A 115343-nucleotide genomic window follows, 5' to 3' on the forward strand; every position below is an offset into this window, starting at 1 on the left:
CTTTTAATAATTTATCTAAGACTTCCATTATAGGGGTATTTATATTCAGCAAAAACGTTTCTGTTCTAGGTTTCATTACCTCTTTAGCTAACTTGTCATCAAATTCAATGATGCTATTTATCATTTCACTTTCTGTTTCATTAAAAACACCATGCTCTCTCCCTACATGAACTAATGACTTTATTTCCTCCCTTGATATCTTTTCATCCAAATTTTCTGTACTCAATCCTGATAGTTTTACAAGCGCATTTGTTGATAAGGAGAGTAGTTTTACAAATGGTGCAGTAATTTTTGAAACAATTAATATAGGCTTTATAGAAAGCATTGCAATTGTTTCTGATTTTTGTAATGCAATTCTTTTTGGGTACAATTCTCCAAAAACTAAAGTTAAATATGCTATTATTATTGTAATTGATATTAATGATATTTGATTAACATAAGGAATATTAAACTGTGATAAATACCTACTTAAATAACTGGATATTCCTGTAGCAGCAGAAGCACTTGAGAAAAATCCTGCTAATGTAATACCTACCTGAATTGTTGCTAATAATTTACTGGGCTCTTCATTTAATTTTTCTAGCAATTGTGCTTTCTTATTTCCTTCTTCTGCTAGTATTCTAATTCTATTTTTATTCATAGATATTATTGCCATTTCTGCAGAAGAAAAAAATGCATTTATTAAGGTTAATACTACCACAAGAATAAGTTGAAAAATAATGTTACTAGATCCAAGATCATTCTCCAATTATAATCTCTCCTCTATCTATATAATATAAAGCATTATATCAATATTTATATACTTCTATTTTAATTCTTCTCATTATAAAACAAATACTATATAAACTATAATATACCCACTAACACTATATCAAATACCAACTCTCACCATATGTTTTTATTCTTATTATTCTCCCCACATCTATTGAACGCTAACTGTAAAGAAGTTCAAATAAAATATATATGATGAAATTCATTAAAAAATAACTATACATAAAAGCAAAGACTTACTACTAAAAGTAAACCTTTGCTTTTATATTTACATAATTTCAATTGTATAAAACTAATTAAGACAAGAAAATCTAATATTAATTTTTCTAAAAAGCCATAAACCCTTGCTCATAGCTTTTTTCTTTGTGCCAAATCATAATTACAAAATAAAGTTATTATTTTATAGCTATAATGGTTGTTAATATTTCATCTTCATGAGACACTGATACTATTTTTGAAGTCACATCAAAATATTTTTTAATATTTTCTTCTGTGATTATATTTTTTGTTTCTCCTACTAAGTAGTCATTTTTTCCTAAAAATAATGTTTTATCAGATATTTTTAAAGCATTTTCAGGATTATGTGTATTAATAATACATGAAATGCCCTTTTCATCTACCAAATGTTTTATCAGCTTTAATACATAAAGCTGATTTTTAAAATCTAAATGAGATTCAGGTTCGTCCAAAATCAACACCTTAGGCTCAGCTACTAATGCTCTTGCAATATATACTAATTGAAGTTGTCCTCCACTGAGTTGATTACAAGGGATATCTGCCAAATGTGCTATTCCTATGTCTTCTAAAGTATCTTCTATTTTTTTTATATCTGCTTTAGAAGGTACTGAAAACATTTTTACATATCTTGCTCTCCCCATAGATGTCATCTCTTTAACTGTATATGGAAAAGCAAGTCCTCTAGCCTGGGGTACATAACCAATTTCACAAAAGTCATTAATGGACGTAATTTTTCTGCCATGTACGATGGTTTCGCCTGACTTCCATTTTAATAAACCTGATATACATTTTAATAAGGTTGTTTTTCCTACACCATTTTGACCTAAAATAGTCATTACACTTCCCTGTTCAAGAGAAAAACTTATATTGTTTAATACTGATTTTCCTTTTATATACCAATAAGTTCCGTTTTTTACTTCTATAATCATTACCAATCACCTGTTACTTTCCTATTGCGCTTTAATAAATATCCAAAGAATGGAGCTCCTATTAAAGCAGTTAATATACCAATAGGTATTTCAACTGAAGTAGCTGTTCTTGCGACAATATCTACTATAGTTAAAAATATTGCACCAATTATTCCTGAAGCCGGTAATAAATTTTTATGGTCAACTCCTACTATTCTTCTAGCTATATGAGGTATTACTAATCCAACCCATCCTATAACTCCAACTACTGTTACAGATGATGCAGTAATTATAGTAGCACAAATTATTGCAATTAATCTAATTTTAACTGGATTAACACCAAGAGAATTAGCCTCCTCATCTCCAAGAGAAAGTATATTAATCCTCCACCTCAATAGTAACAGTATAATAATTCCTGCCATTATTGGAACTGTAACTAATTTAATATCTTTAAAAGATGTTTTTGCAAAGCTTCCCATTAGCCAATAGGTTATAGCTGGAAGTTTATCATATGGATCTGCAACATATTTTACTAAGGATATTAATGAAGAAAAAATAGATGAAACTACAATTCCGGATAAAACAAGTGATAATACGGAAACTTTATTTTTATTTTTCGCAAGTAAAAATGTTAAAGCAACACTTACTATACCAAAAATAAATGCACTTAATGAAGTAAATGTAGAGTTATTAAATATTAATATCCCTAAAGCTACACCAAAACCAGCTCCACTACTAACTCCTAATACATCTGGACTAACTAATGGATTTTTAAACAAACCTTGAAAGGTAGTTCCAGAAATAGCTAAACCCGCTCCAATAAGTAGACTAAGTATAGTTCTTGGGAGCCTTATCCCAAGAACTACTGATTTTTCAACTTCATACATATTTAAATTAACTTTAAAAATATGGCTATGCAATATTTCTAATACCACTTTAGGCGAAACAATATATCTTCCCATAAATAATGATACAAAAAAGGTAATCATAAGCATGACTATCATTATAGACCATTTAATTTGTTTTTTTCTTTTCTGTTCATGCAATTTATTCATTATCAACTACCACTACTTTATATTTAATATTCTATTTATTTCATCTTCTTTTAAATTATAATTTAAAAATTTTGTATAGAAATCTTTTAATTCTTTTTTAATATCTAATTTATTAAATATTTTTGGCTGCTGAACAGTAGCCATCCATTTAATCATAATTGGAGTCTCAGCACAAGGAGCATCCCACCTATAAATCCCCATTGGAGTCTTATATACTTTATTATTTTTTACTGCATCAATTTTGCTCCAATCCTGTCCTTCAATCTTATTTTCTAAAATATCTTCTGGTTTGAAATCAGAAAAATTGCTTAAATAGATTATTTCTGGATTCCATTCAATTATTTGCTCCATGGTTACGTTTACCCATTGACCTGGAGTATCCTTAGATACATTTTCTCCTCCAGACATTTCTATAAAGGTATTATTAGCGGATTTACTACCCGCAACTTTAAGTTCTTCATCTCTTAAATACAATACTCTTGGCTTATTACTTTGTTCATATTTATCTTTTACTGAAACGAAATACTCTTCTGTTTCCTTATGATATTCTACTAATTTTGATGCTTGTTCTTGTTTATCTAATACATCTCCTATAACTTTTATTCCATTTTGAAGATCTTTAAGGGTCCCATATTTTAATGCAATACCAGGTATCCCAATATTTTTTAGCTGTTCAATTTCAGCTTCTTGGTAATCCCATATTATCATAGCATCAGGATTAAGCTTTTTTGCTTCTTCCATATGTATTGTGAAATCATTATCTACAAAATTAGTGCTTGCATTTTTAAGCTCTGGAGCCATATCTTTTAAGATAGATTTTTCATAAGATTTTTTCGCTGAAGGATGCATTCCACTAATTCTTTCCCCATTACCATCAACTGTATAAATTATAGAAGCCCATGGAATTGGTACTGCTGCAATAGATTTAATCTCCGAAGGCATTTTAACTTCTTTACCTGTAGTATCTACAATAGTCTTAGCTCCATCTGTTTTTTCTTTTTCTGTTTGCTTAGTGCTTTCCTTTTCAGTAGACTCATTATTTTTATTATTTGAACATCCCCCTATAATAAAAATTGATATTAACAGTACTGACATAACTATTAATTTTAAACTTCTTGTTTTTTTATTCATAAAAACTTCTCCTAAACTCTATTAATTTTCTAAGTATTTTTTAAAATAGTTAAATCCTTTTTCCCCAATGTATTCATAATCAATATGAGAAAACTCCCTTCCACTAAATCCTAAATAAGGGAGTGGAATAAACTTCACGTTATTTTCATATGAAATAAAATTTTGAAAAATAGGATCAGCTATAATAATATCTCCACTACTTATTTCCTCTAAAATTTTCTTTTCTTCTTCAAAAAATTCCACTTCAGAATATCCATTATTTACATAAAATCTCTCAGAATTAGTCCCTTTTTTTATTGTTGATAAGATAGATATATTATTTATTGTAAAATCTTCTTTAAGACATTTTTCTACGGCGGTGGCAATGAAAGGCTCTCCTATTATAAAAACTTTTTTATCATCTAATTTGTAGTTATTACCTATATCTATATTTGAGTGTTTTAAACGTATATCTTTAGCAATAGAAATATTAAATCCTTCTAAGGTATCTATACAATTTCTCATCCCTGTCATTCCAACTGGTAATTCTAGAATATATGGAATATTGAATTTTTCTTTCATGTATTTAGCTAATTTTAGTCCTTCCAAAGAAATAACTATATTAATCTTTGCTTTGGATAAAAGCTTTATATTATTTAAACTGTATCCATCTTCTCCAAATGTATTAATTTTATATGAAGAGCTATGTAAAGCTTCAAATAGCTCGTCCAAATGTACTCTATTCCCTAATACAAAGGGAGTATATCCGATTACATTAATATAATCCTCTCTTAAGCCTATATTAGATTCATTTAAAAACTTTTCTCCTAATTTAAACAATCCTTCAGAAATTCCTATTGGATAACTTTCAAAGCCACTAGTATTAAAAACTACAACTGGTATTTTTAATTCTCTTTCAATTTTGGAGGCAATACTATTAAAATCAACTCCAGTAAGAGCAGATATAGGCGTTCCTATAAGCGAAATAAAATCAAAGTTACTTATATCGATTTTTTTCAAGCTCTCTATAAACTCATTTTCAGCTCCAGCTATTACATGAATTTCATTAAGAGTTGTACTTAAAAGTGAAGTTTTAAAAAAATTTCTTATTTCATCTACCTCTATAATAGAGTGATCACATCCCCCTGGTGAATATAATATATTCAATGAATTCATTTCAAAAACTATTGAAGATACTCCTGAATAATCACTAGCTATTGGAGGTAAATATTTGCATAAGTTCATCATATTAAATCTCCTATTAAATTCTTAATATTTTCAAAGGATATATCATAAGATTCTTTATAGTTTACAAGTTTAGCATTAGGACATTTATTTATTGCATATTCTCCTATAGCAATTTCAATATGTTTAAATTCATTGTTATTTTTTTCTTTTAAAAAAGAATTTGTGTAAATCTTTATTTCATTTGTATTTTTAAAGGATTTTATTTTTTCAAATTGTTCCATAGAGATATTCTCTATAAATACTACCCTTACATCAAATCCCCATTGTAAAAGTGAAATAGCAATTTCTAATGAATTATCTTTTAAACCAACTGCAAGGCTTTTATGAAAAATATCCTCTGGAATACTCATTAAATATTTCTCAAATTCTTTTTCAATATTTTCAAAATCATCCTTCACTGCTAAAAATTCAGATAACTTTAGATAATTAATTCTCAAATCATCTAATATATACTTTTGAGGAATAAAACAGTATGGAATATTATATTTTTTTTCTAAGTTTTTAGCTAAATTTATTCCAAATTTGTGAGTAACTATATTTATATTACTTCTAGAAAACTCCATGAAATCTTTAAAATCATTTAAATTACAGAAATCATTGATTTTATCATATCCACTTTTATTTATTATCTTATATAAACTACTATCCTTTGAAACTCTCTCTTCTCCTAAAATATTTACAGCTTTTTTATTAATATCATTACTTGATTTATTATGAAATTCTAAAATTTCAGCAAATATATTACTTAATCTTTCCTTTGGAAGCATTCTTCTTTTTGAAAGTGGACCTCTTTGAAATATTTTTACAGGAACTTTATATTTTTCTTCAATATATTGAATACCACTGGTAAAATCTGTTCCCATAACAATATCACTACAGGAAATATATACGATAATCCCTTTTGATGTATAATTTGAATCTACGACAATAGATTCAAGAGCACTCTTTAATGACTCCATATGACTATTAGTAATTAGATCAATATTTGTAACATTAAGCATGTAAAATCTATCTAGGAGTTCTTTTCTAAAAGCTCTAAAATAAAGTACCCTTAAGCAAGATTCTGGTCCAAGAACTAATACATGTATGTCTGGAATCTTTAAGGCAAGGTCTATAACTTCATTACAACTATCTTTATGTATGGCTCTTCTTAATACTGATTTTTCCCTAATTCTTTTTAAATCATCATGTTTTTTTAATTCTTCCATAACATTCCCCTTCTAGTTAGTTCTTATATTTAAATTTATTTGTGCAACTTCTTTTGAAAATAATTCTAATTTTTCTTCACTTAAGGGATTTGGAATACTATAATCAGCCTTGTCTAATATTTTCTTTGCTAAACCAATAAATACATTGGAAATTTCAGATTCAAAAAACTTTTCTAAGACTGTTTTTCCTTCAAGTTCTGCAATGGCTATTTCTTTACTATATGGCACTTGTGAAACCATTTGTGTAGAGCATTTATCTGCAAATTTTTTTATTACATAATCATTGGAGTCATAATTTCTATGATTATGAATAAGTCCACCAAAAATAGGGTCTTGATTTTCTGAAAATCTTTTTACACTTTTCATAATATTATTAGCTGCATACATAGACATAAACTCTGAAGAAGACACTATATATATTGCATCTACATATTTTTCCCTCATTGGAACAGAGAACCCACCGCAAACAACATCACCTAATACATCATATATAATTACATCCCAAGACTTCTGAAAGATATTAAGATGTTCAAGTTCTTCCACCATAGTTATTATGCCTCTTCCTGCACAGCCAACTCCAGCTTCAGGGCCACCTGCTTCAACACAAGAAATCCCATTAAAGCCTATCTTTATAATATCTTCTTCTACGATATTGTTTCCTTTCTCTTTAAGACTTTTAATAACAGATGGTATCTTTTTGCCTATTAAACTTCTACTAGAATCGCTTTTAGGATCACAACCTATAAAAAGAACTTTAAGTCCAATACTAGAAAAAGCTGCTGCAACATTTGATGCTATTGTAGATTTCCCTATACCACCTTTTCCATAAAAAGCTATTTTCAAAGGTTTATTTTTATTCATTCAATTCCCCTCCTCTAGAATATCTTTTAAAAATTTTCATATAAAAAAACCTCTCAATTCAAAAATCAAGAGGTTTTACTATTCCTTGTGTAAAATAAGAAATATCTAAAACACCCTCCATCACTCGTAGAGTTTCGGTGAAAAAATAGGCAGGTCTTCTGACTCAAGTATTATCATCTTTTCTACCTTCCCAGTTTCCCAGTGGTTTATTTGAAAAGACTACACTCTTACAGCGGCGGGACCGTGTGGGATTTTCACCCAGCTTCCCTTTTAATTAATGCAGGCAATTATCTGCACTAAACCTATTTCTTTATTATTCAATTTTGTTACGCTACTCCGATTATACAATAACATACTAGTTAACACAAGTAGACAAAAAACTACATAGATATATTTTTTTTTTAATATTTCTTAAAAGTTTAAATATATTTTTAATATGTATCAACTTTCTAATATGTTTAAAATTCTAAGGGACGGTTCATTTTTATTCCTAAAATTAAGAGCTTAATTTAGAATATAATTATGAATCGTCCCTTAGAACATCAATTACTTTATATAGCTACTAAAATTCTCTTTTCACATATAGATTCAAGTGGGCATTCTCTACAATTAGGTGACTTTTTACAATAACGTTTAGCATGTTCTACGATAAGGCCATGAAATTCATTATATATGTATAACTCCTTTGGTATACTCTCCTCAATTTTAATTCTTAACTCATCATAATTTTTAGGTATATCATATCCAATTCTATATAATATGCGCTTAGTATAAGTATCTACAATAAAAAAAGGAATATTTAAAGCATAAGTTAAAATTGAGTCAGCAGTCTCCCTTCCAACTCCTTTAATTTCTAATAATTCATCACGTAATACTTGTCCATTTATACCCTCTGTATTTTTAATATCATATGAGTATTTTTTAAACCATGAAGTAAGGGCCTTTAGTCTAATCGCCTTTTGATTATAGTATCCACTAGGTCGTATAATTTCTCCAAGTTCTTTATTTGAAACAGTTTCTATAAATTCTGGTGATAAATTATCTCCTAAATTGGTTATTGCTTTCTCAACATTAGTCCATGATGTATTTTGTGTAAGTATTGCTCCAACCATCATCTCAAAATCTGTCTTTGCAGGCCACCAACTTCTTTTCCCATAAGCCGTTAATAGTAAATTATAAATTTGTATTAATCCCTTCATCGCTTTGCCTCCAATAATAATAATCGTTCTTTAATATCTATTCCTCCAATATATCCATTAAGCTTACCATTACTACCTACAACACGATGACATGGAATAAAAATTGGTATTGGATTACGGTTGCATGCAAGCCCAATTGCACGTGCTGCTTTAGGTCTGCCAACCTTTTCTGCTAATTCCTTATAAGTAAAAGTTTTTCCATAAGGGATTTCACATATCAATTGCCATACTTCTTGCATAAATCCTGTTCCACTAGGGGCTAAAGGTAATGAGAAAGTTTTAAGCTTTCCGGAAAGATATTTATTAAGTTGATATGATGCTTCTTTTATTATTTCTGTCTCATAAATATCTACTTCTTGTGGTAACCTTTTATCTTTAAAGTATACACCACATATCTCTCCCTTCTTTTCCTCTATTCCAATTGTTCCTATATCTGTATCATAAAAAAATAAAGGCATTATCTTATACTCACCTCATTTATATTATTTCTTTTTCTATATTCCTTTGGTGTATATCCAACTTGTTCTTTAAAATATTTGTAGAAATTAGACAAACTTTTAAATCCAACTTCATAAGCTATTTCAAGTATGTCTAAATCAGTTTTTGATAATAAGTCCATAGACCTATTAATCCTTATCTTAAAAATATATTCATTGGGTGTTAAACTATAATATTGCTTAAATAGTCTTCTAAAATAACTTTCACTTATACCAATTTCTTGAGATATAAACTTTAAGTTAAATTCACTATTATAATTTAAAGTTAGCATATCTTTTGCTTTTTCAATTAATATTTTATTAGGTTCATAAATATGTTCATTTATATCTGGTCTACATATTTTACACGGTCTAAAGCCTGCATTTATAGCTTCATCTACACTATTGAAAAATAAAATGTTCTTTTTTAGTGGTGTCTTAGCCTTACAGGATGGTCTACAAAAAATACCTGTTGATTTAACAGCATAATAAAATAATCCATCATACTGCTTATTGCAATCTATTACAGCATTCCATTTTTCTGTAGTTGTAATCTTATCCATACTAAACTCACCTCTAAAATCATATATTAATAACAATTATATACATATATTTTTAAGCTTTCTTCCTCATTTTTATTAACCTATTCTTACCAATAAATTAATCCTTTAAGTATAAGGGACGGTTCATTTTTATTCTTATATTTTAATCTTATTTAGAATATAATTATGAACCGTCCCTTAGATAAAAAATAAAAATTCAATATTCTTGCTTATTTTAATTAATTACATATATTTAGATTTGTTATTATCTTAAGTTTTATCAAAATCTTATTGTAATATTTCAAGCTTGTCCTATTTCTTACAATCATAATAACATAGTATATAAAAAATTTTTTTTATATTAACATGCTATTTTTTGAAGATTAACTTCTACTAATTCATCTAACATAGTTTTATAAAATTTATCTTTAATTATCAGTTCTACTCCATATTTGCAAAGTATAGATACATTAGATTGTGTTATGTTCTTTAGTGTTTTGCATATTTCTTTTTGGCTTTTGCCACTGAACTGGGTTAAAAAAACTGTATATATCGCCTTTGCCTTTCTACTTTTTCTTCTATGTTTTAGTTTTAACTCTATCTCCTCAACACCTGTTTTCTCACAAATAAAATTGCTTATTTCCTTTTCTGAACAATTTCTAAGTAAGATGATTTTTTCACTTTTATATTCTGACTTATCATTTTCAAATTCCATTTCTTTAAGTTTTTCTTTTTCTATATTAAACATAGTTTTATAATAGTTCTCTCTTGCTCTTCTTTTTCTCCTACCAAAAAAACTCATTATATATTCTTCATTACAAAGATTAAATCTATTTTTTTCTAGTCCTAGATACAATGATAAGCTTGAATATGTATACTCTTCTGGCTTTTCTTTGTATTCTTTTATATCTACTGGATTTCTATGTATATATTTAGAAACTTCTATTAAATATGCATCGCTATTTATGGGCTTGCTTTTATATCTATCTCTAAATACCGGTCCTTTATGATTTTTGCACGTTCTAAGATATCCTCCATATCTTAAGTTAAATTTTTTCATCATTTTACTTAAATCTCCACCATTAATGTCTATTAAAAAATGGGTATGGGTATCCATTAAACAGTAGGCATAAACCTTAAAATTTTCTTCAATCTGCAATTTTCTTAAGATTTGAAGCATTTTTTCTTTATCTTTATCATCATAAAATAAAGGTTTATCAGGAAAACTTCTAGTCATAACATGATATATTCCGCTTTCGCTTAATACTCTAGCTGTTCTAGCCACCTTAATTCCTCCAATTATCGTAGTTTTTTATAATTATTGCCATTCCTTAAAGCCTTAAACAAAATTTTCATATGATAATTAGAAAGTTTAGATATTTTTAATGAACCGTCCCTTAGTCGAAATTTAGCTAAGTAGATGTTTTTTATTCTCTACTATTATATGTTACTAAGTCTTCAGCATATGGAGAATAGTTAAGAAAGGACTCTATAATTTCATCATGCTTTGATATGAGCAAAACAAGCGATGAATCCCAAGGTACTATTTCTATTTCAGCAAGAGGATGTTGCATATTAATATTTTTAACCCAAAAATTAGGGTTTCCATCTGCATATGGTAAAGAGTATTTCAAAACATTATTTAAGGTAACATCCTTAGAGAAGGCAGAAAAAACTCCCCATATAAATTGTATTCCATTTTCACATACAACTCTCCATAAATCCCTTCCAGAAATCCAAACATACTCCTTATTATAAGGTATCATTTCATCTGGATAATCATTGCATTCATAATCTGTAATTAGCCAATTATAATTCAATTGCATATTATTAAATGCTAAAAAAATTTCGTCCATATAAGTACACTCTCCAAGTATCGCCCCTCTTATTTTAATCTCCTCCTATTCTAAAATATAAAATAGCTATATTGATTTCTGCAGCTATAACATAAAAATATATTATTAATATTGAATGGAGAACTCATTTTTACTCTTATATAAAATATTATAATATAATTTAAATTGTAATTATGAACCGTCCCTTAGTGTAAATCTTTGATAAGTCCAATAAATTTTTCTGATGCGGTGGATATAGGAATACCTTTTTTAGTTACTATTCCTAGATTCCTTTCAGGAATTTTTTCTTTAATAGGCACTTCATATAGTTGCTTTTCCTCTAATTCATTTTGAATATAATCCTTTATAACACAAGAAACACCTAAGCCTCTCCTTGCAAATTCAATCAATAATTCCATATTACTTAACTCTATCTCTGGTGATACAACTAAAGAATTTGATCTAAAATATTTATCAATATAGTCTCTTGAATTTCCACCAGTTTCTAGCAAAATAATAGGATAATTATTCGTAAGTTCTTTTAAAGTTATTTGTTTTTTACAAATATGCTTATATTTTTCACCTACTACGAAACAATCTTGTGTTTTAAATGTTTTTATAATATTAAGTGAATCTTTTTTATTAATATTCATATTTATAATTCCAATATCTATTTCTCCTGACTCTAGCAATTCAACTATTTTACTTGTAGATTTATCTGTAATATAAATTTTTATATTAGGAAACTCTTTTTTATATTTTTCAAGATAATTCATTAAGTAATATTTACATACTGTACTGCAAACTGCTATTCTTAATTGACCTAAATTAAGATTTTTAAGCTCCATAAATTTTCTTTCTGCTGTCTGCATAAACCCATAGCCCTGCTCTATATACTTAAATAAAACTTCACCCTCTATTGTAAGAGAAACTCCTTTTGGAGTTCTGTAAAATACTTGTCCTCCTAATTTTTCTTCTAACAATTTTATAGAATGGCTAACAGCTGGTTGGGATGTAAAAAGTTCTCTTGCTGCCTTAGATATACTACCTAATTTAGCTGTGACGTAAAAAATTCTATAAAGTTCAAGATTAATATACATATAAAATTTTAGTATACCTCCTATATTAAATATCAATTTTATTTATATCTATAAACTAATTATAATTAATTTATAAAATTAATCAAATAATAAAGATATGGAGGTTATGCTGTGAGATTTATATATTACTTTCTAGCGCTAATATCAGGTTTCGCCTTAACATTACAGGTAGGTATAAATGGAGAACTTCGCTCAAAAATAGGAAGTCCTATACTTTCATCCCTTATTAGCTTCGCTGTAGGAACTATAGTACTTACTATAACATTCTTCTTTACTGTATTAAGCGGCTCTAGTTCACCTCAAAATTTTATTAATATTAAAAATACAAGTTGGTGGATGTTTACAGGAGGATTATTAGGAGCATTTTATATATTTACTACCATATTTACTTCTCCTAAAATTGGATTTGCTAATATGTTTAGTCTTGTTATATGTGGTCAAATAATTCTTGCTGTTATATTCGACCATTTTGGATTGCTTGGTAATCAAATTCACACAATAAATTCATTAAGAGTTTTAGGAATTATTTTATTAATTTTAGGTGTTTATATTATTCAAACTCATTAATTATAATTAATATTTAAATCTTAACTAATAACCTATGAGCAATAGTTAAGATAATCTTTTAACATTATAAATTATAACTAAAAATATTGGAGGTAATATCAATGAAAAAAATATGTGTTTATTCTGGCTCTAACTTAGGATCACGCCCTGAATATAAAGAAAGTGCTAGATTATTAGGAAAAATATTAGTAGAAAATGAAATTGAATTAGTATATGGTGGTTCAAAGATAGGACTTATGGGTGAGGTATCAAGTGAAGTTTTAAAAAATAATGGAAAAGTTATAGGCGTTATGCCTAAAGCCCTTTTCTCTGGCGAAATAGTTCATCGAAATTTAACCAAACTTATTGAAGTTGAAAATATGCATCAAAGAAAGCAAACTATGTCTGATCTTTCTGATGGTTTTATAGCTCTTCCAGGTGGTCTTGGCACCTTCGAAGAATTTTTTGAAATACTAAGTTGGGCCCAACTTGGTATTCATAAAAAGCCTATTGGTATATTAAATATTTCAAATTTCTTTGATCCTCTTTTAAATATGCTTGAAAAGACTTGTAATGAAGGCTTTATGAATAAGTCAAATATGAAGCTTATTTTAGTTTCAGATAACCCTAAATCATTAATAGATAAGATGAAAGCTTATACTCCACCTACAATGGAAAATAAATGGTATCAATTATGTCCTAAATAATATTATAAATTAAAGGGACGGTTCATTTTTATTCTTATAAAATAATATTATTTATAGAATATATTATGAACCGTCCCTATTAAGGGAAGTTAGTTAACAAGTTATATACATATTTCTTTTATCTACAAATAATTTAAATGTTTTATTTTTAAGCTAATGCTGGGTTAATTCCACCATTATTTTTTATATCACCTATTGATTCATTAATTTCATTTTTGCAATCTGTATAACCTTCTTTTACTGCCTGCGTCACTTCATTAATACCTTTGGTAACTGTATCTTTAATATCAGATGCAGACTGTTTCAAAGTATTAGATATACTTATACTTGCCTCTTTTACTTCAGTTGCTATAGTTTTTGCAGTGGAAATTACTTCTTTGCTAACTGATACTATATCTTTTTTAATTGCGTTAACAGTAGACATTGATTCTTTAATAGTATTTACAGTATTTTTATAATTTTTTTCAATATCTTTATAAGCTGTTGAAATAGTATTTGGTATTCTCTTTATAGGCTCTTTTACAGAGTCTATTCCACTCTTTATAATACCTGCAGTTTCTACTGCTTTTTTTATAATTCCACTATTAGGATCACTTGTTACAGCTTTGATACTAGCTACTGCAAGTCCAACTTTACCTGCTACATTCACAACATCTTCACTTACAGATACTGCTGTTTTTACTGTTGTATTAATGATAGCTGTAACAGAATTTTTAACCTCTTCAGCTGCTTGTTTTAACCCCGACGCAGTAGTTGTAACTTGTTTAACAGTACTAGCTATTTGTGAAGCAGTTTTTGTTATTTTATTAGTTACTGATTCAGAAACCTTTTTTATATTTTCGCTTACTGCATTTGATGCTTCTCTAACAATTCTTGAAACTGAAGTCACTGTATTTTTAACACTTTCACTTATAGACACTGCTGTTTTCTTAACATTATTTGATATTGATGTTGTTACATTTTTTACAGTGTTTGCAGCTACAGAAAGTGATTCTGACATTGATTTAAAGAACTTACCTACAGAACTTTTAGTTGTTTTTTTCTCTGTAGACACAATTTCCGTAGTATTACTAAAGTCTTTAATAACTGATGTTTTATAATCATTATCAGTTACTTTTACATTAGTACTTTCTGTATTTGTTTTGCAATCACTATTGTCCATTTTCTTAATTGTTGATTTACATGTGTTCATATTATTAATAAGATTTAAATTTGGATTAGGATTATTAGCTATATGAGAAGATTTCATCATTCTCTTCACTCCTTTACTTATTTTATTTATTTAAACACATTATTTTAATGTGTTTATAACTTTAATTTTACATTTTAACTCTTTAACCATTGGTGTCAGTATAATATTATAAATAACTCACTCTATATTAAATCTAACTAATAGGTCAGTTGCCCTTGTGATGAATATGAATTTGCCTCCAATAAATTAAATTGATCTTCTAAAATAAACTCTCCATCTATGAATAGTTTCATTGTCCAAGCTCCATGAGGATACTTACGTGTATCATCTTCTAAATCCATCCAAAACCACATCATTATCGGATCATTATTTTCTTGTGGTGCAAATAAGTTATTTTCTGTGCTTTGAAATAGCTCTCCTTTTGGTGTATACCATGCTGTTGTTACCGCATGTAGTCCTGTGACATTAGTAAATTGGAATCTTGTCACTATTTTTTTATCTAGTATCATATTAAAATTCTTCTTATTAGCAACAAATTCTTCTTCATGAATGTTAGAAGTTATATTGTATTTTTCTATATGGGTTGTGTACTGAGTGTTATTATAAAGCCGTTGATCTTGCTCATTAATCATAATTACTGACCAAAGTTCCTCATTATCATCTGGTAAATATACATTAGCTGTTGAATCATTAAGCCTTAATTCTCCATTAATAAGGAATTTATAATGATGTTCACCTGGTGGAAGAACACATTTAAAACTCCATTTATTATTTTCCTTTAACATCTGCCCTTTAATAGGATCATAATTATTAACATTTCCTATTACGGATATTGTACTAATAGCTAAGTATTCCTTTTCCTCATATTCAAAAATTATTTCCATAATACCCTCCTAAATAAATTTCATTAATTAGACTTAGAGTTTATAAGTAAATGTAAAATCTTTTAAAATCGGGCTTTTTTATCATGAATTATGGTCTATTATAACTAATATAAAATGGTTTTTTATACAACTTATCCAGGAAAAGAGTAACCCTTATAATAAATATTTCGATGTTTATGGTTACAACTTTAAATCTTTCAGTAAATAATATGGATATCTATTGTTTTATATAAATAATTAAGTTCCTTTAAACAATAAAAAATTCACCACAAATTTGTGGCGAATTTTTTATTTAAGCTTATTATTTTATATTATGTTTCTATGATAACTATATTGAGTGACTGTAATTAAAACTTATTTGACTAATATTATTTTCATATAACCTTTTTTATACTACATATTCATTACTTTTTTGATTACTAATATCTTGAGCAGTAATATTTTTATGAGTATACTGTGTTTTGTCGTTTACATTAAGTTTCCCAATGGAAATTGCTTTCTTTGGACACCATTGAGCACAGGCAAAACAATTTTCACAGTGGTCTCCTATGATAAAATTCTCTCCTTCTTTATAAATATTAGAAAGCGGACAAACTTTTTCACAAATTCCACATTTTACACACTTTGATTTATCTATAATCTTATTATCAATTTTATAAATAAAATTAAATCCTTTTTTTAGCACTTTGCTCATGATCAAATTCTTAATCGTTTCTTTGAGCTCATTTGAATTATCAGCTCTTTCTTTTACAGCTAATGTAATACTATTTATATAATTCTCTTCATTTTTAAGAAATTCTATTTTCTTTTCTTCTTTTGTAGGTAAAGCTATACTATTATCTGGAAGAATAGCTGTAAAGCCATAGGATAGCTTTAAACCTTTTTGCTCAAGAATTTTCTTTGTAGTATTAAAACCTATGCCTTCCACACCACCACAGGTAACCACCTGAAAGATATAACTTCCCTTTGAGAATTTAACTTTTTCTAAGAATTCTCTTACAATATTAGGAATATCCATGCAGTAAATAGGTACTACAATACCTATGACCTCGTCATTAAATTCCTCAATATCCATTGCCTTTACTATAGGCATTAGCTTTCCATCCAATTTCTCTGCAATTTTCCTCGCCATGTTTAATGAGTTTCCAGTACCTGAAAAATAAAAAATTGTCGCCATAATACTCCTCCTTAATGGTGTAGTGCGCACATATGCACATATTTAACAAAAAAAATCATCCCCTGAAGTTCTATGGGTTACAATCTCCTATTAACAACCTAATTTTTTCAGTGGTTAATTCAAACTTATTTAAAAGCTCTAAAGCATTTAAATTATAAATTGTCCTTCTCTCCTCTTTTCTCATAGTAAGTAAATTCAACTTGTATATTTGGTTTAAATGTCTAGATATTACTGAACGATCTTGAACAAAATTGCCAGCAATAGTGCTTATGTCACTTTCTCCATTAATAGCTAAATATTTGATTATCTCACACCTAATAGGTTCTGATAATACTTTAAACAGTTCATTATCAAAGATTTCTTCAATACCTTTTATACAATCCATATTACATTTTAAATTTTTATTATTCATCATGTTTCTATTATATATGCACTAAGATGCACAAGTCAATATTATTATACTAACTTCACTGTATTCTCATGGTATAATAGTAATGTATATTTTAGGAAGTACATATCTTTAAGTTTAGTAGTATTAAATTTGATACTATTAGAAATCTGCCATAGATAGGGGTGTTTATTGTGGTTAAAATAAAAAATAAAGAATATCAATGTTCAATGGAATTAACAATTGATTTAATCGGCGGAAAGTGGAAATCATTAATTTTATGGCATTTATCAAAAGAAACATTAAGATTTAGTGAACTTAAAAGGCTTTTACCTAAGGTTACACAAAAAATGTTAACGCAACAATTAAGAGACTTAGAAAATGATGGTTTTATAATAAGAAAAGTATATGCACAAGTTCCACCTAAAGTAGAATATTCTCTTTCTGATTTAGGAAAAAGTGTAGTACCAATATTACAGTTAATGTGTGATTGGGCAAATGAGTATATTGACCATTTATGTGAAAATGTTAAAGATGACAAATCCCCACAGTAATTAGCGGGGATTTCAAACTTTTTTAAAGATTAAATATACATCTATTTCCCACCGTTCTAAAGCATTTATTACAAGATATACATTTAGGAATTTTATTAATATCCTCTTGCCAAATATTCACTAATTCTGGCTGCCTAATTAAAGGACGAGAAAGTGCAAAATATTCAATTTTAGTTTTATTTAATATTTCATTCATAATAGCAGGTGTTCTATTTAATCCCACAAGAATAATTGGAACTTCAACCTCTTCAGCAATTTTGGTAGCATAATCTCTAAATATAGATTCGGTATATGGTGAAAGTTTTTTATTGATTTCACCACTGATTTCAATTCCATCTATCCCCTTCTTTGAAAGCTGAATACATGTATATTTACAGGCTTCAAAGGTTTTTTCGTAATTTATTGAATCAATACAGTTTATTTTAACAAAAATATTAAAATTCTCCCCTGTTCTTTCACGTATCTCATTATATAAATCTAAAATAATTCTAGAATTTTTCTCTAAACTGCCTCCATATTCGTCCATTCTTTTATTATCTTCTGGACTTAAAAATTGACTTAGAAAAAATCCATGAGCAGCGTGAATTTGAATTCCATCAAAACCTGCTTTTTCTGCTCTTACTGCTGTATCTCCAAAGGATTTTATAATTGATCTAATCTCTTCTTGGGTTAGTTCTATTGGCTTTAACATTTGCTCATCCTTACCAGCATAATTAGCTTGAAGAATTATTCTACAATCATGACTATGAACTATATCAGTCAACTTTTTATAATCCTTAATAAATCTATCGTTATTAATTCCCATATGGCCACTTAAAGTTTTTGTATCTTCAGTCACATATGCAGTTCCAGTAATAATAAGCCCAACTCCACCTTTTGCTAAATCTTCATATACTTTAATTAATTCATCATTTAATTTCCCACTTTCATCAATCATGTTTTCCCAAGTTGCTGAACGGATAATTCTATTTTTAATTTTCATTTTATTAATCATGGTTTCATCAAATAAGGTTTTCAATATAATTGCTTACTCCTATACTGAGATTTAGCTATATTATTTATAAACAACAATATCTTCTATAGGCTTTCTTGTCTTTTTAAAAGTTGTTTCCTTCGCATATCCGATAGGTGTAAATGCTATAGGTTCCCACGAAGGATCAAACTCTAATATATCTCTTGCAGCTTGGGAGTCAAATGCACCAATCCAGCAAGTTCCAAGCCCTAAGTCTGTAGCTGCTAATATTATATGATCCATTACAATAGCAGCATCTACGTCACTATAACTTTTTCCATCTCTTCTTGACCAACATTTTTCAGGAATTGAGCAAACACCAAAAATTAATGGTGCTTCAACAAACCAATCTGTTTTATATATTTTTTTCAACTCTTCTTCTCTTCCTTTAGTAGGTATAACAATAATTTTAAATGCTTGCCAATTCACAGCAGTAGGCGCCAACCTTGCAGCTTCTAAGATCATGTCTAACTTCTCCTGCTCAACCTCATTAGATTTATAAGATCTTACACTGTGTCTTTTTTTAATAACTTCAAAATATTCCATTATATAAACCTCCCATTATAAGTATCCTTATATAACTAGATTAACAGTTATATATTTTTTATCAAGTAGACACTATTATGTAATATAGTACCTATTTGGATACCATAAATACTACCATATAGCCATACTTTTAATATATAAGGGACGGTTCATTTTTATTCTTATAAAATATTATAATATCATTTAGAATATAATTATGAACCGTCCCTTATATAATTTTTTTAACTAAAGAAATCTTATCTATTTCTCTAATAATAATTCTTTTAAAAATTATTTTGGGCTTTGTACCTTATTATCAATAAGCTGTAAATCATTTTCTTTTATTACGTTAATCAATAAATTAGAATATATATTATTTCCATTCTCATCTTGCTTAGTACTGTATCCAGCATTCTCAAGCGCTTTAGCTTGTCCAATGTATTGAGTGGCCTCAAAAAGCCCATTTTTCTTATATCTATCATTTTCAACAAGAAACTTGCCATAGTCATCTAAAGAATCTGTTTTATTTTTATATCTTCTAAATTTATCTTGTATAACATCATTATAATATTCTGATGTAGTCATACTTACACTTTCACCCTTCCAGCTGCTATCAGCTTTTATTCCAAATAAGTTATTGGCTTTAACACTTAAATCTGATTTTCCCCAACCAGATTCTAATATAGCTTGACCTATTGTTATAGAGGGAAGAATTCCGTGCTTATTATATAATTCAATGGCTTTAGGAGAAAGTTCCTCAATAAAAGCCCTATATGGAGAATCTTTTCTTAAATTATCACTTGCTAATCCTATAAGCTCTAACTCAGCTAAATATTTATGCACTTTTTCTTTTTCTTTTTCATTGAAAGATAACTTATTTAACATATCCTCTAAATTTATAAGTTTATAAGTATCTTTTTTACTACTTGTATCATCTTTCTCTAAAAAATTTTCACCTAATTCTTTTAAATTTTCAGTATTTGCTTTTGAAAAATTTTTTTTATATCTAACTCCATCAATAGCAGCTAAGCATTTCCAATTAACCTGAAGTTTTCCCCTACTTACATCATCAGCTGCATTTATATAAAGATTTATTTCTGAATCACTTAAAATAATATTATCTTCTTTAATAAAATAATTTATTGATATATATAAAATGCATATCAGCATCACTAAAAAAAGTATTTTTCCAAACATGTTAGTTTTCTTTCTTCTTTTTCGTCTGCCTATATTTATCGTATCAATCATTCTGCTTCTTTGTCTTACTATGTTACCCCACATACAAATCCTCCATATTGTTATCCTTATAAGTTATTGATTCTAATAAACACAATTATTTAATTATATTTATTAGCTCTAAATGTTCAATATATAGACCATAAAAATATATCAAAACTTTGTTAAGCCTTAAAAATTCTTATATTAATATAACTGTAATCTGTCAGTTTAAATTATAAATAAGTTATGTATTGTATTATAAGATTTATATACAAGTCATTTTAATCCTTTAATATATTTTTTCTATATATTAATATTAACGGCCTATTTATCATTTACAAATACTATAACATATTTTTTAAAATTTGGTGAAGGTAATAATTCTTGTTATTTTGAATACTTCTTAACACTTTTTCTCCTTAACCTTTTCATAGTTTAGCCATTTAATATATATAACATATTATTTTTTTGTAATGAAGTTGTAATTTTTTTTCAGAATAAAGAATAAATTGATTATAATTATGAACCGTCCCTTATGTCGTAAACATAGTTTAACTTCATATATGTATCCCATAAAAAAAGAACCGATGTTTATCGATTCTCTTGATTTTATAAATAAAACTAATTCATATATTATATTCATATTTAATTATTTATTTTAACTGGTTAATAACCCATATATATTTTTATAAGCTTTTCATTTAACTATATCAACAATAGCATCATTGCTAATCAAATTTTCAATGCTTATCATCCTAAAAAATGTCATACATAAAGATATTATCTTCGTTGCACTTAAAGCCATGCTTTTCATAAAATTTACGAGCTGGAACATCTTTTTTTGTAATCAGCGTAATACAGTGAATACTTTTTGATGCCAGATATTCTTTAATATAGCTCATTAATTTTGACCCCACACCATCATTTTGTAAATTATTATCTATAAAGTATTCATTTATATAATATTCTTTACCTTCATACCAACTTCTTGTATGTCCAAAACAAGCACCTACTATATTGTCATTTTTCCTAATCACAAATCCAATAAATACAGGATTATCCATAAATTCTTTTAAATAATTAGCTGCATGTTCTATTGACTCCCACTTATCAAACCATGGTTCGCTGCTAAAAACTTTCACCATCAAATTGGCACACTCTTTAAGTTCAGATTTATTCATAATACTTGCTTCTAACTTAAAATTCATATTATTCATCCTTTCACTAACTATAGATCTCTTTTTCTATAATCTTTATTCTATTAACTACTGATTTTATTCTAACTAATTATTATGAAAAAATCACTTTATGGAGATAACATTAATTAATTTGTGTTATTTATGAATTCAATGTTAATCCCTAGTAAATACTAGTAAAGAATGTGAGTTATTTAAGTTATAATAAGGAGGAATTCAATATGTCAAAGCAAATGAAAACCATGGATGGAAATCAAGCTGCTGCTGAAGCTTCTTATGCTTTTACTGAAGTTGCAGCTATTTATCCAATAACACCTTCTACACCCATGGCTGAAGGAGTAGATGAGTGGTCTGCTCATGGTAAGAAAAATATCTTTGGGCAACCAGTTAAGATTGTTGAAATGCAATCAGAAGCTGGTGCTGCTGGTGCTGTTCACGGCTCTTTAGTGGCTGGTGCACTGACAACTACATATACTGCTTCTCAAGGATTACTTTTAATGGTCCCTAATATGTATAAAATTGCAGGAGAATTATTACCTGGAGTATTTCATGTAAGTGCTCGTGCAATTGCTACTCATGCTCTATCAATTTTTGGAGATCATCAAGATGTTATGGCTACAAGACAAACAGGATTTGCTCTTCTAGCTTCATCAAATGTTCAAGAGGTTATGGATTTAGCCAATGTTGCTCATTTATCTGCTATTAAAGCAAGAATACCTTTCTTACACTTCTTTGATGGCTTTAGAACATCTCATGAATATCAAAAGATTGAAGTTATAGATTATGATGATATTGCAAAAATTGTAGACTATGATGCAATACAAAGTTTTAGAGATAGTTCTTTAAATCCTGAGCATCCTTCCATTAAAGGAACAGCTCAAAATCCTGATATCTACTTTCAACAAAGAGAAGCTGCAAATAAATTTTATGATGCAACACCTGATATAGTGGAGAACTATATGAGGGAAATTGAAAAAATTACTGGAAGAATATATCACCCTTTCAATTACTATGGAGACCCTAATGCAGAGCATATAATTATTTCAATGGGTTCCGTTTGCGATACTGCAGAAGAAACTATAGATTATTTAATGAAAAAAGGTGAGAAAGTAGGTGTTCTTAAAGTACATCTATATAGACCATTTTCTCCTGATTATTTCTTTAAAGTTCTTCCTAAATCAGTTAAAAAAATTGCTGTGCTAGATCGTACTAAAGAACCTGGCTCTGTAGGTGAGCCATTATATTTAGATGTATTAAAAGTATTTTATAATCATCCAAACAAACCTATTATAGTTGGTGGAAGATATGGTTTAGCTTCCAAGGACACCAGACCATCACAGATCTTTGCTGTATTTAATAATCTTAAAAATGCTGAGCCAAAAGATAGATTTACTATAGGAATTGTAGATGATGTTACTAATACTTCTTTACCTGAAGAAGATATAATTGAAACTACTCCAGAAGGAACTATAAGATGTAAATTTTATGGTTTAGGATCTGATGGAACAGTTGGTGCTAATAAGACTGCAATTAAAATTATTGGTGATAATACAGATCTCTATTCACAAGCTTACTTCTCTTATGATAGCAAGAAATCTGGTGGAAGTACTGTATCTCACTTAAGATTCGGTAGTAAACCAATAAAATCTCCATACCTAGTCTATGAGGCAGACTATGTGGCTTGTCATAATAAGTCCTTCTTATACAACATAGATGTATTAAAAGGTTTAAAGAAAAATGGAACTTTTGTATTAAACTGTCCTTGGAATGAAACTGAATTAGATGATGAACTTCCTGCTTCAGTAAAAAAATATATTGCAGAAAACAACATCCAATTCTATATAGTCGATGCTATCTCTATAGCGCAAGAATTAGGATTAGGCTCTAGAATTAATATGATAATGCAATCTGCATTCTTTAAATTGGCTAATATTATACCTATAGAACAAGCACTAGAATATTTAAAAGAGTCTGTTGAAAGTGTTTATGGTAAAAAAGGTCAAGATATAGTAGAAGCAAATAAAGCAGCTATTAATAATGGTGTAACAGCAATTCATAAAGTCAATGTTCCTACAAATTGGGCAAACTCAGAGGATATAAATATAGCTAAAAAAGAAGTACCTGAATTTATTGAAAAGATTGAAAGACCTATGGCAAGGCATGAAGGTGATGAACTTCCTGTCAGTGCCTTTAATGGTATGGAAGATGGATCTTATCCTCCAGGTGTAACAGCTTATGAAAAACGTGGTATTGCTGTTATGATTCCTGAATGGCAAATTGATAAATGTATTCAATGTAATCAATGCTCTTACGTTTGTCCTCATGCTGTAATAAGAGCTTGTTTACTAAATGATGAAGAAAAAGAAAAAGCACCAGATACCTTTGTAACTAAAAAACCACTAGGTAAAGGCTTTGAAGATTTACACTATCGTATTCAAATAAGCCCACTTGATTGTACTGGCTGTAGTAACTGTGCAGATATATGCCCTGCTCCAGGTAAAGCTTTAATAATGAAACCTGCAGAAGAACAAATTAAAGAGCAAAGTGAAAATTTTGAATTTGCTATTAATAATATTACTACTAAAGAGGGTTTAATGAGCTTACACACATTAAAAGGAAGTCAATTTGCAAAACCATTATTAGAATTCCATGGTGCTTGCCCTGGCTGTGGTGAAACACCTTACATAAAACTATTAACTCAGCTTTACGGAGATAGAATGATGATTGCTAATGCTACAGGTTGTTCTTCTATTTGGGGAGCTAGTGCACCATCTATGGCTTATACTACAAACGCTCTTGGCAAAGGACCGTCTTGGGGTAATTCATTATTTGAAGACAATGCTGAATATGGATATGGGATGTTCCTAGCTGTTAAACAAATGAGAGAAAAATTGGCTGACTTAATGAAAGAAGCATTAACAATGGAAATTAACACTGAACTGAAGGAAGCTTTTAAGGAATGGTTAGAGGGAATTGATGATGCTGATATTTCAAAAGCAGCTACCACAAAAATATTAGAAGCTATAAATAAGGAAAACTTTAAAGAAATTAATGTGTTAAAAGAAATAATGAATAAAAAAGACTACCTAATTAAGAAATCTCACTGGTTAATTGGTGGAGATGGCTGGGCATATGATATAGGATATGGTGGATTAGATCATGTATTGTCTTTAGGCGGTGACGTAAATATATTTGTAATGGATACAGAAATATATTCAAACACTGGAGGACAGTCCTCAAAAGCAACTCCTACTAGCGCAGTGGCTAAATTTGCTGCAGCAGGTAAGAAGTTAAGAAAGAAAGACCTTGGATTAATGGCTATGAGCTATGGAGATGTTTATGTAACTCAAATATCTATGGGTGCCAATATGAATCATACTATTAAGGCTATTACAGAAGCTGAAGCTTATAAGGGTCCATCATTAATTATCGCTTATGCGCCTTGTATAAGCCATGGAATTAAAACTGGAATGGGAACTAGTATAGCACAAGAAAGGAAAGCAGTAGAATCAGGATATTGGCATCTATACAGATATAATCCTTTACTAAAAAATGAAGGTAAAAATCCATTTATATTAGATTCTAAAGAACCTAAAGAATCCTATAGAGACTTTATCAATGGAGAAATACGTTACTCATCTTTAATGAAAACTTTCCCTGATAGTGCTGAAGAAATGTTTAAACTATCAGAAGCTCATGCTCGTGAGAGATATGATATCTATAGAAGATTAGCAGAAATGCAATATTAAAAACTTAGAATTTTAAAAAAGTCTAACCTTGTGTACTGCGACCAAAGTTAGACTTTTTTATTACTTCGTTATAACTTAATTTTTAATTTAAAGTAACTATTTTATTTACTTCTCATTTCCATCTACATATTCTTTAGCATTTTTTACACTTCTTTCGCTAGGTACAGTAACTCTAGAAACTGGTTTAGTTTTATGAATATTAGCCCAAGCAGCTGTTTCATGTTTTTCAATAGGTACTTCCATAAAACTATCTTTAACTTTATCTTTTTCCACAATAATACCTCCTCTCCTAAAATAACATCTTAATTTTTAGAAATATAATCTTATATAGAACCTCATTTTTTCATATTTTATATTTCTTCAATATCAAAAACATTATACATTTTAGTCAACTCTACTAAATAATTTGATTTTTATTCAATTATTGCTGTATCTTTAATCTTTTATTTACCTTAATTTTAATAAGTCTTATTGCTTATTTATTAAAAAGAAATGAAGATACCTATGCTACACTACCTTTAAACATTTTTATAAATTAATTCATATAAACATCTACAACCTCAGCTACATAATCATCCATTCCTGATCTTGCTAAAACCACAATAGATTCTTTATTTCCACCAATTTGTACACTATAGGCTTCTGCACCAATATTATCTAACTCTTCATTTCTATTTACAGTTATTTCTTTTTTATTTGCCACTCCATAATCCTCAAGTATTCCTGCAACCCTATTTTCTACATCACCTGTTGGACATTGAAGTATTTTTATTCTCTCAATGGCATCTTTAAACTTTTCCATATAACTATCCTCCCCAAATATTTTTTCTTTTTTATTATTTCCTTTTAGCTACTTTTAATTCTATTGATAACTCTACTTTTTTATCCTAGTACATTTTTTATATGAAACTAAAAACACATCTTCTTGAAAATTTTCAGCGTCGCAACCATTACTATAAAATTCTTTTATAACTTTTATCGTAAAAAAGCGACTGGTTTTAACCAATCGCTTTTTCTTTTATATTGCAAATATTATTCTTTCATACCTGTATAAATAAGAATTGCATCTCGTAAAAATGCTGCTGTTCCTGGATAATCTTTATCGTAATATAACCTGAATCTTTCATCATCAACATACATTTGCGCAAGGCCTGCATGTGCCTCTTTAGTATAATGATCCCAAGAATAATTTAGCCATTTACGATGCAAATCCGCTGCTTTTTGTGCAAGCTCACCTGCTGGATCGCCAGTTGCAAGGGCTGCTTTCAGTGTATCAATTACAGTTTCACCTAGTTCTTCGAACTGCTTATATTGTTCCTCAGTCATACCTTTGATCATTTTATTGGATTTATCGATTACGTCATTTCCATATTTTTTTCGAATTTCTTTACCATACTTTTTTTCATTATCATCAATCATTTTTTGCTTAAACCCTTCAAATTTTTCTTGATCACTCATTTTAATCCCCCCTTCTGTTAAATTTATGGTTTTATCCACATTGGCTATTAACAGATCTAATTGTTTTCTTTTTTCTAGGAGTTTTTTCCGATGTTCTCTAAGTGCCTCTACTCCATCAAAGGAAGGTGAAGTGATTATATTCTTTATACTGTCTAAACTTACACCTAATTCTCTATAGAACAGTATTTGTTGTAATCTATCAACTTCTTCTTTACCATAAATTCTATATCCTGATGAATTAATTCTTGCCGGCTTAAGAATTCCTATTTCATCATAATACCTAAGTGTTCTAGTACTAATACCTGCTAATCTACCTAATTTTTGCACTGTATATTCCATACCTTCACCTCCTTACAACATTACTTTACACCTTTACGTAGCGTTAATGTCAATAATAATTTTAAATCATTTTACTTTTTATAGATTATGGAAGAGTCTTTAAAATGTCTAATAAATAAAAAGGTTATTATTCCTAAATTGGAGAATAATAACCTTTTTATTATAATTTACTCATTAAAAAACCTGATTAAATCGATGTTACTTATATTTTTTTAAGGTTAAGAAATGCAAATAATTTTTAGCTAAGCTTATAATAAAGAGTTGATAAAGATATTCCTAAGCACTTTGCTGCTTCTTTTTTACCATCAACAGTATCACCAAAATACTCAATTGCCTTACTAATTTCTTCTCTTTCAATTTTTTTAATTTTATCAGGAAGATTACAAATTCTTAGCTCTATTTCCTCTGAGTTTTCAATAATAGCCTTTGGTAAATTCTCTTCTCTTATAACTCCATCTTTAGCAATTACAGATGTAAATTCAAGAATATTTTTCATTTCTCTTGCATTACCAGGCCAATCATAATTATAAAGTAAAGCTTTCACCTTATCCGTTAAAGATATTTTTCTTTTAAGTCTATTACTTAATTTTTGTAAATAAAATTCTAATAAATATGGTATATCCTCTCGTCTTTCTCTCAAAGGTGCTATATGAATAGGAAAAGCTGCAATTCTATAATATAAATCTTTTCTAAATTTTCCTTCTTCAGTATATTTCATTAAATCTACATTACAAGCACAAATTATTCTAACATCTATATCAATTTCCTTAATTCCTCCAACTTTCCTAATACTACCTTCTTGTAATACCCGTAATAATTTTGTTTGTAACGAATAGTCCATTTCATATATGTTATCTAGAAATATAGTCCCTTGATTTGCACTTTCAAGCAAGCCAATTTTTCTACCCTTTTTACCCTCAGTAAAAACTCCATCTTCATATCCAAATAATTCACCTTCTAACATTGTAGGTGTCAAAGTTGAGCAATTTACAACTACAAAAGGATACTTACTTCTTTCACTCTCATTATGTATGGATTGAGCATATACTTCCTTACCACTTCCACACTCACCTTCAATAAGCACAGGAACATCTGAATGTGCAATTTTTTGTGCTATATTTTTAGTAAGCATTGAAGCATCATTTACAGCAATAATATTTTCAAAAGTATATTTAGTTCCATTTGTACAATGAATCTTCTCCATTAAATACTTATTCTCTCTCTCTAGCTTTTTAACCCTTTTGTTCAAATAAATATCATCACTTAAAAATGTAACTATAAATATACCTTCAAATGCTTCTTTACCTGCATTAATAGGAAATATGTTACAGAAGTACTCCTCATCGCTTTCTTCGCATAAAACTCCTATTTTAGGTACTCTTGTTTCTATTACATCTTGTATTACCGACTCTGGGCAAATATTCTTTATATGTAATCTTTTAATATCATCAAGATTTTCACCTAACAATCTTACATAAGCTTTATTAAAAAATAATATATTTTCATCTTTATCTATAATTAATATTCCTTCACTTAAAGAATTAAATATTTTCTTCATCCATTCTGTAATTTTCATTGGTATCTCCTTCTTAATACAATCATATAACATTAATACATATTCATATTTTCATATGAATAAAAATAATTACTTAATGTATTAATTATTAATTTATTGTTGATATTCAGTAATAGAACCAAACACATCCTTTCTGATTATTTGTTTAAACTATAATTAGTTTCTATAGGATTTAGTGTTTGGTTCATTATATTTTTGATTATTTATAAAGTAATGTAACTTTAAAACATACTTTATTAAAATTAATATTAGCTATCTTTGTCTAATTTTCTTTTCTTTTAAATATAAATCCAATTCCCATAAGAATTGATATACTTCCTATCAACATTAAAATTCTATTGCTTATTCTACCTCCGGTTTGAGGAAGTCCTCCAGTTTGAGGAAAATTTGAAGTACCTTCTATAAAAACAGCTTCATGTTCATTCTGTACAACAAATCTCTGTATTTTTGAAGAACTAACTGAAATCTTTAAAATCTCATCATTTAAGTTATAACCCTTAGGTGCCTTTGTTTCCTTGATGGTATAAACTCCATAGCTGACATTCTTAAACATTGCAATTCCGTTCTTATCACTTACTGTTACAGCTACCTCTTTTCCTGCCTTGTCATATAATGTGAACTCTGCTCCTTGCAATGCATCGCTATTTATGTCAGTCTTTTTAATTTCAATTGTTCCTCTGATCTTACTATTTTTAAACTCATAAGCATAGGTTGCACCATTCTTATCAACAAATACTTCTATTTTATCCTGTGATGCTATATATTCTTTAGGAGCCTTTGTCTCCCTAACTTTATAGTTTCCATATATAACATCTTTAAATAATACAACTCCATCTGCTCCTGATATGGAAGTCTTTACTGCCTTGCCTTTAGAATCATATAGTGTGAACTCTGCTCCCTGAAGTGCTCTTCCTTGCTGATCCAACTTTTTAATCTTAATAACTGCTTTGATCCTATCATTTTTAATGTTTCCTAATTCATAAGTTTTTCCATACTCAGCTATATCAACAAAAATTTCCTTATCTGAAATAATGTATCCTTTTGGTGCTTTTATTTCCTTTATTGTATAACTTCCATAGTCTACATTATTAAATTGAACACGTCCTTTTACATCACTAGTTGCAGTATCTAAAGGATTTTTAAACTCTCTATCAGTATCCTTATAAAGTTTAAACTCTGCCCCCTCAATCGCACTTCCATCTTCTCCAACTTTATAAAGCCCTATTATTCCTTTAATCTTTGTATTTAGAACTGTATATGGAGATGCCTGTACTGTGACTCCATCTTTATTGATAGTTGCAGTAATAACTTGAGTAGAAAGGCTATATCCAGCAGGTGCCTTTGTTTCTCTTATCTTATAATCACCATACTCTATACCCCTAAATTGAACACGTCCGCTTTCATCACTGGTTGCAGTATCTAAAGGAGTTTTAAAGTCTCTATCACTATCCTTATAAAGCTTAAATTCTGCACCTTTAAGCATATTTCCATGCTCTCCTGCTTTATAAAATTCTATTGTTCCTATAATTTTTGTATCATCCTTTGTTATCGGGTCATCAACATTTCCTGGATTGTTTGGAATCTTTGTATTGGAGAATTTATATGGCTCTGCATGAACTATAACTCCATCTTCATGAATAGTTGCAGTAATAACTTTAGTTGAAGTACTATATCCAGAAGGTGCTTTTGTTTCTTTTATATTATAATCTCCATATTCTACATTCTTAAATTGAACATGCCCTTTTTCATCACTAACCACAGTGTCTAAAGGATTTTCAAACTTTTTATCCGTACTATTATAAAGTTTGAATTCTGCACCTTTAAGTGGAGCTCCAGATTCTCCTACTTTATAAAACTCTATACTTCCTCTAATTTTTCTATTAGAAATTTCATATGGATTTCCCTGTATTGTAGATCCATCTTTATCAATAGTTGCAGTTATAATTTCAGTAGAAAGACTATAACCAGTAGGTGCTTTTGTTTCCTTTATATTGTAGCTTCCATACTCTATATTTTTAAATTGAACATATCCATTTTCATCACTGGTTGCCATATCTAAAGGATTTTCAAAATTCTTATCAGTATCCTTATAGAGCTTGAATTCTGCACCTTTAAGTGGATTTTTTTCTTCCCCTATCTTGTAGAATTCTATTATGCCAGTAATCTTATCATTCTTATAATTATAGGTTATTTCCTTTTTGTCATTACTATTTTTAAGTTGGAATTTATATAATTCATTACTTAACTTATATCCTGTTGGAGGAGTTTTTTCCCTCACATAGTAGTCAATATCAAATTTAAGCTTATCAAATATAATTTCACCATTTTCTCCTGTTATCGCTGAAGTCCTTATGACATTCTGATATAAATCAAGTAATTCAAAAACTGCACCTTGAAGTTTTTTCGTTGAATCTTTGCCATCTACCTTTATAACCTTAATACTTCCAGTTGTTCCAGTACCACCACCACCGGATCCTTGGAATGAAACAACTACTCCTAATGAAGTTGAAGATTGAGTTATGCCTGTTCCTGAAAGAGAAACAGAATTTGTAAATGGTGATTTTGATTTATCTGTAACATCCGTTCTGAAAGTTAATAAATATGCTTCACTAGTTAAATTAGGTAATGTAAAGATAAATTCTCTTGTTGCAAAATCATACTTTACACTATTTTCACTCAGTGCAACTTCATCACCTTTTATAAGAGTTCCATCTGGTTTCAAAATTTGTTTATATAGTTTTACTGAGGTAGTATCTAATTCTAATCCTTCTTGAAGTATATCTATTATAGAAACGTCCTTCATTAGAATCTTATTTGAATTGATGATTACTTCCCAATCAATGTAAGACTTTCCTAATGTATAATTTGCACTTTTTCCAATTATGGTGTTTTTAATCTTTGCAGTTCCAGTACTTTCTACACCTCCTGGTACTAAATCATCGATCAAAGTTGCAGTATTTTGGTACTGCTTTTCACCATTAGTTGCAAAATCTGAAAGATCTTTAATTTTTGTCTTAAAAGTAATTATCTGCTGTGAATCAATCTTAGGAGGAAAATTGTATCTTAATGTATTAGTCTTTTTATCATAACTATAGTTTGCCTTATCAGCATTAGTTCCATTTATCATAACAGAATCATCAATAAATTCTTGTCCCTCACTTATGACATCTATAACATGAGCGTTGGAAAGAATCATATTGTTCTTATTAACTACAACTCTCCAAGTTATTTCTCTAGTTGTATAATCAAACTCTGCACTTGCTTTATTAATTACTTGACTTTGAACCCTTTGAGTTCCTTGATGATTTGAAGGTGGTATATTATCACCAGTCAATATAGCAACATTGTAATAGTCCTTATTTGTATTTCCTGCAAATACTTTAGGATCAGTTACTCTTGTTCTAAAAGTAATTGTATAGGTATCATTAATTTGTTTATTAAACTTATATGTGAGAGTTCCAGTCTTTTCTTTATCATTTTGATCTGCTTTTATATAGTTGAAGCCATTTGCATCTGCTCCATTATCAATTTTTGCTGACCCTTCCACATATTCCTGACCTAATCTGATCTCATCTTTAACTATTGCATTATCAATTGTGGTCTTATTGCTATTTACAATAACTCTCCAAGTAATTTCTCCTGTAGCCGCATTATATCCTAGTCCGTCTTTTCTTATAACACTACTTGGAACACCCACTCCTTTACTATCTGAAGCATTACTTGGAACTCCAGTCCCTGTCAAAGTAACTGTATTTTTATATTGTTTTGAGTTGTTAGAATTATATGCTCCTGGGTCAGTTACATCTGTTGAAAATGTGATTTGATGTGGTTCATTAATTGCAGACGGAAAACTATATGTGAATTTTTGACCTTCCATTGTATAATTAGTGATTTCAACTCCGTCTAACTTTACAGATCCTTTGGTTAATGTAAGCCCTTCAGGTATATCATCTGTAACCACTGCGTTTGGAATATATTGAGCATTATTATTCACATAAATAATCCAATTTATCTTTTTTGTTGTTGCATCATAGTTTCCATTTTTTCTTATATAATCTGTATAAATTTCCACTGAAGCTTCATTTGACTCTATACTAACTCCATCATGATTCAAAGTTGCTTTATTATATTGGTAGGTTCTGTTTCCTTCAGATTCAAAGGCCTTTGGATCTATAACCTTAGTTTTAAATGTTATTATCTGCTCAGTATTAATAACATCAGGGAAATTGTATACTAATCTTCTGCTTCCTGTATCATAGCTATAATTTGCACTATATGCATCCCTACCGTTAACTTTAACAGAATTTGCTACAAATTCTTGACCTTCTTGTATATCATCAATAATCTGTGCATTATTAATTTTCACATTTTCTGGGTTAACTATCACTTTCCATGTGATTTCATTCTTAGATGCATCATAGTATCCTTCTTTATAAATAGAAGCCTCTGGAGTTTCAGGTTGTTCAAAATTCACCTCTATAGTGACAGGATCACCAGTTCCTCCAAGGTCAAAAGTAACTGTTACAGGATTTCCTTCTCCTATTTCTTTCTCATCGAAATGAGTTTCTACATAAAAATATCCTGATACATTTGAATGACGCTCTGCATAATCCGTAAAAACAATAGTAACTTTTTTATCAGTACCTATAGTACATGTACCAAGAGATTCACCATTTTCATCATTCACCGGAAAAGACATTTCATATAATATCTCTATTTCCTTTGGTATCTCCATGGTATAGATGTCACCTTTTTTTACTTGTACTTCATTTGGTATTGCAAAAGTATAATTTAATTTAACTACTGAATTTTTGTTAATTGGCTTAGAATCTTTATCGATTGGCTCTCCCTTTTCATCTGTAAGACTTATACCAGTAATAAACTGAAATGCCTTTGCAGTTTCTTCTTCTTTAATATTAGTTTCAGGTATAATAGGTGAATTATCAGTTCCTTCTTTATCCACAGGAATATCTGGATTTACGGGTTGCTCAAAATTCACCTCTATAGTAGCAGAATCGTTAGGTCCTCCAAGATGAAAAGTAATTGGTACAGGATTTTTATCTCCTATTTGCTCCTCATTAAAACGAGCTTGCACATAAAAATCTCCTGAAATATCTGAGTGTTCTTCTTGGCAATCATTAAAAACAATATTAACTTTTCCATCAGTACCTATAGTGCATGTTCCTATAGATTCACCGTTTTCCTCATTAAGTGAAAAAGACGTTTCATCTAATATCTGTATTTCCTTTGGTATCTGCATGTTATAAGTGTCATCTTGTTTTACTGATACTTCATTTGGAATTGCAAAAGTATAATTCAATTTAATCTCTGAATTTTTACTAATTGGATTAGACTGGCTGTCAATAGGTTCTCCTTTTGCATCTGTGAGGCTTATACCTGTAATAAATTGAAATGTGTTTGCAATTTCTGCTGCTTTGATCTCAATTGCAGGTGCAATAATTGAAAGTTGAAAAAACAAGGTAATCACCATTGCAATTATAGAAATTTTTTTCTGTTTCATCTTCCTCCTCCTTGTAAATTAGATCATGCATTGATGCCTTAATTCCCTAAACCTCTCTAAAAGTAATTAAGACATTAACAGTAATTAATATGAATTAAATCATCCTAATATGAAGCAAAGCTTCATATTGCTAAATTTCAACTCATTATTTTTATGGTAATATTTGAGCCTCACAAATTTATCACACAAAAAAAGCGGAGAATTTTAATTCTCCGCTATAAATTCATTAATAAAGTTTTATAAAGTTTCTTAGTTGACTCTTTTGGCTCTATATCAAGTTCCTCTTTTAATAATTTATTTAAATTCTTGTAATAGCTAACCAATCTAATTTTTTGTCTCACATGAGAATATACTTGCATTATCAATTCATGAGCTTCTTCATCAAAAGGATCTTTTTTAACTGCCTTTTTCAAATATTCTTCCGCTTTATTGTAAGATTTATTTTTCATATAATATTTAGCTATATTCTTCACACCATTTACATAATATCTATCAAACTTCTCATTTAATTCTATAGTCCAGAGATAGTCCTCACTTCCAAATAATACTCCTTTATATAAATCTATGGTTTTTTCATAATTAACTATATTTTTTTCATTAACTAAAGGATTATTTTTAATAAAAGTTTCAAACTCCCAAGCATCACAATAGAAATCATTAAGGTCTATTCTATACTTTCCCTTTTCGTAGCTTACTATATCTTCTATACCTCCATCTCTAAAAGCAGTTTTTAACCTATATATAGCACTATGTAGATTATGTTCTGCTTTTTTAGGTGGTGAATCTGTCCAAAGTATATCACAAAGATGCCACTTATCTATTTCTTCTCCCTCACTATAGATAAAATATGCAACTAATTCTTGAACCTTTATAGTAGGCCACTTAATTTCTTTCTCTAAATCTCCATAAACTTTAAAACGTCCTAAAGAATATATTTTATTTTTTTTATTTGACGTTAATAAACTTTTCCTTGCATTGTAATTTTTTAATAGTCTATTTACCGTTATATTTAACTCTTCTTCCGTAATAGGTTTTAATATATAGTTTACTGCATTAACTTGAAAAGCACCTAAAGCATATTTTTCATAAGCACTTACAAAGACTATTTGTATATTTTCATCAATACGCATTACTTCTTTAGCTAACTCTATTCCGTTCATACATGGCATTTCTACATCTATAAAAATCACATCTGGTAAAAGTTGCTCTATACTCTCCAATGCTTCATTAGGATCAGTAAATTCTCCTATTATATCTAAATGTTTGTTTTTATTAATAATTATTTTCATTAATTCTAAAATTGGTCTTTCATCTTCTATAATCACAGCTCTTATCACTTCTATCCCCCACAGCCATATTATATTAGGCCTCTGAAAGAAAATAATAGACTACAGATATCATCTATTTTTGTTATACAAAAAATCTGCTCCCACACACAATTCACCTACATTAAATCTGATGATATAGGTGAACATTAAATATCCATCACTATGATTTATTATTTTCTTTAAAATGCCTTAATTATAAATTTTTAATAGATATAGCTACAGTAGTTCCTTCCCCTTCAATACTGTAAATATCTATATCTGCTTTAGTCAATCTTCTAATTCTTCTACCTATGTTTGAAAACCCTATCCCATTATTTTTATCTTCAATATTTTTTAAACTTTCAACTTTGTCAGCTGACATTCCCACCCCTGTATCTTTTACTACAATATAAATTAGTTCTTTTCTTCTTTTAACAGATAGATATATAGTTCCACCTTCCTTTTTTTTGCATATACCATGCTTTACTGCATTTTCTATCAATGGTTGAATAGATAGCGATGGAATTTTCTCATCCATAAGCTCTTCTTCAATGTCATATTCAATTTTAATTTTATCTCCAAAACGAGCCTTTTCTATCTGTACATATGCATCCACCAATTGTAGCTCCCGACTTAATGGTATAATCATCAGTTTATTATCTATATCAAAAGCAAGCCTTAGGTATCTACTGAAGTCTGTAAGAAGTTCAGCTGCTTTTTTACTATCTGTATAACAAAAATAAATTATAGTACTTATTACGTTATATAAAAAATGTGGCTTTATTTGTGCTTGCAAAAAAGCTAGCTCATTTTTTAATACATCTTCCATAGATTTTTTTAGTGTAATTAAAGTTCTTACTCTTGCTCTTATTTCTTTTTCTTCAAAAGGTTTAGTTATAAAATCATTTGCACCTGCTTCAAAACCTAAAAATAAATCATAATTGGTATTTCCTAAAGTTGATATTAATATTGGTAATTCAATAACCGAGTATTTCTCCCTAATTTTTCTGCATACATCTATACCAGAAATTCTTGGCATCATTATATCTAATAATATTAAATCAACTTTATTATCTTGAATTTTTTCTAAGACTTCTTCTCCCGATAAAGCAACTAATACATTATATCCTTCTCGCCCCAATATATTTAAAGCTGTTTGAATATTAAATATTTCATCATCTACTATTAAAATTGTGCTCTCATATGCCTTTTCATTATCTGCTTCTGAATAATCTATTGAAGCTGGTGTATGGAAATATTTCAATTCCTCTCTATTAGCTACTCTACATAAATTACTTTTTCCCTCCCAGTAAGGTATTGAAAATACAAACCTACTTCCTTTATTGGTCTCTGACCAATCTAAATATATTTGCCCTTCCATCAATTCAACTAACTGACGGCTTATATATAGTCCTAAGCTAGCTCCTTCTGAATCTAAAAACTCGTAAGGTTCAAATATTCTTTTCTGTTTATCTCTAGGTATTCCACACCCTGTATCCTCCACTGATATATAGATCATATTATTAACCCTATTACTACCTATTTTTATAATGCCTTCATCCATACTTGCAATAGAATTATTAATAAGATTAAATAAAATCTGTCTTACTCTATTTTCATCAGCTTTTACCATTATTGATTCTTTTATGTTATTAATAATTTCTATATTTTTATTTTGCATCATATATTTAAAGGCTTCTATTACTATATTGGTACAAACTTTAATGTCTACTAAGGATATATTAATCTTTAATTGACCATTCTTTAATAAAGTTACATCTAAAATATCATCTACAATATTAGATAGCCTTAAAGCTATGTTTTTTATTATTATTATGTCTTTAATATTTTTTTCTTTTAAATGATTACTATTTTCCTTAATTATAGTTTCAGCAATATTAATTATCCCGTACAAGGGAGCTTTTAATTCATAAGATGTCTTAGTAACAAATTCATCTTTAGTCTTGTCCATTTTTATAAGCTCTTCTGACATCTTTTCCATAGTTTCATATGTCTTAACGAAATTATATGCCAATGTATCAGCTGTAAATATTATGAATCCGAAAACCCCTATTGACCCTACTATATTTGAATGTATTATATTAAAAAAATATAAATAATTATTTCCTAAACAAATACCTAGACAGATTATAGATTTTGACAGCAAAAGTATTCCTTTTCTATCTAAAGCTCCATAGAAATTTTCTAAATACATAATTATCAACCTGAAAATTATCATTATTATAAAAACTATGTTTAAAATAGACATACTCAAATTTAAATGTGAATATATTGAATATGGAGCTATTAAAGGTATTACTATATATGGGATACTGACAATATTAGCTATTTTGACTATTGAATTAGGTAATATTTTCTCATCTATACCTTTTATAATCCCTGCTAATGGTATTATAGTTAAGGCATTTACAGTTTGCTGAACCCTACAAATTAAGTTAAAAGGTATACTCGGGAAAAATTGTAATATTGCCCTTTCTCCATTTACAAGAAGTGTTACCGAAAATATTAAGAAATATATACCTGAGTATAGAAAACTTTTATCCTCATTTCTCATAAAATATATACTTAAATGATAAATACCAAATAAGAGTACTAGCATAGCTCCTGTTAACTCAGCAGATAATATTGCTATAGTTATAAAATTGATATCTTTTTGTAGTCCAAAATGTATTTTATGTAATATTCCTCTATAGAGATAATCAAAGTTAGCTGTCTGTAAAATTACTTCAATTTTATCTCCGCTAATGTTAAAATAGGTACTATAAGGGGTATTTCCGGGGTAATATCCCTTATCTTTTTCAGCTGGATTACCACTGGAACCTTTAAGTATCCCATTAATATATACTCTATTGCTCATTCTAATATTACCTATCTTCATCCCAAATATCTGATCAGAAGGATTAATTTTTATAGTTAATCTATAAGTGCCAGTACCTTTTGGTGGTATATTTTGTCCATTTATTTTTCTTTTTCCAGTTGATGAGAGTTTAGCGTATCCAGTTAGTTCAGGTTTTTTATTACTTCCTTCCCTAAAATCTTCTGGCATAAGTATCTGATTATCATAATATTCCCATTCTCCATTTAATCTTATGGCCCCATTTTTTACAAAATCCCATTGTGAAAGATCTATCTTTCCTTTTTCTTCAACAGGTACATTTCTAGAAAAGATTTTATTTCTAAAATAACTTGGATCTAATACAAAAAATTGAATTGTTATCATTACTAGGACTATAATTACTTTTAATATTTTTTTCATTAAATCTTATTACTCCTTTTATATGATTAATAATAGCTACCACAGTAGATTATAACAATATATGGTTATTATATAAATATTTACCATGAATTTTTTAATTATATTACCAAATTACTTTTTTGAAACTTATATCTTATAACCATATTCTCTCAAAGCTCTCACAAATTTCTCACAAAACACCCACAAAAAATTTAATATTTAGAATGTAGTTCCTAATTTTAAATTTATTTTTAAAATACTTATGGACATCCTACAAACTAAACATTATCTCAATTACTATATTTATTACTTTCTTAACTTTTTTATTTTAGTAACTTATTTACCATAATTAATTTATATTTCTTAAAAACATTTATATTCTATTTTAAATATAAATCTATAGTCTTATCTAAAAATAATAACACCTCCTACTGCCATAATTTTCCATATTAAATTGTAATCAATTTAAAATTATATTAGAATATTACTAAGACTTAAAGAAATAGTTATTAAATTAATTAAACTTTTATAGTGTGACTAAAAGTAATTTTTTAAAGGTGATAATATGAGATTAGGTACATTTTCAAATATTAATAATATAAGTATTTATACTATAAAGCATTATATGGATTTAGGACTAATAATTCTTGAAAAGATAGGTGGACAATATTTTTTGATGAGAGGTGTAAAAAATCTCTAAAAGATATTTTTTATATTAAAAATATGAAGTTTTTTCTTAGAAATATCTATGAACATTTATTATAGGATTGACTATACACTGCGGTGGATTACAGTATAGGTAAACTTAGATTTTTATAAAATATGCTTAAAGTCCAATAAGAAAAGATAGGGCTAACCCTATCTTTTCTTGATTTTAGATAATAAAAATACAGTATTAAAATATTGATGTAGTGTAAAAACTATATCTTAAGATTAAATAAAACATCTTTTAAAAAATAATAAGTCAGTATGTTAGGTTATTTTGAATCGTGTTACGTTATCAGCACCAATCCGTGATATTCTATTATTGCTTTCAGTAGGAAATTTTATTTCCATATTTAGAACTTCAATATATACATTTGATATGGAATTATATGTTTTAAAAATTACAGAATCAGCATTAAACTTTGCTACTACATTTATACTATTTTTATTTAATGTATGGATTTATATTAAAAGAAAATAGCTTCTTCTGTAAGAATACTTTCTTTTATACATTGGTTATGTTTTAAAAGAATATTGATACCATATGATTTTAAGGGAAGCTATTTTTTCTAGCTTCCCTTAACTCTCATTTTTAAAAAATATTGCAGCAATTAAATTTTAAAAGTATATTCATTTTCTTATGTAAAAATCATAGTCAACGTCCACTAATTCATTAGGTAACTTTTCATTTAGAAATTCTACTATTTTATCATAGTCTTTAATTTCAAAGTAAAGGCTATGATGAAATCCATCTCCAGAGTAGGAAACTTTTATATTTTTCCCCTTATTTATATGAACTTCCTGTATCTTATTCCAAGAGATAAATTGTAAACCACGATATACAGATGTAAATCCATTTGAAGTTACACCAGATTTGAAATAATCAATCACATATAAAATTATTCCTAATATCCCCAATAAATAATGTATCCATGTCCTTGCATATGCATAGGTAATGTATATGATAACCCCACTACCTATTAAAAAAAATATTTTTTCAACAAGATTTTTCTTTGTGGTTATCACTAATTCTTTTAAAATCTTAAATTCTTTAAAAATAATACTAATAAATAAAACAATCAAAACCCAATTCACCATATAAATCATTTCCCTTTAAGTTAATATAAATAATCTTTATTGCACACATCAAAATATAAAATTGTAGCTAACCTATCTCTTAAATCTTTAATTGAAATTCTCCATTTTATCTAATTCTTTTATAAAAGCTTTTACATCTTCAATGTTCTCAGAAGGAATTATATTATACATCACATCCCCTTCTGACCAACCAATAATAGATATGCCAGCCTTAAGTATAAATCCTTTCTCCCCTCTTATAGTAATCTCCTCACTACTGGGAACTTTTTCATCTTTTGAATAAATTTTATTGCTTTTACTAAGTGACATTTTAAAGTAAGGTTTATTATCTTTTTCATATTGTATAGTTATTTCATCATTCACCGACTCACTTCCATACTGAAGAAGTTTAATATCCTTAATTTTATAAGATGATGACTCAGGAAAATATATAAAGGATTTTCCCAAAAAATCGTTTACTTCTTTTAAAGTCATAGTTTTTGTCTTTGGTCCAGTGGTATCAAAATTTTCTATTTTTACGTCTTCTGGAGTTTTTTGCGTAAACATTTTATCTTCAATTTTAGGTGAGAAATCAATTTTAGTATATTCGCTCTCAACTTTTAAATCTCCATCATAGGAAGTACTCTTAATTACAAACCAATTTTTCTTGTCTATCCACATGTCCTGTTCTGGAAATATGCTATTCTTTTCTTTAGGTACTGCTTTTATATGATAAGTCTCCATACCATTTATCTTTTCTTCTCCAACAGTACTTATATTGTGGCTTTCCTTTATATTTTCTAAAAATATTTTAGTTTGTTCTCTTTGAGATCTTATAGGCATTCCTAAATTATCTAAACTTTTCATAGTTAAGACTTTTTTATCACCAATATTATATATCATGACAATATTTCCATCATTTGTAGATACTATTTCAAGTTCATTCTTATCAGAATATGATTCAATTCTAACCCTCATTTTATCTTTAGAAATATCTTGCCATTCCTTTGCAATCTTATCTACAACAATCTTATTATCTTTATCATACATACGAGTTCTTGACTCCCCATAATAAGATCTCACATTATTCTCTGATTCCATTGCATAAGATACTATTGTTTCTGGTAAAATACTATTTTTTGTCCCACAACTAGAAAATATAATTAAACTTAACAAGGCCCCCATAATTGTAGAAACAGCTCTTTTTTTCTTCATTATAATTCTCCTCTTTCCCTAATTATAAAACAAGCTATTAATGTACCACTCTCCTTACTTGATGAAATAATTATTCTTCCATTATGCTTATTAATAATTAACTTTACTATACTTAATCCAAGACCAGTTCCAACCTTTTTATTTCTTGAATTATCAACCTTATAAAAAGGTTCTAAAATTCTATCTATATCTTCTTTTGGTATTTCTTCTCCTTGGTTTTTAATTAATATAACTGCTGTATTTTTTCTAAATTCTTTAAGCTTCTTTTCTTCCTCTTCACATATCCAATCTGGAAGTGAAAACTCCTCTGAAAAAGCTCCCATATGAATTGATTTTCCTTCGCCTGTATATTTAATTGCATTACTCATTAAATTATCAACTATTCTCATCATCTGCTTAACATCAACCTTATAGTTTCCCTTAACATTTATCTCTGTATTATAATTTATATTACTTTTTTCACAAACTTCCTCATAACCTGAAAGAAGCATCTGAAAAAACTCTTCTCCATCTACATTAACAAAATCCATAATATAATTTGAAGAAAGTATTGTATACATCAATAAATCTTCTAACATATTACTCATATAGTCACATTTATTCAATATGCTAAGAGCATATCTTTTGCTGGTTTCTTCCGCCTTAGAAATGATTAATTCAGTATAAGCTCTTATTGATGTTAATGGCGTTTTTAAATCATGAGAAATTGCTGCTATCATATATTCCTTTGATTTTTGCTCTCTTTCTATTTCATAATCCTTTTCTTTAATTTTCTTCTTCATATCATTAAAATGATTTATAAGTTCCCCAATTTCATCCTTTGACATATAATTTATACAAGTTTCTTCTCCTTTTGCAAAATCCTTTATGGAATCTATTAGCAAAAGAAGTGGTTTATTAAACTTCCTGTCCATTAATTTAATCATCCATATTAAAACTGCTATAAAAACAATAATAAATATACTAATCACTACAATAGTACCACTATTCACCCCTTGAATTATCTTGGTTCTTAATATTGTTACTTCATAGAATCCAATTATATTTCCTCTATCAAAAACAGGCTTTTTCAAGGTATCTGCTCTAAATCCGTGTTTTATTTCATAGAGGTTTGAATAAAGCTGCTCTTTAGAAATTGAATATAATACACTCTCATTAATAGATGAATATAATCTAATTCCATTTTTATCATATATAACTATCTTAGTACTATTTCTATCCTCTTCATCAATGAAATCTACTTCCTTAAAAGGATAAGCATAAAATTCTTTGTTGCTTAATAGCTTATCGTATTTTTCAAACTTTTTTATACTATTGATATAATCATCTATTTCTGTCTTTTCGTTGTAACTTTTCATCCAAAGAAAAAGCATCATACCAGTTAATATAGGGATAAGCACCACCGTTATATATGATAGTGTAAGCCACTTTTTTATCCTCATATTAATTTTTCTCCTACAAATCTATACCCAGTTCCCCATACAGTCTCAAGAAACTTTGGCTTTTTAAGATTATCCTTTAATTTATCTCTAATTTGTTTTACATGGACAGTTACAGTATTATTTCCATCTATTTCTTCTTCTCCCCATATAATTTCATAAAGTTCCTTTTTGCTAAAAGATCTCTTTGGATTTTGTGCCATTAAAATAAATAATTCAAATTCTTTAGAAGTTAAATGTACATTAATGCCTTCAATTTCTACGTATTTATCTTCTTTATTTATGCTAAGTCCATTTTTATATTTTAAAAGATTATTATCTTCATTTATGCCATTGTATCTCTTATATCTTCTTAAATTAGATTCTATTCTTGCTTGAAGTTCAATCAAACTAAAAGGCTTAGTTACATAATCATCAGCTCCTAAATTTAATCCCTTTACCTTATCATAATCTTCACTTTTTGCACTAAGAATAATTATAGGTATATCACTGGTGAGTCTTATATTCTTACAAAGAGTTAGTCCATCCATTTCAGGCATCATAATATCTATTATCAGTAGTTGAAATTTACCTCTTTTAAATTCTTCATAACCCTCTCTTCCTGTAGATGCCCAAAGAGTACTATAACCATTATTTTCAACATACTCTTTTATACATAAAGCTATTTCCTCATCATCTTCAACAATCAATATTTTTTCTTTCATAGAAAGATCCCTCCTACGTTTCCAATTATAAACTATATTTAGATAAACTTTATAAAACTTTATAATCCCCTTATAAATTATATTTTTAATGGTATTTACCTTACAATAATAAAATGAAATCTTTTTATAAAACTTTTCATATTTTAAAAGTTAATAAATAAATTAGAGCATTAGATTTCTCCAATGCTCTAATTTGTTTCTACTTTATTTAAGTTTCTCTGCCCACTGTTCTTCTTTGAATCCTACTAAAACAAAATCTTCTCCTACAACTATTGGTCTTTTTACAATCATTCCATTGGAAGATAATATATCTAAAAGCTCTTCTTCACTAGAAGTTTTGACTTTGTCTTTAAGATTCATCTCTTTGCATAACTTTCCACTACCATTGAATATTAATGATGCATAGTGTAAAGTCCATAATACCTTAGAGAATGCTTATCTATAGACTATATTTTTAAAATTTATGTCCGATAATACCTTTAAGGGTAAATATACGAAATATGTAAAGAAATTTGTTCTTAGCATATTTAAAAAGACAATGTTGTCAGGAGTGCAATTAGACATACGCTTACCTTTTGGAATAAATCGACGTATCAACCGGTTATGCCTTTCATTGGTTCATTTTTCAAATGATGAAATGGGTAAGTATAATACACTATGGATTTTTTATTTATTAATGCAATTTCATTTTACAATGAGTCACCTAAATAAAACATAAACATTACCTACAATTAAAATATTTCTTAGATAGATTCCACTGTACTGATAAACGTTACTGCCTTATTGTATATTCGAGGTACTCAAGTTGAGCTGACATCCAACTTATTCGTAAACTGCTTATCAGACAGAGGTGTTAGTCTTTCAATAACAAGATCCATGCCTCAAGGAGAGTTCGATATCACTCTATCTAATATAGTTGTTATACAGAAATCACCTGTATAAATATACAGTTAATAAAGGGTTATAGGTTACCTTTATCAACCTAAATTTATTATATAAGGAGTATGAATATATGAAAAAAAATTTTAGTATAAAAAACAAGCTTATAATTTCTTTTCTGTCTTTAATTTTAGTGTTTTTAGGTTTACTAGGTTCTATAATCTACAACAAAGTACAAAATCAAACCAAAGAGGATTATATCCAATCTATAGAAAAGCAAATAACTCAGGTGGATAGTAGCTTTAATAATTATATTGTGTCTTTTGAAGAAAATATAAATATGTTTTCTAAAGAACTAAATAATTTAGAGAATCAGATAACTTCGTATGTTAATAAAAAGTATAAATCTGATGAAATACCTATGACTCCTCTTAAAAATGGAAGTTTTGAAGCTTCTGCCTATAAAAAATTTGAAAACTTTACAAAAACTCATGATGGAGTAGAAACTGTTTCTATATCTTCAGAGGATAATGGCGGATATATGCAGTATCCAGCGATATCAAGAAAAAAAGGATATGACCCTAGAACTAGAGATTGGTACAATGAAGGTAAAAAAAATAAGGATGAGATTTCATTTACAGATGTATATAAAACATCATCTGGTTCTATGGTAATGTCGGTTATAAGCCCAATTAAGGATACAAATTCAAAATTTAAAGGGGTTATAACCTTGGACATAAATTTAAAAAAATTATCTGAAATGAGTAAGAATATAAGAATAGGTCAAGATGGCTATCTTATTGTAACAGATAAAGAGGGTACAATAATAGCTGATGGCGAGGATGAAGGTCTTGTTTCTAAAAGTATAAAAGAACTTAATGTGAAAAAACTGGATGACCTGTCAGCATATACTAATAATAATTTTACTACAAAAATGGATGATGGTAAGGAATACTTAATAAATGTAAAAAAATCATCCAATGAAAAATTAGGATGGTACTATATATCCTTTGTAGGAAAAGCAGAACTTGTAAAATCTGCAAATAGCATAGGGATTATGATCTTAATTTCTACTATTATATTTGCTATAGTTGCAGCATTCGTATGCATACTTATAGCAAACAAAATATCAAATCCTATTAAATATGCAGCTGAACATATAAAAGAAATGGGAAGAGGAAATTTTACAATTCCAATAGAAGAAAAATATTTTAAATTGGAAGATGAAATTGGAGATATTATAAAATCATTAGATAAGATGCAGGGTTCTATAAAATCTATGCTATCAAAGGTAAAGGAAAGCTCTGAAGTGGTTTCACAAGAGGGAGAAAAGTTATTATCAGCTTCAGAAGAAATGACAGGATCCTCAAATGAGGTATCAAATGCCATACAGGCAGTGGCTATAGGAATTTCAAACCAAGCAGGAGAACTTGTAAAAGCAACTTCGATTTTATCAAGTTTTGGAGAAAGTCTTGATGTAGTTGTAAATGAGTTATCCTCAATAAATGAAAATTCCGTCAACATAAATTTGATGGCTAATGATAGCAATAAAAAGATGGCGAACATGATGGTATCAGTGAAAAATGTAGGAGAATTTTTTAAAGACTCTTTAGATTTAATATCTAAACTTGATTATAACATAGACCAAATAAGTGATATGACAGATTTAATAAATAGTGTTTCAGATCAAACTAATCTTTTAGCACTAAATGCAGCAATTGAAGCAGCAAGAGCAGGAGAATCTGGAAAAGGATTTGCTGTGGTAGCAGATGAAATAAGAAAGTTAGCAGAAAAAAGTAGGGATTCTTCTGAAAGTATAAATAAATTGGTAGAAAATATAGCTAAAGATAAAAAAGATATTATGGACAGCACTGGAAAGATGAAAGGAGAATTAGATAGCCAATCTGAAACAATAAAAGAAACAATACATATATTTAAGGAGATAATAGACGCAATTGAAAATGTTGTTCCTAAAATACAAAATGTTAATAATTCAGCATATTCTATAAATGAAGAAAAAGATGATGTTTTATCTAAGATGGAAGGAAGTTCAGCTATTTCAGAAGAAATAAGTGCATCTTCAGAAGAGATAGGTGCATCATCAGAGGAAATGCATAATTGTTCAAAAGATGTATCTGTAACTGCGGAGAGATTAAGCGAAATGACTAAAGTGATGAATGAAGAAGTAAATAAATTTAAAATATAAAGTACTATTGAAATAAAAAAGCTCCATTTTATCAGAAAATAGAAATATTAATCATTATAATAAGTACAATAATTTTATAAAATAATCAAATTATTAGGTTTAATTACCTATGACTTACATGCATTATAATGCTAATGTATAATATATAAAAAGATGAACTGGAGCGTAACTAATGAAAAGCTGGTCAGTTAATTGAGATGTTATAAACTCTATATTTAACTTTCCTGCTGATGTACGCAAGTTTATGTACACAACTAATACTATTGAAAGCCTTAATGGTATTTATTGTAGATTGAATCGTCAGCGAAGTGTATTTCCAAGTGACACTTCTTTGCTTAAAGCATTGTACTTAGCAACTTTTGAAGCTACAAAAAGTGGAGTTTGCCACTTAGAAATTAGGGTAAATTTTATGGAGAACTATCCATAATGTATGAAGGAAGACTTCCTTAAAGCTTGCAGCTAATATAAAAAACATACCCTTATTAAGGGTGTAAAATGTATCCTATAGAGTAGACAATTTTAAAAAAGTCTATCCTATAGGTTTTTTTTATGTATAATTAAACAAATAAATTATGTGAGGGGTTAGTTTAATGAGTAATAGATAAACTTTATAATCCTCTTATAAATTATATTTTTAATGGCATTTACCTTACAATAATAAAATGAAATCTTTTTATAAAACTTTTCATATTTTAAAAGTTAATAAATAAATTAGAGCATTAGATTTCTCCAATGCTCTAATTTGTTTCTACTTTATTTAAGTTTCTCTGCCCACTGTTCTTCTTTGAATCCTACTAAAACAAAATCTTCTCCTACAACTATTGGTCTTTTTACAATCATTCCATTGGAAGATAATATATCTAAAAGCTCTTCTTCACTAGAAGTTTTGACTTTATCTTTAAGATTCATCTCTTTATATAACTTTCCACTACTATTGAAAAACTTATTTATAGGCAATCCACTTTTATGTAACCATGCCTTTAACTCTTCTTTTGTGGGATTATTTTCAACTATATGTCTATCTTCAAAATCCACATTATTTTCAATTAACCACTTTTTAGCTTTAATACAAGTAGTGCATTTTGGGTACTGTACAAATAATATTTTCATAATAAACACCTCCATTAAATGTTTTTACATTCTTATATTCTTATAATATCAGATAGTCAGGCATCTGAAAAATAATAATATTCCAAAGATGTTAGTATATTTTATATCAGAGCAATGCGCCAGGTTCTGTTTATAGTGGTACTATGGGTAGGTTAGACGACACAAACGGAAACTTAATAATAAAACACTATCAATTTAAATATTTTTATAAATTGATAGTGCCTTATTTGTATATTTTTATTGAATCTCTGTTATATTAATTCGGTTTATAGCCCTTTTCAAAGATACTTCCGCCCTTTCAACATCAATGCCCTCAGGATTTTTTAGTCGTTCTTCAGCTCTTTCTTTTGCTTTTTTAACTCTCTCTATATCTATCTCATTCGGCCATTCAACAGCATCGCAAACTATTAATACATTTTCTTTATTTACTTCCACATACCCGCCAGCAATGGCTGCTTCTTTAAATTTTCCATTCTGCTTAATCCTTAGTTTTCCGATACCTATAAGAGATATTAATGGAGCATGACCTTTTAATATTCCAAGATCTCCATTTACACATCTTAATATAACCATATTTACATCTTCGTCAAAAAAAATCCCATTAGAAGTTACTACTTTTAGTGAAAATAAAGCCATTTAAATCCTCCTAATTTTTTATTTTTTTAGCCTTTTCCACAGCTTGGTCTATGGTACCTACAAATAAAAATGCTGCTTCTGGAAGATCATCATGCTTTCCTTCAAGTATCTCCTTAAATCCTCTTATTGTTTCCTTTAAAGGTACATATTCTCCAGGTATTCCTGTAAATTGCTCTGCTACGCTAAATGGTTGAGATAGGAAACGTTGAATTCTCCTAGCTCGAGCTATGGTTTGCTTGTCCGCTTCTGATAATTCATCCATACCTAATACCGCTATAACATACTGCAACTCCTTGTACCTTTGAAGAACTCTTTGTACTTCACGAGCTACATGATAGTGTTCTTCTCCAACAATTAGAGGATCTAAAATTCTAGATGTTGAATCTAAAGGGTCTACTGCTGGATATATTCCTAGTCCCGAAATCGTACGTGAGAGAACAGTAGTTGCATCTAAATGAGAAAATGTTGTTGCTGGAGCTGGGTCTGTTAAGTCATCCGCTGGTACATAAACTGCTTGAACAGAAGTAATGGAACCTGTTTTTGTAGATGCAATTCTTTCTTGTAGTTGTCCCATTTCTGTTGCTAAAGTAGGTTGATAACCAACAGCACTTGGGATACGTCCAAGAAGTGCTGATACCTCAGATCCCGCTTGAGTAAATCTAAAGATATTATCTATAAATAATAGAACATCTTGCCCTTTACTATCTCTAAAATATTCTGCCATAGTAAGTCCTGTTAGTGCAACTCTCATTCTTGCTCCCGGTGGTTCATTCATCTGACCAAATACCAAGGCAGTTTTATCTATAACTCCTGAATCTTTCATCTCATGGTAAAGATCATTACCTTCTCTAGTTCTCTCTCCAACACCAGTAAATACTGATAATCCTCCATGCTCTTTTGCAATGTTGTTAATAAGTTCTTGAATCAAAACTGTCTTTCCAACTCCTGCTCCACCGAAAAGACCAATTTTACCACCTTTTGCATAAGGTGTCATTAAATCGATAACTTTTATTCCAGTTTCAAATATTTCAGTAGCTGTTTGTTGTTCTTCAAGTAGCGGTGCCCCTCTATGGATAGGCATATATTCATCAGCAATTAATTCACCGCCCTTATCGATGGTTTCTCCAAGTACATTAAAAAGTCTTCCTAAAGTTACATCACCCACTGGAACTTTGATTGGTGCCTCTGTATCTATTGCTTCCATACCTCTTATAAGTCCATCTGTCGAAGACATGGCAATGCATCTTACTGTATCTTCACCTATATGTTGAGCTACTTCTGCTAATACTTTATTATTAGCATCTTTTATTTCAATAATATTTAAAAGCTTAGGCATATTATCCTTATTAAATCTTATATCTAACACAGGTCCAATAACTTGAACTACTTTGCCCGTGTTCTTTTCTAACATCCGATTTCCTCCTCTGCTTATTTATTTAAGAGCTTCTGCACCACCTACAATTTCTGTTATTTCTCTAGTTATTGAGGTTTGTCGAGCTCGATTATATCCTAATTCAAGATTAGCTATCATTTCTTCAGCATTATTAGTTGCTGATTCCATAGATACCCTTCTTGCTCCTTGTTCGCTAACAGAAGATTCAACCAAAGCACCATATATAGAAATATGAATAAATTTAGAAATCAAATAATCTAGCACTGCTTCCGGTGATGGTTCGCATTCTAACTGAATATTTTTATTAGTATTTTCAGATTCCACAGTCTCTACTGGAAGAAGTCTTACTAAAGTAGGTATTTGAGATAATGCATTTTTAAAAGTAGTATATACTAGATTTATCTCGTATACTTGGTGCTTTTTATATAAATCTATAGCAAGATTGCCTATATTAACTGCATCTGCAAATTGTGGATTCTCTGATATAAGGTCAAAACTTTCTACTATTTCATAGTTATTTCTAGTAAAATAGTCTATACCTTTTTGGCCTATAGGTATAACTAATGCCTGTTCCTTATCTTCAATAATATTTTCAGTAAGTTTTAGCACATTATTGTTATATCCACCTGCCAAACCTTTATCAGAAGTTATTACAATAAACAGCTTGTATTTTGCTTCTCTTTTTTCATCCTCAGGATAAGTTAACTTAGCTACGGAGGTCAGAAGCCCATTAATACTTTTAAGCACGATTTTTTGATATGACTCTAATCCCTCTAAGCGCTTTCTAGCCTGTCTGAGTTTAGATGATGAAACAAGCTCCATTGCTCTGGTTATTTCTTTTGTGCTATTCACACTTTTTATCATTCTTTTAATTTCTTTCATCCCTTGAGCCATACTTCCACCTCTCTTCTTACATCATTTTCATTTGAAGAGCCCCAAAAATTCCTCTATAGCTTTTATAAGCTCAGATTCTATTTCTTCAGTAAGCTTTTTAGCACTAGCTATTTCTTTCTCTACATGTGAATAATTATTTTTCATAAATTCTAAAAATTCCTTTTCAAAAACCTTAATTTTTTCTATAGGAATATCATTAATATATTTATTACATACCACATATAGAAGCATTACTTGTCTTTCCATTGACATAGGGCAATACTGAGGTTGCTTTAATATTTCCATTATCCTCTCCCCATATGACAATGTTTTTTGGGTTTCCTTATCAAGCTCCGATCCAAACTGTGCAAAGGATAGAAGTTCCCTGTATTGCGCAAGTTCAAGTTTTAGTCCACTAGATACCTCTTTCATAGCCTTAGTTTGAGCAGCACCACCTACTCTTGATACTGACAAGCCAGAATTCACTGCTGGTCTTTGTCCTGAGGAAAATAATTCTTGCTCTAAAAATATTTGACCATCCGTTATAGATATTATATTTGTTGGAATATAGGCTGAGATATCTCCTGCAAGAGTTTCTACTATTGGCAACGCCGTTATAGATCCTCCACCATTTTCATCATTAAGCCTTGCCGCCCTTTCTAGCAACCTGGAATGCAAATAAAATACGTCCCCTGGATATGCTTCACGTCCTGGTGGTCTCCTCAAAAGGAGAGACATGGTACGATAGGCAACTGCATGTTTTGATAAATCATCATATACAATCAACACGTCCTTCCCATTGTACATGAATTCTTCTGCTATAGACACGCCTGAATAAGGGGCTATATATTGCATTGCATCTACCTCACTTGCTGTAGCAGATACTATAATTGTATATTCCATAGCTCCATTCTTTTCCAAAGTATCTATCAATTGAGCTACTGTAGATCTCTTTTGTCCAATGGCCACATAAATACATATAACATCTTGATCTTTTTGATTTATAATTGTATCTATTGCCAATGCGGTTTTCCCAGTTTGTCTGTCACCTATAATAAGTTCCCTTTGCCCCCTGCCAATAGGAATTATAGAATCAATAGCCTTTATTCCTGTTTGCAAAGGTACAGCTACAGATTTTCTTTCAATAACTCCAGATGCCTCCGCTTCAATAGGCCTAAACTTGTCCGCATTAATAGTTCCTTTACCATCTATTGGTTCGCCAAGAGCATCAACTACTCTTCCCACCAATGCGTCTCCTACTGGGATTTCTACAATTCTTCCCGTTCTTTTTACTATATCTCCTTCTCTTATATCTTCACTAGGTCCTAATAGTACACAGCCTACATTATCTTCTTCAAGGTTGAGAACCATACCATATACTTGATTTGGAAATTCTAATAATTCTGAAGCCATACATTTTTCTAATCCATGAATTCTTGCAATACCGTCTCCAATTTGAATAACAGTACCTGCGTCTAACACATTAAGTTGCTTTTCATATTTTTTAAGTTGCTCTTTTATTATTGAATTTATTTTTAATGCATTTATTCCATTAGACTGAAAATCATAGTCTGCTTCAGTTAAATTTAGTTTTTTTTCATACTTCTCAATTTGCTCCTTTATGATAGAGCTAATTTCATCTTTTCTAGAATTCATTAAGTTTACTCTCCTATCATAATTTAATAATTGAATTATTTATAGACGTATGAATATCATCTAGTCTTCCTTTAATACTTACGTCAATGAGTTTATCTCCTACTTTAAGAACAACTCCACCAACTATAGACTTATCAACTTTATTGGAGAGAATAACTCTTTTTTGAAGCTTTTTAGTTAAAATTTCTTTAAGTTTTTTCATACTATCAGCATTTATGGGAAGTACAGTATAAACCACTGCTTCAATAACTCCATATTTGTCATTTATCTTATCATCAAAATCCTTACCAATTCTATTAAAATAGTTTTCCATACTATTGTCTATTAAATTGTAACAAAGGGTTAGCACTGATTTTGACACATTCTCCTCAAAAACAGAAGTTAATATATCTTTTTTATCCTCTTTTGAAAGCTCTGGATGTTCAAGTATAATTTGAAATTGCGGTTCTCTTTTTATCTCATCTGATATAAATTTAAGCTCATCTCTAAATTCATCAAGTTTATCTTCATCAAACATTAACTCATTTAAAACTTCATTATATTTTTTATAAGTTACTCTATCCATTCCACTTCACCTACCTCATCGATAAACTTGTTTATCATTTCTTGGTGAGTATCTTCGTCTAAATTTTTGTCAATGGCTGCTGAGGCTACTAACATGGCCATTTCCACTATGTCATGTTTTAAACCTGCCATAGTTTTTTCTTTCTCCCTTTCAATACTTTCTTTAGATTTTATAAACATACCATCTACTTCAATCTTTGCCTCTGCAAGAACCTCCTGCTTTATTTTATCTTCCCTTTGTTTAGCTAAAGCTATAATTGTTCTTGCTTCGTTTTTCGATTCTTCTATTTTTTGCTCATATTGATTTTTTAAAACATTAGCTTCCTTAGCTTGAATTTCAGCTTCAAAAATATCATTTTCAATTTTGTTTTTTCTAGCATTAACCATATCGGAAACTGGCTTAAATAAAAAATGCTTAACTACAAGAAATAGAACCGTGGTTGAAATCAACTGAGATATGAAAATAGGCCAGTCTGGCATAATATTTATTTGAAAATTCATGACTTAAATACTCCTTTCTATGCAGTAAACATGGATGAAATCACATATTCATACATGAGCATTGCTAAAATACACTACACGCTATTCTATATTTTATAATGCTTGCATTAAAGGACGTACAACTATTAGAATAAGAGCTATAATTAACCCATAAATTCCACTTGTTTCTGAAACCGCTTGTCCTAATATCATAGTTTGAATGATATCTGACTTTGCTTCAGGTTGTCTTGCAACCGCTTCCGCTGCTTTACCTGCCGCATACCCCTGTCCTAATCCTGGTCCAAAAGCTGCCAATACAGCTATACCTGCTCCTATCGCTGAGCAACCTAATACAAATGCTTCGCTTGAAATTCCTTGCATATTTATATTCCTCCTTAAATAATCAATTCTTCATTTTAATATTACTTAGTTTTTTTCGTTTTATTGCTTATAAACACCATGGTAAGCATTACAAATATAAAGGTCTGAACAATGCCTACAAAAACATCAAAATATGCGTTTAAAAATGGTGCTATGAAAGGTATAGTAATCATAGATATACTATTTAATGCACTAAAAACTAGAGCTATTATTATAGTCCCGCTTATCATGTTTCCAAATAATCTAAAAGATAATGCAATTGGTATTACCATTTCACTTATTAAATTAATAGGCAACATTATTGGCGTAGGCTCCGTAAAGCTTTTTAAATAATCCTTTATACCATTACTATTTATACTGTTTAAATGTATCAACATAAAAGTAATCATTGCCAAGGCTAAAACTATACTGTAATCAGCTGTGGGAGCCTCTAAGCCTAAAAGTCCAAGCAAATTAGCGAATACTAAAAATAAGCTTATTGTTCCTATATAAGGGGCAAAACCCACTCTATTTTCACCCATAGTATTTTTTACTAATGATTCAACCGCCTCTACAAAAAACTCTGCAATAGTAACTATGGAACTTGGCTTCTCATCAATTTTTGTATTTTTTATCTTTCTACCAACAATAATTGAAAATATAGATAACAGTATAACTATTATCCAAGAATTTATAGCATTACCATTTAAACATATTTCCTTGCCGAACAATAGGAAATTTATGTTCATATTCACGCTATTCACCTCCTATATTACGGTGAATCTATATCATTTTGACAATACCGCTCAAAATATTTAATTATATAAACTTTATTGTTTTTTTATAAATTTAAACAAGCCCTTTTTATAAAAGACACCAAAAATTATAGTTATCTTCACAGAAAATAAACCCAGTATAGCAGTATAAAAATTTAAATAATCTGCTATATACGAAATAAATATGACAATACCATAAATAAAAGTTCTCATGGCATAATTTCCTAATATAAAAAATTTTATTTTTTTCTGTGCCATATATAAAGACCTTTCTATGCTAATGCACATAAGTCTAAAGTTTAAAACCGTAATGCATGTACTAAAAAGTAAGCCATATATATATTCCTTTGGATTTGAAACTATAATAAGAATTAACATGGATAGTATTAAGGCAATCGATAATGTTCTTTTTATTATCCACAGTTGATAATTTTCTTCTGTAATAATCATTGGATTAATACCTCCCACTTACTTTTATAGTTTAAATTAGATAAATTTCTTTATAACTACTCCCGTTAAATTTACTTTTTAATAGATTTCTAATTTTATTCCTATAATCTAAAAATAGAATAAGTGGACTAAATAGTTGGGTAATATTGTATTTATTTAAATGATTCTGAAAAAATGTTAAATGACTGTATAATAATTCAGAATTTTCTCCAAAATGATTTTCTTCCTTAATAATAAATCCTATGTTTTTATATCTATATGGAACAATTCTTCTTTTAGGCTTTGATAAATTAATTTTTAAATTGTTATGTTTATATGGGATAACTTTACTCTTAAATAGTAGGTAGGAAAATTCTCTATAATTTTCTCTATATAAATTGATTACATTTTTAATATCCAAGGAAGAAATTTTGTGTTTAATTTCAAATAATCCTAAATTTAAGATTTTTAGCGATATTAAAAGAATTATATTAATTATTACTAAGTATTTCTTTGTTTTTCTCAAAATTTCTCCCTCCTTTTCATGATAATTTATTATAACATAAATTAAGTAACTAATATAAACTTAATTTACCCTTTAAAATCAATTATTAATTTGTCAACCAATTCTATTATATTTTAGAAATATGTCATTTAGATTTCAAATCATTTTTTTGTATTATTGTAAATAATGATAGCATATAATGCAACTTTATGCTATTATCAAACAAATATTGGTGACATTATTTCATTTACAAGTAGTTTTTCTTTAATTTTTCGTTAAATTTTATTATTTAATATGATATTTCTAAATAATCATCATTCTTGAATTCAACTAAAATTTCATTTAAAAGCATAATTACAAATATTTTATAATATCCAATAAGTATTCTATCAATTATCTAAAGTATGAAAGTTAATTTTCGTAATAACTGCTAAGAAAACAAAACATCATAAGGAATCTTTAGGATAAGCTATCAATTGAGGAGATTAATTATGGTGAAATTTACGTGATAAATTTGAGGACAGTTAAGTAATGAATCTAAAATCTAAATAGTTAATTAATATTAAATACAAAAAAAGCGAAAGGTTTCATGTCCTATCGCTTTTTCTGTATTTATTTCTTAATATTTTTAAATGCTTCAGTTTGATTTTTTATACCAACCTCAGTAGCAAATCTTTCTATACTTGATGCTCCAAAGAAACCTTCAACACCATGAGTTTTTGATATTATATATTGAGCATCCTCTGGTTCTGCTATTGGGCCACCATGACATAAGATTATGATATCTGGATTTACTGACTTACCAGCATCACATATCTCTTGTACTTTTACAACACAATCATCTAATGTAAGTGCTGTTTTAGCACCAATAGTTCCTTTTGTAGTTAATCCCATATGAGCTACTAATATATCTGCTCCTGCCTTTGCCATTTCAATAGCTTGTTCTTTATCAAATACATATGGTGAAGTTACTAGATCTAATTCATGAGCTTTTCTAATCATCTCTACTTCTAAACCATATCCCATTCCTGTTTCCTCAAGATTTTGTCTAAAAACCCCATCAATAAGCCCAACGGTTGGGAAGTTTTGTACTCCTGCAAAGCCCTGTTCTTTAAGTTGCTTTAGAAATGGTTTCATTACTCTAAATGGATCTGTTCCACAAACCCCTGCTAATACAGGAGTATCTTTAACAACAGGTAGCACTTCACTTCCCATTTCAACTACGATTTGGTTAGCATCACCATAGGATAATAACCCAGCAAGAGATCCTCTTCCTGCCATTCTATATTTTCCAGAGTTGTATATTATAATTAAATCAACTCCACCAGCTTCAGCACTTTTAGCAGAAATGCCTGCTCCAGCACCTGCTCCTAAAATTACTTTTCCTGATTTAATTTCATCTTTTAATTTATTTAGAATTTCACTACGTGATTTTGACATTTTAAATTCCTCCTAACTATTTTTCATTTAATAATTGAACTAATTTTTGTGCTGCAGCGATAGAAAATTCTTCATCATTAATATTTGAATTTATTTCTATAATCTCTACTAATGGATTAGTTATATTTTCTTTTAATGTTTTAAATAACATGGCATCTTCTTCAACTCCATAGAATTGTTGACCTTCTGAATCTAAAAGAGAAACCCCTTTTAATGGAAGTAATAGTGCTGTTTTTATTTGAGCCATATTCAACTTCTCAGCAATGATTAAACCCAATTGTCTATTTTCTTCCACTGTAGTACGCATTAATGTAACCGTTGGATTATGTTTATAAAAATTACGTCCTACATATTTACTTGGAACAGATGATATGGGGCCAAAATTAACCATATCTAATGCTCCAACCGAAACAATTTGAGGTATTTTATTAAGTACAGCTGCTTCAAGTCTATCTTCTCCTGCTGCCATATTTCCCCCAAACAATTGATCACACCATTCCGTTGTTGTAATATCTAAAACACCTTCTATATAACCATCTCTTATTAAGCTTTCCATAGCTTTTCCGCCAGTTCCTGTGGCATGGAATATTAAAACCTCATACCCAAGCTTTTCTAAATATTCTCTAGATTTATTTATACAAGGAGTGGTAACGCCAAACATAGTTGCAGCAATTAAAGGTTTTTTATTTAAATCAATTTTGCTTTCAAATTTTACCATGCCTGCTATAGCAAAAGCAGCGTTAGTAAAAATTTTTGTTGAAATAGAATTTAACCCTGCTACGTCAACAATAGATGGATACATAACTATATCACTAGTTCCTACATACATAGATATATCTCCAGCTGCAACGGTAGATACCATAACCTTTGGTACCCCTATTGGAAGTGCTCTCATTCCAGGAGTAACGATTGAAGTACCACCACTTCCCCCAAAGGAAAGAATTCCATCAAATTTTCCTTCTGAATAAAGCTTTGGTAATAGCTTTTCCATTCCTCTTGACAAAATATCTGTAGCTAATGCTCTATCTTTTTTTGCTACAATTTCTTTAATGTCACCACCTACAGCTTTTACCACTTCATCATTAGATACATCTGGTGTAAACTTAGGTTCAAAAACCCCTGTGTGAATCATAAAAGTTTTTAACCCTAAACCTTCAATTATCTCTTTAACATAGCTGAATTCTTCACCTTTAGAATCAAAAGTTCCTGCGATTGCAATCGTCTTCATAGTTAACCTCCTTAATAATTTTTTTCTTTACTTTAACTTGATAATACAACTAACAAATTAAAATATACATGTTATCTTGTAATATGTTCATGTGATTTTGTAATACTTGTAACCGTTTTATTCTTTTCCCTATACTCTTTAGGAGATAAACCTGTTTGTTTTTTAAAGGATTTGCTGAAATGAGCATAATCACTATATCCTACAATATGGGCAATTTCGCTTATTTGAATATTTTCTTTTTCTAAAATTTCCTTTGCTCTATTTAGCCTAAACTGAGATAAGTATTCTGGGAAAGTACAACCTACTTCATTTTTAAAAAGTGTACTTAAATATGGCCTCGATACATGTAACACTGATGCCAAATCACTTAAAAGTATTTTATGCATATAATTATTTGAAATATATTCTTTAACAAAATCAACATAGCTATAATGCTTTTTTATTCCTTCAATCATTTTTATTAGCAGCTCATCTTTTTCATGAATTCCAGCAAACTTAAAAGATTTTGTAGTATTTGTTATTGTTGACTCAGAGGGAGTTCTTTCAAAAGCTGATCCTCCAATATACCCTATTGTTTGAGTATTTTGGTACATATAATCAATATCTATTGGTGTTTTAACAGGTCCTCCATAAATCATTTTAAATACATCTGGTCTAATGTCATCACAGACCTTAAATATTTTCGATGTAACATTCTTTGCCGATTCCAAAGATATCATTTTCTTAGCCCCTACTTCTCCTCCACCTGTTAATCCTAGATGCACACATATAATATCCGCCCCTGCCCTTAGCATTTCCACAGCTTGTTTTTCATCAAAAACAAAAGCTATGGTAAATAAATTCTTTTCATGGGCAATTCTAATAGCTTCAACCTCTTTATCAAAGCTAATCCCTTCATTTTCTAGAGCCTCATGAAACTTCCCTTCCAGCATTCCTACCGTTGGAAAGTTATTAATTCCAGAAAAACCTTTGCTTTTTATTAAATCAATATATTCTTCCAAGTTTATTGTGGGGTCAGTTGCATTAATGCCAAAAATAACTGGTATATTTTTTATTATTGGTATAATTTCACGGGAGCCAAATTCCATAACTAATTCATTCGAATTTGAGAAAGGCATCCATCCAGCAAGAGAGCCTATTCCCATTTGTCTAAATCTTCCAGAACTTAAAGCTAGTATAATATCTGCTCCCCCTTTTTCTGCATATTTGGCAGATAATCCAGACCCAACAGCAACTCCAATTATATGTTTATTAATCAGTATTTGATTTTTCAAATTATTGATTATATACTCTTTTTTAAACATAGAATTAACCCCTTTATCTATTGTGTATCATTTTTTATATTATACCCCTTATAAGTGGTATCTTATAATAAATTTTTATTACAATTTGAATCATCCTAATCTTTTAATTATAGAATATCAGATTCCTTGTGCATAAAAGGACGGTTCATTTTTATTATAAATAATGTAATTTTATTTATAATAAAATTATGAACCGTCCCCTAATTAAGAACTGATATCTCTTAATGATTCTTTAATATTTTTAGTATATATGCCACCATGATAGCAAATGATTCTGTCTATTTCATAATTTAATAATTTCTTTATAGAATTTTTTGCCTGAGCAATATCTAAAGTGTAATTTGGATTTGCAATGCTTAATTTATTGTCTTCTATTACCAATGCATCTCCAGAAATTAATGTTTTACTATCTTTTACATAAATTGAAATATGACCTGGCATATGGCCTGGAGTCGAAACTATTTCAACTCCTCCACACCATGGAAATGAATCTTTATCTTTTAAACATACATCAACATCTGCATTTTCTATTGACTCAAGCAGCTGATGAAATTTTTTCGAATTTTCTTTTTCATCTTCTGGAAGAGTATCATATATACTTTCCGCTTGCTGTAATCTTAAAGATCTTTCTTTACCACTAATATATTTTTCTTCATCAATTGATGAAAGAATTTTTATCTGTGGATACTCCCTTTTAAATTCAGCTAAAGCTCCCATATGATCAAAATCATGATGTGTTATAATTATTTTTGTTAATTTTTCAAGATTAATACCATTTGCTTCAGCAGCATTTTTTATTAAAGATAAAAAATTTGGATATCCGCAATCAATTAAAACAACTTCCTTTTCATCACACAATATAACTGGGAAAATAGTATTTTCAACGCCACCAATATCAAATTTTATTTCTAAAACTGTTACTTTATTCATTAGTTTACTCCTTCATAATTAATTTTTATAATATATTATTAAAAATGTCTTTTAGCCAATCTATATAATTTTCATCAATATAGATTATAAGTTCATTTATTAATAGTATGTCTAATTCTTCTAAAAGAAATTTATCTAATCAAGTGATTATTTCACTATATTAATACAGTGTACAACAAAATAGTAACATCCTCTTCTCTCACTTCTCAAGTTCATAAATGATTCTGTGTTAAAGTTGCTTATATGTACGATATAAAAAAGAACCTTGATTTCTCAAAGTTCTAAATAGAAAATATTTAATACATTCATCCTTTTTATGCTTCTCTAAATTAGCTTCTATTGCATTATATATGAAGTAAAGATTATATATTCTACATATATAGCTATATAAATCTTTTCTTAAACCAATCTATTTATAATTTCCGCATGTTTCTCCATATCATGTAATTTTGAACTATTTATCCTTAACCTTTAATAATGCTCACATTTTTTATTTATTTAAAATCATTATTTATTATTGATAATACTCTAAATTTTAGAATTAATATATGCATAAATTATTTAAGATATAATTTATGAACCGTCCCCTAATTTAAAATAAGTTTAGCCATAACCAGCTACGTTTGTTCATAGTTAACTTCTTAAAAATTCTAAATAACCATTCTTCCTTAACTTACAAGCAGGACATTCTCCGCATCCGTCTCCCTTTATTCCATTATAGCAAGTTAATGTTTCTTCTTTAATAATGTTAAGAACATCTAAATCCTTAGCCATTTTCCAAACTTCCGCTTTATTAATCCACATTAAAGGTGTAAGAATTTCAAATTGATAATCCATGGCTAAATTTAAGGTTACATTTAAAGATTTAATAAATACGTCCCTACAATCTGGATATCCGCTAAAATCACTTTGTGACACCCCAGTTATAATTGTGTTTATTCCTCTTTGCTTTGCAAATACAGCTACAAAGCTTAAAAATAGCATGTTTCTTCCGTCTACAAAGCTGTTTGGAACTCCCTCCCCTGGTGCTTCTTTATCAACTTCTATATCTACTCTTGTTAATGAGTTTGGTGCAAGTTGGTTTAATAAATTCAAATCTAAAATATGGTGCTCTACATTATATTTTTTGCATATATCCTTTGCACACTCTAACTCTAATATATGTTTTTGATTATAGTCAAAGGATACTGCTATAACTTCTTTAAACTTCTTTTTCGCCCAAAATAAACAAGTTGTACTATCTTGTCCACCACTAAATACCACTACTGCTTTTTCTTTGTTCATTACCATTCACTCCTATTATTATTGATAAAGCATCATCAATTTGTTATTTAAAATTGGGTCTGTATTAAATCTTCCCTCTAAGGTAGTTGATATGGTTTTTGTCCCCGGCTTTTGTATTCCCCTAGAAGTCATGCATCCATGTTCCTCTTCTATAATAACTGCCACATCTTCTGAACCGGTTACCTTTTGTATAATTTCTGCTATGTCGCTTCCAATTCTTTCTTGAAGCTGTAGTCTGCGCCCTACCATATCGGCTATTCTAGCTATTTTACTTAATCCAATAACTTTTTTATTAAGAATGTAAGCCACTGAAACCTTCATGTTATACATCAGTGCTAAATGATGTTCACAGTAGCTAAATATTTCTATACCCTTCATAAAAACCATATCATTATTATTTTCTTTTATATCTAAGTCATTTTCGAAGGTAGTGTTAAACATTGATACAATTTCATCATTGGTATAGTTCATTCCTTCAAATACTTCTTTATACATTTTAGCTACTCTCTTTGGTGTATCCTTTAACCCTTCTCTATCAGGATTATCTCCTAGTGCTATTAAAATACCTCTTATATGCTCTTCAATTGCCTTTGTATCAATTGTCATAATTTATACACCTCTCTTATTTGCGTCCCATATAACTTTATGAAGTTGCACCTGTAGTGTAACTCCATTCATATTGTTTTCCTTCATAAACTCTACAATGCTATCTAAGGAAATTCCCCCAAAAACAGGGCTCACATACACATTAGTTTTATCTATAAGGTTAAATTTATCTATTATATATTTTGCTTTCTCTAAATCATCAACGCTACCAGATACAAATTTAACTGTATCTTTCTTTGTTAAATATTTAAAATTATCTAACTCCATGTTTCTCTCCATATTGCTTGAAGGAAGCTTATAATCCATAGTAAAACTTGGCGGCTTTTCTGTTTTTAAAAACTCTTGGAGCAATACACTACCGTTAGTCTCTATTTCCACATGAAGTTCTTTATCCTTAGAAAGCCTTTCTATTAATTCTTTTATCCCTTGATTCAAAAGAGGTTCTCCTCCAGTTAAGGTAATATTTTTCACCTTTGTGGATTTTATATATGAATATATATCCTCTATAGACATATATTCATAAGCTACATTTTTTTCATTAGCCCAAGAAGTATCGCAATAACTACAATTCAAATTGCATCCTGGAAATCTTATAAATACTGCTAATTGACCACAAAGAAGCCCTTCTCCATTGATACTAACAAACTTTTCTACAACCTTAAGTTTCACTTTAGCTCTCCTCTCTTTCTTCATAGGTAGCGCTATTGGTAGGAGTCTCAAAAACTGTAGCTCTTAATACATTGAATTCTTGAGCTTTCATAGTTTTAAAGAAAAAGGCTGCAAAATTTTCTGCTGTTGGTCTAAAATCCACTTCTATTATTTTAAATCCATCTAATAAAAGACAATTTAAAGTTTCTTCTCTCATAGTTCCTTTTTCAATAATTAATCCATGATCATAATAATCTACCATATCTTTTACAGCCTTTTTTAAATCCCCAAAATCTATTACCATACCATCTAGTTGTCCATCTTTTATTAAGCTTTGAGATTTTATTTCAATTTCAACCTTCCATCTATGTCCATGAATATTACTGCATTTGCCCTCATATCTTGCAAGAAAATGAGCACTATCAAAACTCTGTTCCGCTTTTAATATATACATAGATTTTTCCTCCTCACTTTAAAATCTTACTCCCATAATAGCAACATCCTATTGCTCCATTAAATTGTGGTTCCTCTATACACACTATCTCTTCGTAATCCTTTTGTAGATATTTTTTTATAGCAGTATTATTAGCCACGCCCCCTGTTAAAATTAACCTTTTCCCTCTAAACTTATTGAGTAGTGGATGAAGTCTTTTATATAATGAATAGTTAACTCCTGCACAAAGTCTATCCATCTCCACTCCTTCAGCTATTTTCCCTATTAACTCTGACTCAGAAAATACAGCGCAGGTTGAGTTTAACTCCACAGGATTTTCACAGTACTTGCTCATTTCGTCAAGAGATATTTCAAGCACATTTGCCATATTCTCTAAATATCTACCACAGGATGCAGCACATTTTTCATTAAGTTCTAAATCTGTAATAATTCTCTTTTCTACTTTAACCACCTTTACATCTTGTCCACCTACGTCTAAGAGAATAAAGTCTTTTAATCCAGTTTGATAAATTCCTCCATAAACATGAGCTTTTATCTCATTTATTGGGGTAAAAAGCAATAAATCAGTATTGTTTTTTCCATAGCCAGTAGATATTGCTTTATCAACTTGCCCTAAGTCTAATTTTTCTAAATTTACAATAATTTTACCCTTATAGCTGCAATAATCTCTATAAAAACTCATGGTACTTATTTTTTTCTTTACTACTATATTGCTATCTTCCATGGAAACTATTTTAACTTCTCTACTTCCGAGATCTATTCCTAGCACTCTCATACTCTACTCTCCTTTAAATCCACTAGCATATCAAGAAAAGCTTCTAACCTTAGCTTTGTCCTTGCATCCAATGTATTTAACTTATCCCCTTCAATATTAAGTATTGGAATATCTAATTTTTCCTTTAGTATAATATCTTCCACAGCCCTGTAGCAAAACGCTTGAGTGTAGTGAATTATACCATCTAATTTTCTTTCTTTTATTTGGTTTTTTAATTCTATAATTCTATAATTAACATCATATGGATAAGTGTAATCATAATACTGCTGAAATATATTTCTTGCTTTATCTCCTCTAGGAAAAGCAAATTCCCTTTGCACTTCATTGTATACAAAGTGGGCATTAAATTTTTCAACAAATTCATATATATCACAGGTCATAGGCGGAACTCCTATGTATCCTAACCTTAACTTTTTATTTAGCGGTTCTCTTTTCTTAATTTCTTCAATAGCTTTTTTAAGGCTCTCTTCCAAGCTATCAATATCTCCATTTAAATCACTTAAGCTTACGGAATATAAATGATTTTCAAAGCCTGTGGTCTTATTTTCCTTATATGTTAACTCATCAATTTCCTTAGATAATTTTCTAATCTTTGCTAATCTTTTTCTAACCTCTTCTGCTGCATCTTCAGTAACATTAAAACTTTTCATAAATTTTCTTATTTCATTTTCCACATCCTCTATTTTATGACTCTGCGGATATGAAAAAGGATGTATTTTTACTCCTCTTAAATTGAGCACTTCTATAAGAGCTTTTGTATTGGAGCAGTCCCCTTCTACAACACCAACTATTTCTCTAATATTTTCCTCTATGCATACTCCATAAATCCCCTTTATCCAAGCACACAAGCTTTTCGGAAAACCATCTCTTTCGGCTATATCTATGTATTTTAAATACTTCTCTGAAGTTATAAAAATATTATTTAAATCTATTGGAGTGTATCCTGCTGCAATAAGAACTTCCACTGGTACTGTAGTGGTTAATCCTATTTTCTTCATTATTCTTCCTCCTCACTTTTAAAGTTTTTTTGAAAATAAAAAAGGGCGCAAAGCGCCCATAAACAAAAAACTACCTAAGCCGGTAGTTACGTCCTAGTTTTGTTTATAGACAGGATGGTTACGAACTGTCTTTATTCACTTTTATATTTATATATTTTACTATTACTCATTTACAATGTCAAATATAGACAGTAACTTTGTTATTCATGTAGTTAAGTTAAATTAAACTATTGTTTCTTTTAAAAGTACACATTCCCAAGGCACTCCTATTAAAGGGACGGTTCATTTTATTATAAATAGTATAATAAAATGAACCGTCCCTTTAATATAATTCTATAATTTGCTGCAATTTTTGCATATTCCGTAAAACTTAAGACTATAGTCAATTATCTTAAAATTAAAGTTCTTATCAATTTTATTTTTTATTTGTTCTAAGTTAACATCTTTTACAGGATATACTTTATTACAGTTTTTACATATAAAATGAGGATGCTGATATTTATCATTTGGTTCCATTAATTCATACCTAATACCCTCTTCATCAGAATCAAATTTGCATACTATATTGATTCTCTCTAATAATTGCATGGTTCTATAAACCGTTGAAATACCTATTTTAGGATAATCTTTTTTTATAAGCACGTAAATTTCATCAGAAGTTAAATGTTTATATCGATTTTTAATAATAATATCTAATACCTTTTCTCTTGGTTGCGTTATTTTATAGCCTTTTTCTTTTAAACTATTTCTTATTTCTTCCAATAACTCCTGCATAAATATCACTCCTATCTATGATGACATTTATAATAGTGTTTATGATCGCAATTATGATTTTTATGACAATAAAATTTTGAATTTTCTCTTTTGCAGACTTCTTCGGAATATCTTTGAAGTTTTATTTCTGCACTCTTTATTTTTTCAACTGCTATTTCTCTTTCTGATATATTGTAATAATCTCTCATAACTATTTTTTTAAACCAGCGTTTAATTTTTTCTAATTCTTCCTCATTTTCTTCTAGTTCCGAAAATTTAAACTTTTTATTTTCAATCTCTCTATTTATTTCCCGAATAATTTTCTCACACTCTTTTGATAATTCTTCATACTCTTCCTTTCGTGATTTTTCAAACTCAAACATGATATCATTTTTATCATCTTCATTTATAAATGAAATTTCACTAACAGTAGCCTTACCTTTTAATTTTATAACTTCATATCTTAATTCTTGTAATTTATTAAGCATCTCCTCATTTTTAGGAAGCAATATTATTCCATGTTGAAGATACACTGCACCTAGCTCTTTAATTGCTCTCCAAAAATACACCCTATTTTTAGATGGTTCACTTGGTATTTTATAGCTAAAAGCTAGAAATTTTGTTTTCAATTTAATCGCCTCTCTCCTACAGTGATAAAAAATCATCAACATATTTAAATTCAACTTAACATTGAATTTAACCTTTGATATTTCTTCTATAATAAACTGTTTATTATTAGGAAACATACACATCTTTAAGATTTTCATCCTACTACGTACGTAGTTATAAGCTTATTTTTGCTCAGTTAAATCCACGTGTATATTAATATTCAAATTTAATTTTTTCACAATATCATTCTGTATGTTATCCATTAATTCATCGATTTTTGATAAATTTCTATCTGAGACTATCTCTACATGTACAGAACCCCATCTTTTATCTGGCCCATAATCATGAATAACTAAATTATGAATACCACTTATATCCTTATAAGAAAATAGTATGTTTTTTATCTCATCCATAAGTTCAAATGTAATATTTCTTCCAAGTAATAAATCTATACTATTAGCTGCTGATTTAAATCCTGTATATAATATAAATATAGATACAATAATTCCTATAAATCCGTCTATGGGGAATTCTGTAAAACTTGATAAAGTTAATGATATAATTGTCGCTCCTGTTGAAAGAATATCAGTTAAACAGTCTAATACATTCAATTTCATTAAAGGTGATTTTATTTTTTCTCCTATTTTTCTATTAAATTTAACCAAAAATACTTTTATTAAGATTGAAATTATTAACGAAATCAGTGCAATATTGCTGTATTTTATTGGTTTCGGGCTCAATATCTGCATTAAGGAGTTTTTAATAAATAAAGCACCAAATAATAAAATAAAAATAGAAACTAATAAAGTAAAAATATATTCAATTCTTCCATAGCCAAAACGATGTTTTTCATCAGCTGGTTTATTGGCAACCTTAAACCCTAAAATTATTACTACCGATAAAAGTGAATCAACTAAGTTATCAAATCCATCAGCCATAATAGATATACTCTGAGATAAAAGGCCAATCATAAGTTTTAAAGTGAATAGGAAAATATTCAAAAGTATATTTACAATGCAAGCAATAATGCCATATTTTTCTCTACCCTTTATATTCTCAAATTCATTCTTCCCGAAAAATTTTCCCAATGTTATCCTCCCCTAATATTTCTAATTATCATCATGAAATATATATTAATTGTAACAGTGGTTACATACAACATATATTAATTGTAACACTCGTTACATGTAACGTCAATAACATTTTATAATATAAAAAAATAGAAATTCCTTATAATCTTAATTTCATAAAGAATTTCTACTTAACTTTTTCTTATATATTATTTTATTATTATTCCTCATGCCTTTTATAAACTTCATCGGAATATTCTTGTAATCTTACTTTTGCTTTTTCAAACACTTCTTCTGCTTTATCTTTACCTTCCGAATTAAAATAATCTCTTTTAGTAATTTTATCATACCATCGTTGGAGCTTTTTTAGCTCTTCCTCATTTTCTTCAAGTTCAGAAAATTTAAATTTTCCATTTTCAGTTTCACGGTCAAGTTCGTATATAAGTCGTTGACAGTTCTCTTGAAATTCATTATATTCTTCATTTACTTGTTGTTTGAACTCCAATATAATATTTTTTTCATCTTCTTCATTTATAAAATTAAGTTGACCTAATGTTGATTTTCCACCTAATAAATTAACTTCTTCACGAAGATTCTGTAAAATTTCATATAGGTTTTCTTGATATGGAAATAAAGCTACACCATGTTGCAGATAAATTCCTCCTAGATCTTTAATTATTCTCCAAACATAGACTCTATTCTTAGATGGTTCACTTGGAATTTTATATGTAAAAGTTAAAAAATTTGTACTCATAAATTATATACTTCCTCTCTATTTTCTAAAAAATCTCTTTTTAAAGAGTATATCATAGAAATAAAGAAATTCTGTTTAATATTTTCCACATTATTAACATCTTTAGCTTTAATTACAGTTACTTCATCAACTTTAATATTTGTAGAGGCTATATAGAAAATAAAGCTCTCGACTTCTTTATCATTGAAGTTATATAGTTTTTCAAGTCTATTAATATCCTTCTTCTTTCATTCACCTTAACAACCTGCTTGGTTTCTTCTTTAACCTCCATAGCTGAAATATTTTTAACTCACCCTTCTTTGACAGAACCTCCAATTAAAGTTGTGAAAATAACAATGCATACAATCATCATAATAAAAAGCTTTTTATTAATTTTTTTGAATATTAAAGGGACAGTTCATTTTTATTATATTATAAATAATATAATCTATTTATAATATAATTATGAACCGTCCCCTTATTATGAACTAATCTCTTGCACTATGATATATCTTCAATAATATTTAACCAATCGTAAATACTACAACCCATTCCTACCATAATAGCTACTGTTTTTTCTCCATTCCCTTTAATTAAATATTCTGCTTTTCTTCTTTCAATACTGGCTATCTTTAGCATATTTCCCACTCTCCCTTATTTATTAACATTTAAAGTTTGTTGTTACCTTATTTTGAAAACTATTTATATTTAATGTTATAAACACTATAGCATTTGCTATATCTTTAATAATATATATTTTCTATAAATCATATATTTCCTTTTAAATTTTAATAAAAGAAAACGTCAGCTACTCTTGTACCTAGCACTTTATTATATTTATAACTTCATCTCATTAAATATATTTACTAAACTTCTGCATTTTTCTAAAAATAATTCACTTCATAAGAATAATCCTTTTTCCGTTATTTTTAATCCTTATATAAGTAGATAGTGCATAGTATATTCTTTTATAATTGATAAAGATAATCATTCTTAAAGTTCTCAGAGCGTTCACCTATTGATTTGAAAGGAGGGTAAGGATGAATTGAATACCACTACAAATAATCAATTAGAATTAAAAGCTTCAAATCCGAATTTAAAGTTATAGATACTAAGCCATATTCTGAAGCTTTGCTTTATATAATGAATAAAAAACTTCATAAAATCAAAATCGCAATTATTATATATAAATTAATTTAAGAAAAGGAATGATACTTATGAATAAAAATCGTGAAGAATTAATTAATGGTAATATGTTTAAATTACTTTTAAAACTTTCTGTTCCAGGAATTATAGGAATGTTAGTCATAGGTTTATATAGTTTATGTGATGCTATTTTTGTTGGAAAGTTAGTAGGAGAAACTGCACTAGCTGCTGTAAGTATATCCTCTCCTTATACTTTTATAAACAATTGTATTGCTGTACTTGTAGGAGTTGGTTCATCTTCAATTTTATCTCGTGCTATTGGAGCTAAAGATGATAAAGTAGTAAATAAAATTTTAGGTAATTTAATAATATGTGTATTAGTATTATCATTGTCTGTTACTATATTAGGATGTTTTTTTGCAGAAAACTTGCTTAGATTTTCAGGCGCTAAGGGAGAAATATTAAAGCTCGGAGTAAACTACTTAAGAATATCATATATAGGATCCTTCTTCGTTAACTTTTCACAAAGTGCTAATATGCTCATAAGAGGCGAAGGAAAGATGAAAGAAGCTATGAGTATTATGGCGTTAGGTGCAATATTAAATATTATTTTAGATCCAATATTTATAAAACCTTTAGGCCTAGGTGTTGAAGGTGCAGCTATAGCTACAGTAATAGCTCAAATGATTCAAGCTCTAACTACATTTATATACTTTAAGCGTAATAAATCAATAATTCCACTCAATAAATTGAAATTCGCCTCTGACTTAGCGCCAGAGATATTATCCGTAGGAGGTTCAGCAGCTATGATGCAACTTATGTACTTAATACAACAAACTGCATTATATAAGCTTGTATCAATATATGGTGGAGATGAACAAGTAGTATTAATGGGTGTGGCCCTTAGAATTTTAATGTTTACATTTATACCTATATGGGGAATAGGACAAGGACTTCAGCCTATAGTGGGCATGAACTTTGGTGCAAAAAAATATGATCGTGTTAAAGAAGCGGTTAAAATCTTTAGTATAGCTTCTGTAATATTCATCGGAATATTATGGAGTTTTTATATGATTAAACCTAAGATTGTTTTAAGTTTGTTCTTTAATGATAAAGCTTTAATAGAAAGTGGCTACAATTTATTTAGACTTATGTTTTTAGCCTTCCCAGTATCAGGCGTTATAGTTATGTGCATGACATTCTTCCAATCAATAGGCAAAGGTGGAAAATCTGCAATAATAACTCTTTTAAAACAAGTAGTACTTTTCATGCCTATAGCTATAGTTCTTACTAGAGTTGTTGGAATTAAAGGCACATGGATAGCTTCTACAGTTACAGATGTAATAGTATTCTTATACTGCCTTGTTCTTTTAGCTGTAGAATTTAGAAAATTAGATAGAGTAGATTTAAAAGAATTGAATATTTCAAAATAAAATAAAATAAAATTTAATAGAACTTTTTATGAAACTCCCATAAAACTTAATAGTAGCAAATAAAAAGGTATGAAATTTGAATAAGTAAATTTCATACCTTTTAATATATAAACTATCCTAAAATTTTAAATTACATCAGTAGCATTTTTAAATTGGCTTTTATAGAGCTCGGTATAAAAACCTCCCCTATTTATTAGTTCTTCATGGCTTCCTCTTTCGATTATCTCACCATCCTTCATTACTAAGATTAAATCAGCATCACGAATAGTGGAAAGCCTGTGAGCTATAACAAAGCTTGTTCTGCCTTTCATCATAGAAAGAAATGCATTTTGTATTTTTATTTCAGTTCTTGTATCAACACTACTAGTTGCCTCGTCAAGTATAAGCATTGGAGGATCTATAAGCATCACTCTTGCTATAGTCAATAGCTGCTTTTGGCCTTCTGAAAGATTTGCTCCTGCCTCTGTAATAACTGTATCATACCCCTCTGGAAGTCTTTTTATAAAACTGTGAATATGTGCTGCCTTAGCTGCATTTTCAATTTCACTTTCAGTTGCCTCCTGCTTTCCATAGGCAATATTCTCCCTTATTGTTCCTTCAAAAAGCCAAGTATCTTGAAGAACCATTCCAAATAAAGATCTAAGATTATTTCTTTTAATTTCATATATATCTATTCCATCAATTAAGATCTTACCCTTATTTATATCGTAAAATCTCATAAGCAAATTAACCATAGTAGTTTTTCCTGCACCTGTAGGTCCAACGATAGCAATAGTGCTCCCCTTTCTTATTTCTGCATTAAAACCATTAATTAAAGGTACCTCTTTTACATAAGAAAAGGATACATTATCAAAGGTTATATTTCCCTCACAATTTGTAATCTTTTTAGTATTTTCTAAATCTGTTGGTTCTGGTGTTTCATCTATTATTGAAAATACCCTCTCACAAGATGCAAGTGCTGCTTGAAGCTGTGTTGCAACACTAGTTATATTGTTTATAGGTTGTGAAAATTGTGTTGAATAGGTTAAAAAACTTGATATTGTTCCTACACTGAGACCACTTAAAATCGACAGTAAACCACCAACTACTCCAACTAATACATAAATAATATTATTAACAAATCTAGTTGATGGATTTGTAAGTGATGAATAGAATTGTGCCTGCTGACCACATTTATAAAGCCTTCTATTAATCTCCTTAAATTTTTCTTCTGAGCGCTTTTCATAACCAAAAACTTTAACTACTTTTTGATTGCCTATGATTTCTTCAATATATCCATTTAATTCTCCTACAGTTTTTTGTTGCTCTTTAAACATTTTATTTGATCTACTTGTAATGAAGGAAGCTATTACAAAACATAATGGAGTCATAAGTAATATAACTAAAGTTATTTTTACACTTAAAGCAAACATCAATACAAGAGAACTTATTATAGTTACAATTCCAGGATAAAATTGAGTTATACCTTGAAGTAATCCATCGGAAATAGCATCAATGTCATTTGTAAGTCTACTCATTATATCTCCATGTGCATTTACATCAAAATATTTAAGTGGAAGAGTACTAATCTTATCAAAAGCTTCATTCCTTATATCTTTAACAGTTTTAAAAGCTATGATATTTGCTATAACTGTAAATATCCACATAAATAATGAACTAATTAAATATACCACTGCTAAAATAATTATTATTTTTAGCAAATTATCAAAATCCACTTTTCCTTTTCCTACAATTTTGTCTATTCCTTTTCCTACAATAAAAGGAATAAATGCCATTAAAATATTACTAATAAGTGCACATATAAGAGATATACCCATGTATATTTTATGATTTCCAATATACTTAAATAATCTAAATAAACTATTCTTTTTCAACTTCATCACTCTCCTTTGAAAGTTGAGAATTACATATCTCTTTATATACACTGCAATTACTAATCAATTCTTCATGAGTTCCAACTCCTGAAACTGTTCCATCATCTAAAACTATTATTCTATCTGCAGTTTTTATTGTGCTCACTCTTTGACTAACCATAATAACAGTCATACCTTTTGTATTCTTCTTAAGGTCACTTCTAAGTGCTGCATCAGTGGCATAATCCAATGCGCTTAAACTATCATCCATAATTAATATTTCTGGGTTACCTACAAGAGCCCTTGCTATTGTAAGTCTTTGCTTTTGCCCTCCTGAAAGATTAACTCCTCCTTGAGATATATTAGTTTCATATTTTAGTGGAAGCTTTTCAATAAATTCTGCAGCCTTACTAATTTCAGCTGCTTTTTTAACTTCCTCTATACTTGCATTTTCTTTTCCCCATCTTATATTTTCCGAAACCGTTCCTGAAAATAAAATTGCCTTCTGTGGTACCACCCCTATTTTCTTTCCAAGTTCTTCTTTAGAATATTCCCTAATGTCAATTCCATTAATTAAAATTTTTCCCTCACTAACGTCATAAAGTCTTGGAATTAAATTTATAAGTGTTGTTTTACCAGAACCAGTACCTCCAATTATTCCAACTGTTTGTCCTGATTCTATTTCAAAAGAAGCATTGCTTATAGAATATTCCTTTGAATTTTTATATGCAAAAGATACATTTTCAAATTTTATTAAACTAACATTTTCATCTGACTTTCTATCCCTTAGTAAAGCGTTATTATATTCTATACTTGAATTTGTATCGAATATTTCATTTACACGTGAAGCACTTGCAGCAGCTTTAGTAAATATTATGATGAGATTAGCAACAATAATAAGTGCTGATAAAATTAAAGTTGTATAATTTATATAAGCTATAATCTTTCCTGTTGTAATAGCACCGTTATTTACTCTAACGCCTCCAAACCATAATATAAATAAAATTGAAAAATTCATTATTATACTTGTAATTGGACTCATTAAAGCTGAGATCTTACCTACTTTAATTGAAGTATTTGTTTGATCTTCATTTGCACTTTCAAATCTCACCTTTTCATATTCCATTCTTGAAAATGCCCTTACAACTCTTACTCCAGATAGATTCTCTCTTAATATCAATGCTAATTTATCTAATTTCTTCTGAACTGTTTTATATAACGGTAGGGATTTATTCATTATCATATATAGAACAAAAGCAAATATAGGAATAGATAAATACATTATTGTTGAAAGCTTAACATCTAAAAACATTACCATTATAATTCCACCAATACATAAGAAAGGAACTCTTATAGCAAGACGAATAAACATTGCTAAGGCTAATTGAAGCTGATTTACATCGTTTATTACACGATTAATTAGTGAAGCTGTACCAAATTCATCTAGTTCATTATAAGATAAAGTACCTATTTTCTTAAATAGTTCATCTCTTAAAATCGTTCCAAAACCTTGGGATGCTATAGACGCAAAATATTGACAAGTAAAAGAAGATATAACTCCCAATGTAGCCATGAGAAACATTATACCTCCTATTTTCAGTATATACGATGTACTCCCAATTTTTATCCCCTTGTCTACAATTAAAATCATAATTGTAGGTATTGATATTTCGAATATAGCTTCTAACAATTTAAAAATCGGTCCTAAAATAACTTGTTTTTTATAGGGTTTAATAAATTTAAATAATTTAAACAAATTTTGACCTCCTTATAAAGCATCTAAAAAATTTATATTATATAATTTACTGGAATTTGCTCACAGTGAATTATAGGTAGATTGTGGTAAATTATTTCAATAGAAAATACACTAACATACTAACTTACTGCTTTTCAAGATGCTTAATATAATTTATATTGAATTATTTTTATATTTCGCCTATTATTATATCAAGCATAGATATATATTAAAAATACATAATATATATGGGCTATATACAATTTTTATATGGGAAGTGGATATTATGGATATAAAGCAATTAAAATATTTTTATACAATTGCAGAAGAAGGACAAATAACTAGTGCTGCAAAAAAACTTAATATTGCTCAGCCCCCTTTAAGCTATCAATTGAAGAATCTTGAAAATGAATTGGGAGTAAAACTTGTTGAAAGAGGAAGTCGTAATATTAAATTAACAGATGCAGGACTTATGCTTTATAATCGCGCAAAACAAATATTAGATTTAACGGAAACAACTATAGATGAATTAAAAGATTTTAAAAAAGGGATTCAAGGAACTTTATCTATAGGAACAGTATCTTCTTCTGGTGCTTCATTATTAACTAACAGATTAGCTACCTTTCACGATAAATATCCATTTATAAATTTTGAAATTCATGAGGGAAATACTTATGAATTATTAGAAATACTAAATAGAGGTATAATTGAAATTGCAATTGTTCGTACACCTTTTAATACTGCAGATGTAAATCATATTTATTTATCTTCTGAACCAATGGTTGCCGCCATGGTAGAAAACTTAAATTGGGATAATAATAAAACTATTGATATAAAAGCCTTAATGGATAAGCCTTTAATAATATATAGACGATTTGAGAAATTAATCTTAGAGGAATGTCATAAATTAGGTTTTGAACCTAAAGTTTTTTGTAAAAATGATGATGCACGAACTACTTTATTGTGGGCAAATGCTGGTCTTGGTATAGCTATTGTTCCAAAATCAGCACTTAAGCTTATAGGTTCGTCAAATTTATTATATAAAGAAATTGATAACAATTCTTTATGTACTCAAATAGCTGCAATATGGATGAAGAATGGCTATCTTTCATCTGCTGCGAAGAATTTCTTAAGTACTTTTGGTAATGTAATAATCTAATTCTGATGGCAATTTAGTTCACCCATGTTACAATTTAAATACATAAATAGCACTCCTTTTGTGATTTAGTTTCGTAGCTTTAATCATGTGAAGGTGTGCTATTTTTGTATAGTTAAAATTTAAAAGCGGTATATAAATAAAGTCTAACTATCTACTTATATCTCACTCTCTTTGTCTATATAAGAAATTTAATTTAAATTATTTTTTTGAAAATAGAGTCTTGACAATTTATCTTAAGAGAAGTAAGATAAAGAAACATTCAAATGTATGTATAGGAGGGTTCTAAATGGCTCGGAATAAATATCCAGAAATCACTAGGTTCAACATCTTGGAATCAGCTGTCCGTTTATTCACAATCAACGGGTGGGACAATGTTACAATTCAAGACATCGTAGATGATGTAGGTGACATTACTAGAGGAGCATTTTATCATCATTTCAAATCAAAAGCTGATTTAATTGATGCTGTAACTGCTGAGTTTTTTTCAGAGAATAAGTCATTTGAAAATCAACAAAAAAGTGAGGATTTGACTGCAATTGAGCGTTTAAGAAAGGGCCTTTCCTTTTCACTTGATAATCATGTTGAACATGGCAAGATTATCAAGATTCCTCACATGATAAATTCTCCAGAGTTTATTTTTCGTATGGTAAATGATGGCGTTCATGTAATTGCTCCAGATATTTTAAAACTTATTTTAGAGGGGAATCGAGATGGATCTATGAAAGTGACCTATCCAAAACAAGCAGCAGAAACCTTTACTTTACTTTTAAATCTTTGGACTAATCCAAGTATTTTCCCAGTTTCTAAGGAAGAGTATATGCAAAAAATCGAACATATTAACTTAATTCTTTCAGGAATTGGCATACCATTTATTAATGATAAAGTACGAGCTACTTTTGAAAAGTACTATGACAGTATTCAAGATTCAAGTAAAAAATAAAACTACAAAATAGTTTTATTTTTTTAAAGATATACATACATTTGAATGTATCTAAAATTAAGGAGTGAAAAAAATGCGTATTATCGAAGGAACATATGTCTTAATTCAACTAATAATGTTGTTTCTTTTAATCTTTAAGGAAAAAGGTGCAACCAAAAAAATTATAGCTTATTACTAATAAGTGGTGGATTAATGTTTACCCATATTTTAATTGAAGGTGCTCGTTGGCAGATGATACCAGCTTACTTGATAACTTTATGTTGTATTCTGTTAGTTTTTATTAAACCTAAGAAGAGTGTTTCGAAAAAACTATCTTTAAGGTTTTTAAAATTGCTTCTTATCTGTTAGTTATAGCGATTGTTGTTAGTTTACCAACGCTTTTTCCTGTTATAAAATTCCCTAAACCAACTGGCGAATATAAAGTTGGGACAACTTCTTTTCACTTAATCGATAAAAGTCGTAAAGAGGAATACGAGTATAACGATAACCCTTATCGTGAATTGATGGTCCAAGTTTATTATCCAGCAAATAGTGAGAATGAACAAAAGGCTCCATATTCAGATAATATTACATCTTTACGTGAAGCACTTTCGGCTACTCAAACAATGCCATCTTTCATTACTTCACATTTAGGTCTAATTAAAACACATTCATTTAAAGATGCTGAACCTTTAAATGAAAAAGAAAAATTTCCATTACTTCTATTTTCTCATGGCATGAGTTTATACAATCGCCAAAATACCTTCCAAATAGAAGAAATGGTTAGTCATGGTTATGTTGTGGTTGCAATAAACTATACAGGAGATGCAGCAACTTCACTATTCCCAGGAAAAGAACCTGTTCCCTTTAGACCAAGAGAAACTGATTTAGAATTCCTTAATTCTGAAATTAAAATTTGGGAAAGTGATGCCTCTTTTGTTTTAGATGAGGTAGAAAAAGGTACTAATGATGAAAAACTTAAAGCTATAACTAAAATGGTAGACTTTAATAAGATTGGGATGTTGGGTCATTCATTTGGTGGAGCGACTTCAACTCAAGTTTTAGTTAAAGACAAGAGAATTAAAGCAGCTATTGATATGGATGGCGGTTTATACGGAGAAGCAATACCTGATAAAGGTCCAGAAAAACCATATATGTTAATTAATGCATCTGATTCAATTCGTAACATGGAAGAAGCAAATAAAGCCGAGGTTGGAAATAGAGATGAACTTTTTGCTGAATCTTATAAGAGAAATCAAACCATTAAAAAGCCAGGCGTCTACACTATTGTTTTACCAAACACTGATCATGGTAGTTTTACCGATTTAGCAGGTTTTTCTCCGTTAATAAGTGTTCCTGGTTCAAACTATAAGAAAACTTTTAAACTTATCAATGAACTTTCTCTCGACTTTTTTGATAAATACCTAAAAGAAACCAACACAGATGCTCTTGATAAATTTAAAGAAAATCATCCGGAAATAGAAATGAATAAATACTAAAATATAGCAACATTAACTAAGAAATAAATTAACTGTTAATTGTTATTACTAAAATGAAGTCTGGACAAAAGATAGTATAAACCCTGCTTTTGTCCAAGCCTCATTTTTTATTCTAACTTTCTTATAAATTAAATATATGTTTCTGCTACAACTTTTTCCTCAGCATACCATTTACTTTGGGCTTCATACATTTGTGCATATTTACCTCTCTTCTCTATTAAATCTTCATGATTTCCTATTTCAGCTATTTTTCCATCATCCATAACTATTATTCTATTAGCTATTTTTGCTGAACCTAATCTATGAGTAACAATAATAGAAGTTTTTCCTTCTGACATTTCAGCAAACTTCTTATATATTTTAGTTTCTTCAACAGGATCTATAGCTGCTGTAGGTTCATCTAGAACTATCATATTATGCTCACGATAAAATCCTCTTGCTATAGATATTCTCTGCCATTGCCCACCAGATAAATCTACTCCGTCAAATTCCCTAGAGAGCATAGTTTCATATCCATTAGGGAACTTTTCCTCATCAATAATTAAATCTGATTTCGATACTGCTGTTTCTAAATCTACTTTAAGTTTTTTATTTCCTTTTTCCTCCATAGAGCTTATGGTTATATTGTCCTTAAGAGTAATCTTATATCTTTGATATTTTTGAAATACTCCTGATATTCCGCTATATAAAAACTGGGGTGATATTTTAGAGGTATCTATTCCTCCAATTTTCACATCACCTTCTGTAGGTAAATATATCCCTGTCATAAGTTTAACTAAAGTGGTTTTTCCTGCCCCATTTTCTCCAACAATAGCAATAGTTTCTCCAGCTTTTACTTGCAAAGATATATCAGATAAAGATTTTTTATCTGCTCCTGGATAAGCAAAAGATACATTATTAATAGATATATTTGGTGTCCCTTTAATTTCTATGTCTTCTCCACCTCTTTCAGGAATTTCAAGAAATCTTACAAAGTTTCTTACAGTACCTAGATTTCTAGTCATCTCACCTATATGACGACATATTATTTCTTCCATTATATTAAACATGCTGCCTATAGATGAAAATATTGCACCAAAAGCTCCTACTGTTATTTCACCTTTAAGTAATGCATCAAATAATAAGTAAAGAACTCCCATATACCCTAAAATAGTTATTATCTTCATACTTAACTCCATAAGTGCAGAATTTCTTTCCGCTTTCCATATTTTACTGTTCAAAAGTCTTAATGAAGATATATAAAGATTTTTAAAGTAATCAAAAACTCCTAAAAGTCTGGTTTCCTTATAATATTCTCTATCTACCATGCATCTTTCATAATATTCATATTCCCTTCTTATTGGAGCAGAGTCATCTGCTAGCTTTCCAAAAATTTTAACTCTTATAAATTGAGTTAAAGCTACTGGTACAAATATTAATATTAAAGATACAATTAAAATAGGCTTTAGCTTGTAAAGATATACTCCCATAAAAATAAAATAAGGAAGATAGAAAGTAAAGATAGTTGAAGCTAACAAAATTAAGTAAATACTGTTGAGCATTCCTTCATCAGCTTTACTTATATCGTCTAAGAATCTAGGATTTTCAAAATCCACAGGATATATTTTCCCAAATTTTTCATTTAGCTTTTTACCCATTTGACCATATATTTTTTTACTAAGATTGTCTCCCATAAAATTATGAATTCCATTTAATACTTGAGATCCTATTACAGTTAAACCTAAAGCAATTGCCATTAATATTACTTTAGAACCATCTCCTCCAATTGATATTCCTTTTGTAACTGAATCAAAAAATTTTTGAGTCATAAGGGTTATAGCTCCAATAGAAGTTCCATGGATAATTCCTATTAAACTATATAATAAAAAATATATAGGTAAAGCTGTTAAAATTATTGGAAGAATTCTTCTAATTATCTTAAAAACTGATATATCTTTATTCTCATTTTCCTTTATCATAGATACCAACTCCTTTGGCTTTCATACATATCTGCATAAGTGCCGTTAATCTCCATAAGCTCATCGTGAGAACCTTTTTCTAATATAGTCCCATTTTCTATAACAAAAATCTCATTAGCAAGTTTCGTTGACCCAAGTCTATGGCTTATGAAAATTGTAGTCCCGCCTCTACTTATTTCTTCAAATTTCTCATATATATTACTTTCACTTATTGGATCTAAAGCTGCTGTAGGCTCGTCTAATATTCTTAATGGTGCATCACTTATAATAGACCTTGCCATACCTATACGTTGCCATTGTCCTCCAGAAACATCTAATCCATCACTTTTTATTTTACCTAAATAAGAGTTTAAGCCATTCGGAAGTTTCTCTATAACATGTGTTAAGTCTATAATGTTTACTATCTTATTTATATCTTCATCACTAAGATCCTTGTCCATTTTTCTGATATGCCCTAAAGCAATATTGTCCCTTAAAGTTATAAAATATTTTGCAAAATCTTGATATACTACAGAACATAAAGATTTTAATTTACTATGACTATATTCTTTAATATTTATTCCATTTATTAAGATTTCTCCTTCAAATTCTTCATATAATCCAGTGATAAGCTTAGTAATAGTAGTTTTTCCTGACCCATTAGCTCCAACAAAAGCATAATGCCTTCCTTCTTCTATATTAAAAGAAATGTTTTTCAAAATATAATTATCGGTGCCTGGATATTTAAAAGATACATTTTTAAACTCCAATGACTTTAATTTTATTTCATTTTTATCGGGCTTATCAATTGCACCTTCTCTTTCTTCTAAATTAACAAAATCTGTTAAATCCTTTAGACGCTCTTTATTAGTGGCTAGTTCTTGTGCATAATATGCAAGCTGCCAGGACATCATTTGAACTAAAGAAAAAACCCCATTAACAACAGATATAAACATTCCTATAGTTAGCAGACCTTGTTTTACTGGATTTATAAGAACTATTACTATTAATATAGATATAAGTGCAGTAATTACGCTTCCCATTTTCATCCTTATATACCATTTTACGTTGGTTTTATACTCAATTTTTCTTCCGTGCTCATACTCCTGCCACCATCTTTTATTCATTTCATCTGTATAACTAAATAGTGCTCTTTCATCAACAGCATCTCTTCCAGTGATAACCTCTTTAAGATATTCATATTTTCTTTTATACTTTGATACTTCCCTATTTACCTCATAGTTTGCCTTGCCGCTTTTTAATGCCAGCGCAAATAGTGGTATGGATACTGCTAATATAATTACAGCTGACCACCAAACTTGAGTAATCAGCACAAGTAGTATTCCTAATATTCTGATAATAAGTGCCGCCATATCTAACAGAGCTTTATATGCATTTGCATATTGTACTTCTGGATCCTTTGCAACTCTCGATATCAAGTCCCAAGTATCCTTATTTTCAATGTGCTTATACTTTAGCTTGGCTCTTTTTTCTGTAATAAAAACTCTAAATTTTTCTCTGAGTTTTATCTCTAGCTTTACCTCAACTAGTTTTATAAGCTGTGATGAAATCCAGTTATAAGCAATAAATATTATCACTAAAGTTAATGGTAAGAAAATTTCATTGTAATCAGCCTTTCCACTAACTATTGCCATAGCCACATCTAAAAACTTAGCTGTTGCTATTAACTGCAGGGTTGGCACCAATCCTTGCAGAATTGAAACATTATAACTAAAGCGTACCTAAAATCACAGTTGAAAGGAATTTTTATTATATCCCCTATAGTATACTTTTCTTTCTCCACCTCTCTAATCCCCCTTTATTAGCATAAAATTCTATGAAGTTTCATTTAATTTATAAACTTATTGTAACATAACATTGTTTTGCTATACAATATCTTATTTAAATTTTTTAAAACAAATAGTTGTCTTTTAATTTGCAGTTCATTTTGCTGTTTACATATAATATTCTCTTAAAACACTGTCTTTTCTTATGTTTCCATTTAACATTAAACTCTTTCATCATACTCCAAATAATTACATTATATCATATATAATAACAATTATTCCATAAAATTCAAACCTCATATTGCTTGACTATTCTCATATAATAATTAAATCTATTATATTTTCAAGTAACTATATTCCCCTTAGCATTGTGCACAATTGCTCTTTCTAATAGCAATTTTAAAATTTATATTAGTGGAATATTAAACAATCTAATAATGCAATTCTAGTGACAGTTAACTTTACTTAAAAAATAGTACCTAGTATGTTTTATAAAACTCAATATTCAATTAGATAAAAAATTTGGTTAGAGCAATTCCCCTAACCAATATACTCATATTATATTTAATATTTTTAGCATGATAGTAATATTATCGAATTTTAAATATTACTATGAACCGCCCCCAACTTTTTATCCACAACTGCTAAAGTATAGTTTATATTTTCAAAAGCATGATAATAATCATCTCTTTCTTTAAAATATTTTTCTTCAATATCCTTTGGAGTGAGATGTTCATAAATCAATAATCCTGCTTTATCTAAATCACTTTCCAGCTCTGAATATGAATATGCTGTTTTCATAGGTTCACCAGCTGCTTCAGCCATTTTAACCATTGCTTGTACACGACTTGTGGTTTTCTCGTTATTAAAAATATCCTTAGCTGGATAATCAAATACTAATGAGCTGCCTTTACATGCAATGCTGGAAATACTTTTAAACATGTTGATTATTTCTTCTCTGCTTAAATAATATGTGACTCCTAACCAGCTAAAAAAGCTAAAACTATTTGAATCAAATCCTGAATCCAATAATGCCTTCTTAAGATCATCCTTTGAAAAATCTACAGGAACAAATTTAAGTGAAGGACTTATTTTCCAGCCTAAATCTTTAATTCTTTTTAATTTTAATTCTTGGGTGGCAGGATGATCAATTTCAAAGACTTTTATTTTCTTTAATAACTCAGGTTTTCTAAATGCAAAAGTGTCAAAACCTGCTCCAAGAATAACATATTGCTTTACACCCATTTTAATAGCATTTTCTAACATATCCTCTGTGTATCTACTTCTTGCTAAAGGTGTTGGTGATATTTGTGTCTGTACAATCCATTTTAGTATAGATTTTTCATCCTTATATAAATGTGCTTCTTTAGGATTAAAAAATTTAATTCCTTCTATCATATGTTTAGAAATATTTCCGAACTCATCATCCATAATCAGCTGCCTAGCTAAGTAATCATTAAATATTTTTGGCTCATCATTTAGTGAATGATATGCTCGTCCAAATGCTGATACAATCGCCGTAAGGCTTGCTTTGTCAACCTCCATAAAATACACTCCTTTAAATTTATTTTTTTCAAATAACTATTGACAAGTATATTATCATGTGATATAATAATATATTATGGTTTATTCATAAAAATATATCATTTAAAGTTAAAGTTGTCAATGTTTAAAATCTAAAATACAAAAGCTATGAAGTTTAGTTATCTTAACTCTACTTCATAGCTTTTTTTATATTCTATATTTAAATCTCTACCAACTTGTTTCTCTACATAAATAAAAGGATAGTTTCTATTATTAATACATAAGCTTCTATGTAATTATGAACCGTCTCCTAGATACAAAACAAAGGATTATGAAAACTAGCACTCATTTAGGCTCCTGCGCAGATAAAGTTAGTACACCAAAATAAAAAAAAGCTATACTTTCACTATTTCCCTAACAACGAAAAATACTATTTTAATACTGGAGGACATCATACCTTTCTAAACTGTGATAAGGAATTTTTTCAAGTAGTTTCTAAATTCTTAAAGAACAATAATAAATGTCTTACATAACAGAATTTCAATATTAGGAACTTTATTTTAACACGTGATGATTCATAAAATTGATATAACATATAAAATCTCTATAATCTTAAATAGATACACAAAAACAGCCAACAAATAGCTTAATATTGGCTTTCGTTAGTTGCTTTTACATTTACATATTAAATTTTTTGTTGTTTCTATTGTGTATAGGATATCTATGCTATATTTAATACTAAGAATCTCTTAAACGAGAGTATGTGCGTAAATAATTCTAATATAACAAATATTTATTACTTTTCTTTCAATTATATGAATAATGGGAATCTGAAATTGTAATAGATTTACATAATGTTCCTAAACCTTAGATAGTTCTTATCTTAGGCTGAAGAATATGCTTTTGCTACTTTAAAGGCTTGACCCAAAGCAGAGTGTCTTATTATATGATGATAAAAATCTAGGTTAAGTTGTGAATTGAAGAATTCTTCTGTCTCTTTCTTTAATAAGTTCATTTTCATCATAAATCTCTGATTTTACAACATTCTCACAATATGTTACTATTGTATCAACAAGAAATTCTAATAGTTTATTTATTTCAGAATTGTTATCCATAATATCATATAAACTTTTGCCGTTATGTATTATTTCTGTTCTTATGTATTCTGATGTATCTCTTAATTTTCCACATTTTTTGTGATAGTCAGATTTGCTTGCAGCAATAAATGGAACTATATTGGTTTTGACTTTCTTAAATTGCATATAATTATCACTTGCTAGCATTTCTAATGTACTCATAAGATAAACAAAACTTGTATTAATATTATTGAAATAATATGCCTCATTTATTCTTGTTATTGCGTTTCGACATTTTAAAAAACTGGATCAATTCTATCTGTTTTAAATAACTTGTTATGTATTTCATCGCATTCGATGTCATAACTATCAATTTCTAATCCAATACCTGACAAACTATAAATGCCGTATACTTTACCCAACATCTCTCTGGAATAATTATTTTCCATATTAACTACAATTTCACGCTGATACTTTCCAATAATTCCAGCAATGCCTGGTAGCATTTCTTTATTTAAAAAATTACACTTATTCAATCTAATTTGGTCAAGCGCTCTATCAACTTTATAACAAACCTTTTCTAGAGTATAAAAATCCTTTGCTGGTACATTATTATTAAATTCTTCTTCTGTGAATGGATACTCCAATATGGCTATTGAATATTTTTGATAATTTTCTTTATACTCATAAGCACAATTGTTTATAATATTATAAGTTTGCTCAATTATCTCACTGCTTATATCATGCACATCAAATGGCAATTGCTCTTCGTCATATAAGTATGGTGGTAAAAACAAACATTTTCTATATTAATAAATCCTTCAACAAAAAGATTCTCTACTGGAATAATAAATTTCATAAAATTCTCCTTTTATTAGTTTTCAATTTTGTATAACTATGAAATTCTCATAATTTAGTACATGTTACTATTATAATTACCATCTTAACATACCATTATATTGTAATCGAAAATTTATTATGTCTATCTTAGTTTCGTTCTATAAGTTAACTTTCTAAGTGAAAAACATGTTTAATCTCAAGTTTTTCTTTATTTAATTTTATTTTGTCAATTTCTAAAAACTTAACTAATTTTAATGGAAATAATTCTTCACTAAAACTATCTATTTTATTAATTGTATTCCATATACCTGTACTGTCTTTGTCATTTGCACTATATCCAATCACACATTCTAATTTTGGTATATTAAAATGAATGTGATCAATGTTAGTTTCGTTAATTAACTTCCAATTAGTTGTTATCATTGCTTTTTTAGTTTTTTCACTTAATTCCTCACCTTTTATATTATACGCTTTAATATCATTGATTTCAGATTTATAGAAATCACTATTCTTCAAATCATCTTCAGTTTTAAAGTCTAGCTTATCGATTAAATTATCCTTGAAATCAAAATCGTTTATAACAAAATAATCTAATCCTAGGTACTTACATAGCTTTGCAAGGACCAATGCTGTTATTTTTCCATGGTGTGGAATTATAGCCATGTTATTAAAATTCAGGTACGTATCAGCAAGCTTAGCATCACCACTAACTTCAAGTACTTTCTTTCTAATAAGTTCTTTATAGACCATCATATCATTTGGACCTTCGACAAGAAGTACTTTTCTGCTAAAGATTATTTTATTTAAATTTGGTTCAATAATTTTAATGTAATTGTTATAATCTCTAACTCTCTCTATAAGCTCATCACCTTCAACCTCTAAGATTTTGATATCTGATTGAAAGTCATCTTTAGCTTTATTATATTTAACATCAGTTTGTTTTAGAGTTTCATCAAATTCAATCCTAATTAAGCCTTTTGTATCAAAAATGTCAATCATCTTATCTGAATGGGTAGTGTAAATCACTTGATGACCATTTTCCGCCAATCCACATAAAACAACTTTGTAAAAATATTCTTGGTGATTTTCATGAAGAAAACTTTCAGGTTCTTCAAATAGAAATAAACATTTGTCTTCACTATTAGCTTCTGCTATAGCTTGAATAACAGCCATAACAAACATTGATATATAACCATCACCAAAATGATCAATGGGCACTAAATTATCAGTATCTCCATTTAAGCCAATTTTGAACATCATTTCTAAAAAGATGTCCTCATAATCTGGCAAACCAAACTCAATGTTACAATTATTATCTCTAAGATTCTTTGAATAGTTTTTTTGTATTTTACTAATAAAATTATTTAGATTAGAATCTCTAATAACACTATCGGTTGAATTCTTTATTTCATTCTTAAAATTACCCTTCTTTTTCAACATTTCTTTATCTAAATCAACAATGCTTTTAATATGTTTCGCTAGAAATGAAGTTAAATTTCCCCAACTAGTTTTTTTAGTGGAAATTTCTTTCTTTATCTCATGAAAATTTATATAAAATATCTTATAGTATTTGGAAGCACCAAATACATTCCAATTCTTTTCGGTTTGTTCACTATCTTTAAAAGAATCTATTTTAGCATTTTCAATTTCACTTCCATCCAACTCAATGTTCAAAAATGATATCCTGTTAAATCAGCACTTTTGCCATCTTTTTTTACTTCTACAGATGTATCTATTCCAGTGATGATTCTAGGAACATTATTTATATCTCGATTATGAAAATCATCTATAGTAAAAGTATCCTTATTAACATATTTTTCAGTGATTCCATATAATATTGCATTTAATAAATTAGTCTTGCCAGCATTATTATAACCAACAATTGCTGTAGGTTTCTTATAGTTTTTATCTGGAAATACAATATCCTTTCTTTCTCCAAAAGAACGGTAATTCGCTATTGATATTCCATTAATATGAATCCAACTCATCCTCATTACCACCTTTCACGGTTTTATATAATAACATGTTTTCGTTACTTATAGACTAAAAATACATTTTGACACTTCTTATTATAGACATAGCCTGTCCAATTATATGGATAATGAAAAGTTAACTTAATTTTATAAATTATCATTTATAATCTAATTTTAATATTCATAGCATTTGTAGTTTACATAAATCTTATTTAAATGCATTATATCTATCTATTCGTGCTTTATATAATTCTTCAAAAGTTGTTATATTTAGTGAGACAACATTTTTACAATAATCTATGATTATATCACTTATTTTTTCAAACAACATATCTATCTCTTGTTTATTCTCACATAATTGAACGATATCTTTGCCATGATGAAATATCTGTTTCCTATATTTATCTGAAATATTCTTTAATTCCTGCATTCTAATTCTATATTCATCTTTATTATTAGATATAAATGCTACTACATGTGTTCTCATTTTATCTTCATCAAAGTACGAAGGTTCTAAAATATCTAACGTATTAAACATATGTATAACAGAAATAGTGTAATCATTAATATACATTGCTTCACATATTCTTGAAAGAGCTTCCCTGCAATTCATATATACTTCATCATTTCTCTTTGTATATAATAATTGATATAATATACTATCTTCTTTTTCTGGAAAACATTTTTTTAGCACAAGCTCTTCTTTTGAATTACAGTATAGACTATATATTTCCCCTAATAGTCCTCTTATATATAAATCGTTTGTATTTATCATAATTCCTTGCCTAAAACCATCAGTAATCCCTGCTATACTTGGCATTTTATTAAAGTTATTAATTTTGCAATATTTTAAAATAATATAATTCATATTTCTATTAACTTTCTTGGACAGTATTTCAAGAAAACTAAATTCCTTTTCCGAATGCCATTCCCCTTTAATTAGATATTTATCTTTGAACACAGCAACAACTGATTTGCTGACTAATTTTGCTATTTCCTGACTATTTCTAATCTCAACCATTATTTCTTCGTTAATATTTAAATCATCATCTTTTAATAAATCTAAATTATACTGCCTAGGTATAAGTATCATATCGCCTAAATGAATTATATTGTCAATTTTAAGGTTACTTATTGGAATTAAAAAAATATGTTCTATTCCATTATCTGATTGCACAATCTCAACATTTTCTTCTATAGTGGGCATTATAGCCTTCTTTTCTTCAAATTTATCTCTGCTATTTTCCAATTCACTTTCTAAATCATCATAGCAATATATATCACTATCAATAACTTTGCATGCAAATCTATAAATTATAAGAAATAAACTATTGATTATTTTATTTGCATTTTTTATTGTGACTACATCTAATATACTCTTTCCCTTATGCACGACTTCTGTTCTAATTTTTTTCGAAAAAAATATAATTGATTATTCAATGTATCATATTCATTCTGACTTTTGGAAATCCAAGAAATTATTCTTTTTTTCCTAAACGGAAACCTCATATATTCTCTACTAGCCATTCTTTCAGCCATTGATAAAAGAAATGTAAAACAAATATTTATATCATCAATATGCATAGCTTTGCTTGCATTACCCAATATGAAACGATATTCTCTATATACTTCATCGGTTCTATTACTAAAAAGTATTCCATATAAATAATGATTATCTTCTTTTGGTGATACTACATTGCACTCTATTCCTATTCCTGGTTGTATAAGAAAATTATATTCATTTCCAATTATCACTTCTAATTTTTTTGCTTCATTATCAAACAAAATACCTTCTTTATATAAACCTAATACACCCGGAATACTTGGTAGCATTTCCTTTCTATCAAAACGACAGTAATTAATTCTTATATAGTCTAACGAACTATTTACAGTTTCACATTTACTCTCCAAAAATTTTTTTTATCTAAATTAGAATTAAACTCAACAGTAATATCAATCCAAGCTAATGTAATATGTTTTTTTCCACATTTTTTAATAAATTCATAATATAATTTTATAAAACTACTTACTTCTAATACTTCTGAATCATTGATATTTTTATCCATGCTAATTTCTGTGTCACTGTTAATGAAGTAACATGGAACTAATATTACATCTCCTAATTTAATTACGGTTTCAATTACTAAATTTCTTATTGGTATTAATAACTTCATTATTTAATTTGCCAACTTTCTCTTATATTTTTATCTAAAACATTTTAGTTTTCATTTCATATGTACTAAATTCCACTATTTTCTGAACTAGATGAATTTAGTTCTTTAATATACTTTTTTCTAAAGTTACTTTGATCTTATTTGTCTATATTGCATTATCAACTTCCGATTATAGACATTATCAACTGCACATAATAAGGTATATTACAATTTTATATTCTACAAAATTATAAATATACCTTCCTAATTCCCCCAAATATTCCAACATATTTTTTATTCTTTCAGAAATATGTAGAAATTAGTAATATTTTTTAAGAATTTATCATTTATCCATTTTATAAAACACAAAAGACTATGAAGTTAGTTATCTATAAAAGCTTTCTTCATAGTCTTTTTTATTTTATATTTAGTTTATTCTAATGCTTTAATTGTATTGTTTCTCTTCATTATTTTAGTTAAGTAAATAGATATTTCTGTGAACTATACTGAGCTCTAATTGATAATGGAGAATTATTGATACTTCTCTTTTATAGGAGAAGTTTTGAGTTTATTTATTTTTGAAGGGATATAGTCACTTTTATTAAAGAATCTATTCAAAGAAATTAATTTGTAAAATTAATTTCAACTACAATTGTCAATTTTCCATTCTCAATTCTCCATTGATTAAGTTGTTCCAAACTATACTGCACCTCAGGGGAACCCTAAAGGGCTTCACTACTGTTCCCCAGAGGTGGGGAAATAGCTATTTTATGCTCTTATTAAAAGTTAAAGTTATTCTCATTAATTTATAGCATTGTACTCCTTATATACTTCACCTTTATTCACAAAAGCTTTTACTGCTTCAACTATTATTAAAGGAGCTATAGATAATACTGTTACAAGCATCCAGTGATTCCAAGATAGAGGAACTACGCTAAACAGATTTGCTAGTGGTGGTATGAAGCAAATCATGAACATAATTGCCATAGATCCTGCAACTCCTTTTAAAACTGCCTTATTAGAGCTGAACTTAATTTTAAATATTGAGTATTTACTTCTACAATTAAATACATGAACTATTGATGAGAAAGCCATAACTAAGAAGCACATTGTGATACCAACATCTTTTGATGGTAGTATTGTATCTGAAATTTTTACGAAGTTTCCAACATAATAAGCTAGTAAGGTTAATATAGCAAACATTATAGATTGTAGAATTATTTTAATTCCAACTTTATCTGCTAGTATACTTTTATTTCTATCTATAGGTTTTCTAGTCATTATATCATTGTCAGCTTTTTCTTTGCTTAAACCAAATCCAGGAAGTGCATCAGCTACTACATTTATTAATAGTAATTGCATTGCTAAAATAGGTGAACCCCATCCTAATAAGAATGAAACGAATACTATAATAACCTCAGCCACATTACAGCTTAAAAAGAACTCTACAGTTTTTCTAATATTATCATAAATACTTCTTCCTTCTTCTACTGCATCTATTATAGTTGAAAAATTATCATCAGTTAAAATCATATCTGAAGCATCTTTAGCAACATCTGTACCTGTTATGCCCATTGCACATCCTATATCAGCAGCTTTTAATGCTGGAGCATCGTTAACACCATCACCAGTCATTACAACAACTTCACCATTATTTTGCCATGCCTTTACAATTCTTATTTTGTCCTCAGGACTTACTCTAGCATAAACTGAATATTTTCTAATTTCTTTTGAAAATTCATCATCACTTAAAGTGTTTAACATTTCACCAGTTATTGCTTCATTATCATTCTCTAATATCCCAAGTTCTTTGGCTATTGCCGTTGCAGTTAAGATATGGTCTCCTGTTATCATAATAGTTTTTATTCCAGCCTCTTTAGCTTTTTCTATAGAAGCTTTCGCCTCTTCTCTAGGCGGATCAATCATTCCAATGAGACCTAATAAGGATAAGTCATTTTCTAAAACTTCATTAGTCAATTCCTTTGGTAACTCAGTATAAAATTTGCAAGCTATTGCAATTACTCTTAATGCAGATTTGGCAAATTTAGAATTTGCAGTTTTAGCATGTTCAAAATCTCCTTCTATACATCTTGGAGTTAGCACATCGAAGGCACCTTTAACTATTACACAATAATTACCTTTATCGCCTAGACTACTATTTCGGATATCGTGAACTGTTGTCATTAATTTTCTTTCAGAATCAAAAGGTAATTCATAAATCTTTGGAATTTCATTATCTAATTCATCTTTAAGAAGGCCATTTTTCTGAAAGGCTGCAATTATAGCAGTTTCTGTAGGATCACCAAGGTGCTTTTCTTCACCATTTACTATGTCTACTCTTCCATTACAGCATAGTGTACCAAACTTTAATATATTTAAAGCTTCTTTATTTATAGAATTTGTTGTACTTACAATTTCATCTCCATGATGCCATATACTTTTTACTGTCATTTTATTTTGAGTTAATGTTCCTGTCTTGTCAGAACAAATTATTGATGCACTTCCTAAAGTTTCAACTGCAGGTAATCTACGTATAATAGCATGTTTTTTTACCATTTTAGTTACACCAAAGGATAAGGATATGGTTACAACACCTGTTAGTGATTCTGGTATAGCTGCTACAGCTAAGGAAACAGCAGAAATAAACATTTCTAATGGAGTCTCTCCTTGATATAATCCAATGAAGAACAAGATGGTGCAAGCGATAATCGCGCTAATAGTGATAGTTTTGCCTAGATGTGAAAATTTTTCTTGTAAGGGAGTGTTTTTAGTTTTTTCATTATTTAAAAGCGATGCTACTTTACCCATTTCAGTATTCATACCTGTTTCGGTAACCACTGCTTTACCTCTTCCATAGGTAACAGTACATCCTGAATATACCATATTTAATCTATCTCCAATAGGAGCCTTTTCTTTTACTATAGCAGTAGCACTTTTTTCTACTGGTATACTTTCTCCAGTTAAAGGTGATTCCTCAACTTTTAAGTTAGCACTTTCAATAATTCGTGCATCAGTAGGTATAGAATCACCAGCCTCAAGTGTAATAATATCACCTGGAACTATAAATTCTGATTTTATTTCAATTATATTGCCATTTCTAATGACTTTGGAATAGTGAGCATTCATGTCTTTTAAAGAATTAAGAGCTGCTTCAGCACTATTTTCTTGTATAGCACCTAATAGAGCATTGATTAATACTATTATCAAGATTAAAGCACCTTCTATATAACTACCATCGCCTTTTGAAGCTAGGAAGAATGACAGTACTGATGCGAAAATTAGCATTATTATCATAAAATCTTTTAATTGCAAAATAAATCTTTTTGCAAAACTCATAGGCTTTTTTTCTACGAATTTATTATATCCATATTTTTCTTCAGCAATTTTTATTTGATTATCATTTAATCCTCTTTCTGGATTAGTATTAAAGTTTTCATAAATTTTATTTAAGTCTTTTGTGTAATTCATAAGGAATTCTCCTTTCTTTTGTAGTTTAGGAATAGTTTTCTACCGGTAAAAATAGTTTTATTGATAAAAAATCTAGATTTTTATATACTATATATAAATTGTTAAATAAATTTAACCTTTTTAACATTTTTGATATTTTTAATAGTATTATAATTAATTATTCTGTTCAATCTACAAAATTTAAAATCTGTAAAAAACTTTACAAGGAGGTGAAAAATGTACAATTATTTTGATAAACTTAGCAATGTGAAAATAACCAAATCCCACCTTAGATTACATAAAGCTCTAATTGCTTTAGTGGAAGAAAAGGAATTAGATAAAATTACTGTAAATGATCTTTGCAATAAAGCCATGGTAAGTAGAGCAACTTTTTATAATCATTTTGAAGATAAGTACCATCTTTTATGCTTTAGCATATATTACATGAAAAAAGAAATAATAGCTTCGGAGCAGTTAATCTCCGACTTTAGTAAAGGTGAAGCTATACATGTAATCCTATCTTATATAGATAAAAATAGAAATTTTTTCAAAGGTCTTCTTTCATCAGAAGATGCTAGATTAATGCTAGGTACATTACATGAGCTCACTGTACCACAGTATTTACTGATGTTAAATGCTTGCGAAAAAAACGGAAATAAATTTATTGTTAGTGCAGACTTTTTATCAGAATTTTTTTCTGGTGCTTTCATTTCAATTGTAATTAGATGGCTTAAGGATGATAATGCTAAAACTATAGACGAGTTAACTTTTGAAATCGACAAGGTTACTGATTTACATTTATACTTTGACAAGTCTAATTAACCTCTCAATGTTGGCATATCTAAATTCTTTATGTTTTCTTAACATTTATTAAAAATATAGCTCATTTTTAAAATTGTTTCATTTTCAACTAAAAAATCCTATGAAATAGAGTTTTTAGTTCTATTTTATAGGATTTATATTATTAATTCTCCTATAATAACAAAATGTAATGTCCTAAAATCTTCATTTCTAATAACCAATGCATAAGCAATTAAAATACCTCCCTCCAAATTTGTCTAGATCTTGTCTCATTTATCTTCACTTCTACTTTATATAAATTCTTTTATAGATTGTTAAATAAACAAAAGCACCTCATACTATAGTGTTTGAGCCCATTATAGAAATTAAAGAAGTATCTTTAATAAAAATATAGCCTAGGAAATATGGTTAATTATTATAATATTATTTATATACGATATAGCTATGCCTTTTATCGTAATAACAGATTATGATTTTATTTAGAAATGAGTATAGACTCTAAAATTTATTTAAAGTTATTTATAAAGATTATGATTAACAAGAATATAAAAATATACATAAAGATAGCATCTATGCGGAAATATACATAGCAAGAAATAATTTAACATTTTATATAATTTTTCATAAAATGAATGATAGGCACTGTACAAATTTCAATTTTGTATGTTATAATGATACTCAGTTAGTCAAATTGCAAGAAACGTCAAATTTATATTTCACATTTGGAGGTAGCAGAATGAAAAAAGAATTTTCTCTAAGCACAGGAAAAGTTATGATAAATTTTACAGCAAAATATTGTGATACTGCTGAAGCATTGTTTAGTAGTTACGGCTTTAGAAGAATTTTATCAGCCTATATGGAAAAAATAAAAAGAAAAGAAACTAATGTATATAAGTATATAGACAGTACTATGAATGTAGATGATAATGATATATTGTTAGAAGATATTACTAATGTATTTAAATTGCTTATGGTTTTAAATGCAGAAGAAGTAAAAAAGATGGAAGATAAATATGAAAAGCTGTTAGAAAACAAAGATAAATTTACTTTATTGATAGAAGATTTATATAATTTTTGGAGAAAACTTGAAAGATATACTATAGTTCAAAATAGTAAAATCGGAGATGGACTTCAAAATGTTAGTTTTATAGATGCAAATAATAATTTTTCTAACCTTATATTAAAGACTTATAGAAAAATTGAAGAAAATGTTTTAGGGGAAAAACCAAGAATATATAGACAATTACCTGCAGGAGGTAATGCAGGTCTAATATTAAATAATTCTAATTGGAATATACCAAACAACTATGAAATTTTAAAAAATATTCCTTTTATAGAATCCATATTATTAGATCCACCTTTTATAACTTATCCTAAAAAGAATACACGAGATGGTATGTTTGAAGAAACTTTTCATAATCCATTAAAAAATTGCAGAATAAATTTAGATCATTGGTTTTGTTATCCTGCAAAAGTAGGAACACTTTTAGCTTATATATACTTCCATAGAGATTTTATGGCTCATGGAGTAACTTTATGCAACTTATTTGAAATAGCTACAGAGGAAGAATATAGAGATAAAAAACCAGATATAGTATATGTGTTCGGTGCGAGAGATGACAATGAAGAAATACAAACAGTTTTCTATGATGACAAAGAAAATGATATTATGCTAGGATATATAAACTATAATGAAGCCATAGATTACTTTGGTTATATGAAAAAAATGACATTGACTCTTCATAATTTAATAATGATAAAAAGAGGATATCTACCAATACACGGTGCTATGGTTAATATAGTAACTAAAAATAATAAAACTGCTAATGTAATAATAATGGGAGATAGCGGTGCAGGAAAATCTGAAAGTTTAGAGGCCTTTAGAGAATTGAGTGAAGATTATATAAGTGATATGACTATAATCTTTGATGATATGGGCGTAGTTAAATTAAACAAAGATGAAAAACCAGTAGGATCAGGAACTGAAATAGGAGCCTTTGTAAGATTAGATGATTTAGATACTGGATATGCTTTTAAACAAATAGATAGAAGTATTTTTATGAATCCAGATAAAGTAAACGCTAGGTTAGTTATACCTGTAGCAAGTTATAAAGAAATTACTACAGAGTATCCAATAGATTTGTTCTTATATGCTAATAACTATGAGTCTGAAGGAGAAAATCTAGAATTCTTTAAAGATATAAACGAAGCTTTAGATACCTTTAGAGATGGAGCAAGAATGGCTAAAGGAACTACCACAGAAAAAGGATTAGTAAAAACTTACTTTGCAAATCCATTTGGACCAGCACAAAAGATGGAAGACACAGAAAAATTATTAGTAGAATATTTCAATAAATTCTACCAATCCGGAGTTAAAGTAGGACAATTAAGAACTAGATTAGGTATAACTGGTATGGAAAAAGACGGTCCTAAAAAAGCAGCTATAAGCTTATTAGAAGAAATAAAAAATATATAGTTTATTAAAGTAACTAATAAAAAAGTTGTTATTTAAAATTTTTAATTTAAGTAACAACTTTTTTATAGTATTTATACCCTAACTCTATATCCAACTCCCCATAACGTTTCAATATATTGTGGTTCTGATGGATTTGATTCGATTTTTTCTCGTATTTTTCTAATATGTACTGTAACCGTAGCATTGTCTCCAAGAGAATCAAGACCCCAAATTCTTTCGAAGAGTTCATCTTTTCCAAATACCCTGTTAGGATTTTCAGCCATATACAATAATAATTCAAATTCCTTTTGAGCTAAATTAACTTCTTTTCCATTTATAAATACCTGTCTTGAATCTTTAAGTATTTCAAGACCTCTTATTATAATACTATTATTATTTATCTTATTGCTAAATTTATTTCTCATTCTCTCATAATTTTGAAGATGAGATTTAACTCTAGCAACTAACTCACCTGGACTAAAAGGTTTTGTTATATAATCATCTGCTCCAAGGGTTAACCCCTTTATTTTATCAATTTCTTCTTTTTTAGCAGAAACCATTAAAACAGGTATATCCTTGTTTTCTTGAATAATTCTTAATATATCAAAACCATCAATTTTAGGAAGCATAACATCTAAGATTATTAAATCGTATTTATTTTCTTTTATTGTATTTAAACCACTTACTCCATCAGTACAAATATTCACTTCAAAACCTGATATCTCTAAATAATCTTTTTGAAGTTCAGCAATACTTAAGTCATCTTCTACTATTAATATTTTTTTCATATACTTGAACCCCTCCAAATATTAATCCTGCTATGTTATATTATTTTTCCTAGAGATATCATAATGCTTGTACCTTCATTTCCATGACTAATTGCCCATATCCTGCCTTTATGTCCTTCTACAATTTGTTTCGCAATAGCAAGGCCTAATCCACTTCCACTTGCTTCACTTCTTGCAGAATCTGCTCTATAAAATCTATAAAATATTTTGCTAACATCTTCATTATCTATTCCAGCACCATTATCTCTTATCTCTATTATAATACTTGAATTTGTTTCTCGTAGATTTATATTTATTTCTCCCTGCTCTTTATCCATATATTTACGAGAATTCTCTATAATATTTAAAATAACCCTTTTCATTCTTTCCCTGTCCATCATAACATGCTGAGAAATCCTTAGGTCATTATTTAAACTTATTTTTATATTATTTTTTATAAGTTCAGGTTCACTTTCATATATACAAAAACTTAAATACTCAACAATATCTATTTTTTCAAAATTAAATGGAAGCTGTTTTAAATCTAACTTTGAATATAAAAGCAAGTCATCAATCATATGATCAATATGTTCCGCCTTTGAATAGATAGTTTTTAAGTATTTTTCTCTTTTTTCAGGTGTGTTAGCAACTCCATCTAATATTCCCTCTACATAGCCTTTTATTGATGTTATTGGTGTTTTTAAATCATGAGAAATACTAGATATAAGTACTTTACGATTCTCATCATACTTAATCTTCATAACTACAGAATCTTTAAGCTGCACTCTCATAGCCTCAAAGCCATGACATAATTCTCTTATCTCCTCATCCCCATCTTCAATAATTTCATAATTTAAATTTCCCTTACTAATTTCAGATGTAGCTTCTTTTAAAAACTTGATAGGCTTTATTATTCGCTCTGAAAAAAGATAAGACATAATTATGTTAATTACTATAAAAGATACTATATAAACCACAATAGCAATAATTATAAGTTCATTAAATATATTTCTTTCTTCTATAGGTGCTAACAATATTATGTTTTTAGTGATTTCTCCTTCTAAGTTCAACTTTATAGCTTCGACCATATAACAAATATCATTAATTACAATTCTTTTGTCTATGATATTTTCTTCTAATATCTCCATAGTTTTTTCTATATCTATTTTGCTAATATCCTTAGGACTAGCTATAATTTTATGTCCCTCAACAATTATAAATTTACCATCTAAATCTGAAAGCCTATATGATAAATCATCTTGAAGTTTAGATTTTTCAATATCTTTTATGTTATGCTTTAATATATCATTTCTAATATTGACCAATTTTGTCCTTACAACCATTCCATCTTTAAATCCATCATAATCAAGTTTCTTATTAAAAATTCTTGAAGAAATAAATAAGAAACTAAATATAGTTATAATCGTTATGATAAGTGGAGCTATAGCTGTTATAGTATTAGATATTATTAGCCGCTTCTTTATATCCATTCTTTCACCTTAAAATTCTTTTTTATCAAATAAATAATATCCCAGTGTAAAAAGTAGTATTCCATAACTGCTCATCATCATAAGCTGACGGAAAATCTTTAGAAATGGAAAACTGTTCATTATCCATAAATTATACCACTTAAACATTGATGTGAAAAATAGTCCTGAGTATTGTGAAAATACAATCTCCATTATTTTAAAAACAATAAAAACAAACACTGATAAAAAAAACACCCCTGTTCCATTTCCTATTATGTTGGTAAAGACTACAATTAACAGTACTAAAACTGCCATAGGCACTACAGTAACCATATAAGACACAAGTATTCTAATTATTCCTTGTAAAGTAAAAGAACTTGAATTAAAAATTACCCCTACAATAGTTGAAAATATCATTACAAATAAGAGATTAACTAATGCAAAAAACATTATAGCCACTATTTTAGCAGTAAAAAACTTTAATCTTGTAATTGGTCTTGTAAGTGCAATTTTCATAGTGTTTTGAGAAAATTCTCCTGAAAAACTATCTATAGTAACAAGAGCAGTAAAAAGTGGTAATATAGTGTTGACTACTATAGAAAGAACTAATATTGGAAACTCCATGCTAGAAGTGCCCCTTAATCCAAATCCACTTCTTAATCCAGTAATAGTAAGTTGTCCTATTACGATGAAAGTTAATGATATTATTGCTGCAACTAAAATCTTTTTCTTTTTATATAGCTTTTCAAACTCATTAATTACAGCAACCTTAAATTCTACCATTTCGTTCCACCTCGCTTATAAAGTAGTTTTCTAGTGAAGCATAATTATTTAATATATTTTTAGTTGTGTCTACATTAAGCATTTTTCCATTATAAAGTACTCCTATCTTAGTACAGGTAAGCTCAACATCATGAATAAGATGACTTGATATAAAGAATGTTGTCTTTTCTTCTTCTGAAAGTTTTTTTATAAGATTTCTCATATCAATCATCCCTTCAACATCTAATCCATTCAAAGGCTCGTCCAAAATAACCACTTCAGGTCTAGATATAATCGCTGCTGCAATTCCAAGTCTCTGCTTCATTCCAAGAGAAAATCTTCTTGTTTTTTCATCTTTAAATCTTTGTATTCCTGTAAGCTCTAAAACCTCTTCAATTCTCTTATCATCAACATTTTTATAATATCTCGAAAACTGCTTAAGATTTTCATAAGCAGTTAAATATTGATAGGACTCTGCTGTTTCAATGATACATCCTACCTTAGCCATAGCTTTTTCAAATTGTTCTAATACACTATATCCTAGAATTTTAACATCACCGCTATCTGGTTTTATAAGTCCTGTCATAATTTTCATAGCGGTAGTTTTCCCAGCTCCATTAGGTCCCAAAAATCCAAAAATATCACCTCTATTTATTTCAAGGTTGATATCAGTTATACCTCTACCATTTTTATAAACTTTACTTAAGTTATTTATCTCAATAACCTTCTCCAATTGTAACCCTCCTTTAAAAATTACCCAGCAATTTTTTAGTTAAAATGGGAATGGAGAGTGAAGAATTACTGAAATAATTTTACTATGCAAAGCTATAAATATGTTTTCATAAATTTTAGATATCTAAAATTTCATTCATAATTCTCAACTCTCAATTTTTAAACTCAAACTTAAATATAAACTATAAATTATCAATTATTTGCTATTCAAATACTCTGGTAAACTCACCATTATACCAATCTCTGCCACCTACTGGCATTCCAAAGTGAAATTTAGCTTCTCCTATATTAAGATTTATATAACCTTTATCTGAAGATCCTTCAATATCAAATTCTGCATCATAATAGCCTTCTTCTCTATATTTAGCATCAAAACTGATATCTGATTTATTTCCTACGTAGTCCTTATATCCTTCTCCATACTCTTCATGATATGTTCCACCAATAGATTTATGGTCAGAATGTGTGATATCTATAATTCTTTCTCCAATCTTTTGAAACTTACCATCTTCTTTTATAACAATATCATTCTTGTATTTACCTACATACATTCCAGGATTTTTTAATACATTCATATTCTCTTGTATATACTTTTCTACTTTCTTTCCAGAAAGATCTGGTTTATTTACAGCAGTAGAGTTAATATTAGATACTTTACCAAGTAATTCAAAGGTTAAAGTGTGTTCATTACCTTTATCATCTTTACCAGAAAGTACTCCTGTGCCAAAAACATTTTGTATTAATCCATCTTTATCTACAACCATATTACCTTTAACTTCTTTTACATATACATCTTTAGTGATCATCGGCATAACCTTTTCCTCTTGAGTATCTATATTAAAGAAAGATGTACTTTTTATCATGTAAGATGTAACTGCATTTACCAATGAAGGTATTTGCGCTTCACTTATAGAACCAGATAATTCTTTACTTCCGTCAGTTTTTTCATCTACTACAACATAATCTTTTAAGCTACCTACAATTGCATCCCCTATCTTTTCAATATCTCCTGCATTTTTCTCTTCAAACGGGTTTCTTAAAATCCTTCCTTCATCTGAACCTTCATATTCAGTTACAAAATAAATGTCTTGATTTTCACTGGTGTTAACCATAATGTCTTTATCTCTATAGAAATATTCTTCTGATTTTTTACTTCCATTAATTCTTGTATAAAAATTTTCACAAGAATTTTTAGTTACATCATATTTATTTACTGTATTCTCAGAGATAATAACCTTTCCATTATCCTTTATATTCATAGAAATATCCATGGTATAGTTTGAAAGCTTACTTGTAAAGCTTTCTGCAGAATACTTTAATGCATCTTTAGCTTGATCATACCCACTCTTAGATGATATCTCCGCCATGGCTGTTGTTGCAAACATTAATAGCCCCAAAGTAAAGCTTGTAATCATAGCAGTCTTCTTTTTAATTTTCACTTTAACCCTCTCCTTTATACAAAATTAGAAAAGCTTTCCTCTTATTCATTTTAAATGAAGTATCTATAGTTTTTCTAAATTAATTCTAAAGAAATTCTAAACTTTTAAGGTGTATACTATAAAAATTTAGAATAATTCTAGAAAATAGAACTTGTTCTACAAACTTCAAAGACTTTAACTATAAGGATACAATGTAAAAACTTAAAGTATACTCTGGAGAATAAGTTTTCTATAAAAATAGCTTAAATCCTTAGAAATTAAGGATTAATAATGAAGAATGAAGAATTTAGGAAAAAATTCACTAAAGGTGAATTTCTTAAAATAAAATTTATTTTTAAAAAACTCCAAAGGCTTTGACCGTGGAGTTTTAGCCATAATTATTCATCCTTAATTCTTAATTTTTAATCTATAAATGAAAATTTTTGTTATGAGAATTAAAATCATGTATAAGTTAAATTTCCATTATGGAATCCTATATAATTCCTATCTTTCATTCTTAATTTTAAATTCTAGGAGATATAATGTGAAGATTAAAATTAAATAATATATGAAAAGCTTTCAAAGAAAAACAGGTAAGGTTCATATTCGCTTACCTGTTTTTTATATTATAAAATTATGATTACTTGATTTTTTAGATAAATTACATGAAATATTTATCAATTTTTTTATTTTTCTAGAAAAACTACAAGCTAAGATTTCTTTAGTTTTTTATTTTTTTATCTCTTCTCTTTATTTATCTTTGCCATTTGTCTCATCTTTTTTATTCTTATTATTTCCCTTCTCTTTTTTATCCTTACTGTTTTCATTCTCTTTTTTATTCTTATTATTTTCCTTTTTTTCTTTATTCTTATTGTTTTCCTTATCTTTTTTATCCTTACTATTTTCGTTTCCTTTTTTATTCTTATTATTTTCCTTCTCTTCTTTTATAGGATTATTTTTATTACCGTTATTCTCATTATTGTTTTTTTTAACTTTTTCACTTTTTTCAACTTCTTTTATAGACTCCTCTGATTTTTTATCTTTTAATTCCATTATCTCATTCTTATCCTGATTTTTATTTTCATCTTCCATTTCTTTATAAATCTCCATCTTACCCACTGAAATGTTTTCTTCTTTCGCTTTATTTAATGTCTCCCTATCTGATTTTATTGTAACAACTTCAACCTGCTGCCCTCTCTCATTAGAGACTTCCTCTATCTTTTTCTTTCCTTCCATTATAAGATTATCTAAGTTTTTATCACCTTCATTATTACTCTTTAATTCTACTGACGTTACCAATACGCGGTTTGATTCATCTTTCTTAATATATCCTGCCGTTTCCACCATTTCTACAATCTCTTCTAAAGCGTCTATTAATGGATAGTTCTTCAAATCTTCAAGAGGAAGTTTTGAAGCTTCTTCATTAAGTGCTGAAATTTTTATTACACGATAATTTTTATTAATTTCCATCTCAACACTTGGATTTATATCTACAGCTAATAGAGCTACTGATTTATAATTTTCATTCCAAAACCCTAAAACATATAAAGAAGTAACTGCAAAAATTAAAACAGCAGCTACTCCCTTAGAAATATTTTTAATAGTAAAGTTTGAGTTTTTAATAATGTCTCTATCTTCAAAATATATCTCCATTCCTTCCTCTAAACCGTCACTTTTCTTTATCCTTTTAAAAGTACAATCTTCAGCCATCACAACTATACTATCATAATAAATCTCTATCACAGTGCCTTTGTAGATCACTCATTTCACACCCTTCGCTATAGAAAATATATTCCTTTAATGTATCTAAGTCACTGTTCAAAATTAATACTATTGCTATAATAAATTTTCTACTCCTTTGTATGACTTTCTTAGATACACATAATTCTCTCATCAAATCACTAACTGGTAAATTCTTACTTTTCAAAAATTTTTCTTTTAAATAATCCTTTTCAAATATGTATTTTCCAATACTGATAGCTACAATTCTAGTATCCTTATGTTTTGGAGATTCCTTTATCAATTCATCTAAAGAAACCCCATATCCTTTCATCTCCTTAACTAGAAGAGCGATGTCAAACCTAATTTCAACTCTCTTTTCAAAACTATCTATTGCTATAATATTTTCATTATAACCATAACTCTCATCATCACATTTTAACTCACTAATACAAACTTCCTTTGGTTTTCTCGCCTCACTTCGGCGATGATCTATTAATCTACTTTTTATTACCATAGAAGCAAAGGTTAAAAAATTGCCTCTTTTTTCATCATACTTTTCGATAGCCTCATTAAATGCTATTAATCCTACACTAAAGGCGTCATTATTTTCTATCTCAACATATTGTCCTAATTCATTACTAAGCACTTTTTTTATAAAAGGAATATATTCTTCAATTAGACTATTTTTATCCCCTTCATTACCCTTTTGTATATCTTTCACTCGCTCCTCTAATGTCTGTTCTCTGTTAAAAATATTGAGAAGTCTGACCATCACTTCACCTCCTCTTTATATATTACGATATTATATAAATTTTTTAGTACCCACTTTGATTATCTATTTACCTTAAATATAAATACGTATTATCATATTCTAAAGTTAATGCATTTATAGGATTCTTTAACGAAAATTCAACTTATACATGATTTTAATTTTCATAATAAAAATTTTACCATGAATTAAAAATTAAGAATGAAGAATGAAGAATTGTGGTTAAAACTCCACTGTCAAAGCCTTTGGAGTTTTTAAAATAAATTTTGCTTTAAGAAATTCACATTTAGTGAATTTCATCATTAATTTTTCATTTTTAACTATTAATCCTTAATTTCCAAGGGTTTAAGCTATTTTTATAGAAAACTTATTTTCCAGAGTATACTTTAAATTTTCACATTGCATCCCTATATCTTACTTACATTAATAAAAATGCGTTAGTTCAAGATATTAATTCTTTCTACTAACGCATTTATATATTTACATTATGAAATTAAATCTCTGTGTTTTAATAAATTTTGATATCTATAGTAATTTTGTACCATTTATAACTAATTCAAATTTAGCACCTAAAAAGTCTGCTGCCTTTCTACACATCATCATACGATTTAGAAATATCTCAAAATACTCCATTAAAGAAGAAATAGTAATATCAATCTTCATCTCCAATAAAACAATTCTTTTTTCAGAATTAATTTTAACTTTTGCTTCCTCAACTGCATAATTTACACGATCGTGAATGTCAAAAGTAGCAAAATCTCTGTTTCTCACTCTGCTTCTTCTAACATCAGTTTTATCTGCTAATATTAATGCTGCAGATACTGTATTTACAGGTTGACCTGTACCTTCATCATGATTTCCAATAGCAGAAACTATGGTAGCAATTTCTTCAGGTGGCATTTCCATTCTAGTTAAAATATTAAAAGCTAATATAGCACCTGTTTGAGCATGATCAATTCTATTTATCATGTTGCCAATATCATGAGTATATCCAGCTATTTTCCCAAGTTCTCTTTCTCTTTCGCTATATCCTAAACTATTCAATATGCTATCTGCAGTATAGGCAACCTTTCCTGCATGAACGAAAGAATGTTCAGTATATCCCAACACTCCAAGTAATTCATCACCTTTTTGGATATAGGTTTGAAATTCTTTATTCTTTTTTACATCTTCAAAAGTTATATGTTTCATATATATCTCCTCATTAATATTTCATATATGCCAATACGCCTTTTATAAATAAGCTTATATTATATTGTACCATCTATTTCTATTAATAATCCATTATAAATATATGAATTGTCTTTGGTAATTTTTTCAAAACAACTCTATTTCTATTTTCTTCATCTATATCTATTACAGATGGAATTATACTAATATGTTAAATAAAATAAAATAACATCCAAATTTAAATTTGAATGTTATTTATTTTATAGGCTTTAACCTTACAGTATATGCTTAGCTTCATTTCTTCCTGACGATGTCATGATGATTTTAATATTTAATAACCTTTGATTTCCTTTACTCTTTCTTTTATATCTTCGGTATTCTTCAAGGTATTTTCATTGTACTTCCTTCAATTTCAGCAACCATTTGAGCATACTCTTTATAAAATATATCTAGTTCTCCAATATAATTATCCTTCCAAGGCTTATTTCTTCCACAATAATGTATGATAACAGTATTTTTCCGTACCCAATCTATATCTATTCTTTTATCAAGATTTTTAAGGTTTATATTATATAGTTTTAAATATCGCTCACTAAGGTTATAAATAATAGACTCTACTGTTTTAGTTTTTCCTCCATATAACCCACTTAACACGTCTTGATCAGGAAGCAATAAACGATTCTTATTCTTTTCAATATATTCCAAAGCACTGTCTATATCCTGTTTTTCTCGAAGAAGTTTTAAATTCATCAGCATTACCCCTGAGTTAATATAATAAGCATCCTTCTCCATGTCTAAACGAATTTCATTTAACTTTTGCATTCCCTTATTAACGTGAGAAGCAGCAATATAATAATTGTCTTCAAAATCCGTATAATAGAGTTCTTTAAGAGGATTAATAACAACTAAATCCGGATCTAGATATAAAATTCTATCTAAATCCTTTGGAAGAAATTGCGCTGCAAATATCCTAAAATACATTTCTCTTGGATAGCGTTTAGTAACAGGTGCATTTTTTAACATTTCATCGGTAACTTTTACAGATATAATTTTACATCTCTTTTTATCTAAATATCCTCCTATATAACTAAAATCATCCTCTGTTAATTCTTTATGAGCAATATATACATTAAGATTTACATCTGGATTAGATTTTAATATAGAATAAATCATAATAATCAATTGCTTAATATAATTAGAGTTTAATGTAACAAGAATATTCATAAATACTCCTTTCCTTTTATGTAGTTTTCTCATAAGACATAAATAAGAATATAAAAAAGTAGCTATCAATTTTCCTTTAAATTCTTTACTAAAAACTTAAAAATTGATAACCTTACTTTATTTATTTCCTAAATATCCAAAATTTATTTATAAAAAATTCCTATTACAATAGTTAACCCATATATATTTTTTTAAAATTAATATATACGAAAATATATTAATTTTAAAGTTGTTTAACGGGTCTTATTCAAAAATTCAATAACTCTTTCGAAAGTATCTTCCCCATATTTATCTCCTAGATTAAACTGGTATTCATGACCTAGCTCTTGAGATTCTTGAGGATAGAATACACTTTCTGTATAAACACCTACATCTTTTAATGCTTTTTCTAGCATTTTTCCATGATATTCAAAGGATCCTTTATTGCCATCGGTAATAAAGGTTGGTGGATAACTAGAAGTCAACTCATCTATGATGGATGCCTCTTTAGTTTTTTCTTCACTTTTCCAATCTCTACTTCCTAAATAAGCCCAACCAACACGATCAAATATCCAACTTAACATAGGAGAACTTATTTGTGTTAACTTGGCTAAATCGAAGGGCCCGCAAAATAGTAAAACACCTTTAATAGTATTTTCATTCACAATCGGTTCTAAATTTACTTGCTGAGAATATTTGGGATTGGTTTGAATATTGACAAACTGAGATACCATTTGAGCCCCAGCAGAATCTCCAGCAAAATAAGCACGACTCAGATCAATATGATACTCAGCAAAATGCTTTTTAATATAGGAGTAAGCTTCCCCAATCTGTCTTAATGGTATTGGATACCTTCCTTTTGGTGCAAGTGCATAGTTAATATTAACTACGGCGAATCCTCTGTTAGCAAGAGAAATAGCATACGGTGTTATATCTTCTTTATCTCCAGCAACATAGGCTCCCCCATGAACCCAAAAAATTACAGGAAGCTTTCCAGTTACTTGTTCAGGCATAATAATATCAAGTTTCCCATGAGGAAAATCAGACTCATAATCAATATCTTCATAAATCGTTGTTTCTTCTTTAAGTTTCTCATAGCTATCCAATTTGGTATATTCAGTACCTGAAAATAACTTCCTTAAATACCAAACTGTTGGCATAGGAGATGTAACACAATATATTAAAACTAAGCAGAGAATTGCTATCAAACTTATGACCACTATTAATATCATTTCAAGCCAATTCATAATTAATAATCTCCTTCTTAAAAAAGCATAACCTATTAAAGGTAATGCTCTATGATCAAATTATTCAAAACATCTTTATCCATCATTGGTGAACTATAAATTTACTGAAATTAACAGGATACAGTTCAAATGAAAACTTCGATATTATATTATAAACTTAAAATAATAAAGTCAGCAATGGTAATATGAACCTTGTATTATAGCAATGTGCCCCTAACATCTTCATAATTTCATTGTAAAAAATTTCTAATTATATTTTAAATAAGATACATCATTTAAAATATAATTATGAACCGTCCCTATGATATAAATTAAGGTTACCTAAGTATATATTTAAAATACTTTTGGTAACCTTTTTTAATTATTAAAATGTATATATTTTTTAATATTAAGTTTTAGCAATTAAAATGAACCGTCCCTTAAAATATATTCCCTTTATCAAGTCTTTTTTTACTTCTCTTAGAACGGACTTTTGTAATGAACTTAACCAAAGTAGCAGATAACATAATACCAAAGCCAATGGCGCCACCTATTCCTAGTGTTAACATACCTTTATCTAAGGCAGAAGTAAAATTTTTTTCAACAAGATATGTTATTGTGCTATATGCTGACATACCGGGAACTAGAGGGAAAATTCCTGGAACATAAAACATAGAAGCGGGTGTTTTCATTATTCGTGCCATTAATTCACTATATAAATTAACTATAAAGGCACCAAAGAAAGAACCAATTACAGAACTCCCTGTTCTTTCAAGAAAAATGCTATAGACTACCCATCCAATAGCTCCACCTAATCCTGCATATAGAGCTTTTTTTCTATCAATATTAAACAATATCACAGGAAATACGCTTCCTAAAAATGCTAATATAGTCATTTTTATTAGCATTTTATCACGCCCCTTTCATTCCAATAAACAGAGCAGTTCCTACCCCTATACTAACCGCTATAATAACAATCAAAGCTTCACAAAATTTTGATATACCAGATGAAAAATTTCCATAAATTACGTCTTTTATTCCATTTGTTAATACCACTCCTGGAAGTAAAATCATAATGGCACCGGTAATAACATTATGTGCGTTAATAGAAGGAATTAGTATATGAGATAAAATACTTGTTCCACCTATAATAAGACCTGCTAAGTAGTACTCTAAAAATTGAAAAAATCCAAACTCAGCAATCTTTTCAAGCATCATATATGTAATTAGACATATGATTATTGATGCAATACCATCTCTGAGAGAGCCGTTAAAAAAAAGCGTATAAATAAATCCTGTCATACATGCAGCTATTGTTCGCACAGGTAAGGTGAAATTGGGAGATTTTTTAATTTCATCAAGAGCTTTCTTCGCTTCATCATAGGATAAAGGATTTTCTTTAAGTTGTCTTGAAAAAGAATTAATCAATTCGATTTTGTATAAATCTACCCGTTTTCGTCCAACTTTTTTCATTGTGGTAACTTTATCAAATTGGGAACCTTCCACCAATAATAAAATTCCGTTTGACATTGCTAAACATTCAGCTGTAAAACCATAAGATTCGCAGATTCTTGAAACAGTTTCTTCAATTCTATAAGTTTCAGCACCGTTCCCTAATAATATTTCACCAACTGTAAGAGCAAGCTCACTCACATTTTTTATATCCATAAGAATCTCCTTTAGCGTCATTGCTTCTATTGGTTATATTTTATAAATATAATTTTCTCTTTAACTCTTTACGATTTGTTCTAATCTCCATATTATCTTAAAAATTAATGTCCCTAGCTATATTTGTGATTATTATATCATATAATTAATTTTTTCAATAGAAATTAATTATATTTAAAATTTAAACAAAAATTAAATTATTATGAGCTTTATTTATAAAAAGCCTATTTACCATTTATATTTCATAATAAAATTCGTTTGCAAGAAAATTGATATTATTAAAAAAAACTGACTAGAATTAGTCTACTACATACTAGTAAGAATCAATGATGTTATATCTAACTACAATAAAGTATTAAAGCGTAACATGCTTTCTTAAGACAGTAAACGCCATTATATTATATTTAACTTCTTTTTCAAATATGACATGTAATTTCATATCTGTATGCTATACTGATTTTGGGTGATGAATATGCAAATTGATAGGTTATTAGAAATTGTCTTGATACTTCTAAATAGAGAACATATAACAGCAAAAGAATTGGCTGAACGATTCCATGTATCCACACGAACAATCTATCGAGATATCGATACTTTAAGTTTAGCAGGAATTCCAATATATTCTTTAAAAGGGAATGGTGGTGGAATTGGCTTATTAAAAAATTATACCATTGATAAATCCTTATTATCAGATAAAGAGCAGAAAGATATTATTTTTGCTCTACAAAGTATCAATGCTTTAAAATTTCCTGATGTTGATAGCGTTCTTAATAAAATAAGCGCCTTGTTCAAAAATGTTTCAAATACAAATTGGATAGAAGTTGATTTTGCTTATTGGGGAAGCCATCCAAAGGAAAAAACAAAATTTACATATTTAAAAGAAGCAATATTAACAAAAACAGTGATTTCTTTTGAATATGTAAGTTCTTATGGTGAAAAAACAAATCGTAATATTGAGCCACTTCGTCTTGTTTTTAAAGGACATTCTTGGTATGTTCAGGGTTATTGCAGAAATAAACAAGATTTTCGCACCTTTCGCATATCACGAATGAAAAACATTCAATTATGTAATGAAACTTTCACTAGAGAAATCCCAAATGATTTGCAAATCGAATCTCATAATTCAAAGCAAAATCGAATGGTATCATTAAAATTAAAATTTGCTTCTGAAATAGCCTACAGGGTATATGATGATTTTGAAGAAGACCAAATTGAATATGGTGATGATAATACATTTATTGTTACCATTGATTATCCTTTTGATGAATGGGTTATTGGTTATATTCTCTCTTTTGGAAATTTTGTTGAGGTTTTAGAACCAGATTTTATTAAGGACATTATTAAAAAAAGAGCTCAAAATATAATGGAAATATACAAATGATTACCAAATGTGACGTACTGCTGTCATATTAAAATTGTTATAATCAATTCATAAAAGAATAATTTTGAGAGGAGATTTTAATATGGAAAATATGATTTTTTGTCAAAGCTGTGCAATGCCTCTTATAAAGAGTGAAGATTTCGGAACAAATGCAGATGGAAGTAAAAATGAGGATTATTGCCTTTACTGCTATAAAGAAGGTGCATTTATCACTGAGGAAACAATGGAAGAAATGATTGAATCATGTATACCTCACGTTTCTTCTGGCAATCCCTATGCAAACGAGAATGAAGCTCGAACTTCAATGAAAGAGCTCTTCCCAACTTTAAAAAGGTGGAAGTAATATGAATATTATATCAGTAAATGAAAGTAATATAGATAAGGAACATATTTGCTGCGTTATTTCAGATAAAAAAGGTGAAAATTGTGTGTCGTCAAAAAAAGCATGGATGAAAGAACGCTTCAGAGACGGATTAATTTTTAAAAAAGCTGATGTTAGAGGCAAGGTTTTTATTGAATATATCCCTGCTGAAAAGGCTTGGAGTCCTGTAAACGCCGAAAATTATATGTTTATCAATTGTCTTTGGGTCTCAGGACAATATAAAGGACAAGGCATATCAAACCTGTTATTGCAAGAATGTATTGCTGATACAAAAAGACAAAATAAAGACGGAATTATCATTGTTACATCAAAGGAAAAAATGCCTTTTCTTTCTGACCCCAGGTATTTGAAGTATAAAGGCTTTGAGACTTGTGATACAGCACATCCTTATTTTGAATTGTTATGCTTAAATTTTAATAACAACAGTAAATTACCCACATTCAAGGATTGTGCCAAAGATGGCAAAATAGCTGATAAAGAAGGCGTAACCTTATATTATACAAATCAATGTCCATATACTGAAAAATATACTTCAGTACTAAAAGATATCGCAGATAAAAAAGCTATTCCTTTTAATCTGATTAAAATTAATACTCTCGAGAAAGCTCAAAATGCACCTACAGTTTGGACAACATATAGCATTTTTATAAATGGTAATTTTGTTACAAATGAAATTTTAACTGAAAAGAAATTTTTAAAATTAATAGATGAAAAATTTAATTAGATATTTTTTTGCAAAAAACTATCTTTACAAATTAAAAATGTTCCTATATTTATATATTAATCAAAGCACCAAGTCTCTTCTGTTAGGCATGGTGTTTTTTTATTTTATTAAGAGGACGTTTCATTATTATTCTCACATAAAGCAATATAATCATGAACCGTCCCTTAAATCCAAACTTTCTATTAGATTAAAAATTCTACTTTTCTTATAGATTTTCTTGCAGATATTATAGGAGTACCATAATTGTCAATATGAATACTTCCTTCAATACCATACACATCTTTTAGCATTTTTTCATTAATAACATCTTTTGGCGCACCTGAACTATATAGACCTCCTTTTCCATCCATTACAATAATATTATCAGCGTATTGTGCAGCAAGATTTAAATCATGGAATACAACTAAAATCATTAATTTCTTTTTTTCATGATGAGCCTTAGTAATTCACAAAATTCTAATTGCTTTTGCATATCAAGATTATTAGTAGGTTCATCCATTAATAATATTTCAGGTTCTTTAGCTAAAACTTGTGCAATATACACCATTTGTTTTTGGTATCCGCTTAGTTCTGTTAAATAACGAGAAGATAAGTTATCTATACATAGAGCTTCAAGTATATGCATTACAATATTTAAATCTTTATCATCCACTTTCCATGATAAGTTTTGTAATCTACCTAAAAGGACAGTTTCAAGCACTGTCAGCTGTGGTGTACCTTCTTCCTCTTGTGGGAGATATACCATGAAATTAGCTATATCACTTTGAGTATAGTCCGATAATAACTTTTTTTATAATAAACTTCCCCTTTAGGCTTCAGTAGTCCAAATATACATTTCATTAAAGTTGATTTTCCTGCTGCATTTGGTCCTACAATTGCATTTAATTCTGACTTTATCTGCAAAGAAATATTATTTAGAACCTTATTTTCCCTATATCCAAAGCTTAAATCCTTTATTTCAATCACATATAATTCCTCCCACCTTTAAAAATTAAAACTAGAAAAAAAGGAATTCCTATAAAAGATGTAACAATTCCTATAGGAATAATCACACCTGGAATAATGATTTTACTTACAGTAGAGGCTATGGACAAAATTAGTCCTCCTATTAATGCAGATATAGGTAGTAAAAATCTTTGTTCCTCTCCAACTAACATTCGCGCCAAATGTGGTGCCACTAATCCTATAAAGCCAATTGTGCCTACAAAACATATTGCTGTAGCTGAAAGCATTGAAATTAATACTATTGACATTCTTCTCATTTTCTGAACGTCCACCCCTAAACTTATTGCTTTGCTATCACTTAAACTTAAAGCTGTTAATTTCCATGCATTTTTTGTAAATATAATTAAACATAAAAATAATACAATTATTGTAATGAACAACTTTTCCCAAGTCGCTTTTGTTAAATCTCCAAAAGACCAAAACATAAACCCTTGTAATTCCTGTTCCGTTGCAATATATTGTAATACTGCTGTTAAAGCATTAAACATAAAACTTAAAGCTATTCCAAAGAGTACTATCGTACTCTTCCCAACATGCTTTTTTTGGTAAATAAGTACATTATAGTTGCTACAATCATAGTGCAGAAAAACGCATTTATAGGAATAGCAAGATTTGTAAACGAAGGTATAAATCTAACTCCTAAAATCATACCAGTTGCTGCACCAAAAGATGCAGCGGAAGATATTCCTAAAGTGTATGGACTTGCCATTGGATTCCTTAATATGGTTTGCATCTCACATCCACCTACAGCAAGAGCAGCTCCTACTACAATCCCCATCAATGCCATAGGTAATCTTATTCCCCATATAATAGTTTTCGTCATATCGTCTGGTGCTTTTCCTAATATAGTTCTAAATACCTCAGAAACGCTGAGACCTGATGATCCAATTAAGATATTAGCAAAAAATCCAACTATGATAGCAATAATTAAAAAAATTAATATTAGCTTTTTTTCTTTGCTAAGCTTTTATAAATATATATTGCTTCTTTATTTTGTGCAATCATGCCTTCCTCCATATCCTAACTTTATTTAAGTTGCGTTGACCAAACCCCATCATAATCAAAAACCATATATTTATCATAAAACTCTTTTAATGTTGCATCTGGATCAATATCTTCAAATTCTTTAGGATAATACCACTTAGCAAGTTGCATATTTGCATAGAAAGTTTCTAGGTTTAATGCTGTTGAATAAGATATAGCATATACTTTTTTATTTTTAACTGCTGATAAATTCTCCCATCCAGGTTGTTTTGCCACCATTTCCTGAAGATAAGTCTGAGCTTCTTCTTCATTTCCACCTAATCCTAAAGCATCACCACCCATTGTTATAACGTCAGGATCTCGCTTTAACAAATACTCCGGATCAATAGTTCCGCCATTTTCCAGTTTACCACTTGGTATATCATCTGCGATATCATGCCCTCCAGCATGCTTAGCAATTATTGCCCAACTCCAAAAAGATTTTGGAGTATCACCATGAAATGTTAGTTGATGAACAGTTGGTGCAGGAGTAGTTATATTTTCCAAACGCTTATTAACTAGTTCATATTTCTCACTAATAAAATCACATATTTCTTTTGCTCGTTCTTCTTTGCCTAAAACTTTACCAATAATTTCAATATTCTTTACTCTATCTTCTAATGGCTCAATATTATAACTTAAACAAACTACAGGTATTCCAACTTCTATAACTTTATCTAATGATTCCAAATTTTGATCAGACTTTTGATTAATTAATATTACTATATCAGGTTTTAGCGAAATAATTTTTTCAGCGTCATACCCACCGTTATTAGATATTTGAGGTAAATCTTTTAACTTAGGAAATTTTGCTCCATAAGTCTTATTAAATCCTTCAATTCCTCTATTACCACCTGATGTTGCAATAATCATGTCTGCCATTTCCTCTCCGCCAACAGCAAAAAGAGAATCAAACAGACTTCTGTTATTTACAACAATTCTTTTTACTGGTTTTTTAATGGTAACTTCTCTTCCTGCTATATCTGTAAAAGTAATTTCGGATTTAGATTGTGTATTAGTTTCTTTAGCTGAATCACATCCCACAAAACAACTAATAATCATAATAAAAGTTAAAAATATTATAAGTCTCTTTTTTTTCATTTTAATTCTCCCTTTGTCCCCTATTTGAATAAATATTAATATAAAATAAGAAAATCCTGTACTTTATAATGTGAAGTACAGGACTTTCTA

At 28.7% G+C, this 115343-nt stretch carries 103 protein-coding genes, 4 pseudogenes and 1 riboswitch (1 of these 108 cut by a window edge); of the genes and pseudogenes, 15 read left to right on the forward strand and 92 right to left on the reverse strand.

The features are described 5' to 3' along the window. From ACWPW7_RS18310 to ACWPW7_RS18370, 13 genes are all read right to left on the reverse strand, one after another. Positions 1-748, reverse strand: partial view of a hemolysin family protein gene (locus tag ACWPW7_RS18310; RefSeq protein ID WP_454054669.1) — the 5' portion only. It extends 566 nt beyond the left edge of the window; 748 of the gene's 1314 nt are visible here — the first part of the coding sequence; its start codon is at positions 746-748; the stop codon falls past the left edge of the window. A 418-nt stretch (positions 749-1166) separates the two neighbouring features. Further along, entirely contained in the window at positions 1167-1937 is a 771-nt protein-coding gene (locus tag ACWPW7_RS18315; protein ID WP_454054670.1) for an ABC transporter ATP-binding protein, read from the reverse strand. Further along, positions 1937-2971 (reverse strand): FecCD family ABC transporter permease, encoded by a 1035-nt coding sequence (locus tag ACWPW7_RS18320; protein WP_454054671.1) that lies wholly within the window; start codon positions 2969-2971, stop codon positions 1937-1939. Before ACWPW7_RS18320 ends, ACWPW7_RS18315 begins: the two co-directional genes overlap by 1 nt. Positions 2972-2983: 12 nt before the next feature. Further along, the gene (locus tag ACWPW7_RS18325; protein ID WP_454054672.1) at positions 2984-4102 is read right to left on the reverse strand and encodes an ABC transporter substrate-binding protein; all 1119 of its coding nucleotides are present in this window, start codon (positions 4100-4102) and stop codon (positions 2984-2986) included. 21 nt (positions 4103-4123) lie between these two features. Continuing rightward, the gene (locus ACWPW7_RS18330) at positions 4124-5329 is read right to left on the reverse strand and encodes a nitrogenase component 1 (protein WP_454054673.1); all 1206 of its coding nucleotides are present in this window, start codon (positions 5327-5329) and stop codon (positions 4124-4126) included. Next, positions 5326-6537, reverse strand: coding sequence for a nitrogenase component 1 (locus ACWPW7_RS18335; protein ID WP_454054674.1), 1212 nt, complete (start codon positions 6535-6537; stop codon positions 5326-5328). The genes ACWPW7_RS18330 and ACWPW7_RS18335 overlap by 4 nt, the downstream gene beginning before the upstream one ends. Positions 6538-6549: 12 nt before the next feature. Beyond that, positions 6550-7398: a nucleotide-binding protein gene (locus tag ACWPW7_RS18340; RefSeq protein ID WP_454054675.1), complete on the reverse strand. Its 849-nt coding sequence runs from the start codon at positions 7396-7398 to the stop codon at positions 6550-6552. Between the two features lie 131 nt (positions 7399-7529). Beyond that, a riboswitch (cobalamin riboswitch) is annotated at positions 7530-7719 on the reverse strand. 230 nt (positions 7720-7949) lie between these two features. Further along, the gene (locus ACWPW7_RS18345) at positions 7950-8597 is read right to left on the reverse strand and encodes an endonuclease (protein WP_454054676.1); all 648 of its coding nucleotides are present in this window, start codon (positions 8595-8597) and stop codon (positions 7950-7952) included. Beyond that, positions 8594-9055 (reverse strand): methylated-DNA--[protein]-cysteine S-methyltransferase, encoded by a 462-nt coding sequence (locus ACWPW7_RS18350; RefSeq protein ID WP_454054677.1) that lies wholly within the window; start codon positions 9053-9055, stop codon positions 8594-8596. Before ACWPW7_RS18350 ends, ACWPW7_RS18345 begins: the two co-directional genes overlap by 4 nt. After that, complete coding sequence (locus tag ACWPW7_RS18355) at positions 9055-9636, reverse strand: bifunctional transcriptional activator/DNA repair enzyme AdaA (RefSeq protein WP_454054678.1); 582 nt, start codon at positions 9634-9636, stop codon at positions 9055-9057. Before ACWPW7_RS18355 ends, ACWPW7_RS18350 begins: the two co-directional genes overlap by 1 nt. 340 nt (positions 9637-9976) lie before the next feature. Beyond that, positions 9977-10900, reverse strand: a complete 924-nt coding sequence (locus ACWPW7_RS18360) for a transposase (RefSeq protein WP_454054679.1) — start codon at positions 10898-10900, stop codon at positions 9977-9979. Positions 10901-11042: 142 nt separating this feature from the next. Beyond that, the gene (locus tag ACWPW7_RS18365) at positions 11043-11471 is read right to left on the reverse strand and encodes a hypothetical protein (protein WP_454054680.1); all 429 of its coding nucleotides are present in this window, start codon (positions 11469-11471) and stop codon (positions 11043-11045) included. Between the two features lie 185 nt (positions 11472-11656). After that, entirely contained in the window at positions 11657-12550 is an 894-nt protein-coding gene (locus tag ACWPW7_RS18370; RefSeq protein WP_454054681.1) for a LysR family transcriptional regulator, read from the reverse strand. Positions 12551-12661: 111 nt separating this feature from the next. Between ACWPW7_RS18370 and ACWPW7_RS18375 the strand changes: the two genes are divergently transcribed. Both ACWPW7_RS18375 and ACWPW7_RS18380 read left to right on the forward strand, forming a co-directional pair. Then, complete coding sequence (locus tag ACWPW7_RS18375) at positions 12662-13117, forward strand: DMT family transporter (RefSeq protein ID WP_454054682.1); 456 nt, start codon at positions 12662-12664, stop codon at positions 13115-13117. Positions 13118-13218: 101 nt separating this feature from the next. Further along, positions 13219-13803: an LOG family protein gene (locus tag ACWPW7_RS18380; RefSeq protein WP_454054683.1), complete on the forward strand. Its 585-nt coding sequence runs from the start codon at positions 13219-13221 to the stop codon at positions 13801-13803. A 148-nt stretch (positions 13804-13951) separates the two neighbouring features. On the opposite strand, the gene ACWPW7_RS18385 is transcribed toward ACWPW7_RS18380, so the two are convergent. From ACWPW7_RS18385 to ACWPW7_RS18400, 4 genes are all read right to left on the reverse strand, one after another. After that, entirely contained in the window at positions 13952-15055 is a 1104-nt protein-coding gene (locus ACWPW7_RS18385; RefSeq protein WP_454054684.1) for a hypothetical protein, read from the reverse strand. 137 nt (positions 15056-15192) lie between these two features. Next, positions 15193-15879, reverse strand: coding sequence for a hypothetical protein (locus ACWPW7_RS18390; protein ID WP_454054685.1), 687 nt, complete (start codon positions 15877-15879; stop codon positions 15193-15195). Between the two features lie 388 nt (positions 15880-16267). Continuing rightward, on the reverse strand, positions 16268-17056 hold the full coding sequence (locus tag ACWPW7_RS18395) for an EFR1 family ferrodoxin (protein WP_454054686.1): 789 nt from the start codon (positions 17054-17056) through the stop codon (positions 16268-16270). A gap of 70 nt (positions 17057-17126) precedes the next feature. After that, positions 17127-17468: an ArsR/SmtB family transcription factor gene (locus tag ACWPW7_RS18400; protein ID WP_039633779.1), complete on the reverse strand. Its 342-nt coding sequence runs from the start codon at positions 17466-17468 to the stop codon at positions 17127-17129. A 206-nt stretch (positions 17469-17674) separates the two neighbouring features. On the opposite strand from ACWPW7_RS18400, the gene ACWPW7_RS18405 reads away from it, so the two are divergent. Continuing rightward, positions 17675-17998: a winged helix-turn-helix transcriptional regulator gene (locus ACWPW7_RS18405; protein ID WP_454055535.1), complete on the forward strand. Its 324-nt coding sequence runs from the start codon at positions 17675-17677 to the stop codon at positions 17996-17998. Positions 17999-18020: 22 nt separating this feature from the next. Here ACWPW7_RS18405 and ACWPW7_RS18410 read toward each other — a convergent pair whose 3' ends face one another. From ACWPW7_RS18410 to ACWPW7_RS18425, 4 genes are all read right to left on the reverse strand, one after another. Beyond that, the gene (locus ACWPW7_RS18410) at positions 18021-19016 is read right to left on the reverse strand and encodes an NADH:flavin oxidoreductase (RefSeq protein ID WP_454054687.1); all 996 of its coding nucleotides are present in this window, start codon (positions 19014-19016) and stop codon (positions 18021-18023) included. Positions 19017-19052: 36 nt separating this feature from the next. After that, complete coding sequence (locus ACWPW7_RS18415; RefSeq protein WP_454054688.1) at positions 19053-19556, reverse strand: nitroreductase family protein; 504 nt, start codon at positions 19554-19556, stop codon at positions 19053-19055. A gap of 270 nt (positions 19557-19826) precedes the next feature. Then, on the reverse strand, positions 19827-20783 hold the full coding sequence (locus ACWPW7_RS18420; protein ID WP_454055536.1) for a glycoside hydrolase family 73 protein: 957 nt from the start codon (positions 20781-20783) through the stop codon (positions 19827-19829). 725 nt (positions 20784-21508) lie between these two features. Beyond that, entirely contained in the window at positions 21509-21961 is a 453-nt protein-coding gene (locus tag ACWPW7_RS18425; protein WP_454054689.1) for a GNAT family N-acetyltransferase, read from the reverse strand. 209 nt (positions 21962-22170) lie between these two features. On the opposite strand from ACWPW7_RS18425, the gene nifJ reads away from it, so the two are divergent. Further along, a complete protein-coding gene (nifJ, locus tag ACWPW7_RS18430) occupies positions 22171-25698 on the forward strand; it encodes a pyruvate:ferredoxin (flavodoxin) oxidoreductase (RefSeq protein ID WP_454054690.1) in 3528 nt (1175 codons plus the stop codon). Positions 25699-25803: 105 nt separating this feature from the next. On the opposite strand, the gene ACWPW7_RS18435 is transcribed toward nifJ, so the two are convergent. The 13 genes and pseudogenes from ACWPW7_RS18435 to ACWPW7_RS18495 form a co-directional block, all read right to left on the reverse strand. Continuing rightward, the gene (locus tag ACWPW7_RS18435; RefSeq protein WP_454055537.1) at positions 25804-25941 is read right to left on the reverse strand and encodes a CDIF630_02480 family spore surface protein; all 138 of its coding nucleotides are present in this window, start codon (positions 25939-25941) and stop codon (positions 25804-25806) included. A gap of 292 nt (positions 25942-26233) precedes the next feature. Next, positions 26234-26500 carry a hypothetical protein gene (locus tag ACWPW7_RS18440; RefSeq protein ID WP_454054691.1) on the reverse strand — a complete coding sequence of 89 codons (267 nt, stop codon included), beginning with the start codon at positions 26498-26500 and terminating at the stop codon, positions 26234-26236. A 230-nt stretch (positions 26501-26730) separates the two neighbouring features. Further along, positions 26731-27495 (reverse strand): MerR family transcriptional regulator, encoded by a 765-nt coding sequence (locus ACWPW7_RS18445; protein ID WP_454054692.1) that lies wholly within the window; start codon positions 27493-27495, stop codon positions 26731-26733. Positions 27496-27733: 238 nt separating this feature from the next. Next, a complete protein-coding gene (locus ACWPW7_RS18450; protein ID WP_454054693.1) occupies positions 27734-29071 on the reverse strand; it encodes a sigma-54 interaction domain-containing protein in 1338 nt (445 codons plus the stop codon). 262 nt (positions 29072-29333) lie between these two features. Beyond that, entirely contained in the window at positions 29334-34592 is a 5259-nt protein-coding gene (locus tag ACWPW7_RS18455; RefSeq protein WP_454054694.1) for a SpaA isopeptide-forming pilin-related protein, read from the reverse strand. Positions 34593-34807: 215 nt separating this feature from the next. Beyond that, on the reverse strand, positions 34808-35929 hold the full coding sequence (locus tag ACWPW7_RS18460) for a response regulator (protein WP_454054695.1): 1122 nt from the start codon (positions 35927-35929) through the stop codon (positions 34808-34810). Between the two features lie 184 nt (positions 35930-36113). After that, complete coding sequence (locus ACWPW7_RS18465) at positions 36114-39176, reverse strand: ATP-binding protein (RefSeq protein ID WP_454054696.1); 3063 nt, start codon at positions 39174-39176, stop codon at positions 36114-36116. Between the two features lie 1314 nt (positions 39177-40490). Continuing rightward, complete coding sequence (locus ACWPW7_RS18470; protein ID WP_454054697.1) at positions 40491-40958, reverse strand: hypothetical protein; 468 nt, start codon at positions 40956-40958, stop codon at positions 40491-40493. Between the two features lie 87 nt (positions 40959-41045). Continuing rightward, complete coding sequence (locus ACWPW7_RS18475; RefSeq protein WP_454054698.1) at positions 41046-42152, reverse strand: LolA family protein; 1107 nt, start codon at positions 42150-42152, stop codon at positions 41046-41048. Continuing rightward, entirely contained in the window at positions 42152-43594 is a 1443-nt protein-coding gene (locus tag ACWPW7_RS18480; protein ID WP_454054699.1) for a HAMP domain-containing sensor histidine kinase, read from the reverse strand. The genes ACWPW7_RS18475 and ACWPW7_RS18480 overlap by 1 nt, the downstream gene beginning before the upstream one ends. Further along, positions 43591-44295: a response regulator transcription factor gene (locus tag ACWPW7_RS18485; RefSeq protein ID WP_454054700.1), complete on the reverse strand. Its 705-nt coding sequence runs from the start codon at positions 44293-44295 to the stop codon at positions 43591-43593. Before ACWPW7_RS18485 ends, ACWPW7_RS18480 begins: the two co-directional genes overlap by 4 nt. A gap of 204 nt (positions 44296-44499) precedes the next feature. Then, positions 44500-44685: pseudogene (locus tag ACWPW7_RS18490) on the reverse strand (ArsC/Spx/MgsR family protein); the annotation flags it as partial. 45 nt (positions 44686-44730) lie between these two features. Beyond that, positions 44731-44969: pseudogene (locus tag ACWPW7_RS18495) on the reverse strand (hypothetical protein); the annotation flags it as partial. A gap of 338 nt (positions 44970-45307) precedes the next feature. On the opposite strand from ACWPW7_RS18495, the gene ACWPW7_RS18500 reads away from it, so the two are divergent. Beyond that, positions 45308-47380: a methyl-accepting chemotaxis protein gene (locus ACWPW7_RS18500; protein WP_454054701.1), complete on the forward strand. Its 2073-nt coding sequence runs from the start codon at positions 45308-45310 to the stop codon at positions 47378-47380. 172 nt (positions 47381-47552) lie between these two features. Next, positions 47553-47779 (forward strand): annotated as a pseudogene (locus ACWPW7_RS18505) (transposase); the annotation flags it as partial. A gap of 354 nt (positions 47780-48133) precedes the next feature. Here the strand turns inward: ACWPW7_RS18505 and ACWPW7_RS18510 are convergent. From ACWPW7_RS18510 to ACWPW7_RS18645, 28 genes are all read right to left on the reverse strand, one after another. Continuing rightward, entirely contained in the window at positions 48134-48490 is a 357-nt protein-coding gene (locus tag ACWPW7_RS18510; protein WP_454054702.1) for an arsenate reductase family protein, read from the reverse strand. A gap of 237 nt (positions 48491-48727) precedes the next feature. After that, positions 48728-49126, reverse strand: coding sequence for a F0F1 ATP synthase subunit epsilon (locus ACWPW7_RS18515; RefSeq protein WP_454054703.1), 399 nt, complete (start codon positions 49124-49126; stop codon positions 48728-48730). A 10-nt stretch (positions 49127-49136) separates the two neighbouring features. Beyond that, complete coding sequence (gene atpD, locus ACWPW7_RS18520; protein WP_454054704.1) at positions 49137-50537, reverse strand: F0F1 ATP synthase subunit beta; 1401 nt, start codon at positions 50535-50537, stop codon at positions 49137-49139. A 21-nt stretch (positions 50538-50558) separates the two neighbouring features. Continuing rightward, complete coding sequence (gene atpG, locus ACWPW7_RS18525; protein ID WP_454054705.1) at positions 50559-51413, reverse strand: ATP synthase F1 subunit gamma; 855 nt, start codon at positions 51411-51413, stop codon at positions 50559-50561. A gap of 27 nt (positions 51414-51440) precedes the next feature. Further along, positions 51441-53048, reverse strand: coding sequence for a F0F1 ATP synthase subunit alpha (gene atpA, locus ACWPW7_RS18530; protein ID WP_454054706.1), 1608 nt, complete (start codon positions 53046-53048; stop codon positions 51441-51443). Between the two features lie 16 nt (positions 53049-53064). Beyond that, on the reverse strand, positions 53065-53613 hold the full coding sequence (gene atpH, locus ACWPW7_RS18535; RefSeq protein WP_454054707.1) for an ATP synthase F1 subunit delta: 549 nt from the start codon (positions 53611-53613) through the stop codon (positions 53065-53067). Continuing rightward, a complete protein-coding gene (gene atpF, locus ACWPW7_RS18540) occupies positions 53601-54092 on the reverse strand; it encodes a F0F1 ATP synthase subunit B (protein ID WP_291564909.1) in 492 nt (163 codons plus the stop codon). The genes atpH and atpF overlap by 13 nt, the downstream gene beginning before the upstream one ends. A gap of 114 nt (positions 54093-54206) precedes the next feature. Beyond that, a complete protein-coding gene (gene atpE, locus ACWPW7_RS18545; RefSeq protein WP_039633733.1) occupies positions 54207-54473 on the reverse strand; it encodes an ATP synthase F0 subunit C in 267 nt (88 codons plus the stop codon). Positions 54474-54514: 41 nt separating this feature from the next. Further along, positions 54515-55201 (reverse strand): F0F1 ATP synthase subunit A, encoded by a 687-nt coding sequence (atpB, locus tag ACWPW7_RS18550; protein ID WP_454055538.1) that lies wholly within the window; start codon positions 55199-55201, stop codon positions 54515-54517. An 81-nt stretch (positions 55202-55282) separates the two neighbouring features. Then, positions 55283-55678: an ATP synthase subunit I gene (locus tag ACWPW7_RS18555; protein ID WP_291564904.1), complete on the reverse strand. Its 396-nt coding sequence runs from the start codon at positions 55676-55678 to the stop codon at positions 55283-55285. 31 nt (positions 55679-55709) lie between these two features. Next, positions 55710-56183, reverse strand: coding sequence for a hypothetical protein (locus ACWPW7_RS18560; RefSeq protein WP_454054708.1), 474 nt, complete (start codon positions 56181-56183; stop codon positions 55710-55712). 591 nt (positions 56184-56774) lie between these two features. Beyond that, positions 56775-57602, reverse strand: coding sequence for a phosphoenolpyruvate hydrolase family protein (locus tag ACWPW7_RS18565; RefSeq protein WP_454054709.1), 828 nt, complete (start codon positions 57600-57602; stop codon positions 56775-56777). Between the two features lie 16 nt (positions 57603-57618). Next, complete coding sequence (locus ACWPW7_RS18570) at positions 57619-58830, reverse strand: Tm-1-like ATP-binding domain-containing protein (protein WP_454054710.1); 1212 nt, start codon at positions 58828-58830, stop codon at positions 57619-57621. Positions 58831-58901: 71 nt separating this feature from the next. Then, positions 58902-60134, reverse strand: a complete 1233-nt coding sequence (locus ACWPW7_RS18575) for a phosphoenolpyruvate hydrolase family protein (protein ID WP_454054711.1) — start codon at positions 60132-60134, stop codon at positions 58902-58904. 204 nt (positions 60135-60338) lie between these two features. Beyond that, the gene (locus ACWPW7_RS18580; RefSeq protein ID WP_454054712.1) at positions 60339-61064 is read right to left on the reverse strand and encodes an MBL fold metallo-hydrolase; all 726 of its coding nucleotides are present in this window, start codon (positions 61062-61064) and stop codon (positions 60339-60341) included. Between the two features lie 633 nt (positions 61065-61697). Then, on the reverse strand, positions 61698-62348 hold the full coding sequence (queC, locus tag ACWPW7_RS18585) for a 7-cyano-7-deazaguanine synthase QueC (RefSeq protein ID WP_454054713.1): 651 nt from the start codon (positions 62346-62348) through the stop codon (positions 61698-61700). Positions 62349-62366: 18 nt separating this feature from the next. Then, on the reverse strand, positions 62367-62954 hold the full coding sequence (gene folE, locus ACWPW7_RS18590) for a GTP cyclohydrolase I FolE (RefSeq protein ID WP_454054714.1): 588 nt from the start codon (positions 62952-62954) through the stop codon (positions 62367-62369). Positions 62955-62957: 3 nt separating this feature from the next. After that, positions 62958-63623, reverse strand: a complete 666-nt coding sequence (gene queE / locus ACWPW7_RS18595) for a putative 7-carboxy-7-deazaguanine synthase QueE (RefSeq protein WP_454054715.1) — start codon at positions 63621-63623, stop codon at positions 62958-62960. Between the two features lies 1 nt (position 63624). Then, positions 63625-64056, reverse strand: coding sequence for a 6-carboxytetrahydropterin synthase QueD (gene queD / locus ACWPW7_RS18600; RefSeq protein ID WP_454054716.1), 432 nt, complete (start codon positions 64054-64056; stop codon positions 63625-63627). A 13-nt stretch (positions 64057-64069) separates the two neighbouring features. After that, positions 64070-64831 carry an acyl-CoA dehydratase activase gene (locus tag ACWPW7_RS18605; protein ID WP_454054717.1) on the reverse strand — a complete coding sequence of 254 codons (762 nt, stop codon included), beginning with the start codon at positions 64829-64831 and terminating at the stop codon, positions 64070-64072. Continuing rightward, on the reverse strand, positions 64828-65829 hold the full coding sequence (locus ACWPW7_RS18610; RefSeq protein ID WP_454054718.1) for a 2-hydroxyacyl-CoA dehydratase family protein: 1002 nt from the start codon (positions 65827-65829) through the stop codon (positions 64828-64830). The genes ACWPW7_RS18605 and ACWPW7_RS18610 overlap by 4 nt, the downstream gene beginning before the upstream one ends. Positions 65830-66162: 333 nt before the next feature. Then, positions 66163-66603 carry a Fur family transcriptional regulator gene (locus tag ACWPW7_RS18615; protein WP_454054719.1) on the reverse strand — a complete coding sequence of 147 codons (441 nt, stop codon included), beginning with the start codon at positions 66601-66603 and terminating at the stop codon, positions 66163-66165. 11 nt (positions 66604-66614) lie between these two features. Next, positions 66615-67211, reverse strand: coding sequence for a Chromate resistance protein ChrB (locus tag ACWPW7_RS18620; protein ID WP_454054720.1), 597 nt, complete (start codon positions 67209-67211; stop codon positions 66615-66617). Positions 67212-67373: 162 nt separating this feature from the next. Continuing rightward, complete coding sequence (locus ACWPW7_RS18625; RefSeq protein WP_454054721.1) at positions 67374-68279, reverse strand: cation diffusion facilitator family transporter; 906 nt, start codon at positions 68277-68279, stop codon at positions 67374-67376. Between the two features lie 202 nt (positions 68280-68481). Then, on the reverse strand, positions 68482-69015 hold the full coding sequence (locus tag ACWPW7_RS18630; RefSeq protein WP_039633709.1) for a Chromate resistance protein ChrB: 534 nt from the start codon (positions 69013-69015) through the stop codon (positions 68482-68484). Then, positions 69012-69176: a hypothetical protein gene (locus tag ACWPW7_RS18635; RefSeq protein WP_454055539.1), complete on the reverse strand. Its 165-nt coding sequence runs from the start codon at positions 69174-69176 to the stop codon at positions 69012-69014. The genes ACWPW7_RS18630 and ACWPW7_RS18635 overlap by 4 nt, the downstream gene beginning before the upstream one ends. Next, complete coding sequence (locus tag ACWPW7_RS18640; RefSeq protein WP_454054722.1) at positions 69164-69286, reverse strand: hypothetical protein; 123 nt, start codon at positions 69284-69286, stop codon at positions 69164-69166. Before ACWPW7_RS18640 ends, ACWPW7_RS18635 begins: the two co-directional genes overlap by 13 nt. Positions 69287-69495: 209 nt before the next feature. Beyond that, entirely contained in the window at positions 69496-69633 is a 138-nt protein-coding gene (locus ACWPW7_RS18645; protein ID WP_454054723.1) for a hypothetical protein, read from the reverse strand. Positions 69634-70211: 578 nt separating this feature from the next. Between ACWPW7_RS18645 and ACWPW7_RS18650 the strand changes: the two genes are divergently transcribed. After that, positions 70212-71573 carry an MATE family efflux transporter gene (locus ACWPW7_RS18650; protein WP_454054724.1) on the forward strand — a complete coding sequence of 454 codons (1362 nt, stop codon included), beginning with the start codon at positions 70212-70214 and terminating at the stop codon, positions 71571-71573. Between the two features lie 125 nt (positions 71574-71698). Here ACWPW7_RS18650 and ACWPW7_RS18655 read toward each other — a convergent pair whose 3' ends face one another. Beyond that, on the reverse strand, positions 71699-73447 hold the full coding sequence (locus ACWPW7_RS18655; protein ID WP_454054725.1) for an ABC transporter ATP-binding protein: 1749 nt from the start codon (positions 73445-73447) through the stop codon (positions 71699-71701). Next, positions 73434-75182, reverse strand: coding sequence for an ABC transporter ATP-binding protein (locus ACWPW7_RS18660; protein ID WP_454054726.1), 1749 nt, complete (start codon positions 75180-75182; stop codon positions 73434-73436). Before ACWPW7_RS18660 ends, ACWPW7_RS18655 begins: the two co-directional genes overlap by 14 nt. A 265-nt stretch (positions 75183-75447) precedes the next feature. Between ACWPW7_RS18660 and ACWPW7_RS18665 the strand changes: the two genes are divergently transcribed. The 3 genes from ACWPW7_RS18665 to ACWPW7_RS18675 all read left to right on the forward strand — a co-directional run bounded on the left by ACWPW7_RS18665 (position 75448) and on the right by ACWPW7_RS18675 (position 78738). Continuing rightward, positions 75448-76320 carry a LysR family transcriptional regulator gene (locus ACWPW7_RS18665; RefSeq protein ID WP_454054727.1) on the forward strand — a complete coding sequence of 291 codons (873 nt, stop codon included), beginning with the start codon at positions 75448-75450 and terminating at the stop codon, positions 76318-76320. Between the two features lie 286 nt (positions 76321-76606). Then, positions 76607-77260 carry a TetR/AcrR family transcriptional regulator gene (locus ACWPW7_RS18670; protein ID WP_454054728.1) on the forward strand — a complete coding sequence of 218 codons (654 nt, stop codon included), beginning with the start codon at positions 76607-76609 and terminating at the stop codon, positions 77258-77260. A gap of 389 nt (positions 77261-77649) precedes the next feature. Beyond that, positions 77650-78738 (forward strand): alpha/beta hydrolase family protein, encoded by a 1089-nt coding sequence (locus tag ACWPW7_RS18675; protein WP_454055540.1) that lies wholly within the window; start codon positions 77650-77652, stop codon positions 78736-78738. A 128-nt stretch (positions 78739-78866) separates the two neighbouring features. On the opposite strand, the gene ACWPW7_RS18680 is transcribed toward ACWPW7_RS18675, so the two are convergent. From ACWPW7_RS18680 to ACWPW7_RS18730, 11 genes are all read right to left on the reverse strand, one after another. After that, a complete protein-coding gene (locus ACWPW7_RS18680) occupies positions 78867-80696 on the reverse strand; it encodes an ABC transporter ATP-binding protein (protein WP_454054729.1) in 1830 nt (609 codons plus the stop codon). Further along, positions 80693-82330 (reverse strand): ABC transporter ATP-binding protein, encoded by a 1638-nt coding sequence (locus ACWPW7_RS18685; protein ID WP_454054730.1) that lies wholly within the window; start codon positions 82328-82330, stop codon positions 80693-80695. Before ACWPW7_RS18685 ends, ACWPW7_RS18680 begins: the two co-directional genes overlap by 4 nt. A gap of 732 nt (positions 82331-83062) precedes the next feature. Then, entirely contained in the window at positions 83063-84007 is a 945-nt protein-coding gene (locus ACWPW7_RS18690) for a class I SAM-dependent methyltransferase (RefSeq protein WP_454054731.1), read from the reverse strand. A gap of 944 nt (positions 84008-84951) precedes the next feature. After that, positions 84952-85284, reverse strand: coding sequence for a hypothetical protein (locus ACWPW7_RS18695; protein WP_454054732.1), 333 nt, complete (start codon positions 85282-85284; stop codon positions 84952-84954). A 74-nt stretch (positions 85285-85358) separates the two neighbouring features. Continuing rightward, a complete protein-coding gene (locus ACWPW7_RS18700) occupies positions 85359-85859 on the reverse strand; it encodes a hypothetical protein (protein WP_454054733.1) in 501 nt (166 codons plus the stop codon). Positions 85860-86067: 208 nt separating this feature from the next. Next, positions 86068-87576 carry an ATP-dependent nuclease gene (locus ACWPW7_RS18705; RefSeq protein WP_454054734.1) on the reverse strand — a complete coding sequence of 503 codons (1509 nt, stop codon included), beginning with the start codon at positions 87574-87576 and terminating at the stop codon, positions 86068-86070. Continuing rightward, a complete protein-coding gene (locus tag ACWPW7_RS18710; RefSeq protein ID WP_454054735.1) occupies positions 87573-87890 on the reverse strand; it encodes an AAA family ATPase in 318 nt (105 codons plus the stop codon). Before ACWPW7_RS18710 ends, ACWPW7_RS18705 begins: the two co-directional genes overlap by 4 nt. Positions 87891-88083: 193 nt before the next feature. Next, positions 88084-89268, reverse strand: a complete 1185-nt coding sequence (locus ACWPW7_RS18715; RefSeq protein ID WP_454054736.1) for a hypothetical protein — start codon at positions 89266-89268, stop codon at positions 88084-88086. Then, positions 89244-89786 carry a hypothetical protein gene (locus tag ACWPW7_RS18720; RefSeq protein WP_454054737.1) on the reverse strand — a complete coding sequence of 181 codons (543 nt, stop codon included), beginning with the start codon at positions 89784-89786 and terminating at the stop codon, positions 89244-89246. Before ACWPW7_RS18720 ends, ACWPW7_RS18715 begins: the two co-directional genes overlap by 25 nt. Continuing rightward, positions 89762-90049 (reverse strand): hypothetical protein, encoded by a 288-nt coding sequence (locus tag ACWPW7_RS18725; RefSeq protein WP_454054738.1) that lies wholly within the window; start codon positions 90047-90049, stop codon positions 89762-89764. Before ACWPW7_RS18725 ends, ACWPW7_RS18720 begins: the two co-directional genes overlap by 25 nt. A gap of 780 nt (positions 90050-90829) precedes the next feature. Further along, entirely contained in the window at positions 90830-93496 is a 2667-nt protein-coding gene (locus ACWPW7_RS18730) for a cation-translocating P-type ATPase (protein WP_454054739.1), read from the reverse strand. Positions 93497-93712: 216 nt separating this feature from the next. Between ACWPW7_RS18730 and ACWPW7_RS18735 the strand changes: the two genes are divergently transcribed. Both ACWPW7_RS18735 and ACWPW7_RS18740 read left to right on the forward strand, forming a co-directional pair. Continuing rightward, entirely contained in the window at positions 93713-94297 is a 585-nt protein-coding gene (locus ACWPW7_RS18735) for a TetR/AcrR family transcriptional regulator (RefSeq protein ID WP_454054740.1), read from the forward strand. 715 nt (positions 94298-95012) lie between these two features. Continuing rightward, positions 95013-96752, forward strand: a complete 1740-nt coding sequence (locus ACWPW7_RS18740; protein ID WP_454054741.1) for a phosphoenolpyruvate carboxykinase — start codon at positions 95013-95015, stop codon at positions 96750-96752. A 71-nt stretch (positions 96753-96823) separates the two neighbouring features. On the opposite strand, the gene ACWPW7_RS18745 is transcribed toward ACWPW7_RS18740, so the two are convergent. The 12 genes from ACWPW7_RS18745 to ACWPW7_RS18800 all read right to left on the reverse strand — a co-directional run bounded on the left by ACWPW7_RS18745 (position 96824) and on the right by ACWPW7_RS18800 (position 109637). Then, positions 96824-97519, reverse strand: coding sequence for a response regulator transcription factor (locus ACWPW7_RS18745; protein ID WP_454054742.1), 696 nt, complete (start codon positions 97517-97519; stop codon positions 96824-96826). A gap of 35 nt (positions 97520-97554) precedes the next feature. Continuing rightward, complete coding sequence (locus tag ACWPW7_RS18750) at positions 97555-98988, reverse strand: sensor histidine kinase (RefSeq protein WP_454054743.1); 1434 nt, start codon at positions 98986-98988, stop codon at positions 97555-97557. A 9-nt stretch (positions 98989-98997) separates the two neighbouring features. After that, positions 98998-99750 (reverse strand): ABC transporter permease, encoded by a 753-nt coding sequence (locus tag ACWPW7_RS18755; protein WP_454054744.1) that lies wholly within the window; start codon positions 99748-99750, stop codon positions 98998-99000. After that, a complete protein-coding gene (locus ACWPW7_RS18760; protein ID WP_454054745.1) occupies positions 99737-100462 on the reverse strand; it encodes an ABC transporter ATP-binding protein in 726 nt (241 codons plus the stop codon). The genes ACWPW7_RS18755 and ACWPW7_RS18760 overlap by 14 nt, the downstream gene beginning before the upstream one ends. A 202-nt stretch (positions 100463-100664) precedes the next feature. Next, positions 100665-101900, reverse strand: coding sequence for a hypothetical protein (locus tag ACWPW7_RS18765; protein ID WP_454054746.1), 1236 nt, complete (start codon positions 101898-101900; stop codon positions 100665-100667). A gap of 729 nt (positions 101901-102629) precedes the next feature. Beyond that, entirely contained in the window at positions 102630-103640 is a 1011-nt protein-coding gene (locus tag ACWPW7_RS18770; protein ID WP_039633684.1) for an anti-sigma factor domain-containing protein, read from the reverse strand. Beyond that, positions 103603-104373 (reverse strand): sigma-70 family RNA polymerase sigma factor, encoded by a 771-nt coding sequence (locus tag ACWPW7_RS18775; RefSeq protein WP_454054747.1) that lies wholly within the window; start codon positions 104371-104373, stop codon positions 103603-103605. Before ACWPW7_RS18775 ends, ACWPW7_RS18770 begins: the two co-directional genes overlap by 38 nt. A 522-nt stretch (positions 104374-104895) precedes the next feature. Continuing rightward, positions 104896-105561, reverse strand: a complete 666-nt coding sequence (locus ACWPW7_RS18780; protein WP_039633679.1) for an HD domain-containing protein — start codon at positions 105559-105561, stop codon at positions 104896-104898. Between the two features lie 360 nt (positions 105562-105921). Further along, entirely contained in the window at positions 105922-106764 is an 843-nt protein-coding gene (locus tag ACWPW7_RS18785; protein ID WP_454054748.1) for a glycosyltransferase family 8 protein, read from the reverse strand. Positions 106765-106997: 233 nt separating this feature from the next. After that, entirely contained in the window at positions 106998-107990 is a 993-nt protein-coding gene (locus ACWPW7_RS18790) for an alpha/beta hydrolase (RefSeq protein WP_454054749.1), read from the reverse strand. A gap of 419 nt (positions 107991-108409) precedes the next feature. Next, positions 108410-108877, reverse strand: a complete 468-nt coding sequence (locus tag ACWPW7_RS18795; protein WP_454054750.1) for a threonine/serine exporter family protein — start codon at positions 108875-108877, stop codon at positions 108410-108412. Positions 108878-108881: 4 nt separating this feature from the next. Beyond that, positions 108882-109637, reverse strand: coding sequence for a threonine/serine ThrE exporter family protein (locus ACWPW7_RS18800; protein WP_454054751.1), 756 nt, complete (start codon positions 109635-109637; stop codon positions 108882-108884). Positions 109638-110109: 472 nt separating this feature from the next. Between ACWPW7_RS18800 and ACWPW7_RS18805 the strand changes: the two genes are divergently transcribed. The 3 genes from ACWPW7_RS18805 (at position 110110) to ACWPW7_RS18815 (ending at position 112124) form a co-directional block, all read left to right on the forward strand. Beyond that, positions 110110-111018: a helix-turn-helix transcriptional regulator gene (locus ACWPW7_RS18805; protein WP_454054752.1), complete on the forward strand. Its 909-nt coding sequence runs from the start codon at positions 110110-110112 to the stop codon at positions 111016-111018. An 82-nt stretch (positions 111019-111100) separates the two neighbouring features. After that, positions 111101-111361, forward strand: a complete 261-nt coding sequence (locus ACWPW7_RS18810; RefSeq protein WP_454054753.1) for a zinc ribbon domain-containing protein — start codon at positions 111101-111103, stop codon at positions 111359-111361. 1 nt (position 111362) lies between these two features. Beyond that, positions 111363-112124 carry a YoaP domain-containing protein gene (locus ACWPW7_RS18815; protein WP_454054754.1) on the forward strand — a complete coding sequence of 254 codons (762 nt, stop codon included), beginning with the start codon at positions 111363-111365 and terminating at the stop codon, positions 112122-112124. Between the two features lie 182 nt (positions 112125-112306). Here the strand turns inward: ACWPW7_RS18815 and ACWPW7_RS18820 are convergent, their stop codons facing one another. The 5 genes and pseudogenes from ACWPW7_RS18820 to ACWPW7_RS18840 all read right to left on the reverse strand — a co-directional run bounded on the left by ACWPW7_RS18820 (position 112307) and on the right by ACWPW7_RS18840 (position 115253). After that, complete coding sequence (locus ACWPW7_RS18820) at positions 112307-112537, reverse strand: hypothetical protein (RefSeq protein WP_454054755.1); 231 nt, start codon at positions 112535-112537, stop codon at positions 112307-112309. Then, positions 112537-112869, reverse strand: coding sequence for an ATP-binding cassette domain-containing protein (locus ACWPW7_RS18825; RefSeq protein ID WP_454054756.1), 333 nt, complete (start codon positions 112867-112869; stop codon positions 112537-112539). Before ACWPW7_RS18825 ends, ACWPW7_RS18820 begins: the two co-directional genes overlap by 1 nt. A gap of 8 nt (positions 112870-112877) precedes the next feature. Next, positions 112878-113090: an ATP-binding cassette domain-containing protein gene (locus ACWPW7_RS18830; RefSeq protein ID WP_454054757.1), complete on the reverse strand. Its 213-nt coding sequence runs from the start codon at positions 113088-113090 to the stop codon at positions 112878-112880. Then, a pseudogene (locus ACWPW7_RS18835) lies at positions 113087-114072 on the reverse strand (FecCD family ABC transporter permease). The gene ACWPW7_RS18830 and the pseudogene ACWPW7_RS18835 overlap by 4 nt, the downstream one beginning before the upstream one ends. Positions 114073-114155: 83 nt before the next feature. Further along, a complete protein-coding gene (locus ACWPW7_RS18840) occupies positions 114156-115253 on the reverse strand; it encodes an ABC transporter substrate-binding protein (protein WP_454054758.1) in 1098 nt (365 codons plus the stop codon). Between the last annotated feature and the right edge of the window lie 90 nt (positions 115254-115343).

The organism is Clostridium sp. Marseille-Q7071 (assembly GCF_965112025.1).

Excerpts from the sequence above, each read along its gene's own strand:
- ACWPW7_RS18315 (WP_454054670.1), bottom strand. The coding sequence starts at position 1,937 with ATGATTATAGAAGTAAAAAACGGAACTTATTGGTATATAAAAGGAAAA.
- ACWPW7_RS18320 (WP_454054671.1), bottom strand. The coding sequence starts at position 2,971 with ATGAATAAATTGCATGAACAGAAAAGAAAAAAACAAATTAAATGGTCT.
- ACWPW7_RS18325 (WP_454054672.1), bottom strand. The coding sequence starts at position 4,102 with ATGAATAAAAAAACAAGAAGTTTAAAATTAATAGTTATGTCAGTACTG.
- ACWPW7_RS18330 (WP_454054673.1), bottom strand. The coding sequence starts at position 5,329 with ATGATGAACTTATGCAAATATTTACCTCCAATAGCTAGTGATTATTCA.
- ACWPW7_RS18335 (WP_454054674.1), bottom strand. The coding sequence starts at position 6,537 with ATGGAAGAATTAAAAAAACATGATGATTTAAAAAGAATTAGGGAAAAA.
- ACWPW7_RS18340 (WP_454054675.1), bottom strand. The coding sequence starts at position 7,398 with ATGAATAAAAATAAACCTTTGAAAATAGCTTTTTATGGAAAAGGTGGT.
- ACWPW7_RS18345 (WP_454054676.1), bottom strand. The coding sequence starts at position 8,597 with ATGAAGGGATTAATACAAATTTATAATTTACTATTAACGGCTTATGGG.
- ACWPW7_RS18350 (WP_454054677.1), bottom strand. The coding sequence starts at position 9,055 with ATGCCTTTATTTTTTTATGATACAGATATAGGAACAATTGGAATAGAG.
- ACWPW7_RS18355 (WP_454054678.1), bottom strand. The coding sequence starts at position 9,636 with ATGGATAAGATTACAACTACAGAAAAATGGAATGCTGTAATAGATTGC.
- ACWPW7_RS18365 (WP_454054680.1), bottom strand. The coding sequence starts at position 11,471 with ATGGACGAAATTTTTTTAGCATTTAATAATATGCAATTGAATTATAAT.
- ACWPW7_RS18370 (WP_454054681.1), bottom strand. The coding sequence starts at position 12,550 with ATGTATATTAATCTTGAACTTTATAGAATTTTTTACGTCACAGCTAAA.
- ACWPW7_RS18380 (WP_454054683.1), top strand. The coding sequence starts at position 13,219 with ATGAAAAAAATATGTGTTTATTCTGGCTCTAACTTAGGATCACGCCCT.
- ACWPW7_RS18385 (WP_454054684.1), bottom strand. The coding sequence starts at position 15,055 with ATGATGAAATCTTCTCATATAGCTAATAATCCTAATCCAAATTTAAAT.
- ACWPW7_RS18390 (WP_454054685.1), bottom strand. The coding sequence starts at position 15,879 with ATGGAAATAATTTTTGAATATGAGGAAAAGGAATACTTAGCTATTAGT.
- ACWPW7_RS18395 (WP_454054686.1), bottom strand. The coding sequence starts at position 17,056 with ATGGCGACAATTTTTTATTTTTCAGGTACTGGAAACTCATTAAACATG.
- ACWPW7_RS18400 (WP_039633779.1), bottom strand. The coding sequence starts at position 17,468 with ATGAATAATAAAAATTTAAAATGTAATATGGATTGTATAAAAGGTATT.
- ACWPW7_RS18405 (WP_454055535.1), top strand. The coding sequence starts at position 17,675 with ATGGAATTAACAATTGATTTAATCGGCGGAAAGTGGAAATCATTAATT.
- ACWPW7_RS18415 (WP_454054688.1), bottom strand. The coding sequence starts at position 19,556 with ATGGAATATTTTGAAGTTATTAAAAAAAGACACAGTGTAAGATCTTAT.
- ACWPW7_RS18420 (WP_454055536.1), bottom strand. The coding sequence starts at position 20,783 with ATGATTGATACGATAAATATAGGCAGACGAAAAAGAAGAAAGAAAACT.
- ACWPW7_RS18425 (WP_454054689.1), bottom strand. The coding sequence starts at position 21,961 with ATGAATTTTAAGTTAGAAGCAAGTATTATGAATAAATCTGAACTTAAA.
- nifJ (WP_454054690.1), top strand. The coding sequence starts at position 22,171 with ATGTCAAAGCAAATGAAAACCATGGATGGAAATCAAGCTGCTGCTGAA.
- ACWPW7_RS18435 (WP_454055537.1), bottom strand. The coding sequence starts at position 25,941 with ATGGAAGTACCTATTGAAAAACATGAAACAGCTGCTTGGGCTAATATT.
- ACWPW7_RS18440 (WP_454054691.1), bottom strand. The coding sequence starts at position 26,500 with ATGGAAAAGTTTAAAGATGCCATTGAGAGAATAAAAATACTTCAATGT.
- ACWPW7_RS18445 (WP_454054692.1), bottom strand. The coding sequence starts at position 27,495 with ATGGAATATACAGTGCAAAAATTAGGTAGATTAGCAGGTATTAGTACT.
- ACWPW7_RS18450 (WP_454054693.1), bottom strand. The coding sequence starts at position 29,071 with ATGAAAATTACAGAATGGATGAAGAAAATATTTAATTCTTTAAGTGAA.
- ACWPW7_RS18455 (WP_454054694.1), bottom strand. The coding sequence starts at position 34,592 with ATGAAACAGAAAAAAATTTCTATAATTGCAATGGTGATTACCTTGTTT.
- ACWPW7_RS18465 (WP_454054696.1), bottom strand. The coding sequence starts at position 39,176 with ATGAAAAAAATATTAAAAGTAATTATAGTCCTAGTAATGATAACAATT.
- ACWPW7_RS18470 (WP_454054697.1), bottom strand. The coding sequence starts at position 40,958 with ATGGTGAATTGGGTTTTGATTGTTTTATTTATTAGTATTATTTTTAAA.
- ACWPW7_RS18475 (WP_454054698.1), bottom strand. The coding sequence starts at position 42,152 with ATGAAGAAAAAAAGAGCTGTTTCTACAATTATGGGGGCCTTGTTAAGT.
- ACWPW7_RS18480 (WP_454054699.1), bottom strand. The coding sequence starts at position 43,594 with ATGAGGATAAAAAAGTGGCTTACACTATCATATATAACGGTGGTGCTT.
- ACWPW7_RS18485 (WP_454054700.1), bottom strand. The coding sequence starts at position 44,295 with ATGAAAGAAAAAATATTGATTGTTGAAGATGATGAGGAAATAGCTTTA.
- ACWPW7_RS18500 (WP_454054701.1), top strand. The coding sequence starts at position 45,308 with ATGAAAAAAAATTTTAGTATAAAAAACAAGCTTATAATTTCTTTTCTG.
- ACWPW7_RS18510 (WP_454054702.1), bottom strand. The coding sequence starts at position 48,490 with ATGAAAATATTATTTGTACAGTACCCAAAATGCACTACTTGTATTAAA.
- ACWPW7_RS18515 (WP_454054703.1), bottom strand. The coding sequence starts at position 49,126 with ATGGCTTTATTTTCACTAAAAGTAGTAACTTCTAATGGGATTTTTTTT.
- atpD (WP_454054704.1), bottom strand. The coding sequence starts at position 50,537 with ATGTTAGAAAAGAACACGGGCAAAGTAGTTCAAGTTATTGGACCTGTG.
- atpG (WP_454054705.1), bottom strand. The coding sequence starts at position 51,413 with ATGGCTCAAGGGATGAAAGAAATTAAAAGAATGATAAAAAGTGTGAAT.
- atpA (WP_454054706.1), bottom strand. The coding sequence starts at position 53,048 with ATGAATTCTAGAAAAGATGAAATTAGCTCTATCATAAAGGAGCAAATT.
- atpH (WP_454054707.1), bottom strand. The coding sequence starts at position 53,613 with ATGGATAGAGTAACTTATAAAAAATATAATGAAGTTTTAAATGAGTTA.
- atpF (WP_291564909.1), bottom strand. The coding sequence starts at position 54,092 with ATGCCAGACTGGCCTATTTTCATATCTCAGTTGATTTCAACCACGGTT.
- atpE (WP_039633733.1), bottom strand. The coding sequence starts at position 54,473 with ATGCAAGGAATTTCAAGCGAAGCATTTGTATTAGGTTGCTCAGCGATA.
- atpB (WP_454055538.1), bottom strand. The coding sequence starts at position 55,201 with ATGAACATAAATTTCCTATTGTTCGGCAAGGAAATATGTTTAAATGGT.
- ACWPW7_RS18555 (WP_291564904.1), bottom strand. The coding sequence starts at position 55,678 with ATGATTATTACAGAAGAAAATTATCAACTGTGGATAATAAAAAGAACA.
- ACWPW7_RS18565 (WP_454054709.1), bottom strand. The coding sequence starts at position 57,602 with ATGTCAAAATCACGTAGTGAAATTCTAAATAAATTAAAAGATGAAATT.
- ACWPW7_RS18570 (WP_454054710.1), bottom strand. The coding sequence starts at position 58,830 with ATGAAGACGATTGCAATCGCAGGAACTTTTGATTCTAAAGGTGAAGAA.
- ACWPW7_RS18575 (WP_454054711.1), bottom strand. The coding sequence starts at position 60,134 with ATGTTTAAAAAAGAGTATATAATCAATAATTTGAAAAATCAAATACTG.
- ACWPW7_RS18580 (WP_454054712.1), bottom strand. The coding sequence starts at position 61,064 with ATGAATAAAGTAACAGTTTTAGAAATAAAATTTGATATTGGTGGCGTT.
- queC (WP_454054713.1), bottom strand. The coding sequence starts at position 62,348 with ATGAACAAAGAAAAAGCAGTAGTGGTATTTAGTGGTGGACAAGATAGT.
- folE (WP_454054714.1), bottom strand. The coding sequence starts at position 62,954 with ATGACAATTGATACAAAGGCAATTGAAGAGCATATAAGAGGTATTTTA.
- queD (WP_454054716.1), bottom strand. The coding sequence starts at position 64,056 with ATGTATATATTAAAAGCGGAACAGAGTTTTGATAGTGCTCATTTTCTT.
- ACWPW7_RS18605 (WP_454054717.1), bottom strand. The coding sequence starts at position 64,831 with ATGAGAGTGCTAGGAATAGATCTCGGAAGTAGAGAAGTTAAAATAGTT.
- ACWPW7_RS18610 (WP_454054718.1), bottom strand. The coding sequence starts at position 65,829 with ATGAAGAAAATAGGATTAACCACTACAGTACCAGTGGAAGTTCTTATT.
- ACWPW7_RS18615 (WP_454054719.1), bottom strand. The coding sequence starts at position 66,603 with ATGCAGGAGTTATTGGAAGAAATAAGAAATAGTTTAAAAGAAAAAGGC.
- ACWPW7_RS18630 (WP_039633709.1), bottom strand. The coding sequence starts at position 69,015 with ATGAGTACAAATTTTTTAACTTTTACATATAAAATTCCAAGTGAACCA.
- ACWPW7_RS18640 (WP_454054722.1), bottom strand. The coding sequence starts at position 69,286 with ATGGAGGTTAAAGAAGAAACCAAGCAGGTTGTTAAGGTGAATGAAAGA.
- ACWPW7_RS18645 (WP_454054723.1), bottom strand. The coding sequence starts at position 69,633 with ATGCTAAAGATAGCCAGTATTGAAAGAAGAAAAGCAGAATATTTAATT.
- ACWPW7_RS18650 (WP_454054724.1), top strand. The coding sequence starts at position 70,212 with ATGAATAAAAATCGTGAAGAATTAATTAATGGTAATATGTTTAAATTA.
- ACWPW7_RS18665 (WP_454054727.1), top strand. The coding sequence starts at position 75,448 with ATGGATATAAAGCAATTAAAATATTTTTATACAATTGCAGAAGAAGGA.
- ACWPW7_RS18670 (WP_454054728.1), top strand. The coding sequence starts at position 76,607 with ATGGCTCGGAATAAATATCCAGAAATCACTAGGTTCAACATCTTGGAA.
- ACWPW7_RS18680 (WP_454054729.1), bottom strand. The coding sequence starts at position 80,696 with ATGATAAAGGAAAATGAGAATAAAGATATATCAGTTTTTAAGATAATT.
- ACWPW7_RS18685 (WP_454054730.1), bottom strand. The coding sequence starts at position 82,330 with ATGGCAATAGTTAGTGGAAAGGCTGATTACAATGAAATTTTCTTACCA.
- ACWPW7_RS18690 (WP_454054731.1), bottom strand. The coding sequence starts at position 84,007 with ATGGAGGTTGACAAAGCAAGCCTTACGGCGATTGTATCAGCATTTGGA.
- ACWPW7_RS18695 (WP_454054732.1), bottom strand. The coding sequence starts at position 85,284 with ATGAGTACATTAGAAATGCTAGCAAGTGATAATTATATGCAATTTAAG.
- ACWPW7_RS18710 (WP_454054735.1), bottom strand. The coding sequence starts at position 87,890 with ATGAGTTGGATTCATATTAATGGAATATCAATAGCGAATTACCGTTCT.
- ACWPW7_RS18725 (WP_454054738.1), bottom strand. The coding sequence starts at position 90,049 with ATGAAGTTATTAATACCAATAAGAAATTTAGTAATTGAAACCGTAATT.
- ACWPW7_RS18730 (WP_454054739.1), bottom strand. The coding sequence starts at position 93,496 with ATGAATTACACAAAAGACTTAAATAAAATTTATGAAAACTTTAATACT.
- ACWPW7_RS18735 (WP_454054740.1), top strand. The coding sequence starts at position 93,713 with ATGTACAATTATTTTGATAAACTTAGCAATGTGAAAATAACCAAATCC.
- ACWPW7_RS18740 (WP_454054741.1), top strand. The coding sequence starts at position 95,013 with ATGAAAAAAGAATTTTCTCTAAGCACAGGAAAAGTTATGATAAATTTT.
- ACWPW7_RS18745 (WP_454054742.1), bottom strand. The coding sequence starts at position 97,519 with ATGAAAAAAATATTAATAGTAGAAGATGACTTAAGTATTGCTGAACTT.
- ACWPW7_RS18750 (WP_454054743.1), bottom strand. The coding sequence starts at position 98,988 with ATGGATATAAAGAAGCGGCTAATAATATCTAATACTATAACAGCTATA.
- ACWPW7_RS18755 (WP_454054744.1), bottom strand. The coding sequence starts at position 99,750 with ATGGTAGAATTTAAGGTTGCTGTAATTAATGAGTTTGAAAAGCTATAT.
- ACWPW7_RS18775 (WP_454054747.1), bottom strand. The coding sequence starts at position 104,373 with ATGGTCAGACTTCTCAATATTTTTAACAGAGAACAGACATTAGAGGAG.
- ACWPW7_RS18780 (WP_039633679.1), bottom strand. The coding sequence starts at position 105,561 with ATGAAACATATAACTTTTGAAGATGTAAAAAAGAATAAAGAATTTCAA.
- ACWPW7_RS18785 (WP_454054748.1), bottom strand. The coding sequence starts at position 106,764 with ATGAATATTCTTGTTACATTAAACTCTAATTATATTAAGCAATTGATT.
- ACWPW7_RS18790 (WP_454054749.1), bottom strand. The coding sequence starts at position 107,990 with ATGAATTGGCTTGAAATGATATTAATAGTGGTCATAAGTTTGATAGCA.
- ACWPW7_RS18795 (WP_454054750.1), bottom strand. The coding sequence starts at position 108,877 with ATGCTAATAAAAATGACTATATTAGCATTTTTAGGAAGCGTATTTCCT.
- ACWPW7_RS18800 (WP_454054751.1), bottom strand. The coding sequence starts at position 109,637 with ATGGATATAAAAAATGTGAGTGAGCTTGCTCTTACAGTTGGTGAAATA.
- ACWPW7_RS18805 (WP_454054752.1), top strand. The coding sequence starts at position 110,110 with ATGCAAATTGATAGGTTATTAGAAATTGTCTTGATACTTCTAAATAGA.
- ACWPW7_RS18810 (WP_454054753.1), top strand. The coding sequence starts at position 111,101 with ATGGAAAATATGATTTTTTGTCAAAGCTGTGCAATGCCTCTTATAAAG.
- ACWPW7_RS18815 (WP_454054754.1), top strand. The coding sequence starts at position 111,363 with ATGAATATTATATCAGTAAATGAAAGTAATATAGATAAGGAACATATT.
- ACWPW7_RS18820 (WP_454054755.1), bottom strand. The coding sequence starts at position 112,537 with ATGATTTTAGTTGTATTCCATGATTTAAATCTTGCTGCACAATACGCT.
- ACWPW7_RS18825 (WP_454054756.1), bottom strand. The coding sequence starts at position 112,869 with ATGGTATATCTCCCACAAGAGGAAGAAGGTACACCACAGCTGACAGTG.
- ACWPW7_RS18840 (WP_454054758.1), bottom strand. The coding sequence starts at position 115,253 with ATGAAAAAAAAGAGACTTATAATATTTTTAACTTTTATTATGATTATT.